A 110,795-nucleotide genomic window follows, 5' to 3' on the forward strand; every position below is an offset into this window, starting at 1 on the left:
GGCGACGGTAGCAGCGCGGGCGACTTCATCTCGGATGTGCTGAAGGCGAGCGGCGGCAGTCATCGGAGGTGGCCTATAGTGCCGGAGGTGCAGTCACGCGAGTGCTGGCGACGTCAACCGACTTCGCGGCGGCGCCGACCCGCTGACCGGCCTAACCTGTGTCGGCGCGTTGCTTGACTTAGAACTTGAAGGCAGTGCCGACGTAGACCGCCTGGCTGTCGCGGCGATTGTCGGCAACCGGGGCCAGCCGGTCGCGATCGATGCGGTAGCGGACCCCGCCGGTCACAGCGATCCGACGGCTAACGTTGTAGGAGGCGCCGACGTCGAGCGAGTAATTGTCGCTCCGGCGGAGTGCCGCAAGGCCACGTCCATCACCGCGATCCGCATTCACCGCCACTTGTCCGGTGAACTGCTTCAGCGAATAGCTGACGCCCACCGAAGCACTCTCGCGACCTTCGATCGAGGGGTTCGTCTCCGACGACTTCGCCACGTCACCCGCAAGCGCGAAGCGGCGCCAGCCGACACCAACGCCAAGATTGTAGCTCGTCGGCGTCAGAGTCGTTGCCGAGGTGGCGGCAGCGCGCGTCACCGGCGTGCTGCCCTTCGCCGCCGGCGCACGGATGGCGATGCGGACCTGCGAGGGACGGCCCTGCGCCGCGGCAGGTGTGAACTTAAGGTCGCCAAGCGCGCTTCCACGCCGCGCAAAAGCAGCAGCGAGTCGTGGATCCGCATTGGCGGGGGTGAAGACCGGATCGAAACTAAGCGACACGGCGCCTGGCTTGCGCTTGGTCGGAGCACCCGCCGCTGGGGTCAGCACGACGGCCGCCGCGGCAAGCGCGGCGAACGGCAGCATCCCCTTCCAGGCGTGTGCGAGTCCCAAAACTTTCTCCCTGTGTGCGAGTCGATATAGCCGAGCGAACATGAAGGTTCCATGACGCGAGTCCGAATCCACCCGGGCTGTTGCGGACTCACAACAAGACTCATCAGGTGGGGAGCCTTGCGGGAGAGGGACGAGCTTCTATAACGCGGTTGCGATCTTCACGAACAGCTTGCCCGAGGAACCTTGATGGCCCGCTTAATCACCACATCCATTCTGGCCGTCTCGATGGCGCTGACCGTCGGCGCCTGCAGTCGCAGCCGCGATATACCGACCGATCTGGCGCCGGCGCGTGTGACCACCATCGGCGTGAACAGTTATCTTTGGCGGGCCGCGTTGGACACCGTTTCCTTCGCGCCGCTTCTGCAAGCGGACTCTAATGGTGGCGTCATCGTCACCGACTGGTTTGCCAATCCCAATGCGCCCGGCGAGCGGGTGAAGCTGACCGTCACGGTCCTGGACCAGGATCTTCGCGCCGATGCCTTGCGCGTCGCCGCCGCGCGTCAGGTGCAACAGAATGGCGTCTGGGTCGACACGGCCGTCTCTGCCGCCACCGTCCAGAAGCTTGAGGACATCATCCTCACTCGCGCCCGCGACATTCGCCGGACCTCCGTCAGCGGCTAAGGACGGATCACCGAATGACCAGCCGCTTCGATCCGGCAGCGGCGGACTCGCGCTGGCAGCAACGCTGGGAAGCGGAACGCTGCTTCGCGGCCGATAGCGCAAGCTCCAAGCCCAAGACCTACGTGCTCGAGATGTTCCCCTATCCGTCGGGGCGCATCCACATGGGTCACGTCCGCAACTACACCATGGGCGACGTAATCGCCCGTTACCGGCGGATGCGCGGGTTTGAGGTGCTTCATCCCATGGGCTGGGATGCCTTCGGCATGCCTGCTGAAAATGCGGCCATGGAGCGCAAGGTGCACCCCGGCACCTGGACGTGGTCCAACATCGCGACCATGCGCGACCAGCTGAAAAGGTTGGGCTTTGCGCTCGACTGGAGCCGCGAGCTCGCGACCTGCGACCCGGCATATTACGGGCATGAGCAGGCGCTGTTCCTCGACATGTTCCAGGCGGGGCTGGTTTACCGCAAGGAGAGCGAGGTCAATTGGGACCCGGTCGACATGACCGTGCTCGCCAACGAGCAGGTCATCGACGGCCGTGGGTGGCGCTCCGGCGCCGTGGTCGAGCGGCGCAAGCTCAACCAATGGTTCCTGAAGATCACCGACTTTGCCGAAGACCTGCTGGAGGGTCTCGGAACCCTGGACCAGTGGCCTGACAAGGTCCGGTTGATGCAGGAGAACTGGATCGGCAAAAGTCGCGGGCTGCAGTTCCGCTTCCAGCTTGCAGACGCCGGCGCCGGAACGTCGGAAATCGAGGTGTTCACCACCCGCCCGGACACTATCTTCGGCGCCAGCTTCGTCGCAATTGCAGCCGGTCACCCGATCGCGGAAGCGCTTGCGGCCGACGATCCGGCGCTCGCGGAGTTCATCGCCGAATGCCGTGCTGGCGGTACCAGCGCCGCCGAAATCGAAACGGCGGAAAAGAAGGGATACCGCACCGCGCTCGAGGTCGTTCACCCGCTTGATCCTGAGTGGCGTCTACCCGTCTACGTGGCCAACTTCGTGCTGATGGACTATGGCACTGGCGCCCTGTTCGGCGTTCCGGCGCATGACCAGCGCGATTTTGAATTTGCAACGCGTTATCATTTGCCAATTCACCGGGTTGTCGCGAGCAGCATTGGAGAGGCCGGGAAGCCGGTTGAAGGCGAAGCAGAAACACTCTCGGGTGTGGCCGTAAACTCCCGTTTTCTGGACGGCATGCCCACGGATCAAGCCAAGGGCGAAGTCATCCGCCGCGCGGAGGCTGGCGGCTGGGGTGAAGGCAAGACCCAGTACCGTCTGCGTGACTGGGGCGTCTCAAGGCAGCGCTACTGGGGCACGCCGATACCCATCATCCACTGCGATGCGTGCGGGCCCGTGCCGGTCCCGAAAGATCAGCTGCCGGTCACCCTGCCGGAAGACGTCAGCTTCGATATTCCCGGCAATCCCCTCGACCGCCACCCAACCTGGCGCAACGTCGATTGCCCGAAGTGCGGAAGCGCGGCACGGCGAGAGACCGACACGCTCGACACCTTTGTCGATTCAAGCTGGTACTTCATCCGTTTCGCCAGCCAACCTTCCGACCGCCCGTTCGACCGCGCCGAGGCGGAAAGCTGGCTGCCGGTTGCGCAATATATCGGCGGCGTGGAGCACGCGATCCTTCACCTGCTTTACGCCCGCTTCTGGACCCGCGCGCTGGCACACATTGGGCAGATTGGCGTCGCTGAGCCGTTCAAGGGTCTGTTTACTCAAGGAATGGTGACGCACGAGACTTACAAGTCGCTCGACGGCCGCTGGCTTGCTCCGACGGAGATCGAAGTGCGCGATGGCGGACGCCTGGTGGAGGCCGCGACCGAGAGCGAGGTCGAGCGCGGCCGCATCGAGAAGATGTCCAAGTCGAAGCGGAACACGATTGACCCGGAACCGATCGTAGACCGCTACGGGGCGGACGCCGTCCGCTGGTTCATGCTGTCCGACAGCCCGCCCGAGCGCGACTTGGAATGGTCGGAAAGCGGCATCGACGGTGCCGCCAGATTCGTTCAGCGGGTCTGGCGCCTGGTCGGAAGCACCGGTGGTGACGGCGAGGACTCCGCCGTCCGCAAGAAGCTTCACCGCACCATCGCCGCTGTCGGCGAAGCCGTCGACGGCCTGCAGTTCAACAAGGCGGTGGCGCAGCTTTACGAACTGGTCGGAACCCTTGAGAAGGCGCAGCCCTCCAGCGACCGAAGCGAGGCGATCCGCGCCCTCGTTCAGCTCATCGCCCCTATGGCGCCCCACCTGGCCGAGGAATGCTGGTCGATGCTGGGCGGCGAAGGCTTGGTCGCGCTATCGGAGTGGCCGACCTTCGACCCCGCGCTGCTGATCGACGATCAGGTGACCGTTGCGGTTCAGGTCAACGGCAAGCTCCGCGACACGCTGACGGCGGCACGAGGCCTGTCGCGCGAGGAGCTTCAGGCGCTGGCGCTTGCGTCCGACAAGATCCAGCGGCAACTTGACGGCGCCTCTCCAAAGAAGGTCATCGTGGTGCCCGACCGCCTGGTGAATATCGTCGCATGAAGCGCAGCTTGCTCGTCTGCCTTGCCTCCGCGACGCTGGCAGGATGCGGGCTCCAGCCGCTCTATGCCGGCGGCGAAGGCGGTAGGGTGGCACAGTCGCTCCGTTCCGTGTCCGTGGGGCCGATCGACGGCCAGGTCGGCTGGCTGGTGCGCAATGCCCTGGTCGACCGGATTGGAAATGGCGGAGCGTCCGCCCCTCGTTATCGGCTGCAGGTCGAACTGGACGACGACATCAGCAGTTTCGGCATCCGCGGCGACCGTGCCGCAACGCGTGAGCGCCGGACGTTGCGGGCGCGCTACCAGCTCGTGGAAGCGGCGAATGGCCAAGTCGTCCTGGACGCCACCGCGGGCTCAGACGCCGGGATCGACGTCGTCAGTTCGGAATATGCGACTGTCGCGGCCGAGCAGACGGCAGCCGAGCGTTTGTCGACCATTCTTGCAGACCAGATTACGGCCCGCGTCTCGTTGTTCCTGTCGCGCGCGCGATGAAGGTGGCGCGCGGTGGGCTCGCCCGCGCCCTCGATCAGCCCGATCCTGCGATCCGCTTCTACCTGTTCTACGGAAATGATGAATCTCAGTCCCGCGCGCACGGTCAGCGCCTTCGTTCGGCGCTAGGGGCGACCCGAGTCGCACTTACGGGCAGTGCGGTGAAGTCCGACCCGGCGTTGATCGCGGCGGAGGCCAGTGCCTTGTCCTTGTTCGACGGACCACGCCTCGTTTGGGTCGAGCCTGCGGGCGATGAGATTGCGGAGGGCGTCCAGGCTTTGTTCGACGCTGCAGCCACAGAAAGCCCGGTGGTTGCGATCGCGGGCGCGCTTCGCAAGACCTCGGCGCTCGTGAAGCTCGCCGAAGCCTCGCCCCTCGCACTCGCGAACGTTTCGTACGTACCGGAGGGTCAGGACGCAGAACGGATGGTGGTTGAAGTCGGGCGAACGCTCGGACTTAAAATCCCCTCGCCGGTTGCTGCCCGCATCGCCCAATCATGTGGGAACGACCAGGCCGTTGTCCGGCGCGAGTTGGAAAAGCTGGGGCTCTACGTCGATGCGGCCCCCGAGATGCCGAAGGAGTTGACCCACGATGCGGTCGATGAAGTTGGCGCCGATATGCCCGAGGGCGACTTCATGCGCCTCGCCGACTTCGCCTTGAGCGGGCGAATGAAGGATTTGGCAGACGAGCTTGCCGGATTGGTTGCGACCGGCGGCGACATCCGTCCGGTTCTTTCCGCGCTTCAACGGCGCCTGCTCCTTCTTGCCCCGTTAAGGGCCAGGGTTGAGCGTGGCGAGCGCCCCGATGCGGTCATGACGTCAGTAGATAAGTCGTTGTTCTACAAGGAAAAACCGGTGGTCAACCGATTGCTCCAGCAATGGGATGCGGCGTCGCTTGCCCGTCTCGTCGACCGGAGCGGCAAGCTCGCGCGCGACACTATGCTGAACTCGATGCCGCCACTTGAGGGGCTCGCCGAGGAGCTGGTTGCCGTCGCGCGGGCGGCGCAGCGCCGCTGAACTAGATCGGTTCGCCCGTAAGCCGCTGACAAATCAGGTCCAGCTGGTCGAGGCTGCTGTAGTGCAGTGACACCGTTCCCCCTTTGCTCACGTCGAAACTCACCTTCACGCGAAGGCCAAGCACGTCGCTGAGTTGCCGTTCCAATGCATCGACGTCGCTGCCGCCAAGAGCCTCGCGCTGCTGACGACGGACCACCGCCCTTGCCATGTCGCTGCCTGCTCCGGGCTTCACCTTGCGTGCCAACGCCTCCGCCTGTCGGACGGACAGGCCCTTGGCGATGATTTCGCGGGTGATCTCCTCGGGGGTGTCGGCGGACGCGACCGCCCGGGCGTGCCCCATGGTGATGTCACCCCGCATCAACGCCGAGCGGACGAACTCCGGAAGGTCGAGGAGACGGAGCAGGTTGGCGACGTGGCTGCGGGACTTGTTGACGAGGCGGGCCACTTCGTCCTGGCCGTGGCCGTGGCTCTTGATGAGCTGGCGGTACGCTTCCGCTTCTTCCAGCGCATTGAGATCTTCGCGTTGGATGTTTTCGATCAGCGCGAGCTCGGCGGTCGTCGCATCGTCGATCTCGCGCACGATGGCTGGGATCGCATGCAATTGCGCCTTTTGCGCCGCGCGCCAGCGCCGTTCGCCGGCGATGATCATGAAGCCGTCGCCGTCCGGGCGAAGAAGAATGGGCTGGAGAACGCCACGCTGCGCGATCGACTCGGCAAGCTCGGTGAGACTCGCTTCGTCGAAGTAGACGCGCGGCTGAGCAGGGTTTGGATGAATTCGCGCGATCTCTACTTCGCGAACGCCGCGACTATCTGTTGCTGCCGTCGTTGCAGTTTTCTGCGGCTGCTCGCCAAGGAGTGCTGAAAGACCTCGCCCGAGGCCCGACGCCGGCTTGCTCATGCCGCCTCTGCGCGCTGGGGCAGTCGCGCCATCAGTTCCCGGGCAAGCTTCACATAGGCTTCCGACCCGGGGCAGCGAAGATCGTAGATTAATGCGGGCAGGCCATGGCTCGGCGCCTCCGACAACCGCACGTTCCGCGGCACAACGGTCTCGAATACCGCCGACCCCAAGCAGGCGCGCACGTCCTCGGACACCTGTTGAGAAAGATTGTTGCGACGGTCGAACATCGTCAATGCGACGCCGAGGATCGACAAACCTGGGTTGAAGGCCAGTCGTATGCGCTCAACGGTTTGGAGCAGCTGGCTCAAACCCTCCAACGCGAAGAACTCGCATTGAAGGGGGACCAGCAGGTGCCGCGCAGCGACCATCGCGTTCACGGTCAGTAATCCGAGCGAAGGCGGGCAATCGATCAGGCAAATGTCCCACCGGGGCGGCGCTGCCAACAGTGCCTTGTCCAAGCGACGCGCGCGATCTTCAAGCTCGACCAGCTCGATCTCTGCACCCGATAGATCGACCGTCGCAGGCAGCAAATCCAGGCGAGGGACGCGCGTCGCAACTGCCGCTTCGGCGACCGAAGCGCTGCCGATCAGAACATCATAGGTGGAGCGCTCGCGCTGCGATTGAGCGACCCCTACGCCGGTCGATGCATTACCCTGAGGATCGAGATCAATCAGCAGCACGCGCCAGCCGATGGCTGCGAGCGCCGTCGCAAGGTTGATGGCCGTTGTGGTCTTTCCCACCCCGCCCTTTTGGTTGGCAACGACCACCCGGATCATGGCTTTCGCTTTGCCTTCACATTGCTGAGCAGCAGGATAGAGGAATCCGCATCCGTGCAGCTCGGTTCCGCCCGAAGGTCATAGTGCCAGCTTCGTTGCGCTTCGCCTAGTTCTTCCTGAACACGCCTCCCTTTAGGAAGCACCCACACGGTCCTTTGGTGGGCAAGGTGGACGGTTATCCCCAACAATCTGTCGAGTGCTGCGACAGCTCTGGCAGTGATGATGTCGAACTGCCCTTCGACTCGTTCCACTTTACCGGTGATTACATGGACGTCCGACAAGCGAAGCTCTTCGCGTACTCGCCGAAGAAAATCTGCGCGTAGCCTACGGGGTTCGATCAGCGTTACCGGATTTCCAGAGAGGATGGCCACGATGATACCTGGGAGACCAGCGCCAGAACCTATGTCCGCCCACGTGCCGGTATTCGGAGCCACTCGCAGAAGCTGCGCACTATCAAGGATGTGCCGCTTCCAGAGATCGTCGGCTGTGCTTTCAGCTATAAGATTCTGGCGCTTTGCTTCGTCACGTAGCAGCGCGATGTAGGCTCCAACTTTCGCAAATGTTTCACGTGAAACATCCTTCCCCTTGCGGCGGCGAGCTCCTCAATCATGCCGCTCGACGGATCGATGCAAGATAGAGCGCGGATAGTGCAGCCGGCGTGACGCCGTGTATGCGGCTTGCTTGATCGATAGTCTCGGGCCGAGCTTGGGCGAGGCGCTCAGCCATTTCATTGGAGATGCCAGGAATTGACCCGAACTCGAGATCTCGCGGGATGAACGCTCCCGCGTCTTTCCGAACCGTCTCCCACTCACGTTCCTGGCGGATGAGGTACGGGTGATATAAGGCGTCAGCACGGCCTTCAGCCGTGTCTTGCCAGAGCGGCGTCGAGCGGCGCTCGAAATGCTCCATGATCGCATTTCTTCGTTCAGGAGAAACGCAGCCCAAGCCGAGGGCATCCGTTCCCAGGCGCGTAGTCGCGTTATCAGCACGAAGACTCAGGCGATACTCTGCGCGGGCTGTCATCATGCGGTACGGCTCGCTGACACCCTGCAAGGTTAGATCGTCAACCATCACTCCGATATAGCTCGTGCGCCGGTCGAAGCGTGCCTCCTCAACATCCAGCGCCGAAGCCGTTGCGTTGAGACCGGCGACAAGACCCTGTGCTGCGGCCTCTTCATATCCCGTCGTGCCATTGATCTGACCGGCAAGGAACAGATTGTCGAACCCATTCACCTTCAAGGTAGACCGGAGGCGCCGCGCATCGACGAACTCATATTCGACCGCATAACCAGGGCGAGCGATTCGAGTCTGCTCCAATCCTGGAATGGATCGAACAAATTCCATCTGAACATCGTACGGCAACGAGGTTGAAATGCCGTTGGGGTAGACCAGTTCTGTCTTGAGGCCTTCCGGTTCAAGAAAAATCTGGTGGCCATCGCGGTCGCCGAATCTTTTCACCTTATCTTCAATCGATGGGCAGTAGCGCGGGCCGCGTCCCTCGATTGCACCAGCGAACAAGGGAGAGCGGTCAAAGCCTCTGCGAATAATGTCGTGCGTTTCCTCGGTCGTCCGAGTAATTGAACAGCGCAGATGCGGCGGAGCATCACGGCTGGGTAACGCCGACATCGTCCACTCATCGACATCGCTGGGCTGCTCCTCCAGCTTGGACCAGTCGATCGTTCTACCGTCGAGCCGTGGCGGCGTACCCGTTTTCAACCGTCCTTGCGCAAGACCAATCTCCCGTACCTGGGCAGCTAAAGGGACCGACGCCTTCTCGCCGGTGCGACCGCCGGCAATCAGTTCTTCACCTACGAACATGCGGGCATCAAGGAAGGTGCCGGTGGCGATCACCACTGCTGAGCAAGGCAACATGGCGTTGCGGGTTCGCACACCGGTTACCAGCCCGCCTGAGATACGCAGCTCGACCGCCTCATCAATGATGAGCTCCACGCCTTGCTCGCCTAACGCTTCCGAGATCGCAGAACGGTAAAGCTGCCGATCCGCCTGGATACGTGGGCCCCAGACTGCTGGCCCCTTGCTCCGATTGAGCATCCGTCGATGGATTGCCGCACGGTCCGCCGCGCGTGCCATCAGCCCGTCGTAAACGTCCAGCTCCCGAACCAGGTGACCCTTACCGACGCCCCCTATGGACGGGTTACACGACATCTGACCCGCATCTTCAGCACGGAAGCTGATTATGCCAACGCGGGCGCCTCGACGCGCGGCCGCAGCAGCGGCTTCACAGCCGGCATGCCCTGCGCCAATTACGAGAACATCAAACATCGCGGCGCACTAGCACAATTCGGTCGCGCGCCGGACAGCAGTTTGTTTCACGTGAAACATCACTTCCCGAGGCAAAAACGTCCGAACAGGTGGTCCAGTACCTCTTCAACCCCTGCCCTTCCGGTTAGTCTATAAAAAGCAGCTCTAGCGGCGCGCAACCCTTCCGCAGCGATTACAACGTCAGAAAATCCTACGTCGTTGATCGCGGCCATTGCGGCGCCGAGTTCGACGGCCTGTCGTCGGTTTAGAGCGACCGCGCCCTCTATTGGAAGTAGCTGTTTGGTAATAGCCAGTGTCCGCTCCAACAGCTCGGCGACCCCATCGCCCGTGGCATTCGACACACGTAGAACCCTTGTTCCCGAACTAGAATCAGGAGCTACCAAGTCGGACCGGCTCAATATCAGAATTTTGTGGCTGTGAGCTGGGCAGTCCAGCGGATCGCCTAGCCACCAAAGGATGTCAGCCCGCTCCGCGGCCTGCTGGGCTTTTTGAATCCCAATCCGCTCGACGACATCGTCGGCATCCCGTAGTCCAGCCGTGTCCACCAAAATGAGCGGAACGCCGCCGATGGCGACAGGTGCTTCGATCTGGTCCCGAGTGGTCCCGGGCACATCGGTGACAATCGCCCTCTCACTTTGCAGGATAGTATTGAAAAGACTGGATTTTCCGGTGTTCGGCGGTCCGGCGATCACGACACGCACGCCGTCTTTCAGGGGCTCCGCCCGCGGCCGCTCGAGCCACGCCTTCCACTCTGCCGCCAATGCAGCACAGTCAGCCGCGAGCGCCGGATCGCTGTCGACATCATCCTCATCGACATAGTCGATCGCCGCCTCGGCGCGCGCGGATAGCTGGAGCAATTCACGTTGCCAGCGGTCCACCTCACGCCGCAAGCCGCCCTCCGCCATTGCAAGCGCGGACTTACGCTGGCTCTCCGTCTCCGCCTCCAGCAGGTCGGCAAGCCCTTCTGCTTCCGTCAGGTCGATGCGGCCATTGTCAAAGGCCCGCCGCGTGAACTCGCCTGGCTGTGCTATCCGAAGACCGTCCTGTTCGGACAGCGCGTTCAATATGCCGTCAACCACCGCCCGGCCGCCGTGGCAGTGAAATTCGACGACGTCCTCACCCGTCGCACTGAACGGACCATCAAAACGAAGCACCAGCGCTTCGTCGAGCAGATCACCCGACGGAGAATGGAGCAACCGCACGGCCGCTCTTCTCGCCTCCGGCAAGTCGCCAGCAATCGATCGCCCAGCCCGGTGCGCGAGGGGGCCGCTGACCCTTATCAAGGCAATCGCCGCAGGCGGGCGTCCGCTCGCAAGGGCGTAGATGGTCGGCAGGGTCACTGGTGCCCGCCTACATGATTAGGCGATCAGGGTACCCAGGCCGACCTGCGGATCCACCCAGCCATCATAGACCATCTTGCCAGCCACGTAGACGATCACGATCAGGCCGACATAAGCAATCCAGCGGTAACGCTCGATATATTTGGCGATGATATTGGCTGCGAGCCCCATCAGCGCCACGGCGAAGATCAGTCCGACGATCAGGATCCCCGGATGATCGCGAGCCGCGCCAGCGACCGCCAGGACATTGTCGAGGCTCATGCTGACGTCGGCGATCGCGACCGCCCAAGCTGCGCCCGCGAAGCTCTTGGCCGGCCGCAATCCGCTATTTTCGTCTCCGTGGACTTCCTCTGACCCGGCGCTCTGGCCCGCATGGCGGAGCTCACGCCACATCTTCCAGGCGACCCACAACAGCAGAAGGCCACCCACCATGATCAGGCCAACGATCTGCAAGAGCTGAGTGACGATCAAGGCGAACAGGATGCGGAGAACAAGCGCCGCAAGCACGCCGATCAGGATGACCTTCTTGCGCTGTTCGGCCGGCAGACCGGCGGCGAGGGCACCGACGACGATCGCATTGTCGCCCGCCAGGACAAGATCGATCATCAACACCTGGAGAAAGGCGGCGAATGCGGCCGGCTCCGTGATGTTTGAGAAGTCGTTGAGAATATGTCCCCAAATGTCGGCAGGAGAACCAAACCCGGCCGGCGCCGAGTGCGCTGCAACGCTCATCATCTCGAGCAACATCAGACGATCGACTCCTCAAAATATTCCACGGTCGGCATCGGCTCGTAAAAGCCATGAAGCAGGTGGCGCCACTCTTCGTAACGGTCCGACGTGCGGAACCCGTCGCGATGGGCGGCGACATCCGTCCAAATCACGCGCAACAAATAACGTTCCGGCTGGTCTGACGACGGACGCACTTCGATGCCCTGAAATCCCGGCGAGACTTCGATCAGGCTCCGCGCCTTACGCATCGTCGCCTCGAACGCGGCCGCCTGGCCCGGCTTCACCTCCAGAATTGCATGCTCGACAATCACGAAGCGGGCTTCGTTATTGATTCATAGAAGCGAAGAAGTCCTCGTTGGACTTGGCATCCTTCATCTTGTCGAGCAGGAATTGCATCGCGTCGACCGTGCCCATTTGCATCAGGATACGGCGGAGCACCCACATCTTGGTGAGCACATTCTGCTCGACCAGCAGCTCTTCCTTGCGGGTGCCGGACTTGCCAACGTCGAGCGACGGGAAGATGCGCTTGTCGGAGACCTTGCGGTCGAGCACGATTTCGCTGTTGCCGGTGCCCTTGAACTCTTCGAAGATGACCTCGTCCATCTTGGAGCCGGTGTCGATCAGCGCCGTGGCGATGATAGACAGGGAGCCACCTTCCTCGATGTTCCGGGCAGCGCCGAAGAAGCGCTTCGGCCGCTGCAAAGCATTGGCGTCTACACCGCCGGTCAGCACCTTGCCCGAGCTCGGCACCACCGTGTTATAGGCGCGGCCCAGGCGGGTGATGGAGTCGAGGAGGATCACGACGTCCTTCTTATGCTCGACCAGGCGCTTGGCCTTCTCGATCACCATCTCAGCGACCTGGACGTGGCGAGACGCCGGCTCATCAAAGGTCGAGGATATAACCTCGCCCTTCACCGAACGCTGCATGTCGGTGACTTCCTCCGGCCGCTCGTCGATCAGCAGCACGATCAGGAAAACCTCCGGATTATTGTCGGTGATCGCCCGCGCGATGTTCTGTAGCAGCACGGTCTTGCCGGTCCGCGGCGGCGCCACGATCAGCGCTCGCTGGCCCTTGCCGAGCGGAGCGACGATGTCGATCACCCGCGCGCTCTTGTCCTTGATGGTCGGATCGAGCGTGTCGAGCCGCAGCTTCTGGTCCGGATAGAGCGGCGTCAGATTGTCGAAATTGACGCGGTGGCGCACGGCATCCGGATCATCGAAATTGATTGAGCTGACCCGGGTCAGCGCAAAGTAGCGCTCGCCGTCCTTGGGAGCGCGGATCTCGCCCTCGACCGTGTCGCCGGTACGAAGACCGAAGCGGCGGACATGATTGGGCGCGACATAGATGTCATCGGGACCGGCGAGATAATTCGCCTCCGGACTGCGCAGAAAGCCGAAGCCGTCGTTCAACACCTCGATGGTGCCGGTCCCCATGATCTCGGCGCCATTGTCGGCCTGAACCTTGAGGATGGAGAACATGAGGTCCTGCTTGCGCAGCGTTGAAGCGCCCTCAACGCCCATTTCCTCGGCCATGGCGACCAGTTCGGCGGGGCTTTTCTGCTTCAAGTCCTTGAGATGCATGTGGATTCTTTTCTTGGGTGTTTTGATGGGATGTCGGGTGGCGAATGCGGCGCGTGCCGCGGACATCTGAAAAGGAAGTGACAGCCGCGCTCGGCGACAAAGAACTGGCCGAACAGCCGTCTTGCGGGGAGTTATGTAGGCTTGCCGCCGCTGTCAATCACGCCAGGCCGGGCGGCTACACTTTTTGCCGTGAAGCGAAGGAAAGCTGCGAGCAACACGGCCGGAAGTAGCAGCCACATCAATTCCGAGGCGAACACCGGCCAGATTGCACCGCTCTCGAACCCCTGCAAGCCGATTGGCGAGACCTGGACGGGGTGGACGAGGAACTTCCATCGTTCATGGTCCATGGGCCAGAGCAACATGATGCCCTTCCCTCCACCCGTCAGCATGTCCGCGAGCGAGTGCGACAAATTGCTGAGCATGACGAAAAGGAATGCGCTTAACCGTCGCTTACGGAAGCAAAGAGCGGCAGCTCCGCCGATCAGGAGCGCAAACAGCAAGGTGTGAGTCGCACCTCGATGACCGAAATCCGCAGCGTGCGGCACGCCGAACCAGCGGCTCACCAAGTCCGCGTCGGGTAGCATGGCGGCGGCCATGCCCACCATGATCAAAGGCCGCGTCAAGCGTGCTTGCGGTACCGCCGCCGCCCCGATCAGCGGCAGCAATGCGTGCGTGATGACGGTCGGCACTGCGCCTAGAAAGGTTTGACGATCACCAGGACGACAATCAGCGCCGCGGCGATTCCGGGGATCTCATTCATGATCCGGAGCGTGCGATTTTCAAGCGGCCGTTTGCCTTGGGCAAGGCGCTTTCCGTAGACCGCAAGCCAGCCCTGATAACCGCTCAGCGCGACCACCATGAGGAACTTGGCGACGAACCAGCCCTGGTGCCAAGCGCCGATGTTCGCGGCTAGCAACAAGCCCAGGATCCAAACCAGCCCCATCGCTGGCCCAAGGATGATCGACCGGACCCGCTCCTCCCGTTCGATCCAGGCGCGGTCCTCGGCCGACCCAGGCGTCGTTTCATGATGGTAGACATAGAATCGGGGCAGGATGAACAAACCGGCCATCCAGAAGATGACAAAGGTCAGATGCGCCGCCTTCACCCACGGATAAGCATTACCAAGGAAGCCAACCAAGCCGTCCATCAACGCCCCTTCACCAGCTGCATCAAAGTCTCGACATGCGCGATCGGGGTTTCCTTGATGATCCCGTGGCCAAGATTGAAGATGTGCGGGCGGTCCGCGAATGCGTCAAGCACCCGTTGCACGGCATCGCCCAATGCTTCTCCGCCTGTGAGCAACGCAAGCGGATCGAGATTGCCCTGCACCGGCATCCCATTGGGCAAAGCGCGGCTGGCCCAGACCGGATCAACTGTCTCGTCGATCCCCACCGCATCGATTCCGGTCTGTTCGGCATAAGCGGGCAACTTGCCGCCTGCGCCCTTCGGGAAGCCGATCACGGGAATGCCTGGGTGGCGCGTCTTAAAGGCAGCGACGATCCGGCTCGTCGGGGCGATGACCCAGCGCTCGAACTGTTCGGGTGACAGGCTGCCCGCCCAGCTGTCGAACAATTGCACGCACTCCGCCCCAGCCTGAATCTGGCCTGAGAGATAATCCACCGTCATGTCGGCGATGGCGTCGATGATCCGGCCGAACCGGGTAGGGTCGAGATAGGCCAAGGCACGGCTGTCCGCCTGATCGCGGCTTCCCTGGCCTGCGATCATGTAGGTCGCGACCGTCCAGGGAGCGCCGGCAAAGCCGATCAGCGTCTTCCGGGGCGTAAGTTGGGCCTTCACCTTGGCCACCGTGTCGTAAATCGGCTGTAGGCGCTCTGGAGCCGCCGTCAGGCCGTCCAGGGGCGCACCAAGCAGCGGTGGGGAGAGCCGTGGTCCTTCGCCCGCAACGAATGTCAGATCTTGGCCTAGCGCGTAGGGAACGATCAGGATGTCGGAGAAGAGGATGGCGGCGTCGAGCTGCGGGAAACGCCTCAGCGGCTGAAGCGTGATCTCCGCTGCAGCATTGCCGTCGTAGACCAGCTCCAGAAAGCCGCCCTTCTCCTGCCGCAACGCGCGATACTCCGGAAGGTAGCGCCCGGCCTGGCGCATCATCCACACCGGCGGCGGGTCCAGGCGCTCGCCGCGAAGCACACGAAGCAGGGGATTGTCGGCCGAGCCGGAGGCCAAGCCGGAAGGTTGGGACGCCACCCTCTTTCTCTCCTTAAATAATATATAGAATAGATAGATAAGGTTGTTGGGGCGCGGGTAGCGGGGTTTAGGGCCACCTCCCAAACTTGCCAACAATGGCCGCCTCTAGGCGACTCCGTACAATCCGGCGAGTCGCGCCGGACCGCACCCATGATTCACAGGCTGTGGGCCGATCGCAGCGGCAGTGGATGAATTGTTGAACAAGCATGAGCGATCGGTTGCGAACCGCTCGGTTGAGCCCGTCCCCAGATTGGCGCTACGCCGGGCACAGTGTTTTTCCACAAGGTTATGCCGTGCCGCTGATTCTCGCTTCCGCAAGCTCAAGCCGAAGGGCCATGCTGGAGGCGGCTGGCGTGCCGTTCAGCGTGCAGCCGTCGTCCGTTGACGAAACCCAGATGAAGCTGAGGCTCGACCCTACGGAGATCGCGCTGGAACTTGCCAAGGCCAAGGCACTGAACGTGAGCGGATCGCATGCAGGCGACTGGGTAATCGGCAGCGACTCGGTCGTCAGCGTGGAAGGAAGGGTCTTCGACAAACCGCGCAGCCTGGATGAAGCGGCGGAGCATCTTCGCCTTTTTTCCGGCAAGACGATGCGGCTCACCAGCGCTGTGGCGCTCGCCCGTGGTGGTCAAATCGATTGGGTGCACGAGGAAACGGCCGATTTGCATGTTCGGCCTTTAAGCAATGCCTTCATTGCCGATTATTTGTCGGAGGAGTGGCCTGCCGTCAGCTTTTGCGTCGGCGTGTTCCGGATCGAAGGGCGCGGCGTTCAGCTCTTTAATCGGGTGGAGGGTAGCCATTTCACTATCCTCGGCATGCCGCTGCTGCCGCTACTCAGCGCATTGCGGCAGCGCGATCAGCTGTCCGAATGATCAAGATCGCCCTCACCGGCTCCATCGGCATGGGGAAATCCACGGTCGCGCAGATGTTCGCAGCACAAGGAATTCCGGTGTTCGACGCCGATGCGGAGGTTCGGGCGATCCAGGCCGATGATGCGGACCTCATCGCCGCCATCGGCAAGCTTTTCCCGGACGCCGTTCGGGCTGGTCGACTCGATCGTACGGTGTTGGCCAGGCTTGCACCAATGAGCCCAGAGCGGTTGGCGAAGCTCGAAGCATTGATTCACCCGCGGGTGCGGATCCGCCGCGACGAGTTCATCGCCGCCCATGCGACGGCCAGGGCGCTGCTCTTCGAAATACCTTTGCTGTTCGAAACGGGTGGCGAGGGCGAATTCGACAAAGTGATCGTCGTTTCTGCGCTCCCCGGAATTCAGCGCGCCCGCGCTCTGGCACGGCCCGGTATGACCGCTGCCAAGCTCGATGCGATTCTCGCCAGACAAATGCCCGACCGGGACAAACGATCACGCGCCGATTTCGTGATCGACACCGACACTGACCTATCCACAACTGAGCGTCAGGTGACCGACATCATCGCTTGTCTGGGACTCGCACAAAGCCGATAATCGTCGGCATGCGGGAAGTGGTGTTCGATACGGAAACGACCGGACTCAACCCGGCCGGCGGCGACCGGCTGGTGGAGATCGGTTGTGTCGAGATGTTCAACCGGGTCGAGACGGGCCGGCACTTTCACGCATATTTCAACCCTGACCGGTTGATGCCGAGCGAGGCGGAGGCGGTGCACGGCCTCAGCACCATCTTCCTTTCCGACAAGCCGCGCTTCGGTGAGCGGGTCGAAGAGTTGCTGGAATTTCTGGGCGATGCACCGTTGGTCGCGCATAATGCCAGCTTCGACTTCGGCTTCCTCAATCACGAACTGACCCTCTGCGGGCGGCCGCTCGTCTGCATGACCCGAATGGTCGACACGTTGGTGATCGCCCGGACTCGTCACCCGGGTGCCAAGCACAGCCTCGACGCCTTGTGCACGCGCTTCGGCGTCGACCGCAGCCAGCGCGTGAAGCACGGCGCCCTGCTCGACGCTCAACTGCTTGCACAGGTCTATGTCGAGCTGACGGGTGGGCGGCAGATCGGGCTCGGACTGGTCGCCGACACGCAGGATGCCAGGCTTGCCGACGTGCCGGGAACGATCCGAGTCCGGGAACCCAGGGCGCCGCGGCCTCATCACGCCGCATTCGAGGAACTTGAACGTCACCGCGCGTTTATCGCTAAGCTCGACAACGCGCTCTGGCACCGGTTCGCTCAGGCCAGTTGACGAGCGTCCTGCGCCGCTCCTAACGGCGCGCCCTCGATGCAAGGAGCTTTGCCACAGTGGACGTTCGGGTTTCAGGCCATCAGGTCGACACGGGTGAGACGCTGCGCGAGCATGCCGCCCAGCGCATTTCGGACATCGCCGAAAAATATTTCTCGCGCGCGATCGGCGCCAATGTGACGTTCGGACGCGGGCCGCACAATGATTTTACCTGCGACATTCTGGCACCCGTTGCTCAAGGCGTCGTGCTCAAGGCGTCGCACAGCGCTCAAGAGGCGCAGATCGCCTTCAACGGCGCCGCCGACCGGATCGAAAAGCAGTTGCGCCGCTATGTGCGGCGTCTGAAGGATCACAAGGCCGAACCGGCCGCTTACGTCGAGAATGCCGGCTACACTGTATTCTCGCCTGCCAACGAGGATGTGGAGGAAGCGCCGGACAGCCCGCTGGTGGTCGCCGAAACCCGCGTCGATATTCCCGAGTCTAGCGTCTCTGACGCGGTGATGCTGATGGACCTCCGCAATACCAACGCGCTCTTGTTCAAGAATAGTGCGTCTGGCGAGTTCAACATGATCTACCGCCGGGAAGACGGCAACATCGGCTGGGTCGAGCCAAAGCTCGCCTGACCGCTACGTTCGAAAAGCAGGCACAGCATGCAGCTGCACGATCTCATCGACTTCGACGCCGTCCGGACGAGCATGTCGGCCGGCAACAAGAGGTCTTTGCTGCAGCAGCTCTCTTCATTGGCCGCGTCTCGCCTCGGGCTGGATCCGGCGATGATCCTGGCCAGCGTCAGCGAACGGGAAAAGCTCGGCTCCACCGGCTTCGGTCATGGCGTTGCCATTCCTCATGGCAAGGTCGACGGCCTTAATCGTATTTACTGCCTGCTTGTGAGGCTGGCCGAGCCGATCGACTATAAGGCGATCGATGAAAAACCGGTGGATCTGGTTTTCCTGCTTCTGTCGCCCGTCGATGCGGGCGGCGAGCATCTGAAGGCCCTGGCGGCAATCAGCCGCGTCACGCGGCACGCCCATATTCTCGAGAAATTGCGTGGAGCACGCAGCCGCGACGCGTTGGCCGCCGTGCTTCTCAGCGCGGACGAGCGAGACGCCGCCTGATTTCGCTCCGGCATGGCTGAACGGCTTGCGGCCGCCGTCGAGGTCAGCGGCTTGCTTCGCAGCGTCCAGGCTGGCGGCGACTTCGGCGCGGTCCTTCGTCGGGGGGACGCGGAACGCGGCAGTATCTTGCTTGTGATTGCGTGCCGGGGGCGCCACGTCGTCTGCTTGCAACGGCAGCTCGACTTCATGAGCGGTGACTATCGCTGGGAGCGGGTCGGGCCTGCAGCCGAGGCAAGTTCGGCGGAAATCCGAGATTTCCTGAATCAGCAGGCCCGAATCGATCCGGATTTGTGGCAAATCGAACTGGACATCGCGTCGACGGAACGATTCATCGCTGAAACGACTGGCAAAGGTTGACCCTCCTTTCCAGACGGGGGACACGGGCTCAACAAAGAGCGGGGGGCACCTCCTGACCGGAAAAAGCCGGCAAGGTGCCACGCGAGACGGGGATACTCCCAAGGGACGAGCGGAAGATTTTTCTCCGCGCATTTTCATGCGTGCCCGAGGCGGTTCACCGCACGTGTTTGAGTTTAGATGTTCGTTTCGATCCGTTCTGCGCTGCTGGTTCTTGCCGCACTTTCCGCAAGCTCCGTGGCTCCGGCCCAGGTCCGTTCGGCTCCCGAGCCGCTCATCCCGGTGACCAGCGCCACCCTTCCGGTAACAGTCGAACCCCAGCCGCTGGTGATCGAACGATCTGAACCCCAATCCGATTCCGTTGAAATTGACGACGACGCCCCGGCGATCAAGCCGCAGGGGATCTCACAAGCCTGGTTGCGCAACTGCGCAGCTCCGATGCCGGCAGCCGCGAGCTGGAGTGCTTAGCCGCGGGCATATACTTCGAGTCCAAGAGTGAACCGCTCGCGGGTCAGCTTGCCGTTGGTCAGGTGATCGCCAATCGCGCCAAGTCGAACGGCCGTTTTCCGCCGTCCTACTGTGGGGTGTTGTTCCAGCGTAGCCAGTTCTCCTTCATCCGCGGCCGGTCGCTCCCCAGCGTCCCCCGCGCCAGCCGGCAGTGGCAGACCGCAGTGGCTGTCGCAAAGGTAGTCGATCAGGAGCTGAAGGATTCGTCCGTCGGTAACGCGCTCTTCTTCCACGCCAAGCGGGTCTCGCCGGGCTGGCGGCTGAAGCGTGTCGCCTCCATCGGCAATCACGTCTTCTATCGCTAAGCTATTGAAAGCCGCGGCCGCTCCCGCTGCGAAGCTTGGCTTCGTCCACCTTTTGTTCTAGCAAACGGGCGTGAGCAGCGCGCCCGAGTCCGTCCTCCCCAACTGCTTCAGCGATGCGCCCCCGTCGCAGCGGAGGTCGCGCGCGGAGTCACCCGGCTGTTCTGCCGCCGCGACCTGTTCGCCATCTGTGAGGTTCCGCTGCCCAACGGACGGCGCGCGGATATGATGGCAATCGATCCTAAGGGCGGTCTGACTATCGTCGAGATCAAGGTGTCGAAAGCGGACCTGGTCGGCGACGGCAAGTGGACCGACTATCTCGAATATTGCGACCGCTTCTATTGGGCCGTGCCGCCAAGCTTGTCCCATATTCTCGCCGAAGAACGCTTCCTTCCCGGCGAAGCGGGGCTGATCGTCGCCGATCGCTACGATGCCGCCGTAGCTCGGGAGCCTGCGGAACGGCCCGTGGCTCCTGCACGGCGCAAGGCGGAGTTGCTCCGGTTCGCGCGCCGTGCCGCGCGGCGGCTTTCCGTGCAGATCGACCCCAGTCTTGGTGACTGGAGTTAAAGCCTAAAATCGTCGGCGCTTTTCGCCGTGGCCGGCTTTTTGCGGGTCGACTCGATCAAGCTGATGATCTCCCGATCGCGGCTGTTCTGCTGCGCATATTCGCGTGCGGAACGGCCTCCGAAATTATCCTTCTTGTCGGGATCTGCGCCATTTTCGAGAAGAAGCTTCACGATTGCAGGTTGCCGCGTCTGCACGGCTACGATCAGCGGCGTTTCGCCGCGGCGATTGCGTGAGTCCACCGCAGCACCGTAGGCGATCAGCTGTTCCGCCCCGCCGAGAAAGCCGATCCGGGATGCGATGATCAGCGGCGTGTCCCCCTCGGCGCCGCCCAGATCGGGATCCGCACCTTGAGCCAAAAAGAAGTAAGCCCAGTCGTTCCGCTTGCGCATGCTGACGGTCAGAGCGGTATCGCCCCTCCCATTGCGCGCATTGAGGATGTTCTTGCCATACTTGCCGTACAGCTCCTGAACTTTGGCCCCATCCTCTTTGTCCACCGAATTGACGAAGGTTTCGCGGTCGTTGCCAAGGGTCTGCTGAGCGCCGGCCGGAACTTGGCCGACAACGGCCAGCGCCACGCCTAACATTACGGCACGATGGAAAATCATAAGGTACCCCGCCTTGATTGCGCCCCGTTAGCAAAGCATGGCTGTGCTTGTCATGAACGATGACAAGCCATTCTGGGAAAAGCCACTTTCTTCGCTGGACCGGGGCCAGTGGGAAGCCCTGTGCGACGGCTGCGGCCGCTGCTGCCTCCACAAGCTCGAGGACGAGGACAGCGGCCTTCTCTACCCGACTAACGTGGCGTGCCGGTTGCTCGATCGCCGCACCGGTCTGTGCCGCGACTATAAGCACCGAAAGAAGATCGTCGACGATTGCGTCAAACTCGGACCAGACAATCTCGATGCCCTCGAATGGCTGCCTGACACCTGCGCCTATCGCCTTCGTGCGGACGACCGGCCGCTTCCGAGGTGGCACTATCTGGTTAGCGGGAGCCGTGAGACGGTTCATGATGCCGGACAGTCGACGCGCGGGTGGACCGTCAGCGAGGATGACGCCGGGGATCTGGAGTTCCACATCGTCGAACGGCCGCTCTGACATGGCCGAATTGCTCCGGCTCGAGGCGCTGCCGGTCCCGCTTGAACTGCGCCCCATGCGCTCCGCACGACGAGTGCGGCTTCGTTACGATGAGGTTCGGCAGGTCCTGCGGATGACCTGTCCCGCCGGGCTTAGCCGCAGGCGGGCGCTGACCTGGGCAAGCGAGCAGCAGGATTGGGTGCTCGCCCAAATCGCAAGAGCAGGGGAGCAGGAGGTGCTTTGCGACGGGGCGGTGATCCCGTTGGAAGGTCAGGAGGTGCGTCTACGCTGGGTCGACAGCGCGGCCCGAACTCCGGTCATCGTCGGCGGCGAGCTGATCGGCGGCGGTCCGCCAGCATGCTTCGGGATGCGTGTGGAACGTTTCCTGCGCGATCGAGCGCTCCAGCTTCTATCGGCTGAAACTCAGGAATATGCCGCCAAAGCTGGTGTATCATGCCGCTCGGTTGGAGTTGGAGACGCATCGTCGCGCTGGGGCAGCTGCTCTGCCGACGGAAGGATCCGGTACAGCTGGCGCCTCATCATGGCACCGCCCGCGGCCCGGCGTTTCGTCGTCGCGCACGAAGTCGCGCACCTCGTCCACCTCAACCATGGGCCGAAGTTCAAAGCGCTTGAGGACGAGCTACTCGAAGGCGACGTGCAGGCCGCCCGCGCCTTACTGCGCCAGGTCGGCCCCCGATTGCGACGGGTCGTCGGCCGGCTCTGATCCGGCCGGCGCCGGCCGGCGCGACGGATCCGTGGGCTGCTGCTGACGCACTGGGGGCACGGAAACCTCTGGCAGCTGCGAGGGAGGCTGCTGATTGGGATCCGGCGGCGCGGGTGCCGTCGCGTCGGGATTGTAGACGTAGGGGTCCTGATCGAACGGCTGGCCATTCTCGTCCAGCACCGGCTCGACCGCATTGTCGCCCGCTCCCCACGCCTCTTCGCCGGGTTCCAATTGCCAGTCGGGCATCGGCACCTGAGTCTCGAATTGCTCGACCGGACGATTGGCTACCGCCTTCACCATGAAGTCGTGAAAGGCGCGAGCCGGCGCGGTGCCGCCCTGCAAGCCGGCGATGGCGCGCGCATCGTCGCGGCCCATCCAAACGCCGGTAGTGATGCCGCTTGAAAAGCCGATGAACCAACCGTCCTTGTTGGAGCTTGTCGTTCCGGTCTTGCCGGCGACGGGCCGGCCGATCTGCGCTGCTCGCCCCGTTCCGGTCAGCACCGCGGACTGAAGCAGGTCGGTCATCTCGGCTGCGACCCAGGGCGCGACCAGGACCCGCTCCTCGGCCGCGTCATGCTGGTAAAGCACGCGCCCGTTTGCGCTGACGACCTTGCGAATACCATATGGCATCACCGCGACCCCCCGGTTCGACACGGATGCAAAGGCGCGCGTCATGTCGATCAGGCGGACGTCGCTGGTCCCGAGCACCATCGACGGGTAGGTTGAAATCTCGCCGGTGATGCCGAAGCGGCGCGCCATGTCGGCGATGGTGGAAAAGCCGAGTTGCTGGCCGATTTTCGCGCTGATCGTGTTGATCGACCGGGCAAAGGCTTCCCGGAGCGACACCGGCCCGAGGTTGGTGCGCGTGGAATTGCGCGGGCTCCAACCGTTGATGGTCACGGGTTCGTCGACCAACGTGTCGGTCGGCTTCATGCCCGATTCCAGCGCGGCGAGGTAAACGAACAATTTGAACGCCGATCCCGGCTGCCGCTGCGCCTGGGTAGACCGGTTGTAGATGGAGTCGACATAGTCGCGTCCACCAACCATCGCCCGCACCGCACCATCGCGGTCGAGGGCAACCAATGCGCCCTGCGCACCGCCCGGGGTGTTGCGCCCGATGGCCTGATCGGCGGCGACCTGCATCGTCGGGTCTAGCGTCGTCCAGACGTCGATCGGCTCGCTCGTCTCGTCGATCAGCGTGTCCAACTGAGGCAGAGCCCAATCCGTGAAGTATCGGACGTTGTTCTGCCGCGTCATCTTCTGGATCTTGACCTCGGCCGGGCTCACGCCAGCGGCCACGTCCGCGCTGACGAAACCGTTGTTCACCATCGATTGCAGCACAACGGATGACCGGCCGCGGGCGGCCTCGACATCAGCGGTGGGCGAATAATTCGATGGTGCCTTCACGAGGCCGGCGATGATTGCCGCTTCCCCCAGGCTGAGCCGTTCGGCGCCATGGCCGAAGAACCGCGTGGACGCCGCATCGATGCCGTAGGCACCGCCGCCGAAGTAGACACGGTTGAGATAGAGTTCGAGGATCTGGTTCTTGCTGAACTTCAGCTCGAGCGCGAGCGCGACCACCGCTTCCTTGATCTTGCGGCCGAAGGTGCGGCTGTTCGTCAGGAAGATGTTGCGCGCCAACTGCTGCGTGATGGTGGATCCGCCCTGGCTGAAGCGGCCGGTTTCGAGCCGCACCTTTGCGCTGCGGGCGATGCCGATGGGGTCAACGCCGATGTGGCTGCGGAACCGCTTGTCTTCGACCGCGATCATGGCCGATCGCATAGCTTGCGGAATGCGATCGTAAGGGATCCACTTGCCGACGCTCGGCCCCATGGAGACCAGCACCTGCCCATTGGCGGCGCGCATTCGGATCGTCTGGCCGAGATCGTTGGTCTTGGTCAGCGTCTGGTAGCTGGGGAGCTGGCTGTAAGTGATGCTGACCGCGACGGCGAGGCCGATGAGGCCGAGCAGCGCGGCGTAAAGCATCACTTTGACCGCGGTCATGAAGGGCCGTCGTGCCGGACTGTCGGTGGGAACGCGCGCCATTCGCTATACTCGATAGAAAGTCGCGCGCCCCCCGACAATAGGGTCAGGCGTCGTGCCCCTGATCCGCTCCCGGCTCGAACTCCAGCGCCGCCGAGTTGATGCAATAGCGAAGCCCTGTCGGCCCCGGTCCGTCGGGAAAGACATGACCAAGGTGGCCTTCGCACTTGGCGCAGCGCACCTCCGTTCGGACCATTCCGTGGCTCGTATCGCGAATTTCGCTGACCGCTTCATCCGCTTTGGGGGCGGTGAAACTGGGCCAGCCGCTGCCGCTTTCGAACTTAGTGCGGCTGTCGAACAACGGCTCGCCGCATCCGGCGCACCGAAATTCGCCGTCGCCCTTGGTCTTCAACAGCTCGCCCGTCCACGGGGCTTCGGTTCCGCCCTGGCGAAGTACCCGATATTGCTCGGGCGTCAGCTTTGCGCGCCATTCGGTGTCGCTCATCTCGTTCTTTTCCATGTTCACTCCACAGCAAAGCAGACGTTACCCGCTGCTTAACCTTGTTTTAGCCTCTCCAATATAGGGCGTGGGGAACGATGTGCCGAACCGCGTACCTACTCCGGCTGCTTGGCCTTGCGGCGGGTCTGCTCCTGCCCTCGGCGGTCGCGGCGCAATGCCGCTTGTGTGCGCCGACGACCGGGATCGCGGGGACGGATGATGCCGGCATCCCGATCGAGATCGAAGTGGAGTCGAAACTCAGCTTCGACCAGCTCGTCCAGGTTGGTCAGGGAACAGGCAGCGCCTCCGTCAAGCCGGACGGGTCGAAGATCATCACCGGCAGCCTTGGAAACTTCGGCGGATCCGGCCTCGTTGGCAATGCGGTTGTGCGTGGCTCTCCCGGCCGCCTCATCCGGGTCGACATTCCGACGACCATCGAACTCTTCTCCTTGTCAGGCGCGAAGGCGGTCGTGGACGAGATCGAAACCGACCTGCCGTCCACCCCGCGACTCGATTCGAACGGGCGGCTCAGCTTTCGCTTTGGCGGGCGGTTGAACGTTAATGGTGAAGGGTCCGGAGACTATCGCGGCGACCTGCCGATCACGGTCGAATATCTCTGAACCGTCCTTTCACAACGGCCGAATCCTAAGCGGCGATTAACCATGCGCTTCAGGAAAACTGAAAGCGGATTTGGTTAAATTGCTGGTGACGATGACCGGACATGCTCGGATGTTCCGGAACAGAGTGGGGACGAAGATGCCGAACAGTTTCAAGACCGCGGCGCTGGCGGTCTGCGCACTGATTGCCTACCCGGCAGCGGCCGCAACACCGCAGCCGCAGGCCACCGCCACTGTTAATATCAAGAAGCCACTGACCATCTCTCGCGTGTCAGACCTAAGCTTCGGCAGCATCGTACTGTCGGGAGCGACGCCCTTCACGGCCGTGGTCAGCATCAGCCAGACCGGCGTGCTCACCTGTCCGGCGACGGTGACCTGCTCCGGTACCACGTCGCGTGCCGTCTACAACCTGCGCGGCAGCAACAATCAGGTGGTGGCCGTGACCTCTCCCAATATCACATTGTCCAACGGCACGAATACGCTCGCGATGACGGTCAGCGCACCGGCCACCGTGACATTGACCAGCTCGGGCGCGCCTGGCAACGACTTCGGTATCGGCGGATCGCTGACACTGACGGACACGACCCCCGATGGCGTCTACACCGGCACCTTCAACGTGACGGCGGATTACCAGTAACGTTGCGGCCCAAAACGAACGTGGGAGGGTCGTCGGACTTATCCGGCGGCCCTTTTTGTTTGTGTTGCCGGTCCATGGTTGACCGAAAATAAACCATTTCGGTGCACTGCGGGATTCCCTCCAAAACGGAGAGAAGTGGGGAATCCTGATATGCAATCGCTTCCGAAGTTGTTCGTTCGCACGCTGGCACTGGCAGGAACGGCCATGGCTGCATCCGTGCCGGCCAAGGCTGGCGTCGGCGATCTGCTGGTAGCACCGACCCGCATCGTGCTTGATGGCCGGACGGGTTCCGAAATCATTCTCAACAACATCGGCGACGGGCCTGCCACCTACCGAATCTCCGTCGAGCTTCGCCGGATGAACGCGGACGGGCGCCTGGAGGAAGTGACCACGCCGTCGGCCGCCGACAAAATGGCACAGGAGATGATCATCTACAGCCCGCGGCGGGTGACGCTTGCGCCCAACCAGCCGCAGTCGATCAGGATCGCGGCGCGCGCTCCCCAGGGCCTCGCTGACGGCGAATATCGCGTGCATCTCCTGTTTCGCGCCATTCCCGATGCCAAGCCTGTCGCTGCCGCCGCACCTGCGGACACACCTAAGGGCCTCAGCTTCGCGATCACACCAATCTACGGCGTCACCATCCCGGTGATCGTCCGATTGGGCCAGCTTCAGGTGAAAGCCGGCATCGCCAATGTCCACCTTGCCCAGCAGGATGGCAAGAAGGCCGTCGGCCTCGATCTGATCCGTTCCGGGCAGCGCTCGACCTTCGGCGAAGTTCGCGTCCTGAAGCCCGGCGTCAAGGACCCGATCGCCATTCAGCGCTCCGTCGCGGTGTACACCGACGTCGGCAGCCGCAAGCTGGTGATCCCGGTCAGCGAGGAATTCAAGGGTGACCTGCGCGGTCCCGTCACCGTGCAATATGTTGAGACCATGCTCGAAGGTAACCGCACTATCGCCGAGACTCAGGCGGTTCTGCAGTAGAGGCCGAGGAACGGAGAGGCACTCATGCTCGGTCGCCGGATACGTCTGGCCGGCTGGGTTGCCGCGGCGGGCCTTGCTGCCAGCGGCGCCTTTGCCGCGCTTGCAGGCACGCCCGGTCGAGACTCCTGGGCGGCCGACCCGGAGGAGCAATATCTTCTTGACGTAAACCTTCGCCAGTTGCGGCTCGGCGAAGGCGTTCGCGCATATTCTACGCCCGAGGGTGCCTGTGTCGTCTTAGGCGACTTTTTGAAGGTACTGGACGTCCCCATCACCGTCGATCTGCCGGCCAAGAAGGCAAGCGGCTGGGCATTTCGCGAGGCCAATCGGGTCAATATCGACCTTGGCGCCGGCAAGGTGACCTACGGCGCCTCGACGAGTGAAATGCTCGACCGGCAGCAAATCCGCGAGACGCCGGAGGGCTGGTGCGTAGAGACCAACGCCCTTGCCCGCTGGATGGGCATTGGCGTCAAACCCATGACGTCATCGTCCGTACTTCTGCTGGAATCCGAAGCGAAACTGCCGGTCGAAATGGCGATCGAGCGGGAGCGGCGGGCTGCGAGCCTGGTGCGCAAGGCCAGCTTCGACCTGATGAGCGTGCCCAAGGTGAAAGTCCCATATCGCATGTGGCGTGCACCCGCGCTCGATTTCATGGTTAGCGCGGGCGTGACCTATAGCGCCACCAGCGGCACACGCATCGACCGCCGGACCTCCATTGCGGGGGCCGGCGAGTTGGCGCAGTTGTCCTACAGCGCGCAGTTGTCGACGGACGCCGTGGGGCGGCCGGACCTGCTGCGCCTTCGCACCTACCGCTCCGACCCCGATGGCGGCCTGCTCGGCCCACTGAAGGCTACGCACTTCGGCATCGGCGACGTCGAGGGGTTCGACAGCCGTCTTTCCGGAACAGCGCAAAGCGGGCGGGGCGGCATCATCACCAACCGCCCCCTGTTCCGGCCGACAGCATTCGGACGAACCCGATTTGAGGGCGATCTCCCCTCAGGATGGGAAGCCGAACTGTATCGGAACAACGAACTTGTCGGCTTTTCGCGTCCGACCGAGAACCAGCGCTATGTTTTCGACGAGGTCGAGCTCCAATACGGAGACAATGACATTCGGGTGGTGCTGTACGGACCCCAAGGACAGGTCCGGACTCGCGAAGAAACCATCAACGTCGGCCAGGAGAATGTTCCTGCGGGGAAGACCTGGTACTGGGCGGGCTTCAACCAGCCCGGCGAAGACGTCATCCGCTTGCGGGGCGGGCAAAAGATGGGCGAGGCCGTTCGCGGGCAGGCGGCGGTGTCTGTGGAGCATGGCCTCAGCGACCGAATGTCCGTTGGCGCAATGGCACGAACGATGTTGCTGGAAGACGAGCGGCTGACCTTCGTCGAAGGCACGGTTCGGCGCGCCATCGGCCCGGCGGCCGCGGAGGTTTCCGTGGCGTACGACAGCAGCGGCGGCAAGGCCATCGGCGGCGAAATCATCGGCCGGATCGGCAAAGTGAACTTCAGGGGCGAGGCGCTGGCGGCCAACAACTTCCACGTTCGTGGGACGAAAGCGGAGACCGTCCGAGATGTCCGCCTTGCTGCCGACGCTCCACTTAGGATCGGCAGGTCGTTGGTGCCGGTGCGCGCCGGGATCCGGTACAGCGATTTTGGTAATGGCACCAAGCAGTTGGAGGCGAATACCAGGCTTTCGACCTCGATCGCCCACTTCAACCTCGCCACCGACCTAAAATATCGCAAGAAGACGTCGCGCCTCGGACAGCCGCCACCGGACGAACTTGAATGGTCCATGATCGGCTCAGGCCGCGTCGGCGACATCCGCCTTCGCGGCATTTCGACATTTCGGATTTTGCCGGAAAAGCGCCTGCAGACGGTGGAGCTGTCCGGCTATTGGGCCGCAAGCGAGCAGGCGGACTGGGAAGGCGGGCTCGTCTACGACGCGGAGCGAAGGCGCGCCAACGCACGCCTTTCCCACATCCGCAGGCTCGACACCGTCGCGCTGGCCGTGACGGCGGAGGCCGCGACCGACCGCTCCGTCGCCGTGGGCCTGAACCTCAACTTCTCGCTGGATCCGCAGCGCATGGCCTTTTCGCGACAGCCTTTGGCCAGCGCGGGCTCGGTTCGTGCGCGCGTTTTCCGCGATCTCAACGACAATGGCCGCTACGATGATCATGAACCGCTCGAGAAAGGCGCTCTGGTCACCACCGGCAATCGCCAGACGCAGCGGAAAACCGGCGGCGATGGCGCCGTCACCATCGGTGGTTTGGCCGCATTTCAGCCCGTGGTGGTCGGCCTTGACCAGTCGACGCTGGCCGACCCGTCGCTTGCGCCGCGCAAGGCGATGCAGGTGGTGACCCCGCGGCCCGGCGTGTCGGCGTACATCGATATTCCGCTGGTTGCGGCCGGAGCGATCGAAGGCGCGCTTCTGAAAAGCGGCGGCCTGGCCTTCGAAGGCGTCGACTTGGAGCTTGTCGACAACGCCGGCGACGTGGTTGCAACGGCACGCACCGACTTCGACGGCTTCTTCTTGTTCGACCGCATCGCTTACGGAAATTACCGGATCCGAATTGCCAAAGACTCGGCTGAATCGGCCAAGCTTCTGCCCATGGTCGGCGGCGAGGTGATCCTATCGGATGATCGGCCAGTCACGCGTCTGGGTGGCATCGAGGTCTCGCCGATGCCGATCATCGCCTCCGCCGCGCCTTAGTCGCCTAAGCCAACTTCTCAGCAAATATGAAGCTGCGGGGCGCCTTGCCCGGCGGCTGCTAGTCTGTTGGTGCGGTCGAGAAGACTCGAACTTCCACGGCCTTTCGGCCACAGCGACCTCAACGCTGCGCGTCTACCAGTTCCGCCACGACCGCACGTCAGACTGAAAGCAAATCGGCCGCAAACGGACCGTCGCCACTGGCAAGGCGGCGCCTCTAGCAAAGCGTCTGCGGACACGCAATGGCGCGAACCTGTTTCATTTGGGGACGATGCCTTAAGACTTTGTTTACCATTTGCCTCGCGCGGCGTTACGCAGGGGCGATGTTGATGTTGCTCGCCCTGACTGCCGCAACTGCGGCCGCTCCGGCGCAGACGCCGAGTTCGGCGCGTGCGCGGGTGCAGGCGACGGCGACTATCCGTATCGTACAGGCCGTTCGGTTCAGGGTTGGAGCGGACCGCTCAATGGAGGGAGCAGCGGTTCGCGACGGCAGCGTGCGCGACAGCGACGGCCGGCGTCAGCCCGCTAAGCTGGTCGAACTGGAATAGGTCAGGCCGCCGCGCCGAAGGCGATGGTCAGCATGTCGCCATCGGCCGGAACATTCATTTCAGCGCTGTTGAACGGCGCCCTTCCGCCGGGCGGCAGGCTGGTGGCGGGCGGTGCAATCGTCCAGCGATAGACGAGTTCGCCGGACGTCTTGCGCAGCTCCGCCTCGATAGGCGGTACGCGCTGCGTCTCGTCCGTCGGATTGACCACGCGGCCGGTCACCGCAAGCAGCATATTGCCGCTTGCCAGCTGCTGACGCTGGGAATTGGTGAGCATTAGCTTGAGCTCGCTCGTTCCCGCATCCGCGACGCCGACGCGCGACTTCCACTCGGGCGGGGCGAGGAACCAGAAGGCGGCCGCCGCCGCTGCGACCAGAAGGACAACGATAAGAAGCTTCAGCAGCGGCGAGGACCGGCGCTCCCCTTCCGCTTCGTCGCGGGCACCGAAAGGCGCGAAATCGTCCTCGGCAGGCGGATACCAAGTGCCCCCGGTGGCTTCGAGCTCTTCCTCCGCCGGCGTCACAGGAGTGTCGAAGACCGGCGCCGAAACGTCGGATTGAAGCTCTTCCGACGGGGACATGGTCTCGGAGGCGCCCATCTCGACCTCGTCCGGTGTGCCGAACGTGGTGTCGTGCACGGCCGGCTCGTCGACTTCGAACCCTGGGTTCTCCGGTTCCTGCGCTTGCGGCGTAATGTCGGCTCGATCGGGCTCGTCGCGGTACGACGATTCAGAAGGCGGCGAGGCAACCTCGTCCCCTGCTTCCTGAACTTCAGGATCCTGATGCCAGCTATGCTTGCAAGACGCGCAGCGCACCTGTCGGCCGCCTTCGGGGATGGCGCCATCCTTGACGACATATTGCGTGCCGCACGAGGGACAAGTGAGGATCATTCTACAGGACCTCTCGTTGGGCTGAGCCTCTCCATAACTCGGTAAACAAGAATGTGAGGGCGTTGGCAAGCTGCGCCCCTCTGTGCGATGAGCGGCCCGAGCGGGAAAGGGTGACAAACTGTCTGCAATCGTCGAGTTCGACAGTGTTGGCTTGCGCTACGGAACGGGCGCGGAAGTGCTGTGCGACCTCAACTTCCGCCTGGCGAAGGGCTCATTCTACTTCCTGACGGGACCTTCGGGCGCGGGAAAGACGTCTCTCCTGAAGCTTCTCTACCTTGCGCAACGGCCGACCCGCGGCCGCATCCGTCTGTTCGGGGAAGAGCTAAGCGATGCACCGCGAAGCGCGCTTCCGGCCTTTCGCCGCCGCATCGGCGTGGTGTTCCAGGACTTTCGCCTGATCCGTCACCTTTCGGCCTTCGACAATGTGGCGCTGCCGCTCCGCATTTCCGGACGGAGTGATGCCGAGATCGAGGGCCCGGTTCGGGAGATGCTCGCCTGGGTTGGACTTGCCGACCGCGCCAGCGCCCGTCCGGCGACGCTGTCAGGCGGTGAGCAGCAACGCGTCGCCATCGCCAGAGCGGTGATCAGCCAGCCCGAACTGCTGGTCGCCGATGAGCCCACCGGCAACGTCGATGCCGAAATGGCATCACGCCTGATGCATCTGTTTGCGGCCTTGAACCGCCTCGGTACGACCATCGTCGTGGCAACCCACGACATCGGACTGATCGCCGCCACGCCCGGCGCGCACATGATGCGGCTCGACCGTGGCGGTCTCATCGATAGTACCGGCGCACTTCGGCATCCGCCGGGCGCGTCGGCGAGTCCGGTATGATCAACTGGTTGTTCGTCTCGCCGGCGCAACGGCGTTTGCTACCGGGCGGGCGCTTTCGCGGTCCAACTCCTTGGGTCATTGGCATCATGACCTTTGTGATGATGGTTGTGACGGCTGCAGCGCTGGTTCTGGCCAATGCCGCGGGCGGTGTGGCGGAGGGAAGCAGAAGCCGCTTCGTTGCCCAGCTTCCCGGCGGCAGCTCGAGCGTGCCGGCGGCGCTTCAGCTGCTGCGCTCGACACCGGAGGTGCGCAACGTTCGTGTGGTCCCTGAGGCGCAGATGCGGGAGACTTTGTCGCGATGGCTGGGCCAGGCCGCCGCAAACTCAGCGGATCTGCCGGTCCCCGCGCTCATTCATTTCGACCTTTCTCGTCCGCTCGGCACGACGACAATGCAGGCTCGTCTTCGCGCCGCGATCCCCGGCGCCAGCATCAGTGCGCACGAGCAGGAGGTGCGGCCGCTGCTGCGAACCATGAGGGCGCTTCAATGGCTGGCGCTGACTTTGGTGGCGCTGATGGTGATCGCGACGTCGGCGACCATCGTCCTCTCCGCCCGGGGAGCGCTCGATACCAACCGAGCCACCATTGAGGTCATGCACGGGATCGGTGCCACCGACCTTCAGGTGACGCATTTATTTCAGCGAAAGATTGCGCTCGACGCTTTGACCGGTGCCCTCGCAGGCGCACTTGCGGCCGCATTGACGCTTCTGCTGGTGGCAGGTGCCGGAGCCGCGCTTAAAGGTCAGCTCGGCGGTCTTCCTCCGCTTCACCTCGGCGACATCATCGTGCTGAGCGCCATGCCCTTCGTCGTTGCTGCCCTTGCCACCTTGGTCGGGCGGATGGCTGTTCTGCGCAGCTTGCGGAGCAATGTATGATCGCCCGCATCCTGTCCGTACTGCTACTCGCCTATGCGTTGGGTTTCGCCATCTTCGCGACGACCCTGGGCCAACCAGCCGCGGCCGATGCCCCAGCCACGGAAGCGGCGGTCGTGCTGACGGGCGGTGCCGGCCGGCTGGAGCAGGGCTTTCGGGTGATGCGCGAGCAAAAGGCGCGGCGCATGCTGGTGTCCGGGACCGACCCGCTCGTCACCAAGGCCGACCTGGCGCGGCGCAATCGCGGACAAGGCGCCATCCTACGATGCTGCGTCGACCTCGGCACCGAGGCCAAGGACACGAGGAGCAATGCGGAGGAGACCGGGCGCTGGCTCAAGCAACAGAAGCTTAGGTCGGTCCGGTTGATCACCAGCGACTGGCACATGCGCCGCGCGCGCTACGAGTTCCGCCGCGTGCTTGGTTCCGATACGCTTGTCGTGCCCGATGCAGTGCGCACGGAGCCTCGCTTCCTCACCCTGTTCGGCGAATATAACAAATATGTGCTTCGCCGTTTGGCCGTCTGGGTGGATGTCTGACCGCCGATGATGATGATGTGGCTCCGATCCCTCCTATTCACGCTGCTGTTCTACCCGCTGACCTTGGTGCTGGTGATTGCCGGCATTGTCGCTAGCCCGTTCGGAACGGGGCCGATGCGCGCGGTCGTGCATAGCTGGGCGAATGCGCACCATTGGCTGACGCGTCATCTGATCGGCATCAGGATGATCGTGGAAGGCGAGATACCCGCCGAACCGATGCTGATCGCGATCAAGCATCAGGCCATGTTCGAAACGGTCGAGGCGCTGCGGCTGGCACGAACGCCGGTGGTTGTGATCAAACGCGAGCTATCGGACCTGCCATTGTTCGGCTGGCTGACTCGACGCTATGGCGTCATCCCCGTCGACCGGGAGGCGGGGGCGAAGGCCTTGCGGACGATGCTGACATTAGGTCGGCAGGCGATCGCCGCCGGGCGGCCGATCGTCATCTTTCCGGAAGGCACGCGGGTGCCGCCTGGCCAGACGCCGCCGCTCAGGTCCGGCTTCGCCGGTCTTTATCGCGGGCTCGACCTGCCGGTTCTACCGGTGGCGATGGACAGCGGACGGCTATGGGGGCGCGGCCTACTGAAGCGGGGCGGCACGATCCGCTTCAAGGTTGGCGAGATCATTCCATCCGGGCTGAAGCGTGACGAGATCGAGGCACGCGTTCACGCCGCGATCAATGCGCTCGAAAACTAGCCTCGAAGGCTCGCGCCGAGCTTCTGCGCTGCCGCGGTCACCCGACTGGCGATTTCCGCCAATTCCTGGTCGGTGAAGCTCTTCTCGCCTGGCTGCAGCGTCACTTCCACGGCCAGCGACAATCCGTCGGCGCCTTCGAATCGGTCGAAGATGCGGGCTGCGACGATCGCCTGCTTGTCCGCGCCCCGAATGGCACGGACAAGCGCGTCGGCGGAAAGCTCGGATGGAACGAAGAAGGCGAAGTCGCGGGTAACCGCCTGGAGCGAGGGGGGCGTGAACGCCGGGCGCGCACGTCCCACCGACCGGGAAGATGGGAAAGCATCGAGATAGAGCTCGGCCGCCACCGTGCCAGAGGGCGCATCCAGCTCCTTGATCAGGCGCGGATGAAGCTCGCCAAAGGATGCGACAATCGTCTTGGGACCAAGACCCAGCTTCGCCGAGCGGCCTGGGTGCCACGCGGCTCCTGCATCGGCAAACAGCTGCAGGTTGGCGACGGGGACACCGGCCGCCTCCAACAACGCCAGCGCCTCGACCTTGGCGTCATAGGCATCGAACCCGCGCGCCTTGCCGCTCTGCCAATTGCGGGGCGCCTTGTCGCCTGCCAGCAGCAGGGTCAGCGTCGACCGCTCGGCGTCCGCTTCATAGCGGCGGCCGATCTCGAACAGACGAAGGCTGGTTGCACCGCGATCCAGGTTCCGCCGCGTCGCCGATGCCAGTCCAGGCAACAGCGAGGGCCGCATCACCTTCATGTCCTCGCTGATCGGATTGGCGAGGCGCCATGTAGCGCCGCCAACCGCAGCAGCCTGCGCCTCGGAGATGAAGCTCCACGTGATCGCCTCATCCAGCCCGCGTGTCGCGGCTGCCCGGCGAAGCTTGCGTTCGACCGACTGCGCCCGCGTAATGGTCGGCACCGCCACCCCGGATGTTCGATCGAGTGGCGTGGACGGGATCTGATCAAGACCCTCGATGCGGGCGATCTCCTCGACGAGGTCGGCAGCACCGTCCACATCGCGGCGCCAGGTGGGGACCAGCACTTCGCTGCCGTCCAGTTCGAAGCCGAGCCGATCAAGGATGGCCTTCTGCCGCTCGGCGGAAACGTCAACACCGCCAAGCGCGAGCGTGCGCCGAGGGTCGAACTTCACGCGCTTGCGGGTGGTCGGCGCTTGGCCTTGCCGAACGATTTCGGATGCTTCGCCGCCGCAGATTTGCACGATCAGTCCGGTAAGGATCGCAAGACCTTCGTCGAGGAAGGCGGGGTCCACACCGCGCTCGAAGCGGCTGCGGGCATCGCTGGTGAGGCTGAGCGCCTGACCCGTCTTCGCGATCCGCTCGGGCGTGAAGTATGCGACCTCCAGCATGATGTTGGTCGTGCTGTCCGCGACGCCCGACTCCTCGCCGCCCATGATGCCGCCGATATCGTGCACCTTGGCGTCATCGGCGATGACCGTCATGAACGGCGCAAGCGCATATTCCTTGCCGTTCAGCGCCAGCACCGTCTCACCTTCGCGCGCCGCGCGGGCGGTTAGACCGCCGGTTAGCTTGGTGATGTCGTAGGCATGGCTCGGCCGGCCATGGTCGAGCATCACATAGTTGGTGATGTCGACGACGGCGCTGATCGGGCGCTGGCCGGCCGCTTTCAGCCGCTGCTTAATCCATTCCGGGCTGACGCCGTTGCGCACGCCGCGGATAGCGCGGCCGAAAAAGGCAGGGCAGCCTTCCGGATCCTCGATGCGGATCTCCACTGGACAGGGGAAGCTCCCGGCAACACCCGGAATGGTGAGCGGCTTCAGCGCGCCCGCACCGGCAGCTGCAAGGTCGCGCGCAATGCCACGCACGCCCATGCAGTCCTGCCGGTTGGGCGTGATCGCCACGTCGAAGACTGGGTCGTCGAGACCGGCGTAGACGGCGAACGCCGTGCCGACCGGCGCGTCCTGGGCCAGTTCGATGATGCCGTCATGCTCGTCGCCGATCTGAAGCTCGCGTACCGAGCACATCATGCCTCGCGATTCCACGCCGCGGATCGCCGCGACCTTCAGGGTCATGTCGGACCCGGGAACGTACGCGCCCGGGGGACCGAACACACCGACCAGACCCGCACGGGCATTTGGCGCACCGCATACGACCTGCATCGGGCCCTCGCCCGCGTCGACCGTTAGCACCTGCAATTTATCAGCCTGCGGGTGACGCTCAGCGGTGAGCACGCGCGCCACCTTGAACGGCGCAAGTAGGTCGCCCGGGTTGGTAACGCCTTCGACCTCCAAGCCGATGGCGGTCAGCTTCTCGGCGATCTGGTCGGCCGACCAATCGGTCTCCAGATGGTCCTTCAGCCAGGACAAGGTGAACTTCATGCGCCCACTCCCGCCGAGATGGTTGGAATGTCGAGCGCGCGGAAGCCGTAATGCTTCATCCAGCGGATATCGCCATCGAAGAAGGCGCGAAGGTCGTTCATTCCGTACTTGAGCATGGCGAGGCGGTCGACGCCCGTGCCGAAGGCAAAGCCCTGCCACTCGTCCGGATCGAGCCCGCAATTGGCAATCACACGCGGGTGGACCATGCCGCTGCCGAGCACCTCCATCCAGCCTTCGGAGCCGCCGACCACGCGACGGCCCTTCTCCATCGACCAGCCGACATCGACCTCGGCCGAGGGTTCCGTGAAGGGGAAGTAGGACGGGCGCATCCGCAGCACGATGTCGTCGCGCTCGAAGAAGGCCTTGAGGAAGGTCTCCAGTGTCCACTTGAGATGACCCATGTGGATGGCGCGGTCGATCACGAGCCCTTCGATCTGGTGGAACATCGGAGTGTGCGTGGCGTCGCTGTCGGAGCGGTAGACCCGGCCCGGGGCGATGACCCGGATGGGAGGCGGATTGTTGTGCATCGTCCGGATTTGCACCGGTGACGTGTGGGTCCGAAGCACACGCGGCTCCTCGCCTTCGCTCCGCGGTTCACAATAGAATGTGTCGTGCATCGCCCGCGCGGGGTGACTTTCGGGCATGTTGAGCGCGGTGAAATTATACCACTGCTCCTCGATTTCCGGTCCTTCAGCGACGGCGAAGCCCAGATCGGCGAAAATTTCCGCAAGCTCGTCCATGACCTGGCTGACCGGGTGAACCGATCCGCTCGGCGCTTCGGCGGCCGGCAAAGAAAGGTCCAGCCGCTCGGTCGCAAGCCGGCGCTCCAGCTCAGCATTCTCCAGCGCCGACTTGCGCGAGGCAATCGCGTCGGTGACTTGCTCACGAAGGGCGTGGATCTTGGGCCCCTCGCTTGCGCGCTCCTCCGGTGTCATCTTGCCCAGCGACTTTAATTGCGCGGTGATGAAGCCTGCTTTGCCCAGCGCGGACACGCGTATTGCGTCCAGCGCGCCAAGGTCGCCGGCCTGGGAGATATCGTTGAGGAGCTGTTCGCCGTTCATGGCCGTCCCATAAGCAAAAGGGCGCGGTAGAGGCTAGCTCTGCCGCGCCCTTGCGAGTTGTTGCGAGATCGAGAGTTAAGCGGCCTGCTTGCCCTCGAGCGCCTTCTTCGCCTGCGCGATGATGGCAGTAAATGCCTCACCTTCGTGCATCGCGATGTCGGCCAGGACCTTCCGGTCGAGGTCGATGTTCGCAAGCTTCAGCGCGTGGATGAACTGACCGTAGGTCAGGCCTTCGGCGCGAACCGCGGCGTTGATGCGCTGGATCCACAGGGCGCGGAAGCTCCGCTTCTTCACCTTGCGGTCGCGATAGGCGTACTGCCCGGCCTTTTCGACGGCCTGGCGGGCGATGCGGATCGTGTTCTTGCGACGGCCGTAATAGCCCTTCGCCTGATCCAAAATCCGCTTGTGCTTGGCGCGGGTGGTTACACCCCGTTTGACGCGTGCCATGTCCTATCCGCTCCTTACTTGAGGCCGTACGGGGCCCAGAGCTTCACGCGCGCCGTATCGGCGTCGGCGAGAACCTCGGTTCCACGATTCTGGCGGATATACTTAGCATTGTGGCTGATCAGGCGGTGACGCTTGCCGGCAACGCCGTGCTTCACCTTGCCAGTCGCCGTGAGCTTAAAGCGCTTTTTGACGCCGCTCTTGGTCTTGAGCTTGGGCATTTTCGTCTCCTTGTAGCGCTGCAAGAGCGCGACGTTCGCAACCCGACACGGCAGCCCTCACTGGCCGGCCTGGTTGTTTTTCCAACGATCTGGAAAGGCGGCGCCTATAGATGCGGGCCGTCGATTTGGCAAGCTCGCGGAGGAATGATCACCAAGGGATCGGCGTTCCGTCATAGTTGAGGAAGCTGCCGCTGTCGTTCGGCTCCAGGCGCTCGATCGTCTGACGCATCGCGGAGACGCTCTGTTCGACCGTTAGCGGCGCATTGTTTCCACCCATGCGCGTCTGGACCCACCCGGGATGAAGCACAGCCGCGATCACGCCCTTGGCGCGGTGATCGAGTGCAAGGCTGCGCCACGCCGAGTTGAGCGCCGACTTGGACGAGCGGTAAGCGACGTAACCGCCAGACCCATTGTCGTCGATGCTGCCCATTTTGCTAGTGATGGCGATGGCGGTGCCCTTCGCCTCGGAGAGGCGCGGCATCAGCGTTTCGGCGAGCAGCACCGGCGCAATGCTGTTGACCGTCAGTGCCGCCGCCCATTCGCGGCCATCCGCCGCACTTTCGATGCGCATCGGACCCCAGGTGCCGGCGTTGGCGATCAGCAGGTCGAGCGGGCGGTCGAACCCACGCCCGAACCGCTCTACGGCGTCGAGGTCGGCAACATCGAACTGCGCCGTTTCGACGCCGAGCTGTGCAAGCTCGTCGCTCGGCTTTCGGCTTGTGGCCACGACCGACCAGCCGTCGGCTGCATATTGGCAGGACAGCTCAAGGCCGAGGCCGCGATTGGCGCCGGTAATCAGGACAGTAGGCATGACTTCTCCTCCGCTGCTGCGTGAACGCACACGGCCAGAAAAGGTGCGAGCAGAATGGCGCGGGAAAGGTCAACACGCGGGAAGCGGCTTTAGGCTTTGGTAACCTTGCCGAGCGACACTCCGGCCTATGCTTACGGAAGACGGAATCTACTTCGACGATGTCGGCGACGACGCTGAAAGCCTCGGGCAATTTCTCATCGAGGCGGCAGGCAAGGCGCTGCTGATCATCGGCTTTTTCGGAGTGAAGGCGGCTTTGGCGCTCGGCGCGATAAACTTGGCGTCGATTTAAGCGACGACCTTACAGGTTTAGTCGAACAGGCTCGACACGCTGCTCTCATCCGCAATCCGCCGGATTGCCTCGGCCAACAGCGGCGCGATGGTGAGCCGGCGGATCTTGCCGTCCTGCGCGTCAGCCTCGCCATTGAAAATGGAATCGGTGACGACGAGTTCAGACAGTTCCGACTTGTTGACCCGTGCCGCGGCGCCCCCGGACAGGACACCGTGGGTGGAATAAGCGAACACTTCCTCGGCGCCTTCCTGCTTCAGGGCGGCAGCCGCGTTGCACAGGGTGCCGGCGGAATCGACGATGTCGTCGATCAGGATGCAGGTGCGGCCCTCGACGTCGCCGATGATGTTCATGACTTCCGATTCGCCAGCCCGCTCGCGGCGCTTGTCGACGATCGCCAGCGGCGCGTTGTTGAGGCGCTTTGCCAGGCTTCGGGCGCGGACCACGCCGCCGACGTCGGGTGACACGACCGTCAGGTCGCGCTTTCCGAACCGGGCAGAGATGTCCGCCGCCATTACCGGCGCCGCGAACAGATTATCCGTGGGAATGTCGAAGAAGCCCTGGATCTGCCCGGCATGGAGATCGACCGACAAAACCCGATTCGCGCCGGCCACGGTGATCAGGTTGGCGACCAGCTTGGCGGAAATCGGCGTGCGCGGACCCGGCTTCCGGTCTTGGCGAGCATAGCCGAAGTAGGGCAGCACCGCGGTGATCCGCTTCGCCGACGCGCGGCGCAGCGCGTCGATGCAGATCAGAAGCTCCATCAAATGGTCATTGGCCGGGTAGCTGGTCGATTGCAGCACGAACACGTCTTCGCCGCGGACATTCTCATGGATCTCGACGAATATTTCCTCGTCGGCGAAGCGGCGGACGCTGCACTTGGTGAGCGGGATCTCCAGATAGTCGGAAATGGCGCGCGCGAGCGGCTGGTTACTATTGGCGGTAAGCAATTTCATGAGTGCTGCCCCAATCCCCGGCTGCGGCTTTGTCCCGCCTTAGCCAAGCGGAGCCGAGTCCAGCAAGCTTGCCGCGCCGCCGGTGCGCGTTAAAGCCGCGTCATGACCGTCGTTTCCCGCTTTGCACCGTCGCCGACCGGCCGACTTCACGTCGGCAATATTCGCACGGCGCTCCACAACTTCCTGTTTGCGCGGCAGCATGGCGGGCGCTTCCTGCTGCGGATCGACGACACGGACCGGGAGCGGTCGACGGCGGAGTTCGACCAGGCGATCCGGGAGGATCTCGACTGGCTAGGCCTCACGCCCGACGCCATTTTCCGTCAGTCGGAACGATTCGATCTCTACGAACGCGAATTCGAACGGCTGAAGGCGGCCGGGCGGGTCTATGCCTGCTATGAGACGCCCGAAGAGCTGGATCTTCGCCGCAAGATCCTGCTCGGCCGCGGGTTGCCGCCGGTGTACGAGCGTAAGCCGCTCGACGCGGCGGTGCCGGAGTGCCGGACGCCGCACTGGCGATTCCGCCTCGATCACGACCGGCCGATCGTGTGGACCGACCTCATCCGCGGCGAGCAGAGGTTCGATCCCAAGCTGCTGTCCGATCCGGTAGTGCGCCGCGAGGACGGCAGCTGGCTCTACCTTCTGCCCAGCGTCATCGACGATGCCGACATGGGGGTTACCCACATCGTCCGCGGCGAGGACCATGTGTCGAACAGCGCCGCCCAGCTGCAGATGTTTGAGGCGCTGGGCGCCACGCCGCCACAACTGGCACACGAGGCGCTGCTGGTCGCCGCGGAGGGCAAGCTGTCGAAGCGGCTCGGGTCGCTCGGGGTCCAGCAGATCCGGGAAGAGGGTCTGGAGCCGCTGGCATTGCTGTCGGTCCTCGCCCGCCTTGGCACCTCGCAGCCGGTCGAGCCCTTCACCCGCGTCGACGAGCTCGCCGCGACGCTCGACTTCGCCCATTTCGGGCGAGCGCCGGCGCATTTCGACCTGCACGACGTCGAACTGATCAACGCGCGGCTGTTGCATGGGATGGATTATGCGGCCGTCGCGGATCGCCTGCCGGCCGACGCGATGGAGGCCGATTGGACGCTGCTTCGTCCCAATCTGCAGCGGCTGTCCGATTTCGAGCAATGGTTCGAACTGGTGTCTGGTGACATTGTTGCGCCGGATTTAAGCGATGACGATCGCCGATTTGTTATCGTCGCAGAGGCGCAGGCTCAGCAGATCGACTGGTCGGGCGAGCCCTGGCGCGACCTGACCGAAGCGTTGAAGGCGAGCACCGGCCGGAAGGGCAAGGCGCTGTTCATGCCGCTGCGCCTGGCGCTGACCGGTCGCGAACATGGGCCCGAGATGAGCGCCTTGGTAAAGCGCATTGGCAAGGAGCTTACGCTCACCCGCTTAAGGGCTGCCGGCACACACTAGCAACACCACCGGAACGCCGCTTCTCTGGAACAAACAGGCTTGCTCCTGGTATGATATGATGTAACATCATCTTACGACTCAGGAGAGGAGGTCGCAAAATGCTTGCTTATGCTGCCGGCCGTCAGGGGATCGCTGCGCGCGGCTCATCCCCATCCACCATGCTGTTGATTATCGGCGGTCATGTTGCCGTGGTCGCCCTGGCGATGAGCGCAAAGTTCATCATCGATGCGAGTCCCCGCACACCGCCGACCATGATTGACCTCATAGAAACCGAGAAGATCCCGGTCCCGCCGCCACCGGAAGATAATGCGCCGCCGCAGCACGCCGCGCCAAAGTCCGACCCGTATGTCCCGCGAGTCCCGACACCAATGCCGCCTCAGCCCGGCACGAGCATGAGCACGACCGCCGAGCCGACAGGGCCGACCGGGCCTGTCGCCGGGACCGATCCAGCTATCCTCGTGCCGCTCACGCCTCCAACGCCGATACCCGTTCCGGTCCGGCTCGGACCGAGGCTTGCCACGCCAGCATCCGCGCTACGACCGCCGTATCCGACGTCGAAGCTGGACTCGCAGGAGGAAGCGTCGCTTCGGCTACGGCTGACGATCGACGAACGTGGACGGGTGGTCGCCGTAGATCCCGTCGGCGCTAATGATCCGGCCTTCCTCAACGCGGCGCGCCGCCACCTGATCGCCAAGTGGCGCTATCAACCGGCTACCGTTGACGGGAAAACGATCCAGTCGACCACGGTCATCACCCTTCGCTTCCAGCTGGAAGGCTGAGGGGCTGGCGGGAGAACGGGCGCGGGCCTATCTAAAGATCATGCCCGTCCTTCCGCCCTACTTCGGTCCTCGCGCGGCGATTGCGGACCTGCTCGCCTTCATGCGGCAGCGCAGCCGTGAGCAGCGCATCGGCGCCGTGCTTGCCGTGGTCGCCACTGCCGCGATCGTGATCGGATTTTTCACGGACACGTCGATCAACCCGAAGCCGGCGACCACCGTCACCTTCACTCAGAGCTGGAGCGCTGATCGAAGCGACGCCGAAATCATCGCCGACCAGAAAAAGGATCAGGCCATGCGCGACGCCGCAAAGGAGAAGCGCCGCCAGGAATATGTGAAGCTGCAAAAGCAGCTGGGGATGGACGAATAGTCACGCAGTTCATGACGCAGGCGGTCGCGCTCGGCGAGGCCGCGCGTGGGCAGACCGCGCCCAATCCGAATGTCGGCTGTGTGATCGTACGGAATGGCGAGGTGGTCGGACGCGGGGCGACCGCTTCGGGCGGCCGGCCCCACGCCGAGGCCGAGGCCTTGTCGCAAGCCGGAAGCCAGGCGGAAGGCAGCACCGTCTACGTTACGCTCGAACCCTGCGCCCATAGCAGCCCACGCGGCCCAGCCTGTGCCGACTTGCTGGTCGCCGCGCGGCCTCAGCGTGTGATCGTCGCGCTCGAGGACCCCGATCCTCGAACCACTGGCCGCGGTATTGCTCGGCTTCGCGAAGCGGGAATTGCCCTTGACTTGGGTGACGGCGCTGACGAGGCAAGGCACAGCATGGCCGGATGGCTGACACGCCAGCGCCTCGGGCGGCCACGCGTCACATTGAAGCTCGCACTGTCGATCGACGGGAAGGTCGCGCTACCCTCGGGCGAATCCAAGTGGATCACCGGTGAGGACGCCCGCGCTCACGTCCACCTGGAGCGTGCGCAGTCTGACATGATCCTGGTTGGTCGCGGCACCTTTCTCGCTGATTCGCCCAAGCTCGACGTGCGGCTCCCCGGTTTAGAAGAGCGTTCGCCCCGCCGAGCCCTGCTCAGCCGTGGCGAACCCGTCGATGGCTGGGAAATGCTGCAATCTCCACAAGATGTGCACCGGCTTCATGACGTCAATGATCTGCTGGTGGAGGGCGGATCTGTGACCGCTACCGCATTCCTCAACGCCGACCTGGTCGACCGCATCCTCATCTACCGCGCCCCTATCATTGTCGGCGAAGGCAAGTCGTCGTTCGGCTACATCGGTCTCGACGCTATCGCGGACGCGCACGGCCGCTGGCGGGTCAGCGACGGCCGGGCCCTCGGCGTCGACCGCCTCGAAGTTTACGAGCGGGTGCGGGAGGCCTAAGGCGCGGGCATGTTCACCGGCATCATCACCGACGTCGGCACCGTTCGCTTGGTGGAGCAGCGGGCGGACCTGCGCCTCACTATCGCCTGCGGCTACGATCTCTCCACCGTCGACCTCGGCGCCTCCATCGCCTGCTCGGGCGTTTGTCTAACGGTCGTGGACAAGGGACAGGACTGGTTCGCTGTCGACGTCAGCCAGGAAACAGTCAGCCGTACCGCCCCCCAGATGTGGGAAGCGGGACAGCGCCTGAATCTCGAACGCTCGCTGCGGGTCGGTGACGAGCTCGGCGGCCATATCGTCAGCGGCCACGTCGACGGAGTCGCCGAAGTGCTGGGGCTCTGCGACGTTGGCGGCTCCAAGCGGATCGGTTTCGGCATTCCGCTCGACCTGGGGCAGTCGGTTGCGCCCAAAGGCTCGATCTCGATCGATGGTGTGTCGCTAACTGTGAACGATGTCCGTGAGGTCGAAGACCGCACACATTTTTCAGTCAACGTCATCCCTCATACTGCACAGCACACCACTCTTGGCGGCCTTGCGCAGGGGCAACATTGCAATATCGAGATCGACGTGCTTGCCCGCTATTTTCAGCGGATGATCGATGCTCGCAAACATCGGAATGACGAAGGCGAGCTTCCGCATCACACTTGAGTGTGATAATCCGCAGGTATGAGCAGCAATCTAATCGATCGTTTGAACGCCGTCGTCGCGACTGGCGAGGTCAGCCGCGCCGCCTTGGCCCGTGCCGCCGGTCTCCACCCCAACAGCCTCCGCCGGCTCGGCCAACCCGATTGGAACCCTACCGCGGACACGCTGGTGCGGCTCGAAAAGCTTCTTCAGCGCGGCAACGCCGACGTGCTGGTCGATGCCGAAGCAATCATCAACGAGGCGCGCAACGGCCGCATGTTCATCCTGGTCGACGACGACGACCGGGAGAATGAAGGCGACCTCATTATCCCCGCGCAGATGGCGACTCCGGATGCGATCAACTTCATGGCGCGGCACGGCCGCGGACTGATCTGCCTTGCCTTGACCAAGGAGCGGATCGAGCAGCTCGGCCTACCGCCGATGTCGAGCAATAATCGCAGCCGCAACAAGACGGCCTTCACCGTCTCCATCGAGGCGAAGGAGGGCATTTCCACGGGCATCAGCGCCGCCGACCGCGCCCGAACCATCGCCGTCGCGATCGACTCCGCGAACAGCGCCGACGCACTGGTAACGCCTGGTCACGTGTTTCCCTTGGCCGCGCAGCCTGGCGGCGTGCTCGTTCGGGCGGGCCATACGGAAGCCGCCGTGGACGTGTCGCGCCTCGCGGGACTCAATCCATCCGGCGTAATCTGCGAGATTATGCGCGAGGATGGCACCATGGCGCGCCTCGACGACCTGATGGAGTTCGCCCAGGCGCATGGCCTTAAGATCGGCACGATCCGCGACCTTATCGCCTACCGCCTCAAGAAAGATCACATGGTCGAGCGGGTTGCGAGCACCGGCTTTGCCGTCGCGAGCGGTGCCGAATGGCAAGCACAGGTGTTCCGCGACAAGGCAACGGGCGAGGAGCAGCTCGCCATCGTCCACGGCAGCCTCGACCCCAGCAGTCCCGCACTGGTTCGAATGCATAGCGTCGACCTGTTTGCAGATCTTTTGGGCGAGGTCGGTGCCCGATCCGGGATGCTCGCTGGAGCGATGGCGATGATCGAAGCGGAAGGTGCGGGCGTGGTCGTTCTCCTGCATGCCGCCTCGTCCTGCGCCTTGTCGCGTGCGGCCAATGCGCGCTCCGACCAGCCCTCGGAGCCGTCCGAGGGGCTGCGCAACTATGGCATCGGGGCGCAGATCCTTGCGGCGCTCGGCATCCACGAGATGGTCCTGCTGACCAACACGCATTTGTCGCCGGTGGCTTTGGGCGGCTACGGGCTCGCCATCGTAGAGGAGCGGCCTATTGTCTCTTCTAGCGGAAAAGGGGACTGAGTGGGCACCATCCTGATTGCCGAGGCGCGTTTCTACCCGCACCTCAACGACATGCTGCTGGCCGGCGCGCGCGCCGCGATCGAGAAGGCCGGCCACGACCACGAGACGCTGACCGTACCCGGAGCGCTGGAGTTGCCGGGCGCGATCGCGCTCGCCGCCCGAAGCGGCCGCTTCTGCGCCTTCGTTGCGCTCGGGATCATCATTCGCGGCGAGACCTACCATTTCGAAGTCGTCTCGAATGAGAGCGCACGGGGGCTGATGGACCTGACGATCCAGGGCTTCGCGATCGGCAACGGCATCCTCACGGTCGAGAATGAGGCCCAGGCGATCGTTCGAGCCGATCCTGCGCAAAGCGACAAGGGTGGCGGTGCCGCCGAAGCCGCGCTGGCGCTGCTTCGCTTGCGGGAGCAGTACGGATCCTGACCCGCAAGGCGCACCCGCTCGCCTTTCCCGCACTCCTGATCGGCAATGCCGCGCTGGCATGCGGGCCGTGGCTGGTGCGGCTTGCCGATGTCGGGCCGGTCGCCGTCGGCTTTTGGCGGCTGTTCCTGGCCCTGCCTCTGCTCGCCGTTCTGGGGATCGCCGTTGGTCAGAAGCCCGTCTGGCCGCGCAAGCTCATCGCCGGCGCTATTCTCTTATCCGCCATCTTTTACGTGTCGGACCTCGCCATGTGGAACATCGGCATCCGCATGACCAAGCTCGCCAACGCGACCCTGTTCGGCAATTGCGCGAGCTTCGCCTTCGTCGCCTGGGGCTTGTGGCTTGCCCGCAAGTGGCCGACCGGGTTGCAGTCGGCCGCTCTGGCATTGGCCGCGGTCGGCTGCGGGCTCCTCGTGGCCGGGAGCGCCGAACTGTCCGCCCGCAACGTGCGCGGTGACATTCTCGCCCTGCTCGCCGGCATTCTCTACGCCGGGTACCTGATCTTCGTCGAACGGGCGCGAACGGCGCTGAAGCCACTGCAGGTCCTGTTCCTCGCCACCCTGTTCGGCTCCGTCTTCCTGCTTCCTATCAGCTTGGCCCTCGGCGAACGCGTGATGCCGCAGGACTGGACACCCTTGCTGATCATCGCCGTCAGCAGTCAGGTCGTGGGCCAGGGATTGCTGGTCTATGCGATCGGCACCCTACCGTCGGTCGTGGTCGGCCTGGCCCTCCTCACCCAGCCGGCCATCGCCGCAATGATCGGCTGGTTCTTCTATGGCGAGCGCCTGAGCGTTCTCGACTGGGCTGGTGCGGTGGCAATTGCCGCGGCGCTGGTCCTCGTACAGCTTCGCGCGCCAGCCTTGCGAAGCGGACCCGAGCAGCCCAACTTGGCGCCATGACCGACGTCACGCCCCTGGAGGAGATTCGCCGCAAGCTTGCGCTGGCCGTCGGCGAGAATGCGGTGTTCGACGGGTGGAGCATGGCGGCCGTGGACGCCGCCGCCGACCAGCTCGGCGTCGACAAGGCCCAGGCAAGGCTCGCCATGCCCAAGAGCCAAGCCGGCTTGGTCGACCTTTATATCCAGGCCGTTGACCACGCGCTCGAAGCGCATTTCACGCCTGAGCGGATCGCGGCCTTGCGCATCCGCGACCGGATCCGCGCCTTGGTCTGGACCAGGCTGGAGATCATGGGTCCCGCCCGCGAGGCGGTGCGCAGGGCAATCGCAATCCTCGCCATGCCGCAGAACCTGTTGCTCGCCACCCGCGTGACCTGGCGAACGACCGACCTGATGTGGCGGCTGGCAGGCGACACCAGCACCGACTTCAATCACTACACGAAGCGGCTGACGCTCGGCGGTGTTTACGCCTCCACCCTGCTGACTTGGCTCGACGACCAGACGGAGGGTTGGTCCGATACCTCCGCCTTCCTCGACCGGCGGATCGACAATGTGATGAAGATCGAGAAAGTGAAGGCGGAATGGCGCGGCTCGTCCGACCGCCGGATCAGCGTCAGCCGCTTTCTCGGTCGGCTTCGCTATCCGCCCCGCTGAACCACAAGCGGGCTGGCAATCCCTTCCAGTTATTGATAATCAATCGCAAATGAACGCGCCCTTCAAGCCGGACCTGCTTACGCTCGACCAGCTGCCGCTCGGCAAGCAGGCGCGTATCGCCCAGATCGACTGGGATTCGCTCGAGCATAGCGAGGCATGCCGCCTCAAGCATTTCGGGTTTGACGAAGGCGTGGCGGTTCTGCCTCTGCACCTCGGCCCGTTCGGGCGCGATCCGGTTGCCATTCGGGTCGGCCGAATGACCGTTGCGATCCGCCGCCTCCAGGCCCGCGCCATCCAGGTGGTGCCCGCCTAGCCATGAACCCGCTTCCGCTGGTCGCGGTCGCCGGCAGCCCCAATGCCGGCAAGAGCGCCCTGTTCAATGCGCTGACCGGCGCCCGTCAGAAGGTCGGCAATTACCCCGGCGTGACGGTGGAACGAAAGTCCGGCCGGCTGGTGCTCGCCGATGGGCGACCGGTCGAATTGGTGGACCTACCCGGCGCCTACAGCCTTGATCCCGCCAGCCCGGACGAGGCGGTCACAAGGGACGTGCTGCTCGGCCGCCAGCAGGGCGAGCGCCAGCCTGATGCGCTGCTGATCGTGCTCGACGCCTCCAACCTCGACAATCACCTCCGCTTTGCGCTTCAATTGCTGGAGCTCGGCTTGCCCACGGTCGTGGCGCTCAACATGGTCGACATTGCCCAGCGTGACGGGTTGGAGCTCGATGTAAGGGTGCTGGAGCAGCAGCTCGGCGTTCCCGTCATCGAAACGGTCGCCGTTCGCCGTCGCGGCATTACCGAGCTGAACCAAGGCCTCGACGATCTGCTGTCCGGTCCTGTCCGCCGGCCGATGCCACAGACTCCGGAAGACCTGCTGACGTTGCAGCGCCGCGCGCGGGAGATCGCCACCGCGTCCGTGCTGCGGGAAACGCCGGTGCGCCGCTGGACCCACAGGCTCGACTCCGTCCTTCTTCACCCGGTCGCGGGCCCCCTAATCCTTGCAACCATAATGTTCGTGATGTTCCAGGCCGTGTTCGCATGGAGCGAGGCTCCGGTCGGGTGGATCGAGGGTGGCATGGCTGCACTATCGGCGGCCGCAACGTCGGCGCTGCCGGATGGACTGCTACAGTCGCTGATCGTCGACGGCGTGATCGGCGGCGTCGGGGCGGTGATCGTCTTCCTGCCGCAAATCTTGATCCTGTTCCTGTTCATTCTGCTGCTGGAAGGCAGCGGCTACATGGTCCGCGCCGCCTTCCTGATGGACAAATTGATGCATGGTGCCGGCCTTTCCGGGCGCGCCTTCATCCCCTTGCTGTCCAGCTTCGCCTGCGCGGTGCCCGGCATCATGGCGACCCGCACCATCGACGATCCCAAGGACCGGCTTACCACCATCCTGATTGCGCCACTCATGACCTGTTCGGCGCGCCTTCCAGTCTACACTCTCATCATCGCCGCCTTCATCCCTGACCGTGCCGCCGTACCCGGCGTAGGCCTCCAAGGCCTCGTCATGTTCTGCCTCTACATCACTGGAATTCTAGGTGCCTGGCTCGCGGCGGTGGTGCTTCGTCGCGGCGTCCTCAAAGGCGGCGGTGGCGGCTTCATGATGGAGCTGCCCAAATATCAGATGCCGAACGTCAAGGATGTCGGCATCGGCCTGTTCCAGCGCGCTACCATCTTCCTCAAGCGTGCCGGAACGATCATCCTTGGAACTACCATCGTCCTGTGGGCGCTTGCCAGCGTTCCGCAGGCCGGTCCGGGCGAAAAGCAGAGCGAGGTTTCCATCGCGGGCAAGATCGCCAGCGGTATCGAGGTCGTCGTCCGGCCCATCGGCTTCAACCACGACATTGCGCTGGCGCTTCTCCCGGCCATGGCTGCTCGCGAAGTGGCGGTGAGCGCCATCGCCACCGTTTATTCCATCGACGCAAGCGACGAGGAAGCTGCGGCCGCCAGCCTGGAGGATCGGTTGGGCCGAAGCTGGCCGCTACCAACCGCGCTCGCCTTCCTCGCCTGGTTCGTATTCGCGCCCCAGTGCATCTCGACCATCGCTGTGGCCCGCCGCGAAACCAACGGCTGGAAGTGGCCTTTGGTGATGATCGGTTACCTGTTTGCGCTCGCTTACCTGGCTGCCGGTTTGACCTACTGGACGGCGGTGGCGCTGGGCTTATAGCTGAGCGCCAAATCCAAGGAGACGGTTATGGCGGGCGTGAACAAGGTGATCCTGGTCGGCAATCTTGGCGCGGACCCGGAGTCGCGGTCGCTCAACAATGGCGGCGAGGTCGTGAACCTGCGCGTCGCAACGTCCGAGACGTGGAAGGACCGGGACGGCCAGCGCCAGGAGCGCACCGAGTGGCACCAGGTGGTGATCTTCAACGAAAATCTGGGGAAGGTCGCCAAGAGCTACCTTCGCAAGGGCAGCAAGGTCTATCTCGAAGGTCAGCTGCAGACTCGCAAGTGGACGGATAACAACGGCAACGACCGTTATTCGACGGAGATCGTCCTGCAACGGTTCCGTGGTGAACTGGTCCTGCTTGACGGTCGCGACGGCGGCGGTGGCGGCGGCGGCCGCTCCGACTTCGGCGACGAATTCGGAGGCGGCGGCTACTCAGGCGGTGGCGGCGGCGGATCGCGTCCCCAGTCGCGCCCGCAACCGGCGGCGTTCGACACGGATCTCGACGACGACGTTCCCTTCTAGGATTCGCCGCCTTCCAGCTTGCGTTTGAGGTCGGCAAGGGCGCCGAACGGCCCCGCTTCCTCTTCGCTCATGACCCCGGCTTCCTTCAGCGCCGCTTCCGCTCCCGCACTGCGCGGGTAAGGGTCGAGGCTGAGCGCCAGCGTGTCGGCAAGCGCCTCGCCAAGGTCGATTGCCGCGCCGTCGTGGAAGACCACGTCCATGTCGCCTTCGCCTAGCTCCAACTCGTCGTCCGGCACGGCGGCGGACGGTTCGGGCGCGAACAGGATGTCGAAGGCTTCATCGACGTGGGCCGGAACCGGCTCGCCGGTGACGACGCACCTTTGATCGAGACGCGCGGCGATCCTGCCCTTGGCACTGATCTGCTGCCCATCGCGCGTCAGCACCGCGTGGGCGTCGAACCGCTCCAGGTTTTCCAGCCCGAGCCGCTTCGCGACCATACGCCGCTCCTCTTCGTCGGCCGATAATTCCAGTCGTTCTCCATCGCGGATGCGGTCCAGCGTCAGGCGATGGGCGAAGCCGCTCATGCCCATTCTCCGCCGACAACCCGACCATCCGGCGAAGCCTCAAGCCGCTGCCACAGCGACTTCAGCGCATCCCCAGCCGCAGCCGACGCAATCACGCCGTTCAGGCCCTCGGCTGCTTCCTCGTTCCAACCGCTACCGGCGTTCACCACTGCGCGGACCCGGTCCACGCGCGCCGACAGCGCTCCAGTGAGCTTTCGGACGATCTTGCCCAGGGTGGGATCGCCATAGCCGAGCTGGCGATGTTCATGATCCATCGATTCGACGAACCGCTCAACCAGCCCTGCCCCGGCTTGCTGCGCCGATTCGTCGCCACGCTCCAGCCGAACCGCGACGAACGCGCACACGGTCGCGAGCACCGAAAAGCGCCCGTCCAGTGTGTCGGGAACACCCAGGTCGGCATACCAGAAGGGCTTGCGGGATTCCGCAACGGCTGCGGAGAACAGGGCCGTGTTGCGCGGCTCGGCCGGCGTTAATCGTGGGAACAGGAATCTAAACATAGTGGAGCCTCACCGGCGGGAGGCTTGCGCCTCCCTATCGCCCGGGCATATTGAGGCGAAGGGCGGCGCGTGCAAGTTCCCGGGCGTTTGCCGCAATCGGAAGGTCGAACAAGTTCATGAAGTCAGCGCTGCTGAAAGTCGCAACAATCGCTCTTGGCGCCGGTGTCCTCGCCGGCTGCGGCGGGGTACGGGCTCATCGCGGCGTAGTCCTCGACCAGGATGTGGCCGCCGCGATTCAACCGGGCGTCGACAATAAGGACTCGGTGCAGAAATCGCTGGGCCGACCGACCTTCACCGGCCAATTCGATGCCAACGACTGGTATTATGTCTCGCGCGACACGCAGCAACTGGCATTCCGTGATCCGAGCGTGAGGCAGCAGACGGTGCTGCGCGTGCGCTTCGACCAGGCAGGCAACGTCGTGGCTGTCAACAAGACCGGCAAGGAGCTGGTGGCAAACATCGATCCTTATGGCCGCGAGACGCCGACGCTTGGCCGCCGCCGCAGCTTCTTCGATGAATTGTTCGGCAACATCGGTACGGTTGGGTCGGGCATGACCCCCGGTGGCAGTGCCGAACCCACTCAGTAAACGGCTTCCGCCTGCCGCGGCTGCTCGCAAGGAGCGGCCATGACTGCGACTCCTGCCGGGATTACCTATTCCGACTATTTGGCGCTCGATGAGTTGCTGGGCGCCCAACGGCCCTTGTCGACTCTGCACGATGAGATGCTCTTCATCGTCATTCATCAGACCAAGGAACTGTGGCTCAAGCAGATGCTGCATGAGCTTGGCCTTGCGCAGTCGCTGATCCGCGAGGACCGTTTCGCCCCGCCTACAAGGCACTTGCCCGCATCAGCCGCATCCAATCGGTGATGACGCTGTCTTGGGACGTGCTGGCCACACTGACTCCGGTCGACTATTCCGCCTTTCGGCACGTCCTCGGCACCTCGTCGGGGTTCCAGTCGGCGCAATTCCGCGAATTCGAATATCGCTTAGGCCTGAAGGATGCCGCTTTTCTGAAGCATTACGCCGGCGACAGCCGCGATTATCACGCGCTGCTTCGTGCCTTCGATCAGCCGAGCCTGCGCGACGATGCCCATCAAGCGCTGGAGCGCGCGGGGTTCGACCTCGGCGACCGATCGGATGAGGCGGTCGCGGGCGTGTGGCTGGACGTCTACCGTGATGCGGACCGCTGGTTCGACCTCTATCAGCTTGCCGAGAAGCTGATCGACATCGACGATGCGCTGGCGTCATGGCGGCACAAGCATGTGCTGACGGTGGAGCGGATCATCGGCGGGAAGCCGGGGACCGGCGGCTCGGCCGGCGCGGCCTACCTCCGCTCGACGCTCAGCAAGCGCATCTTCCCCGAACTGTGGGCGATCCGAACCCAGCTATGAGCTTCAAGCACCTTTTCTCGCGCAGCCTCGGTGCTGCGCCGGAGCGGCTGCACATGGCGGCGCACAGCCATCACCTGTGGCCGGACGCAAGTTTCGAAGGGCAGGCCCAATGCTGGGAGGACGCCGCCAGCCTTGCGGACGGCAAGTGGGACAAGGTGATGGGCCAGGTCTGGCCCGAAGCGCAGGGCCATGTGGCGCGCGAGCTTGGTACCGGGCAGCCGGATGCCGTCGTGTTCGCCTCCAACACGCACGAACTGCTCGTCCGCCTGGTTTCGGCCCACCCGCAGCGCCCGGGGCTGCGGGTGCTGACCAGCGACGGCGAGTTTCACAGCGCACGTCGGCAATTCGAACGGTGGCAGGAATCGGGCGACATCGTGATCGACGCTGTTCCGGTCACGCCCGCGGACACGTTCGACGCCCGCTTCCTCGACCGCGCCAAAAGCGGCGAGCATGATCTCCTGTTCATCAGCCAAGTGATGTTCGGCAGCGGGCAAAGATTTGGCCCGATCGATGAACTTGCCGCGCTTGCCCGACCTGAAGGCCCCTGGGTCGTGATCGACGGCTATCACGCCTTCATGGCTGTCGAGCGGCCGTTCGGGGCCGATGCGGCCGCGGGCGCCTTCTACCTGTCGGGCGGGTACAAATATGCGATGGCGGGCGAGGGGTGCGGCTTCCTCCATGCGCCGCCAGGGTTTGGGACGCGTCCGGTGGTCACCGGCTGGTATGCCGAATTCGATGATCTGGCGATTCCACCCGGCCACGTCGGCTACGCGCCTGACGCACGGCGTTTCCTCGGCGCCACCTTCGATCCCTCGGGACTGTACCGGTTCAATGCCGTTCAGCGCATGCTGGCAAGTGAAGGGCTTACCACTGCGACCATCTCGGCGCACGTTCGGGCGCTTCAATACGAACTGATCGGGCAACTCGCGGGAACCTCCCTGGGGTATAGTGAGCTCCTGAACCCGCCGGGGGGCGGCTCCGCCCGCTTCCTTGCCTTTGCGACACCGCATGCAGCCCGTTGGTCCGCCGAGTTGAAAGCCTCGGGCTGCACGACGGACGTCCGGGGCGAGGTGCTGCGGGTCGGTTTCGGGCTGTACCACGATGCGGATGACATCGAGTCCTTCGCTCGTTTGTGCCGGTCGCTGACCTAGTTCAACCGGCTGAGCGCTCGACTCATCCTTTTCTGAATTTGGCGGAAATCTGGGGTTCACCTTGCTGCGGCAGGGTGTGTCGCTGTGCCGCCCACCGTTGGAACGGGGGGCCAGAACGACCGTTAGGGTCGCAAGTCACAAGGAGATTCAACATGAAGAGGCTCATTTTGGCCGCCGGTGTCGCCGCTTTGGCGATCGCTGCGCCGGCCTCCGCCCAGAAGGGCGGACATGGGGGCGGTCATGGGGGTGGTGGCGGCGGAAAGGCTGCCAAGGCTGATCGCGGTCCCGGCGGCGGCGGCCGGCCGCAGATGCAACGCGGCGGTGGTGGTGGAGGCGGCGGTCACGCGTTCAAGGCGGAACGTCGTGGCGGCGGCGGACAGATTGCCCGTGGCGGCGACCGGCCGAAGATCCAGCAGCGCATGGCCCGGCCGGAGCGGGCGCGCGGCCCGGAACGCCAGGCCTTCCGAATGGAACGCGCCAAGCCCCAGCGTGCCGAACGTGCATTCGCACAACAGGTGCGCGGACGCGATCGTCAGCTAGAGCGTGCGTTCCGCGCGGATCCCCGCGATGTCCGCGTCGCGGGTCGCGAATGGAAGGACAACGTCCGCGTCGCCAGCCGCGACTGGAACGATTACGATCGCTGGGAAAATGTTCGCGGCCGTTCCTACGGCTGCCCTCCGGGTCTTGCCGCCAAGGGCAACGGCTGCCTGCCGCCGGGTCAGGCCAAGAAGCTGATCGGCGGCGCACTGCCGGCCGCATATGCCGGGTCATACCTGCCGGACTATCTGCGCGGCTACTACCGTGACGACGACGACTATTACTATCGCTACGGCGACGGCTACGTGTACCGGGTGAACCGCAGCGACAATTTAATCGCGTCGCTGCTGCCGCTTTTCGGCGGAAGCTATGGGCTTGGCCAGACCTTCCCGCTGTCGAACCCGAACTATTATGTTCCGAGCTATTACAGCTCCTTCTACCCGGACACGCCGTACAGCTCCTACCGATACGATGACGGCTACCTCTACCAGGTCGACCCCTACAGTGGGCTTGTCGAGGACGTGTCGCCGATGCTTGGCTTCGGCTACGGAGTCGGCCAGATGCTGCCGGCCGGCTATTCGGCCTACAACGTGCCGTATCAGTACCGCGACATGTATTACGACACCGACGACGCTTACTATCGCTATGCGCCGGGCGCGATCTACCAGGTCGATCCGCAGACCAACCTGATCACGTCAGTCGCGTCGCTACTGACGGGATCGCCGCTCGGGATTGGGCAGCCGCTCCCGACGGGCTACGACGTCTACAACGTCCCTTATGCCTATCGGGACCGCTACTACGATACGAACGACGCCTGGTACCGTTATGCCAACGGCAACATCTACCAGGTCGACCCGACGACGCAGCTGATCACCGCCGTAATCAGCGCTCTCGTCTAACGCCGAACCAAGCCGAGGGATGGCCCGGGAACCGAAAGGCACCCGGGCCATTTCGCATCCACAACATACATCAGCATTTTCGAAGAGGATCGCGATGCGCACCACCCTCACCAGTCTTGCAGTGGCCCTTGCATTGGGCAGCCTTGCCAGCTGCGGCGGCGGCGGTGACGGCGGTAATCAGGCTGGCGAAGCGCAGACCGGCAAGGCAAAGGACGCGGCCGGAGACAAGACGATTGCGACCGGCCTCGGCAGCAATGGCCGGTTTGCCGCCCTGGCGAAGACTGCGGGCCTCGACCAGACGCTGGCCGGTCCCGGACCCTACACCGTCTTCGTTCCTGACGATGCCGCGATCGCCAAGGTGCCGGCGGAGACCAGCGCCGCGTGGAGCAAGCCGGAAGGCCGCGGTGAGGTCACGCGCCTACTCACCTATCACATCGTGCCCGGCGTCGTTCTCGCCGATGATCTCGGCAAGGCGATCGACCGCGGAAAGGGCAAAGCGCAGATCATCACGATGGGCGGCGGCACGCTGACGGCGGCGAAGGAGGGTGGCAGTATCGTCATCACCGACGGCAATGGCGGCAAGGTCACGGTTACCAAGGCGGACGAGCAATATTTGAACGGCGCCGTCCACCATATCGACGGCGTTCTCACGCCCGGAAAGAACTAAGCCGGACGATCTGCCGCAACTGCCTCTGGCACGGCGCGGAACGCTCGTTATAACGGGCGCAAACGCGTCTCCAGAGGGGTGGGCAAGCAGATGAAGGTCACGATTGAACGGGCGACACTCCTCAAGAGCCTGAGCCACGTCCAGTCGGTGGTGGAACGCCGCAACACCATCCCGATTCTGTCCAACGTCCTGTTCGATGCCAGCGAGGACGGCGCAATCCGCCTCATGGCCACCGATCTCGATCTCCAGGTCGACGAAAGCGTTCCCGCCAACGTCGCTCAACCCGGCGCCACCACCGTGTCGGCGCACACCTTGTTCGACATCGTTCGCAAGCTTCCCGAGGGCAGCCAGGTCGAGCTCACCGCCGCCGACGGCAAGATGCAGGTCAATGCCGGCCGCTCGCGCTTCAACCTGTCGACGCTTCCCCGCGACGACTTCCCGGTGATCGCCGAGGGCGACCTGCCGACCCGGTTCGAGCTTCCCGCGGCGACGCTCCGCCAGATCATCGACAAAACCCGTTTCGCCATATCCAGCGAGGAAACCCGCTACTATCTAATGGGCATCTTCCTCCATGTCGCCGACGACCAGTTGAAGGCTGCGGCAACGGACGGCCACCGGCTGGCGCGCGTAACGGTTGCGAAGCCCGATGGAGCCGACGGCATGCCGGACGTCATCGTGCCCCGCAAATGCGTCGCCGAACTGCGCAAATTGCTCGACGAGGTCGAAGGCACGGTGGAAGTTTCGCTATCGCCGACCAAGGTGCGCTTCGGTCTCGGCAGCGCGGTGCTGACCAGCAAGCTGATCGACGGCACCTTTCCCGATTACAACCGGGTCATTCCCACCGGGAACGACAAATTGCTGAAGCTGGATCCCAAGAGCTTTGCGCAAGGCGTCGATCGCGTTTCCACCATCGCCAGCGAGAAGACGCGCGCGGTGAAGATGAGCGTCGATCGCGACAAGATCACCTTGTCCGTCACCTCGCCCGAGAACGGCGTCGCCACCGAGGAAGTGCCGGCGGACTATGGCGCCGAGGGCCTGGAGATCGGCTTCAACGCCCGCTACCTCCTGGACATCCTCGGCGAAATCGATGGCGACACGGTAGAAGTGCATCTGGCTGACGCCGCGGCGCCGACCCTGCTGCGCGAGAGCGACAAGTCGAATGCACTGTACGTTCTCATGCCCATGAGAGTGTGAGCCTTACCCGCTTAACCCTCACCGACTTCCGCTCCTACGCCGAAGCACAGCTGGAGCCCGGCCCGGGCTTTGTGGTGCTGACGGGCGATAACGGCGCTGGAAAGACCAACATCCTTGAGGCCGTGTCGCTTCTGACGCCGGGTCGTGGCCTTCGCGCTGCTCCTTTGGGCGAGATGGCACGCGAGCAGGGCGCCGGCGGATTCACCGTCCATGCCCGGCTTGGCGACGTGGAAATTGGAACCGGCACCACGGCTGCGGCGCCCGAGCGCCGCCAAGTCCGCGTCAACAGTGCCCCGGCTTCGGTGAACGCGCTCAGCGAATGGCTGTCCGTCCTTTGGCTAACGCCGGCAATGGATCGCCTGTTCGCCGGCAGCGCGGGTGACCGACGCCGCTTTCTCGACCGGCTGGTGCTGGCACTTGAACCATCCCATGCCCACCACGCCGCCCGCTACGAAGCCGCGATGCGTGCCCGCAACAAATTGCTCGCGGAGCCCGATGGTGCCGACCCATCCTGGCTTGGGGCGTTGGAAGCGGGAATGGCCGAGCATGGGGGTGAGGTCGCCCAGGCGCGCAGCCGCACCGTCGCTGCCCTCTCCGATCGGCTCAGCGCCACGCCGGACGACGACTTCGCGCGCGCCGCCATTGCGCTGGAAGGCTGGACAGGCCGTGATCTCGCCGCCGAACTGCGCGCCAACCGTGGCCGCGATGCCGCCGCCGGGCGCGCAGTGGCCGGTCCGCATCGGCAGGATCTCTCCGTTATCCACGCCGCCAAGGTCATGCCGGCAGCGCGATGCTCCACTGGCGAGCAAAAGGCGCTGCTGCTCGGCCTCATTCTTGCCCATGCCGAGCTGGTGGCCGAGCGACGGGGCATGGCGCCGATCCTTCTTCTCGACGAAGTGGCGGCGCACCTCGACGCCCGTCGCCGCGCGGCTTTGTTCCAACGTCTCGAAGGGCGTAATCAGGTGTGGATGACGGGCACCGATGCCTCGCTGTTCACCGAGGTGAGGCAGGCGTCGCGCTACGAAGTGGCGGGCGGGGCCGTGCACCGGGTGTGAAGGGGAATGGACTGATGGCTTCACGGCAGCAGGCCGGCGCTTTGGCAAGCTTCGCTGCGGCGGCGCTGACAATCGCTGGTATGGGTGTGGGGATCGGCATCATGCAGGCGATGAGTGTCGCCAGCGGCATGGAGGTCGCCTCCGCCAGCGTCGAGGCGCTGCGCGCAGCCCGACCTTTGCTGATTGCCGCCGAACTCCTGAAGATCGTGACCGGGATCGCCATCATCGTCGCGGTGACGGCAAGTCGCCGCCGCTGGCGCATCTCCACGCTCGCTGCCGGGCTCGGCTACGCCGCCGCGCTGCTGGTGATGGCGGCGGGCGTGGTCGGCCTTTTTGCCGTGCTGGCACTAGCCACGTCCTCGCCGCGGATGGGCGCCATTGTCGGCCTGCTTGGGCTTCTCTCCTTGCCCGCAACGGGAGCATGGGCCGCGCTCTCCACCTGGGGACGACCGAATGCACCGCGCTCTTTGAGGATGGCCGCCATCCTGCTTGCCATCTCCGGCGTCGCTACCCTTGTCTTTCCCCCAGTGGGGCTGCTGTTCGGAGTAGCCAGCCTGCTGTGGTGGATCACGCTTGGTCTGACCCTGCGCAGACCGGCCTGACTCACGCGTGTGCACGCGCATACGCCACGCGCATGCGCGTGACTTTCGGCGCCGAGTCCCTATATCGGATCCTCTATGGCAAGTGATCCCAATCAGAACAGCTACGGCGCCGATTCCATCAAGGTTTTGAAGGGGCTGGACGCCGTCCGCAAACGGCCCGGAATGTATATCGGCGATACCGACGACGGGTCGGGCCTGCACCATATGGTGTTCGAAGTTTCCGATAATGCCATCGACGAGGCGCTGGCGGGTCACTGCGACCGCATTCTCATTCAGCTGAACCCCGACGGCTCGGTCACGGTCGAGGACAATGGCCGCGGCATCCCGACCGGCATCCACCCCGAAGAGGGCGTGTCGGCGGCCGAGGTCATCATGACCCAGCTTCATGCCGGCGGTAAGTTCGAGAACACCAGCGACGACAATGCCTACAAGGTGTCCGGCGGCCTCCACGGCGTTGGCGTGTCGGTCGTCAACGCCCTCTCCGAGTTCCTCGACCTTCGCATCTGGCGCGACGGCGAGGAGCATTACATGCGCTTCGCCCATGGCGATGCGGTGGCGCCGCTGAAGGTCGTCGGCCCCGCGCCGGAAGGAAAGAAGGGCACCAGCGTGACCTTCCTGCCGAGCCCCGCCACCTTCAAGATCACCGAGTTCGATTTCGAAAAGCTCGAGCATCGGTACCGCGAGCTCGCCTTCCTGAATTCCGGCGTCCGCATCCTGCTTGCCGACGCGCGCCACGAAGAGCGTGTGGAGCATGAGCTGTACTACGAGGGCGGCATCGCGGCCTTCGTCAAATATCTCGACCGGGCCAAGAACGCGCTCTTTCCCGAGCCGATCGCCATTTCCGCCGTGCGCGACGGCATCGGCATCGACGTCGCGCTGGAATGGAACGACAGCTATTACGAAAATGTCCTGCCGTTCACGAACAACATTCCGCAGCGCGACGGCGGCACCCACATGGCCGCTTTTCGCGCGGCGCTGACCCGCACCATCAACAATTATGCCGAGAAATCTGGCCTTCTGAAGAAGGAGAAGGTTAGTCTCACCGGCGACGACATGCGCGAGGGCCTGACCGCCATCGTGTCCGTCAAGCTGCCCGACCCCAAGTTCAGCAGCCAGACCAAGGATAAGCTCGTCAGCTCCGAGGTACGCCAGCCGCTCGAAAGCTTGATGACCGACAAGATGACGGAGTGGCTGGAGGAGAACCCCCAGAACGCACGCGCGATCATCCAGAAGGTGATCGACGCCGCTGCCGCCCGCGAAGCGGCCCGCAAGGCGCGCGAGGCTACCCGCAAGTCGGTGATGGGCGTCGCCTCGCTGCCGGGCAAGCTTGCCGACTGCCAGGAGCGGGACGCGACCAAGTGCGAACTGTTCCTGGTCGAGGGTGACAGCGCCGGAGGCTCCGCCAAGCAGGGCCGCAATCGCAACAACCAGGCGATCCTGCCGCTGAAGGGCAAGATCCTGAACGTCGAGCGTGCGCGCATGGACCGCATGCTCTCGTCAAAGGAAGTCGGCACTATCATCCAGGCGCTCGGCACCGGCATCGCGACCGGCATGGACCGCACCGGCTTCGACGTCGAAAAGCTCCGCTATCACAAGATCGTGATCATGACGGACGCAGACGTCGACGGCGCCCACATCCGCACGCTTTTGCTGACCTTCTTCTACCGTCAGATGCCGGAGCTGATCGAGAACGGGCACCTCTTCATCGCTCAGCCGCCGCTCTACAAGGTCGCGCGCGGCCGGTCGGAGGTCTATCTCAAGGACGATGCGGCGCTCGACGAATATCTGGTCGACGCCGGCCTTGACGGCCTGAACCTCGAAGGTCCGGACGGGCAACGCACGGGGCAGGACCTGCGCTCGCTGGTCGACCATGCCCGCCGCATGCGCACCCTGATGCGCTACGCGCCGCGCAAATATGACCCGGCGCTGATCGAGGCGCTGGCGATCAACGGCGCGCTCGATCCCGAGCTCAAGGACGGCGCGCGCGCTGAAGCCATTGCCCGCGTGGCCGCCTGGCTAGGCGCGGCCGATCTCGAAGCCGTCTGGTCTGGCGAGATTGCGGCCGAGGGCGGTTATTTGCTGAAGCGCCTGTGGCGCGGCGTCACCGATGCCTATATCTTCGAACCGGCGTTCCTGATCTCGGCCGAGGCCCGCAAGCTTCACGCATTGGCCGCCGAGCAGCTCGAGGCCTACTCCGGCCCCTCGACTCTCCGCACGATGAAGAAGGGTGCCGCCCAGCAGGAGCCGACCGTCGGCGCCGGCGAAGGTGAGGAAGCGGCCGAGCAGGCGGAAGCCGACACCAAGGGCAAGCCGGTGGCTATCTCCCGCCCGTCCGAACTGCTCGACGCAGTGCTCGCCGCCGGCCGCAAGGGCCTGTCGATCCAACGCTACAAGGGTCTTGGCGAGATGAACGCCGAGCAATTATGGGAAACGACGCTCGACCCCGCCAACCGCTCGCTCCTTCGGGTGGAGGTCAGCCAGGCGGACGTCGCCGACGAAATTTTCACCCGCCTGATGGGCGACGTCGTCGAACCGCGCCGCGAATTCATTCAGGAAAACGCGCTCAGCGTCGCCAACCTCGACGTTTGAGGAACCTTGGCGGCAGCAGTGCAGTTGGCGGCAGCGTGACTGGCATGCCGACGATTACCGTTGCGTCCTACAATATGCGCAAGGCGATCGGCACCGACCGGCGCCGCGATCCGCAGCGCGTGCTCGACGTGCTTCATGAGATCGACGCCGATGTCGTCGCGCTCCAGGAGGCCGACAAGCGCTTCGGTGGCCGCGCCTCGGCCGTGCCGCATGACCTCATCGATACGCACGGCGTCTACAAGGCGGTGCACCTCGGCGTCCGCCACCGCCGCCACCTCGAACGCATCCCCGGCGGCGCGAAGGCAGAGCAGTGGATGAAGATCAACACCCGCAACATCGGCTGGCATGGCAACGCCATCCTGGTGAAAAAGAATATCGGCGTCATCGAGGTGGCGGCGCTGGAGCTTCCGACGCTGGAACCGCGTGGCGCCGTGATGGCGGAGCTTCTGCTGGACGGCGATCGCCCCTTCCGCGTCGTCGGCCTGCACCTCGACCTGTCTGGCCTGTGGCGGCGGCGGCAGATGCGGGCAATTCTCGATGCGATCGCCGACCGGCCGCAGCAAATGCCGACGGTACTGATGGGCGACACCAACGAGTGGCGGGCGGAGGCCGGCTGCCTGCGCGAGGTCGCGCAAACCTATCAGATCGCACCGACCGGCCCGAGCTTCCACTCCCGCCACCCGGTCGCCTGCCTCGACCGAATCATCGTCGACAAGAGCTTGCGGATCGAGGCGTCGGGCGTCCACATGAGCCATTCGGCCCGCCGCGCCTCCGATCACCTGCCGATCTGGGCCCGGCTCGCGGCTTGAGGGAGATGAGCATGGAAACGCCCGAAGGCTGGACGATCGCTGGCGACGCACTGACCCGGACGTTCAAGTTCAAGGACTTTTCGGAAGCGTTCGGCTTTCTGACGCGCGTCGCCATGCACGCCGAGACCAAGGATCATCATCCCGAGTTCACCAGCGTCTGGAACCGCGTCGACTTCCGCCTGACCAGCCATGATGCGGGCGGCGTCACCCAGCGCGACGTCGACCTGGCAGGGGCAATCAACCGTTTGGCAGGTCAGTGAAGCTGGAGCATCCGGCGCCAATGACTATAGCGGGCTGATGGCAGACGAACCCCGCGAATATCGGACCGGCAGCGATCCCCGCACCCTGCGCGACGCGCTCGGCTGCTTCGCGACCGGGGTGACCATCGTCACCTGCATCGATGGCGACGGCAAGCCGGTCGGGTTCACGGCCAACAGCTTCACCTCCGTCTCGCTCGACCCACCGCTGCTGCTGGTCTGCATCCACAAAAGCGCCGCCTGCGCGCCATGCCTTACCGATGCCAGCCACTTCGCCGTCAACGTACTGCAGAATGAACAGCAGCCTGCCTCCATACGATTTTCAACCCGGGATCAGGATCGCTTCGGCTCCACACCATGGTCGGAGGGCGAGTTCGGCCCGCCGATTTTGAAGGACTCACTAGGCGTTTTCGAGTGCGAGCGGTTCGAGGTTCATGAGGGCGGCGATCACCACATCGTTGTCGGCAAAGTGCTGAAGGCCAGCTTCGACGCCAGCCTCGATCCCCTGCTCTACTTCCGCGGCAGCTATCGCAGGCTCCACTTCGACTAGTGGGCAGCTGCCTTCTTGCGCGGGATGACGTGCAGGATGGCAACGATGACACCCCCGACCACCGCGCCGACGATCGCGCCGCCGATCGCATGGGCCAGCCAATTCAGGAAGCCGCCATCGCCGCCGACCGCATGGGCGACATGGTCGACGGTATCTGGAATGAACTCCAGGATGTGCATCTCGTGCAGCCCGTGAACCAGGATGCCGCCGCCGACCCAGAGCATCGCGGCGGTGCCGACCACGCCAAGCACGGCAAGCAGCTTCGGCACCACCTGGACCAGCCCGCGTCCGAACGCCTGGGCCCCGCCGCTCCGCCGCTTGGTCATGTGAAGGCCGATGTCGTCCAGCTTCACGATGAGGGCGACGACGCCGTAGACGGCAACGGTGATGGCGATGCCGACCGCGGCCAGTGCCGCCGCCATGCTCCAAAGGTTCAGCTCGCGAAGCTCGGCCAGGGAGATGGCCATGATTTCGGCCGACAGGATGAAGTCGGTGCGGATGGCGCCGCTGACCTGGCGCTTTTCAAGTTCCTGCGGCGTTTCCGCCTCCATCAGCTCCGCCTCGGCATGATGGTCGCCAGTCACTTTCTCGACGATCTTCTCCGTCGCCTCGAACGCCAGGTAAGCGCCGCCTACCATGAGCAGCGGAACGATCAGGAATTCAGCGAACGCCAATAACAGAAGCGCGCCTGGCAAGAGGATCAGCAGCTTGTTCTTCAACGACCCAAGGGCGATCTTGCCGATGATCGGCAATTCGCGGTCGGGCGTGAAGCCGGTCACGTAGTTCGGCGTGACCGCCGTATCGTCGATCACGACGCCAGCGGCCTTGGTTCCGGCTTTGCCGACCGCGAGGCCGATATCGTCGACGGACGAGGCGGCGATCTTGGCGATGGTGGCGACGTCGTCGAGAAGGGCGATGAGTCCGGATGGCATGACGGTTCGATAGGCGAACTTGCCCTCCACGCGCAATTCGCGCATCCGCCCATCCATGCTGGGACTGGATTTCATCAAGGCCAACCGCGAGGCCGTCGAGCGCGCGATTGCGCAGAAGAATGTTGGACTCGATCTCGATGCTCTGCTCACCCTCGAGGGTGAGGTCCGCGGACTCAAGACTGAGATCGACCAGCTCCGCGCCGAGCGCAACGCGATCAGCGCAGGCTTCAAAAGCGCGGCGCCGGAAGAAAAAGCGGAGCTAGGCCGCCGGGCCAAGGAAGCAGGTGCCCGCGCCGGGGAACTCGAAGGCCATCTCGCCGAGAAGCAGCGCTTGCTGACGGCACTCCAGATGCGGGTGCCCAACATCCCGTACGAAGGCGCGCCGATCGGGCCCGACGAGAATAGCAATATCGTCATCCGCACCGAGGGCAGCCCACCTGAGTTCGGCTTCGAACCCCTCGACCACGTGGCACTTATCGAGAAGAATGGCTGGGCCGACCTGTCGCGGATCACCCAGGTGTCGGGGTCGCGCACCTATTGCCTGAAGGGGCGGTTGGCGCTGCTCGAAACCAAGCTGATGGCTTGGGCGCTCGAGAAGATCGCAGCCGCCGAATTCACGCCGATCACCGTTCCCGCGATCGCCCGAGACCAGGCATTCCTCAACCAGGGTCAGTTCCCCGGCCATGAGGAAGAGACCTACCAGCTCCCCAACGACGACTTGTGGCTGGCCGGCACCGCGGAGGTGGCGCTGACCTCGCTCCACTCGGGCGAAATTCTCGAATCGGGCAGCCTTCCGGTGCTTTACGCCGGCTACTCGCCCTGCTTCCGCCGCGAGGCGGGAAGCGCGGGCCGCGACGTGCGCGGGTTGCTTCGCGTCCACCAGTTCGTGAAGGTCGAGCAATATGTCATCTGCGAGGCGGACCAAGCGCAGTCGGCCGAATGGCACGCGCGCCTGCTCGAGCTGGCGGAAAGCCTGCTGACAGCGCTGGAAATCCCCTACCAGGTGATCGAAACCTCGACCGGCGACATGGGCCTCGGCAAATATCGAATGAACGATATCGAAAGCTGGGTGCCGAGCCTGGGCAAATATCGCGAAACGCATAGCTGCTCGACGCTTCACGACTGGCAGGCGCGCCGGGCGAACATCCGTTACCGCGACAGGGACGGCAAGGTTCGGTTCGCCCACACGTTGAACAACACGGCGCTCGCCTCGCCGCGCATTCTTGTCCCATTGCTGGAGAACCACCAGACGGAAAACGGCCGGGTACGCCTGCCTAGGGTGCTTCAGGAGCTGATGGGCGGAGAGTTTCTCTGACTTTCACCGGCGACGATCGTCCCCCGCCCGGCATCCGCCGGGTCGGCGAGGCGACGTGGCTGGCAGCTCGGTTTTGGCGTGGGTTCGGCAACGTCGGGCCGCATGGCCCGGCAGACGGACCCCCGGCGCTGGTTATTCCGGGCTGGATGGCGGGAGACCGCACATGCATCGAACTTCATCGGGCGCTCGGGGAAGCGGGTTGGCGTGTACATCCGTGGCGGCTCGGACTGAACAAGCGCGTCGAGCCGGATACGCTGGAGCGCCTGGAGCGCTGCATCGACCGGATCGGCGGGAAGGAACCGGTGCTGATCGTGGGCTGGAGCCTCGGCGGCTTGTATGCCCGCGAACTTGCCCGGCACTGCCCTGCCAAGGTGAAGGCGGTCGTCACTCTCGGCTCGCCATTTTCCGGCAGCCTTCGCCAGAACAATGTGTGGCGATTGTACGAGTGGGTCGCCGGGCATAGCGTCGACAATCCACCGGTGCCCAGGATCACCGACAAACCGCCCGTGCCGACCCTTGCTCTGTGGTCGCGGCGGGACGGAATCGTTGCCCCGCGGTCGGCCCGCGGGCTGCCGCTCGAGCGGGACCGAGAAGTGGAACTCGGCTGCAGCCACATGGCCTTCGCCATTTCGAAGAATGCGACCCGGCGGGTCGCTCGGGAAATCGAACTCTTCCTGAACGACGGCGGGGTTGCCTAGCCCGAGGCCAGGGTGACTTCGTCTCGCGCACTTGCGTAAGTCGCTGATTGGGGAGCAATATCACCGCAATGGATACAGGGGGGTATCGAAGCCGGGCGAGTCGCCTGATGCCGTAGGCACGGTTCCGCAATCTTCGGAACCGCGGTCGTCATTGCCGCTGGACCTGCTTGATCCTTCCAACATGCTGGCAATCGCCGACATGTTGCCGGTGATGATCAATTTCGTCGACGAGAGCCACGTCGTCCGTTTTCTCAACACACCTCTCGCCGAGTGGATGGGCGAGCCGCGTGAGCGATATCTCGGCCGTCACGTGCGCGAGATGGTCGGTGAGCAAGCGTACGCGGAGCGGCGGCCGTTGATGGATGCGGCGCTGGCTGGTCAGAAGCAGTGGTTCATTTCCGATTTCAATCACCCGACGCGCGGTCCGCTGGCGCTTCAGCTGGAATATCTGCCGTGGGTCGGCCCGGAGGCCAAGATCCGGGGCGTCATCGTCCTTCTGACAGACGTAACGGAGCAGCGCGCGACCGAGCGCGCCCTGCGCGAAAGCGAGGCGCGGTTCCGCCGGATCGCCAACTCTGCTCCGGCGCTGATGTGGGTTACGCGGGCCGACCGGGTGCGCGATTTCGTGAACGATGCCTATGCCGAGTTCGTCGGCCTAAAGGGCGAGGCGGCGAGGCTGTTCGACTGGCGCGACGCGATCCATTCCGACGATCGCGACCGGGTCATGCGGGAAAGCCTGGCGGGAGAAGCCTCGGGCAAGCCGTTCACGCTTGAAGCGCGCTATCGCCGCGCGGACGGCGAGTATCGGTGGCTTCGCAGCGTCTCGTCGCCTCGGTACGACGCGGATGGACGGCTGATGGGCTTCATCGGCGTTGCAAGCGACATTACCCTTTCCAAACATGCGGAAGACCAGCTGAAGGCGCAGGTCGAGGAACGCACTGCCAAGCTGGCGGCGAGCGAAGCGCGGTTCCGCTCCATCTTCGACACCGTGCAGGAAGTGCTCGTTCTTCTCGACCCCAAGGGCAATGTGGTCGAGATGAACCGCAAGAAGGCACCGTGGCGTGCCGACGATCTTCGGCGCTCGGTCGGCCGGAAGGTTTGGGAAAGCGCCACCTTGAAAGCCTATCCGCAGCATATCCCGATGATCAGGGACGCGGTGCGCCGCGCCGCGCGCGGCAAGACTTTCATGGCCGAGGTGCCGATGGAGCGGCCCGGCGTTCCTACGACCTACCTCGACCTGTCGGTGCAGCCGGTGCGTGGCGACGATGGTACGGTCATCTACCTGCTCCTCGAAGCGCGCGATGTCACCGACCTCAAGGCTGCGCAGGAACAACTCCGCCAAAGCCAGAAGATGGAAGCCCTAGGCCAGCTGACCGGAGGCATTGCGCACGATTTCAACAATTTGCTGACCGTGGTGGTCGGCGGTCTCGACATCATCTGCAAGCGCTCGAGCGACGACAAGGTGAAGCGCTATGCCGAGAACGCGCTTGCGGCCGCCGAACGGGGCGCCCGGCTGACCGGGCAGTTGCTGGCGTTTAGCCGCGTTCAAAGGCTTGAGGTGAAGCCGACTCCGGTGACGCCGTTGATCGAGGACATGCGGCCACTCCTGCGCAATGTTCTGGGGCCGGGCATAGAGAAGCGCTTCGAACTGGATGCCGAGGGTATGTGGGTCATGGCCGATCCAACCCAGTTGGAAGTCGCGCTCCTCAACCTTGCGATCAACGCCAGGGATGCCATGGCCGACGGCGGGATCCTTACCTTCCGCTCCCGATCCGTGCGCGTTCGGCGCGATAGCGAGCTGGAACCGGGCGACTATGTCGAACTGTCGATCGCGGATACCGGCAGCGGAATGACGGAGGAGGTGATCGCCCGCGCCTTTGAACCCTTCTTCACCACCAAGGAAGTCGGCAAGGGTACCGGGCTTGGGCTGTCGATGGTCTATGGCATGGCGCGGCAGTCGGGCGGCACGGCGCGTATCGAAAGCCGCGCCGGCGAAGGGACAACGGTGAAGCTGCTGTTCCGGGTTGCGCAATCGGGCGATCAGCAGATGGATGCGGGCGAGCCGATCGCCGATCACCTCACCCATCGCAGCCGACCGGCCAGCATTCTCGTGATCGACGACGATCCCGATGTCCGGCAGTTCGTCGTCACGAGCCTGGAAGAGGAAGGGTTCGACGTTCGCGATGCCAGCGACGGCTTCGAAGGCCTGCGCCTGTTCAGCCAGGAGGCGGCGGACCTCGTCGTCCTGGATTTCGTCATGCCGAGCATGTCCGGCGCGGAGGTCGCAAGCCGAATTCGGGTTCAACGGCCCGAACAGGCCATCCTGTTCGTGTCCGGCTACAACGAAACCGACGCGGTGCGCCGGGTGGCACCGGACGCGCCATTGCTGGCCAAGCCGTTTCGCGCAGGTGCCCTCGTCAAAGCGGTCCGAAGCGCGCTCATCGACGGTTGACTTAATTTCCTATTGCCTAGTAGACAACTAGGGAATACTGAACGGCCACGTAGCCGCGAATCGGCTACGCTTGCGTGGGTTCAGGGGCTTGATGGTCGATTTCGTGCACCAGTATGGGCTGGCGTTGCTGCCGTTCATTCTTGCCGGCTTTGCCGCGCAGATGGTCGACGGCGCACTCGGCATGGCCTTTGGGGTCATCTCCAACACCATCCTGCTGAGCCTGGGCGTGCCGCCGGCGGCTGCCTCCGCCGGAACGCATACCGTTGAGACGTTCACGACCGGGGCTTCGGGTCTCAGCCACCTTTTCCACGGCAATATCGACTGGAAACTGTTCGCCCGGATCGCCATCCCGGGCATGATCGGCGGTGCGCTCGGTGCCTACGTTCTTACCCAATTTCATGCCGACGATGCCAAGCCGTTCGTGCTTGGGTATTTGGGTCTGATCGGACTGTACCTGATCTGGCGCGGCTTCCATTACCCGCCCGAGCATAAGGCGCCGAAGATTGTGGAGCCGCTCGGCCTCATCGGCGGATTCATGGATGCGGCCGGCGGCGGTGGCTGGGGCCCGATCGTGACGGGTAACCTGCTCGTTCAAGGTGCCGAACCGCGCAAAACCATCGGCACCGTAAGCGCTGCCGAGTTCCTGCTGGCGCTCACCGTATCGATCACCTTTCTTGCGACCATGGGATTGGCGGCTTTCACGACCGCCACCCTCGGCCTGCTGATCGGCGGGGTGGTGGCGGCGCCGCTCGCTGCCTGGGCTGCCAAGAAGGCGCTTCCCAAACTCCTGCTGGTCTTCGTGGGCGTGCTGCTCACCCTCACCAGCGCCTACGGAATCTATCAGGCGGTCGCCTGATGCACGCTCACCTAACCACTACGGCGCCCGCGCCGTCCACGACGCACCGGAGACCTTCATGATCAATCCCCTTTCCATCAGCGCCCTGGCCTTGGCCGCCGCACAAGGTCAGCCGGCCCCGGCGCCTGCTGCCGATGCCGCGACAAGCGAGGCAGCAACGGTGGCCGGCGCGGGTGCGCTCGCGACCACGACGACGGCTGCGGCGCAGGACACTGCGGCATCGGAGCCTACCCAGAGCCGCGGCGACGTGATCATCGTTACCGCGCGCCGCCGCACGGAGGCCGCCCAGGCGGTGCCGCTCGCCATCTCCGTCATCAGGGGCGACAGCATCGAGGCGACGGGCAACTTCAATGTGGTGAAGCTGCAGCAGCTCGCACCGACGCTGCAGGCCTACACGACCAATCCGCGCAACACGTCCATCAACATCCGCGGCCTTGGCGTCCCCTACGGCCTGACCAGCGACGGTTTCGAACAGGGCGTCGGCATCTATGTCGACGACGTCTACAATTCGCGCGTCGCGGCGGCGACGTTCGACTTTCTCGACGTGGCACAGGTCGAGGTGCTGCGCGGACCGCAGGGCACGCTCTACGGCAAGAACACGACCGCCGGTGCAATCAACATCACGACCAATCAGCCGACTTTCGACTTCGAAGCCGGTGCCGAGCTGACTGTCGGCAACCTCAACCTGAAGCAGGGCAAGGCCTTCGTATCCGGCCCGATCACCGACAAGGTGGCGGCGCGCTTCGCTGTTGCGGCAACGAGCCGCCGTGGCACCATCTACAATGTCACCACCGACCGCTGGATCAACGAACAGGATAATCTGGGTCTCCGCGGACAGTTGCTGTTCAAGCCGACGGACGATCTCAGCATCACCCTGGCTGGGGATTACAGCCGCCAGGATCCGGAATGCTGCGGCACCGTGTTCGTCCGCGTCGGAACCACCCAGCGGGCGCTGAACCGTCAGTATGATGCGCTGGTCGCCGCCGTGAACGCCGCCAATCCCGGGCGGAACTATGCGGTGCCGAGCCGCAATCCGTACGACCGCCTCGCCGACCTCGATTCGCCGCTGAATGCCGGCAACAAGATCGGCGGCCTGTCGGCGCGTGTGAACTGGGATCTCGGCCCGGGGCGGCTGACATCCATTACCGCCTGGCGCTTCTGGGACTGGAAGCCGGAAAACGACCGCGACTTCACGGGCCTGTCGATAGTCAAGGCGTCGAACAATCCGTCTCAGCAGGACCAGTACAGCCAGGAGTTCCGCTACAGCTACGAAGGGCAGAAGATCGACTTCGTCGCCGGCTTGTTCGGCTTCAAGCAGAGGATCGATACCCAGGGCCTTGAGCAGCAGGGCAGCGATGCCAGCCGCTGGAGCCTGACCGGTGCGCAGGCCAGCAACCCGGCCATCCTCAACAATCTTACCGCGAACAACACGCAATTCCTGAAGAGCACCAGCGCCGCCTTGTTCGGTCAGCTGAGCTGGAAGGTCACCGACGCGCTGACGATCCAGCCGGGCGCCCGGATCAACTATGACAAGAAGACCGGTTTCTACGAACGGGTCGTCACCAACGGCGCTGGCCAAGTGATCAGCTGCTCACCGGCGCCGGCCGCCGGCAGCGTGCTTGCGGCCCAGTGCGGCATCTACCAGCCGCAGCGGACGGAGCCGTCGGTCAGCGACTGGAACTTCAGCTACGATCTGAACGTCAACTACAAGGTCGCGCGCGACGTGCTCGCCTACGCAACCTACGCCAAAAGCTTCAAGACGGTCGGGATCAACCAGAACGGGTTGCCGCTCAACGCCGACAACACCCCCAACCTCGACGCCAGCACCGTCGATCCTGAATCGGTCCGGCATTTCGAAGTCGGGTTGAAGACCCAGTTCCTCGACCGCCGGGCGACGTTCAACGTCGCGGCGTTCCGGACTGAGATCAAGGACTTCCAGGCGACGGTGAACGGCGGCCAGTTCGGCACCGTTCGCGGCTATCTCGCCAACGCCGAAAAGGTCCGGACGCAGGGCTTTGAAGCCGACTTCAAGATCCGCGCCAACGACCGCTTCACGGCTTATGTCAACGGTGCCTACACCGACGCCAAATATGTGAAGTTCACCAGCGCGCCCTGCCCGCCCGAACTTTCCGGTGGGACATTTGTTGCCGCCAACGGCTCCCAGCAGCCGGGACCGGCGGGCGTTCCGGGCTCGCTGAGCCCGCGGCAGTGCGACATTTCAGGGCAGCAGTTGCCCGGCGTGTCCAAGTGGGCTGCGTCCTTCGGCGCCGAGGCGAACATCCCCGCCAACATTCTTGCCAAACAGGGGCAGGCCTATGTCGGTGTCGACGGCAGCTATCGGTCCGACTGGAACTCCAATGCGTCGCCGTCGATCTATACGGAAGTGCAGGGCTATGCGTTGGTCAACTTCCGCGCCGGTTTCCGCTCGGGCGGCTTCGACCTGTTCGGCTGGGTCCGCAACGCACTCGACAAGGATTATATCGAAACGCTGCAGGTCGCGCCCGGCAATACCGGCCTGATTGCCGGCACCCCGGGAGACCCGCGCACCTACGGCCTGACGTTGAAGTCGCGCTTCTAGGCAGCGAGGTCAAAGCGGATGGGGGCAGAACCGCACGGCATTTCTTTCGGCGAGGCTAGCCGGACCTGGGCGCGAGTGGCCGCGCTCAGCTTCGGCGGCCCTGCCGGCCAGATCGCGGTGATGCACCGCATTCTGGTCGAGGAGAAGCGCTGGATCGGGGAGGAGAGATTCCTCCATGCGCTCAATTACTGCATGCTCCTGCCGGGGCCAGAGGCGCAGCAGCTTGCAACCTACATCGGCTGGCTGCTGCACAGGACCAAGGGCGGGCTGGTTGCCGGCGCCCTGTTCGTCCTGCCGGGCTTTGTGGCGATATTGGCCCTAAGCTTCGTCTACGCCCTGCTGGGCAGGGTGCCCTTGGTCGACGGCATCTTCTTCGGTCTGAAAGCGGCTGTGATCGCCATCGTCTTGCAAGCCGTGGTGCGAGTGTCGGCAAGGGCGCTGAAGAGCAATGCGATGCGGCTGATCGCGGTCGCCGCCTTCGTCGCCATCTTTATCTTCGACCTGCCGTTCCCACTGATCATCATCGCCGCCGGTCTCCTGGGGTTCGCGGGGTCGAAGCTCAACCTGAGCGGCTTTGTGGGCGGTGCCGGCCATGCCGCAAGCAAGGGGCCGCGTGTCGAGGACAGTGAGACCGCACTCGGAAGTGAACTTCCGGCGCATGCCCGGCCCGACCTCGCCTGGTCGCTCAAGATTTCCCTCGCCCTGGCGTTCGCATGGCTTGCTCCGGTTGCGGCATTGCTTGCGATCCTCGGACCCGACGATGTGTTCAGCCGGATCGCCGTCTTCTTCAGCCAGATGGCGGTGGTGACCTTTGGCGGTGCTTACGCCGTGCTCGCTTATGTTGCGCAGGAAGCCGTGCAGACCTTTGGCTGGCTTCAGCCCCACGAAATGATCGACGGCCTCGGAATGGCGGAATCCACGCCGGGCCCGCTGATCATGGTCACCCAGTTCGTCGGCTTTCTCGCCGCGTTCCGATACGCATCCGGGCTGGACCCACTGCTCGCCGCAACCCTTGGCGCGGTTCTCACGACCTGGGTCACCTTCGTGCCCTGCTTCCTCTGGATCTTTCTAGGCGCACCGTTCGTCGAGCGTCTGCGCGGCAATGCGACCCTTTCGGCAAGCCTGACCGCCATCAGCGCTGCGGTCGTAGGCGTCATCCTGAACCTCGCCGTCTGGTTCGCGCTTCACGCGCTGTTCGCCAGCGTTCGGGAAGTAAGGTTCAGCGGCGGAAGCGTGGAGGTGCCGGTTCTTGGGTCATTGAACTGGCCGGCATTGCTGCTGACCGTCCTGTCGATCGTTGCCCTATTCCGACTCAGGCTTGGCGTTCCGTTGTTGCTGACCCTCGCAGCCACGACCGGGATTGCGCTTCGCCTCTCCGGCCTTGCTTGAGCAGACCCGCCAACCAGTTCGAGAAGCGCGATCAAACGCGGCTCGTGAAACCCTCGCGCCCTTTGAGTCGTCATTATGCGCGCCCATCTTTGCCGTATGGCACGCACTGAACAGGACGAATATTTTCAGCGCCGCGCGATCCAGGAACGGGTCGCGGCCAAGCTGGCGAGCGACGAACGGGCGGCTCGAAGCCACAGCAGGATGGCGGAACGGTACGGCTCGATGGCCGAGGATCCGACGCCCAGCGGCTCAGCTGACGAAGATCCAGGCCCAGTCCTAAAGTCGGAATTTCGCATCATTCCCTAGGCGGGGAAGGCAAGAAAAAGCCACTTGACGGTGCTACAAATGTAGCGCAAGCTACAAATGTAGCGTCAGAAAGGCTCTTGCGTGCTCAACAAGCTTCCTCCCCGTGAACGGCAGATTGTCGACCTGCTTTACCAGCGGAGCGACCTCAGCGTTGCCGAGATTTGCGAGTCCCTGCCGGATCAGCCGACCGGAGGCGCCGTGCGCACGATGCTGAAGCGATTGGAGGACAAAGGCTGCGTCACCCGTAGCGAGTCTGATCGCGGCTTCGTCTACAGCCCCGCAGTGGCCGACACTGTCGCCCGCAAGACGGCGCTGACGGATGTCGTCAAAACCTTCTTCAACGGATCGCCGGCAAGCGCCGCAAGCGCGCTGCTGGGCATGTCCGACCGGCTCGAGACGAAGGAACTCGACGCACTGGAGCAGATGATCGCCGAAGCACGCAGGGCCAAGGGAGGCCAGGCATGAACGCGCTGATCGCCATCGCTCTGAAGTCGCTAATCGTCGCCGGCTTCACCTTACTGGCACTGCGTTTGACGCGCGGCCGGTCGGCGGCAGAGCGTTCGTGGGTGGCCCATGTCGGCCTGCTCGCGCTGATCGTTCTGCCATTCGCGCCGCTCGCGATCCCTGTCCTGCCGGTCGAGACCGCGGCGGTCGGGCAGGCGGCAGCGGCGCCGCAACAAAGCGCAGCGGCCGCGGCCCATGCCATCGCTCAAGCGAAGGTCCGGCAAGCGGTGGAGGCAGACGTTGCCGCCGCTGTGCCGGACGCAACGCTGGATACCGGCGTTACCGCGTTCGATCTCGCTTCCTACCTCTACTGGATACCGACCGCGCTGCTGCTGGGCATCACCCTGCTTGCACTGGCGCGGCTGATCGCGCTGCGTGCGCGGGCCGAGGTCTTGGTCGACAGCCATTGGCTGAGCGCACTCGCTCGCGCCCAGAAGAGGATGGGCTTCAAGCATGGCACCGCCCTGCTGACCAGCGACGACCTTCCGTCGCCGATCAGCTGGGGGATGATGCGCCCCGTGATCCTGCTCAACTCGCGGGCCGTCGACGCGGCCGATGAGGCGGAGGCGATCATCGCGCATGAGCTCGCCCACGTGGCACGGCTCGACTGGATCAAGCTGCTTCTGGCCCGCGTCGCCACCGCCCTATTCTGGTTCAACCCATTGGTCTGGATGCTGGCCCGCGAAGCGCATCAGCTTCGGGAGGAAGCGGCCGACGATACGGTACTCGCGGCCGACATCGAGGATACCGAATATGCCCAGCTGCTGGTCGGCATTGCCCGCCACGAGTGCAAGGGGCTGCTGATCGGTGCGCACGGCGTCGCGCCTTCCAAGGGGTCGCTTGCCCGCCGGGTTGCGCGCGTGCTCGACAACAAAATCCCGCGCGGCCCGGTCGCAAAATCTTTTGCCGCGGGCATCTTCGTCGGTGCGCTCGCCATGGCCACCCCGCTTGCCGCTTTGACGCTGGTTCCTGCGGGAACGAGCAAGAAGGTGGCCAACCTGCCCACTGCCGAGCAGGAAGGGCATTATTATCCCGCCGGCGGCGTTCCGCTGCCGACCACCGTCAGCGACAGCGTCAACCGTGCCGTTGCGTCAGCAGTGGCAGCGGTCGACCCACGCATCACCGAGGCGCTTGGGCTGCAGCACGAAGCTGAGCAAACCCGCGCTGAGGCTCTGGCCGAAGCGCGCGCCGCCCTCGCCGAAGCGCGCTTGCACTGGAACGGGGTTGGGCCGCGACCGGGCAGTGTCGGTCCGCAGGGTCCGGTCGGACCGCAGGTGAAGGCGGGCCGGCACGACCAGGACGACGCGATCGAGGAGGCCATCGCAATGAAGGCACTCAACGTCACGCCGGAGTATGCTTCGTCGCTCCGGAATGTGTCCCCGCACCTTGGACCTCTCACCAACGAGGATCTGATCGAGATGAGGGCGGTCGGAGTAACCCCCGCCTACATCAAGGAGATTGCCGAGTCCGGCTATCGCAACCTCGACAAGGAAAGCCTTATCGAACTGCGCGCCTTGAACGTTCGCGGTCGTTACATTCGCGCGCTTGCCCAGGAAGGCTACGGCAATTTGTCGTCCGATACCCTGGTCGAAATGAGGGCCGTGGGAGTCACGCCAAACCTTATCCGGCGGCTGAAACGAGAAGGTTACCCGCGGCTGACGCCGGATCAGTTGGTGGGAATGGCGGCCGTCAGCGGAACGCCAACCGCACCGGATCCACCGGAACCGCCAGACGATGATGAAAACGACGACGACCACTGAGTCGACGCAGATCAACTGACCGACTGACACCAACCATCACGATCTTTTCGAACGCCCGCTCGCGGGTGGCCGGGTGAACTTTGCCCCCTGTTTCCAAGGAGAAATGCCATGCGCCGCACCCTTGCTTTCATTGCAGCCCTGTTGCTCACCACCGTCGCGGTCGGTTCCGCCTGCGTGGCGATGCCCACCGAGAACATCCGCTTCTCACTGCAGCCCTCGTCACGCGCCGGAGGGGAAGTGCAGCTGACCCTTCGCAGCGGCAATGACCGGCACAACAACAACATGTCCTCCAGCTTCCCGACGTCGGAGCTCGCAGGGCTCAACAGCAACTGGACGTCGGGCGGCCCGGTAACCTTCGCCCTGGTTCGGGAGGCCGGCCGTGTGGATTGCAGCGGCGATGCCCGCGGTGCCCGTGCCGAGGGAGGCTGCCGCTTCACCGAAAATCGTGGCTTCTCCGACTTGCTCGTTCGCGCTGGAATGGCTCGGCCGACTTTGGAGGAGGCCTACGGCCTGACCATGGTCAAGGCGACCAGCGGACTTTTGGAGGCGCTCCGTGCGGCGCGCTACCCGATGCCGGAGGTCGAGGACTATATTGCCATGACGGCGGTTGGCGTGACGCCCCGCTACATCGCCGACCTTGCCGCCGCCGGCTATCGCCCGGACGACACCAGCCGGCTGATCGAATTCGCGGCACTCAAGGTAACACCCGCATATCTCGGCCAGCTGTCGCGCGCCGGCTATGCCAACCTCCCGCAGGATGAGGTGGTACAATTGGCCGCCCTCAAGATCGACCCGGAGTTTATCCGCGGCTTCGAACGGATCGGCTACCACAATCTCGACGTCGACACCCTGGTTCAGCTGAAGGCGCTCGAGGTCACGCCACAGTTCGTGGAAGCCGTGCGCCGCGGCGGCATGGCCAATCCCACAGCCGAGCAATTGGTGCAGCTCAAAGCCATCGGCTTCGGCGAGCCCGCCCGTCGGCGCTGAACTGCCGTTCGCCGAATCGCGGATTGAGCGCCGCAGTTCGTCGAAAAACACGTGACACAGTGTATTACATCGACAATACAGTTAGACAGACAGGGGAGTTCAACATGTTCGTAATGCGTCGCCGTCGCCTTCTCTTGGCCGGCATTGCTCTTCTGTCTCCGTTTCCGGCGCTGGCGCAAACCGCACCGGCGACGGCGGATCCCGCCGTGGTCCCACCCCCTCAGGCGACCACGGCGGGTACCAAACGGGTCTATTCGCCCGCCGACTTCGCGCGCTATGCGCCGAAAAGCGCCTACGACATCCTGGTGCAGGTGCCGAGCTTCTCCATCAAGGAGGCAGAGCAGGAGCGCGGCCTCGGCCAAGCGTCGGAAAACGTGCTGATCAACGGGCAGCGCAGCGCAAACAAGGCCGGAGGCGGTGCCATCGACGAACTTCGCAAGACACCCGTTGCAAACGTGGAGCGGATCGAGATCGTCGACGCGGCAAGCCTCGGCATCGCCGGGCTTTCCGGACAGGTCGCTAACATCATCGTCAACCGAGGCGCGAAGGGCAGCGGGCAGTTCGAGTGGAACCCCGATATCCGCGCCCACTATACGAAGGCCAACCTGCTACAGGGCAACGTCAGCTATTCCGGCAAGTCGGGTCCGGTCGACTACACCCTTGCGGTAAAGAACGACACCGGACGCGGCGGCTTTGGCGGACCCATCCGTATCTACGAGCCTGACGGAACACTCCGCGAAGCGCGGGATGAAGTTTACCACGGCGAAAGCTCGCTGGTGACTTTCTCCGGCAAGTTTGGGCTCGACGGACCGGGCTCGTCGATCGGCAACCTGCTGCTGGCCTACACGCCTTATTGGGCGCCGTCGTTCCAAGGTTACCGCCGCACCCGCGCGGACGGGAAGGACGGCCGGGTAACAAATCGCACCAAGCTGTCTGGCTGGTACTACGACGTGAACGGCGACTATGAATTTGCGCTTGGGCCAGGACGGCTGAAGCTCATCGGAGTCCGGCACTTCGATCATGAACCGATCATCAGCCGGCAACGTATTGAGCTGGACAGTGGCGCACCAGACCAGCTCACTCGTTTCGACCGCGACTCGCGGATCGGCGAGACCGTTGCGCGCAGTGAGTACCGCTGGAAGACCGGCCGTAACGACTGGCAGGTGTCGCTCGAACGCGCGTTTAATTCTCTCGATCAGCGCGGAGCCTATTTCCAGTCCGATGCTGGCGGCGTCTTGCAGCCTGTCGATTTGCCCGGGCTTACCGGCAACGTTCAAGAAGTCCGCTATGAAGGCATCGTGACGCTCAGCCGTCCGCTCAGCCCCAAGCTCGACCTACAGGTCGACGGCGGTGGTGAAATCTCACGGCTTGAGCGCGTGGACGGCGACCTCCCCGCCCGCAAATTCTTCCGCCCCAAGGGAAGCATCACCCTGGGATGGCGGCCTGCGGCCGGCTGGGACGCAAGCCTGAAGCTTCGCCGCCGCGTCGGCCAAATCAGCTTCTACGACTTCCTCGATCAGCCGAACCTTCAGTCCGAGCGCGAGAATAGCGGCAACCCCGATCTGGTCCCGCCGCAAAGCTGGGAGCTCGAGACGGAAGTCGGGCGTGAGCTTGGCGCCTGGGGCAAGACCCGGCTCCGCGCCTATGCGCACCGCATCGACGACATCATCGACGTTGTCCCGATCGGCGAAGACAGCGAGGGCGTCGGCAACTTGCCGCGCGCGACGCGTTTCGGTTTCGAAAGCGTCAGCACAATCCAGTTCGACCCGATCGGCTGGACCGGCGCCAAGCTCGATGCGACCTTCGGTGCCGAACGGACCCGGGTGAAAGACCCGCTCACGGGCGAAGACCGCTCTATCAGCGGTACCCGCGACCGGTGGATGAACCTGCAACTGCGTCACGACATTCCGCGCAGCGATTGGGCATACGGCGGCAGCGTAAATTACGATCACTACACGCCATATTTCCGGCTGACGGAGGTCTATCGCAGCTGGGAAGGACCGTGGTGGTTTGGCGCTTTCGTCGAGAACAAGGACGTCATGGGCCTGACCGTCCGTGCCGAAGTGTCCAACATCTTCAACGCACGTCACCGCCTGGAGCGAGTGAATTACAGCGGTTACCGCGACGCCTTCCCGATCTCGAGCCGGCAGAGCAACAACCAGCTGATCGGGCCGATCTTCGAACTGCTGGTGAAGGGGACCTTCTAGGCGATCATCCGCCGGGCGGAGAGGCCGAGCACCATTTCGTTGGCGCGCTCGAAGGAGAGCGGACGGCCGAAGAGATAGCCCTGGATGACGTCGCAGCCGAGTTCGCGCATGCGTTCGAAATCCTCGGCTGTTTCGACACCCTCGGCGGTGACCGTCATCCGGAAGCTCTTGGCGAGCTGGACGATCGACTGGATGATGGCGAGGTTTTCCGGACGCGTACCGGCCTCGCGAACGAAGCTGCCGTCGATCTTCAGCTTGTGGAACACGGCCTTGTTCAAATAGCCGATCGACGAATAGCCGGTGCCGAAATCGTCGAGCGCGATGCCGACACCGAGCTGCCGCAGGCGCTTGAGGACGTCGAGCGTGCTGCCCTTGTCGCCGAGGAAAATGCCTTCCGTGACCTCCAGCTCCAGGCGGTTGCCGGGAAGCTTGTAGCGCGCGAGGCATTGGCTGACGGTGTTGGGCAGCGCCGGCATGACGATCTGTTTGGGGCTGACGTTCAGGGCGACGGTGATAGGCTCCGGCCAGGACGCGGCAACGCGGCATGATTCTTCGATGACCCACTCGCCGATCGAGGTCATCAGCCCGATTTCCTCGGCCACCGGGATGAAAACGTTGGGCGGGACGAAGCCGCGCTGCGGGTGGTTCCAGCGGATGAGCGCCTCGAAGCCGACGAGCTTCTGGTCCTTGGCTGCGACCAGCGGCTGAAAGACCAGGTGGAACTGCTTGGCGGCGACGGCCTGCCGCAGGTCGTTCTCGAACCGGACGCGATCTTCCTGCTCCGACTGAAGCTCGGAGGAGAAATAGCGGGCAATGCCGCGGCCGGCGCCCTTGGCTTCGTAGAGCGCCAGATCGGCCTTGAGGATCAGGTCATCGACCGTCGCCCCATCGATCGGGCCGAAGGCACAACCGATCGACACGCCGATCCGGATTTCCGTCTGGTCGATGAGATAAGGTTCCTTGATCGCCACGATGATCCGGTCCGCAAGCTGCTCGACCTTGCGGCGGCTCTGCGCGTCGGTGATGACGATGGCGAACTCGTCGCCGCCCATTCGGCCGACGTGGCCGTCGCCGGCGACTTCGTCGACCAGGCGCTTGGCGACCGCCTGCAGCACGGCATCGCCCTTGGGATGACCGAAGGTGTCGTTGACCGGCTTGAAGCCGTCCAGGTCGAGAAACATGATCGCACAGGGCACATTGCTGGTCGTCGCAGTGCGCAAGGATTCGCCGAGGAGTTGCCGCACCCGGCCCCGGTTCGGCAGTCCCGAGAGCACGTCGACATTGGCGAGGTGGCGGAGCCGTTCCTGGCTTTGACGGACCTCGGTAATGTCCGTGCCGACGCCGCGGAAGCCGTCGAACCGGCCCGCGGTATCGATAATCGGATCGCCGGCCATGGAGATCCATCGCGCGCCGCGGGCGGTCTGCACCTCCATCTCGAGTGAGGCGAACGGCACCTTTTCGAGCAGGCGGCGGCCAAGCTCGGCATTTCCGCCGAGCAGGGAGGGAAGGGAATGGCCGACCAGCTGACTCGCGGGACGGCCAAGCAGCGCCACCATCCGCGACGAGATGTAGGTCAGGCGATTGTCGGCATCGACCTGCCACAGCCAACCGACGCCGCGTTGCTCATATTCCTGGAGCAACAGGCTGGCGCTTTCGCTCTGGGTGCCGGCTTCGGCATTGGTCTTGAGCTGGTGAAAAGCCCAGCGCGCAACGGTGAGCACACCAAAGATCGCGACGCCCATGGTGAAGAGGATCGAGAGCATGTTCGGAACAGGAACGGCGGTGCCGCCGAGCAGCAGTGCACCGCACAGACCGACGGTAAAGGCGCTCATCCAGGCGATCGCGCAGGGCGGAACCACGACCAATCCAAGACCGCCAATGGCAAGGCCGGCAATGATGGAGGCGGCAATCACCTGCGTGTCCGCGTCGACGGAGGTGAACAGGTAGATCGGCAGCGACAGCCACACTACCGCCCGAAGCAGGACTTCGCCGATCAGCTGCCATTGCGGTAGCTTTCTCCCCGAGCGGCCGACATGGGTGACGGCCTGCGTACGGGCGATCTGCATCGCGAGGAGGTTGAGCCCGCCTACCGCGGCGAGCCAGCCGCCGATCCATGCGACGGGCGCCTTGTCCCACAGGGCCGCGGCGAGCATCGCGGAGGCGACTATGTTGGCGGCGGCGAAGAAGGGGGCGAGCTGGGCGCGCGAGATCAGCTGAACGTCGCGCAGCGGGGAGGCATCGTCCTTGCTTTCCGACGTGACCGCCATCGACTCACCGTCGGGCAGCCGCGCCGCAATCATTCTCTTGTACCGATCCGGTGCCTCGTACATCCGCGTCCCGCTCTCTGCTCCGGCTACCCGCTAGACCAGAGAGGGTTGAGACGGGGTTAAGGCTTTTGCGGCGCCGCCGCTGCTGCCGAGGAATTCAGCGCAAGCTTGTCCAGGTCGCGGGTGGTGATCGGATGGTAGCCCGCGCGTGCCGCTGCGTAGATTCGCGCCGCAATGGGCCGTCCCCATGAAGCGTCCTTCGCAAGCGCCTCGATCAGCGGCCGAACGAACTTCCGCCGCCCCTGTACTGTCAGGAACTGCTGCAGGCTCGGAACTGCCGGATCGTAGCGGTTGGCGACGGCAAGTTCGAGCCAGGCGAAGCGCACTTCCATGTTTCCGACCCGGTTGAGGCCGAGTCCCTGCTCAAGTGCATCGAGGCTGCTTGTCGGAAGCTTGCGGGGGAGCTTGTTAAGGAACCTCAGCCGCTCATCGGTGGTCCACCGTCCCCATGCAGCCGCGTCTGGCTTGCCGGAGAAGGATGCCACCGCTCGGTCGACCTCGGCAAAGGTTTGCGGATCGGGCTTGACCATATTGGCCGGAATGCCCGGCTCGGTCACCCAGCGATCGAGCTGCAGTTTACCCTCCAGCGACTTGTCGCCCTTGATCAGGTTTGCGCGCAGGTCGGCAAGGAACATCGCCGATGTAACCGGCTGGAAGCGATGCCGGTCGAACCAGCCCCGCATGAAGCTGTCGAACTTGTCGCGCCCGACTGTCGCCTCGATAGTGCGAAGAAACTGCGCCCCTTTCTCATAGGCGATGTCGGTCAGTCCCTCGTCGGGATGCCGGCCTTTCAGGTCGATGTGGAGACGCGTGTCGGCACCTGCCGGGCCGCCCGCATCGGTAATCGCCTTGTTCATTCCGTCGACGCCCAGCGCGATCTGCTGCTTGGCGACCCGCGGCCCGTACAATGACTCGATGATTCGGGTCGTGGCGTAGGTCGTCGTCCCTTCGTTGAGCCAGAAATCCGCCCAAGTCGCATTGGTCGCAAGATTACCCGACCAGCTGTGGGCAAGTTCGTGCGCAACCAGGCTGACCAGGCTCTTGTCGCCGGCAATGAAGGTTGGGGTCAGAAAGGTGAGGGTCGGGTTCTCCATGCCGCCAAACGGGAAGGAAGGCGGCAGGACCAGCATGTCGTAGCGTCCCCAGGCGTAGGGGCCGAACAGGCTTTCGGCGGCCGAGACCATCTTTTCGGTGTCGGCAAGTTCGCGTGCGGCGTTGTCCAGCATCGACGGCTCCGTCCAGACGCCGGTGCGCGGACCAAGCTCACGGAACGCCAAGTCGCCGACTGCAATCGCGATCATGTAGGGCGCCACCGAATGGTCCATCCGGAACTTGAAGATGCTTTCGCCGCCCTGGGTCATCGGCTGCTCGGCACGAGGCGCGCTCATCACCGCCGTCAGGCCCGCGGGCACGCGAACCGTCGCGTCCCACGTCTGGCGAATACCGGGTGAATCCTGGGTCGGGATCCAGGTTCGGTTCTCGATCGCCTGACCCTGGCTGAACAGGTAAGGCTGTTTCTTTCCGGCAGTCTGCGCCGGGGTCAGCCATTGCAGCGCGCCTGCGTCCGGGGCGCTGCGGTATTTGATGACGAGCCGGTCGGTGTCGGATCTCAGCGCGATTGCAAGCGGAGCGCCCAGGTTTGCATCGGACGCACCAACCTTGAACGGCAGGGGCTTGCCGTCCGCGTCGCTGATGCTTTCGATTTCCAGGCCTTTGTCGTCCAGGATGATCTTGCCGGCTTGCGGCGCCTTTTCGATGTCCAGGGTCGCCGTTCCCCCGACGCGCTTGGCCTGGAAATCGACATTGAGGTCCAGCGACACATGGGTGACCCGCGCCTCCAGCGGCCTGGCAAAGCTGTGGATGTCCACGGCGTCGGGGGTGGCCAGGACGGGCGCCACCGCATCGCGCTCCCCTGCGGCAGCCGCATTGTTCTGCTCATTGCCGCCCTGGTTGCAGGACATCAGCAATAGGCAAGCGGTCGCGGCGAGCGCATGGGAAATCTTGATCATCGAGCATCCTCGTGCTGGCCTCGGTCACGATTGAGCAAAGTCGCCTCGCAATGAACGGAGCCTGTCTCTATATGACCCCAATGCATCAGTGGCGGCACCGAGGCTAGACGCTTGGCGACGGACAGCGCAGCGCTTCATCGCGGCCAAAGCCGGCCCGCCGTCCAACACCTGCCGCAGGTGCAATCCCCCGCCGCGCCGATCGCCCGCGGGATCGGTCTCGACCGGCCTTTCTTCGACGACAAGAACCGCGCCTTCTGGATTTTGCAGTCGGTCGGCTGGAGCGGCTATTTCGTACTTCGGACCGTCTCAGGCTTTGCCAACGACAAGGTCTGGATGTTCGCCGTACACGTCATTTTGATGACGGCGACGGGCTATTCGCTGACGCTCTTAATGGGAACCCTGTTCCGGCGTGTCATCTCGATGCGCCCACTCCTTACTACGGTCTTGTCTCTGCTCGCCGTTGTGTGCGCGGCATCGGCATTTTCGATCATTGAAACCTGGAGCGTGGCTACGTTTGTCAATCAGGACTGGCGCCCGCGAACCGTGGAATATCTCGGCGGCTTCATCCTCAACTTCACGTTGCTCGCCGCCTGGTCGGCGCTCTATTACGGGATCAACTACTATCTCCTGCTCGAGGAGCAGATCGACCAGCGTGAGCGGCTGGAGAGTCAGGCGTCGACCGCGCAGCTGGCAATGCTGCGCTACCAACTCAACCCGCACTTCCTCTTCAACACGCTGAACAGCATCTCGACCCTTGTGCTTCTGAAGCAGACGGAGCGAGCCAATGCGATGCTGGCGCGGCTGTCCTCCTTCCTTCGCTACACGCTTGCCAATGAGCCCACGGCCAAGGTCACGCTGGCGCAGGAGGTGGAGACCCTGAAGCTTTATCTCGAGATCGAAAAGATGCGGTTCGAGGACCGGCTCCGTCCTCATTTCCGGATCGAGGCGGAGACGATCGGCGCCCGACTTCCCTCGCTCCTGCTTCAGCCCTTGATCGAAAATGCGATCAAATATGCGGTGACGCCAAGCGAGAATGGCGCCGACATCTGGATCACGGCGGAACATGTCGGCGACAAGGTCGTCATCGAAGTGGCCGACAATGGCAGCGGTGAGGGAACGGCTTTCGCTGCGACGCCGTCGACCGGAGTCGGGCTGGCGAACATTCGCGACCGTCTGGCGCAAGCCTATGGCCCGGACCATGGTTTTGCGACCAGGAAGAACGAAAGGGGCGGGTTCAGCGTTATCGTCGACATACCTTACGAGAGCGGAGACAAGGATTCATGAGCATTCGGACCATCCTGGTCGATGACGAGCCGCTTGCCACGCAAGGCCTGCAGCTTCGGCTGGAGGCGCACGACGACGTCGAGATCGTCGCAACCGCGTCCAACGGGCGCGAGGCGATCCGTGCCATCAAGACTCACAAGCCGGACCTCGTTTTTCTCGACATCCAGATGCCCGGCTTCGATGGGTTTTCCGTCATTCAGGGACTGATGGACGTGGAGCCGCCCTTGTTCGTGTTCGTTACGGCCTACGGCGACCATGCGCTTCGTGCGTTCGAGGCCCAGGCGGTGGATTACCTCATGAAACCGGTGGAGGAGGACCGCCTCGCCGCCACTCTCGACCGGGTTCGCCAGCGCCTCAGCGAGCGCAAAGGTGCGGAGGAAGCGGAACGGCTCAAGGAGGCCCTGGTCGAACATGCGCCCGAGGCGGCGGAAGATTTCGCCGACGGGTCAAGCGACGCGCCTTCGGCCAACCGCTTCGAGAAGATGATCAACATCAAGGATCAAGGACAGATCTTCCGCGTCGACGTCGACACGATCGAACGGATCGATGCCGCGGGCGATTACATGTGCATCCAAACCGGAGACAATACGCTGATCCTTCGCGAAACCATGAAGGATCTGGAAAAGCGCCTCGATCCCCGGCGCTTCCAGCGGGTCCACCGGTCGACCATCGTCAACCTGGATCTGGTCCGGCAGGTGAAGCCACACACCAATGGCGAATGCTTTCTGGTCCTGGACTCGGGGGCGCAGGTAAAGGTCAGCCGTTCCTACCGCGACGTGGTTGCGCGGTTCGTTCACTAGAATGCATCCCTGAAGGCCAAGATTTCACGCCGTCCATCGCCCGTGGACATGCGTTCAACCCGCTAAGAACGCGCCAGCAGACTGAAGGACACAAGGTGCCCCGACGCGTCAAAGATTATATCGAAATCAGCGAGTTCACTTCGCTGGATAAGCTTATCGCCTACCTCCAGACCATTCGCGACACCCTGCCGCCGGAGGCGGAGCCAGAGATGAAGGTGCGCGGCGACGAGGTGTTCGGACGGAGGCTGACCATCTCCTACTTCCGTGAGCTGACGCCCGAAGAAGAGGAATGCGAGGCGCGTTATTCGCCGGCTGCACTGCCGGCCGACGATGACAAGATCGATGAGCTGACCCGCAAGCTCGACCAGATCGGCTAGCTCTCGCCCGGTTGCAAGGCGCTTTCGGCGCCTGCTATCGCGGTGGCCATGGACAAGCAGACTCAAGCCAAACGGTTCGAGACCTTCCGTGCCTTGCATGTGCCGGGGTCGCCCGTCGTGCTTTACAACATTTGGGACGTCGGCAGCGCGCAGGCCGTTGCCCGTGCTGGCGCCAGGGCGCTTGCAACGGGCAGCCACCCGGTGGCGGACGCCCACGGCTTTGCCGATGGGCAAGGCGTGCCGACCGACTTCGCATTCGCCAATGCCGCCCGGATCGTGCAGGCGGTCGACCTGCCGCTCAGCGTCGACTTCGAGGGCGCTTACTCCGACGATCCGGAGAAGGGCGCTCACAATGTCGCTTTGCTTGCGCAAACCGGGGCGGTCGGCTGCAATTTCGAAGACCAGGTGATCGGCGGCGAGGGCGTTCACCCGTTGAAAGCACAGGCGAAGCGGATTGAGGCGATCCGCCGCGCTGTTGGCGACCAATTCTTCATCAACGCGCGCACGGACCTGTTCCTGAAGACCTCCACGCATGACGAGGCTTTGGTCGACGAGGTGATCGAGCGGGGACGGGCGTTCGCCGACGCCGGCGCAAGCGGCTTCTTCGTCCCGCGGCTGGCGGACCTTCGGCAGGTCGAACGCGTCGTTAAGGCCGTGCCCCTACCTTTGAACCTGATCGCCTTCCCGGGCGCTCCAGCCAAATCGGACTGGGCGAATTCAGGTGTCGCCCGGATCAGTCATGGGCCGTTTCCTCACCGCGCGCTGATGGCCAAGTTGGAAGAAGCCGCGCGGGACGCGATCAGCTGACGGCCGCGCGCCGCCGCCGCCCCGGCTTCGGGCCGGATTTCAGCACCCTGCTGCGGAAGAAACCGGCGCCCCAGCGAAGGATCAGCGCCACCCACACCGTCTGCCAGGCCAGCGCCAACAGATGCGGCCACAGCTCCGGCAGCTCCGCCGCACGGGCGAGCATCACCAGCGGCGAGGAGAAAGGGAAGATCGCGGCGCCAATGCCGAGCGCACTGCCATAATTGCCGATCGTGGCGGTCGCCAGGCCGAAGATCAGCACCTGAAGGATGGTGACCGGCATGGAAATGGTCTGCACCTCCCGCGGCGTGCTCGCCTGAGCGCCAATGCTGAGGAACAGGGCGCCGAGGAGCAGATAGTTCATTGCGAAATACAGCACGCCAAGCAGACCGAACAGCGCCCAGCCCACTGCCGGGTCGGGCAGGGCCTCGAGACCTCGTTGCGTACCCACGGAGACGATCGCCACCCCAAGACCGGTCCAGACCATGATGCCGATCACCGACGCGGCGAGCATCGCGAACAATTTCCCCAAGAACATTGCGTCTATGGGAATGGCGGCGGCGATCACCTCGATGATCTTGTTCGATTTCTCCTCGATCACTTGGGACAGCAGCATGCCGGCGAGCAGGATCGTCAGGAAGAAGAGAATGAACTGACCGGCATGCGCCGTGGCCGAGCGGGCGCTGGCGAGCTTGCCCGACGAATCGCCTGTCTCCACCACTTGGATGGCCGGTAGTGGGTCAACGGGGACGCGCCGAGCCGCCTGTAGGACGAGTTGAAGCTTTCGCGATATGCTTCCGTCGGCGGAAACCGCACCGGTCAGGGTAGGCCGTTCGTTGGTGGTTGAGAGCACTGCCAAAATCGGCGGGTTGCCCGAGGTCAGGAGCTTGGCCGACTGCTGCGCCGGTTCCCCTTGCGGATCGAATCGGATCAGCTTCGGGAGATCATTTTCGCCGAGAGCCTGTTCGAGGCGGCGATGAGCCTCATTGATGGGCGCGAAGTCTGACGGCGTCGCAATGACGCCCACCGTTGGGCGCCCCTCCCGCTCGGCGGTTGAAGCGCCAATCCCGGCGAACACGCCACTGATCAAAAGCGGCAAGAGCGGACCGATTAGAAAGAAGATGAACGCCTTGGACAACACCGTCGCGGCGAAGTCACGGCGGAAGATGACCAGTGCGGCGCGGACAGTTCGGATCATGCCGCTTGCTCCACCACGCCCATGGACGAGGCGGCTTCGCTGCCCGCAATGGCAACGAAGGCATCGTGCAGCCCCGGTCGCTCGATTGCGAGTGTCTCGATTCCTGCGTCGCCGTCGATCAGCGCCTTGAGCAGAGGCTCCGGACCGCTCTCCGGAAGCTCGAACAGCCATTCTTCGCCTTGGCGCTGGGCTTCAGCCGGGATCGCGGCGCGCCAGCCACCGTCCTGTTCCCTCGTGCGCAGCCGAACCATCGGCCGCAAACGTCCGCGCGCGTCGTTCACCGACCCTTCGAACGCCACACGTCCCTTGGCGATGATGGCGATCCGCTCGCACAAACGCTCCGCATGGGCGATGACGTGGGTCGAAAAGATAATCGTTGCGCCGCCCTCCGCCTGGGCGCGGATCAATTGCTCCAGCCGCCCCTGATTGATCGCGTCCAGACCGGAAAATGGCTCGTCGAGGACGATCAGCCGGGGGCGATGAACCAGGGTGCCGAGCAATTGCACGGTCTGCGCCATGCCTTTGGAGAGGCTCCGGATCGGCTTTCGCGCCCAGTCGCCGAGGCCATGCGCCCCAAGCAGTTCGTCCGCCCGGGTTCGCCCTTCCTTGAGCGGCAGGCCACGAAGCGCGCCCATGAAGGCGATCGCCTCCCGCGCGTGCATCGATGGGTAGAGCCCGCGTTCCTCGGGAAGGTAACCAACAAGGGGCGCGGCTTCGAGGGGGCGTTCGTGGCCAAGGACCGAGCGGCGCCCGGACGAGGGGTCGATGATGCCGAGCAGCATGCGCAAGGTGGTCGTCTTGCCCGCGCCGTTCGGGCCCAGCAGTCCGAAGATACTGCCCGCTGGAACGGCCAGGCTGACACCGTGCACCGCCCGCGTCTCGCCAAAATCCTTGACGAGATCGACCGCTTCTACCGCAGAACCGCTGACCCCCATGGCCCGGCGTGGTAAGCGCCTAGAGGTAAATGACAAGTTTGAAGCAACAGATTCGGGAAGAAGCGGAGCGACTGGGCTTTGTCGCCTGCGGTTTCACGCATGCCGATGCGACCGGCGATGCGGGACTGGAGCTCGAACGCTGGCTGGAAGCCGGGCACCACGGCAACATGGGCTGGATGGAGGAGCGGGCGCATCATCGCGTTTCGCCGCTGGCGCTCTGGCCCGAAGCTCGGTCCGCCATCGCCTTGGGCATGAGCTACGCGCCCGCCGCCGATCCGCGCGCCTTGGGCGACCGTCCGGAAGTCGGCCGTATCTCGGTTTATGCGCAGGGCGGCGATTACCACAAGACGGTGAAAAAGGCGCTGAAGGCGCTCGCCCGCTTCATCGTCGATCGGGCGCCGTCGGAGCTGAAGGTGTTCGTCGATACGGCGCCGGTAATGGAAAAGCCGCTGGCGATGGCGGCGGGGCTGGGCTGGCAGGGCAAGCATACCAATCTCGTCAGCCACGATCACGGAAGCTGGCTCTTCCTTGGCGTTATCCTCACCAGTCTCGAGCTTGAACCCGACGTGGCAGCGCGAAGCGGCATGCATTGCGGCAGCTGCACCGCCTGCCTGACGGCATGTCCGACCCAAGCCTTCCTTGGGCCTCACCGAATGGATGCGCGGCGCTGCATTTCCTATCTCACCATCGAACATACAGGTCCGATACCGCACGAGTTTCGCCGCTCGATGGGCAATCGGATCTATGGCTGCGACGATTGTCTTTCCGCATGTCCGTGGAACCGATTCGCGGAGGCGGCGCATGCAAACCGCGCCTTTCTGCCACGCGCGGAGCTGGCGGCACCGGCCCTGACGGACCTTCTTCAGCTCGACGAGCGTGGTTTTCGCGAGATGTTCTCGGGCTCTCCGATCAAGCGGATTGGCCGCAACCGCTTCATCCGCAATTGCCTGATCGCCGCCGGCAACAGCGACGACCCAGCCTTGATCTCCGTCGTCCAGCAGCACCTGACCGACGCCGACGAGGTGGTCGTCGAAGCGGCCACCTGGGCGCTTGCCGAGCTTCAGCGCGCCTCGAGCGCGGCGATGCAGGCGGCCTGAGACGCCTCAGCGCCCGAACGAAGGCGCGTGTCGACATGGGTGACTCGTTCGGCATTGCCGGTCGACGGATAAAGGTAGGCGTCCAAAACGCAGGCGACGCCCCGCCACTGCATCTTCAGGCCAGTGCCCTCGCGGACCTGCAAGGCGGGAGAGCCGAAGCGGCGGATCAACTCGCCGGATGTGAAGCCGAGAACGTCCGTCAGCACGTGGGTCGAGGGCGTGACCGGCGCTGGTGTGGTGGTAGCGGGTGGAGGAACATTGTCGGGGGTACAGGCCGCCAGCAGGAGGGCGGCAATGATGATAATGCGGCGCATGGGGCCGATGATGGCCGCGCGCGCGCACGGTGGCAAGGTTGCGCCGCGCGGGTGGCCCCGCTACCGGCGCGCCTTTCCGATCAGCCGAAGGACCGACATGACCGACCGCCGCCTCGATGTGCTCGCCATTGGAAACGCCATCGTCGACGTGATCGCCGACGCGAACGATGCCTTCCTGTCTCAGCAGGGGCTCGACAAGGGCTCGATGCGGCTGATCGATGAGGCGGAGGCCGAGCGCCTGTACGGAGTCATGGGATCCGGGCGCGAGCTGTCGGGCGGATCGGCGGGCAACACCGCGGCGGGTCTTGCAGCACTGGGCTGCCGTGCCGGCTTCATCGGCCAGGTCGCCGAAGACCAGCTCGGTGACATCTTCCGCCACGACATCCGCAGCCTCGGCGTGGAGTTCAACACGCCGGCGCGCGGCGATGTGGGCGCCACCGCCCGCTCGCTGATCCTCGTCACGCCCGACGCCCAACGGACCATGAACACCTTCCTGGGCGCGGCGCAGAACCTGACGTCGGACGCCATCGACCCTGCCGAGATCGCATCGGCAAAGATCCTCTATCTCGAAGGATATCTGTGGGACCCGCTGGCGCCTCGCGCGGCGATGGAGGTCGCGATCGATGCGGCTCGCGCGGCGGGCACCAAGGTCGCCTTCACCCTCTCCGACAGCTTCTGCATCAGCCGCCATCGCGGCGACTTCCTGCGCCTGATCGAGGAAGGCAAGCTCGACATCCTATTCGCCAACGAAGCGGAGATCACCGAACTGGCCGGCGAGGAGGACTTCGACGCAGCGGTGACCCAGGTTGCCGCCAAGGTCCCGGTACTCGTGGTCACCCGCAGCGAGCAAGGCGCCGTCGCCCGGTCGGGTGGTGAGTCGGCCAGCGTCCCTGCCGAGCCGATCGACCGCCTTGTGGACACTACCGGCGCGGGCGACCTGTTCGCCGCCGGCTTTCTCGCGGGACAGGCAAAAGGCCTTGGCCTCGAACGATCGCTGAGGCTCGGCGCCATCGCCGCCGCCGAGGTAATCCAGCACTACGGCGCCCGGCCAGAAGCGGACCTCAGGGTCCTTGCCGGCGATCTCCTCGCCTGAACGAAAAACGGGAGGCCGAAGCCTCCCGTTCTCTTTCGGAATTTTGGGCCCTTAGCGGCCGGGCTCGTCCACTCCGGGTACCGGCGGTTCGAGGTCCGAGACTTCGGTCTCGTGCACTTCGACCAGCCCCCGGCCGACGTGGCTCTTCCGGTATCCGTACAGGAAGTAGAAGAGCAGCCCGACAAAGCCCCAGATCGGAAGCACCAGCTTCGCCTCGACCGGCAGGTTCCAGAACAGGAACACGCAGCCTGCAGCAGCGACCGGTCCGATGACCCACACCAGAGGAGTACGGAACGGACGCACGCGGTTCGGATCACGTACCCGAAGGATCATCACGGCGATTGCCACCATAAAAAATGCGAACAGGGTGCCGGAGTTGGATATGTCCGCAAGCTGCCCGACCGGAAGCAACGCCGCCGCAATGGCGACGAAGATGCCGGTGACGAGAGTTACAATGTGCGGGGTCTTCCACTTCGGGTGAACCGCCGAGAGTTTCTCGGGCAGCAGTCCGTCGCGTGCCATCACGAAGAAGATGCGCGTTTGGCCGAACATCATCATCAGAATGACGGAGGGCAGCGCGAGGTTCGCGGCAAGGCCGATGAGATCGCCCGCCCAGGTGTAGTTGACCGACCGGAGCACGTGCGCAAGCGCCTCGTTCGAACAGACGAGCGGCTCGTTGCCCTGCGCGACGAGCGCGGCGCACTGGCGGGTGAACTCTGCGGAGCCGGGCTGAACGCCCAAAGCCGTGGGCTGTGCGCCCATTGCACCCACCGCGCCGGCCGCGACCAGCAGGTAGAAGACGGTGCAGATGGCAAGGCTACCGATCAGGCCGATGGGCACGTTCCGCTGCGGGTTCTTGGTCTCTTCTGCCGCCGTCGAAACCGCGTCGAAGCCGACATAGGCGAAGAAGATCGACGCAGCAGCGCCAACGATGCCCAGCCCGCTGGTGCCCGGAGGCCCAAACCAGCCGTTCGGCGAGAATGGCGCGAAATGCTCGCCTTGCATGACTGGCAGCGTCAGGATGACGAACATGGTCAGTGCCGCGACTTTGACCGCCACCAGCGCGGCGTTGAATGCGGCGCTCTCCTTGGTGCCGATCATCAGCAGCCATGTCACCGCCAGTGCCACGACGATTGCCGGAACGTTAATCAGGCCGTGGCTGATGTCTGCATTTGGGATGAGACCGTTCATCGTCCAGGTCGGCCCGGCGGTCAGAAGTTCGGGCAATCGGAAACCCGTCCAACTTTCCAGCAAGCCCATGAAATAGCCGGACCAGCCAGCCGACACGGCGGAGGCGGCAACGGCATATTCCAGGATCAGCGCCCAGCCGACCATCCAGGCCAGCAGTTCGCCGACCACCGCGTAGCTGTAGGTGTAGGCGGAGCCGGAGACCGGCACCATCGATGCCAGTTCCGAATAACAAAGCGCGGCAACGGCGCACACGACACCGGCGATGATGAAGCTGTACATCATGCCCGGGCCGGCCTTTTGCGCCGCGGCGGCGGTGAGCACGAAAATACCGGTGCCGATGATTGCGCCGACGCCCAGAAGCGTCAGCTGGATCGGACCGAGCGTACGGTGAAGCGATTTCTTCTCGGCGGTCGCCAGGATCGCGTCCAGCGGCTTTACGCGGCCAAAGATCATGTCTGTCCCCTAATGGGAGCCGAAGCGGCTCCTCCCTATGCCGCTGAGCGTAGCGGCTGCGCGCCCAAGGGCAAGACCGTTGGTCGAAAGCCTTACTTGGCGAGCATCGGGCCGAGCGGCTGCCCCCCAAAAATGTGGACGTGAAGGTGCCCGACTTCCTGGCCCGCGCGCTTACCGATGTTGGCGAGCAATCGATATCCTTGAGTCACCATTGCCCCATCGCGAGCAACCTTGCCGACGGCGCGGGTGAAGCCGGCGATCTCCGCGTCGGACGCCCGCTCCGAAAAATCGTCCCAAGAGACGTAGCCGCCCTTGGGGATGACAAGGATATGCACCGGCGCCATCGGGTTGATGTCGTGAAAGGCGAGCGCATGCTCATCCTCGTAGACCTTGTTGCACGGCAGCTCTCCGCGGAGGATTTTCGCGAAGATGTTGCTGTCGTCGTAAGGCTGCGTCGCGTCGATCGGCATTTTGTCACCCGCTGTTCTTGACCAGTGTCCCGACCTCGCTACCACGAGAGGCGATGAACGACGAAGCCCCCGAAAGCCTGATTCCCTACGACGAGATCGTCCAGGAGGCACTACGGGCCGTGGTCGGGCGCGTGCTTCGCCAGGTGGAAGAAACCGGGGCACTGCCCGGCGGGCACCACTTCTACATTACCTTCCGGACCAAGATGCCGGGCGTGATCATTCCCAAGCATCTGTCCGAACGCTTTCCCGAAGAGATGACCATCGTCATCCAGCACCGCTTCTGGGACCTCAAGGTCGAGGACGAACTGTTCAGCGTCGGCCTGTCGTTCGGCGGTGTTCCGTCGACCTTGGTGGTACCATTCGCCGCCGTGACCCAGTTCCACGATCCCGCGGTCGAATTTGCGCTGACCTTTCACGCCAATGCCGACGACGCGCCGGCGGAGGATCATGAGGAAGCGGAGAATGACGCGCCGCGCGCAGAGCCGGTGGAAGACGGCTCAAACGTCGTCAGCGTGGACTTTACGCGCAAGAAATAGACGGCTTCCTCACCCCGAACTTGTTTCAGGGTCTATTTTCGAGCAGGTGGCCGTCCGTCTCAGCAATGGATGCTGAAACAAGTTCAGCATGACGGAACGACCATGACCAACACCCGCACCGAAACCGACAGCTTTGGCCCGATCGAGGTTCCCGGCGACAGCTATTGGGGCGCGCAGACCGAGCGCTCCATCGGCAACTTCCCGTTTGGCCCGCGCGAGCAGATGCCGATCGAGATCGTCCATGCGCTCGGCTATGTTAAGCAGGCGGCGGCGCGGGTGAATGCGCGGCTCGGCAATCTTGACCCGGCGATCGCCGAGGCGGTGCAGCAAGCGGCCGGCGAAGTGGCGCGGGGCGATCTCGACAGCCAGTTCCCGCTGGTCATTTGGCAGACCGGCTCGGGCACTCAGTCGAACATGAACGCCAATGAGGTGATTGCCGGCCGTGCCAACGAGCGGTTGACCGGAACCCGTGGCGGCAAGTCGCCGGTCCACCCGAACGACCATGTCAACAAAGGCCAGTCGTCTAACGACAGCTTTCCGACGGCCATGCACATAGCGGCGGGCATAGGGGTTCACCGGCGCCTTCTGCCCGCCTTGAGGATCATCCATGCGCGGCTTGCGGACCAGGCCCAGCGCTGGGATACAATCGTCAAAATCGGTCGCACCCACCTGCAGGATGCGACTCCTTTGACGCTGGGTCAGGAATTCTCCGGCTACGCAGCCCAGATCGAAGACAATATCGCTCGCGTCGAGGCGGTCCTGCCGCGCGTAATGCGGCTTGCGCAGGGCGGAACGGCGGTCGGCACCGGCCTGAATGCGCCCAAGGGCTTCGCCGACGAGTTCGCCAAGGAGGTCGCGAACCTCACGCAGCTGCCCTTCACTTCCGCGCCCAACAAGTTCGCCGAACTGGCAGCGCACGACAGCCTCGTGGAATTGTCGGGCGTGCTCAACACCATCGCCGTCAGTCTCAGCAAGATCGCCAACGACATTCGCCTCCTGGGCTCCGGCCCGCGCTGCGGTTTCGGAGAGCTCAAGCTCCCGGAAAACGAGCCCGGCAGCTCGATCATGCCGGGCAAGGTCAACCCGACCCAGGCGGAGATGCTGACCATGGTGGCGGCGCAGGTGATGGGCAATCACGTCGCCGTGACCGTCGGCGGTCTTCAGGGCCACATGGAACTGAACGTCTTCAAGCCGCTGATCGGCGCGAATGTCGTGCGCTCGATCAACCTGCTCAGCGTCGGGATGGAAAGCTTCACGGAGCGGATGCTCGACGGCGCCGAGCCGGACGAGCAGCGTATCGCCGACCTCATGAACCGGTCGCTGATGCTGGTCACCGCACTGGCGCCGGAAATCGGCTACGACAATGCCGCGAACATCGCCAAGCATGCCCACAAGAAGGGCCTAACGCTGAAGGAAGCGGGGCTGGAGCTTGGATTGGTCGACGAGGAGACGTTCGAGCGCGTGGTCAAGCCGGAGATGATGCTGGGACGATAGGGTCTCGGCGCTAAGCGCCAGCCTGCCAGGCGCGGATGGCGTCGCTGGGGGCAAGCAGCATCAGCACGTTCAGCGTCAGATTGTCGCGGATCACGATCAGCGGCATGACTTCGAGCGCGATGACGACCAGCAAGGCTGCCCAGAGCGGCAGCTTTCGGGCGGCGAGAAAGCCGACGCCCATCATGGCGATGTCGGACATGGAATTGAGCACGCTATCGCCCGTATACCCCAACGCAACAGTGGCTTCACGGTAGCGGTCGATGATCAGCGGCGTGTTCTCGACGATCTCCCAGGCCGCTTCGACCAGCGAGGCCGCCACAAAGCGAATCTGCACCGGAACGCGCCGCGCCACGAGCCACAGCAAGCCGTAGAACAGGAAGCCGTGAACCATGTGGCTGGCGCTGTACCAGTCGCTCAGCATCTGGCTGGTCTTGGCGCTGGTGGTGCTGGACACCCACAGGTCGATTTCGCCGCAGGTGCAGATCGGGGGCCGACCCATGGAAAACAGCACCATGGCCGCGATAGCAGGCACGGCAAGCGCGGCCAGCCACCAGACCTGCAAGTTCCTCCGCCGCCGCCTGCGGCCGATGCTCAATGCTTGCAAACCCCCACCTTTCGGCGGATCACCGCCGCATGCTCAGAACCTACGGTCCCGATTGTGACGGCAGCCTAGTGGAAGCCAAGGCAGGCGTCATCCCCGACGGTGCGACCTGGATAGACCTTGAGGAGCCGACCAAGGAGGAGGAGAAACTGGTCGAGCGCTGCATCGGCCTCAACATCCCTACGCATGAGGAGTTGGCGGAGATCGAGCCGTCGAGCCGCCTCTACGAGCGAGGCGACGCCCTTTACATGACGATGAGCGTGCTTCACGGCCTGTCCGAAGGTCAGCCGACCAGCAGCCCGATCGGCTTCGTGCTCGCCAGGAATCGGCTGGTGACTATCCGCTATGCGACGCCCAAGCCCGTCCTAGCCTTCATCGACCATGTCCGGCGTGAGCCGGAGTTGGCGCGCGACGCGCCAACGGTTCTTGCCCGCTTGCTGGACGCGATCATCGACAGGCTTGCCGACGAACTGGAGGATCTGGGTAGCGAGATCGAGCGGATGTCGGGCCATATCTTCAGCAAGCAGACCGACGAGCGGCGGATTCCCGCGGCGCGGCTGACGGCCCTGCTGACCCGTATCGGCCGGGCGCAGATCCTGCTGACGAAGATCCGCTACACCGCGGTCAGCACCAGCCGGCTGCTCAGCTTCCTGCGCGGCTCCGAGCAGATGAACCAGCCGAGCGCCAACGGAGAGGTGCGGCACATCGAAAGCCTGCTCACCGACGCGACGTCGCTGAACGAGCATTCCAACTTTCTTGCGGACAATCTGACCTTCCTGCTCGACGCCTCGCTTGGCCTGATCAGCGTCGAACAGAATGCGGCGATGAAGCTCTTCTCCTGGGCTGCACTGGTGTTCCTGCCGCCGACCTTGGTCGCCGGCATCTACGGGATGAATTTCCACCATATGCCCGAGTTGTCTTGGCTGTGGGGTTACCCATGGGCGCTGGGGCTGATGCTCGCCAGCGCCGTTCTGCCGCTCTGGGTGCTGAAGAGGCGGGGTTGGATCTAGCAACTTAATCAAGGTTAGCTTCGTTACCTGTGCCGTCATGGCGAATGGTCATAAGCCTGTATCTTCATCGTCGAAGCAGAGCCTCTTCGACCGGGTCGGCTGCGCCATATCCTCCTTTGTCGCCGACATCGCAGCCACTCCTCTGGCTCAAATCGCCGTTATCCTGGTCTGCGCCGCCTGGTTCCTCGGCGGCTTCGAAACGGATATCCTCACCGCCATCCTGTCCATTCTTGCTATCACACTGACGCAGATGGTGCTCAACCAGCAAAAGGCGCGGGAAACGGAGGCGCACCGGCGTGACGTCGCGATGCACGCCAAGCTCGACGAACTGCTGATCGCCAGCCGCGAGGCTCGGAGCGAAATGGCCGGCATCGAGGATCTGGAAGAAGCGGAAATTCAGGAACTCAAGGAAGAAGCCGTCGAATCGATCGACAAGGCGGGCGACGTTGCAGGCGATCCGCGCGAACGTGAGGCCGCCAAGGCCGCGGTTGTCCGCGCAGTCGACGATTTGAAGCAGGAAAAGAAGCGCCGCCCTGCTCGCAGGCCGGCCAGGAAGACCGCGAAGAACTGACGCGTTTGCGAGGGCAGGCGCTGCTTGCTAAGGGCGCGGCGCGGCTCCCTTTTCGGGAGCATTCCATCGATCCAAGGACTCGCCATGATCCCCACCGGCCAGGACAGCCTCAACACTCGCTCCACCCTGAACGTCGGCGGCAAGGCCTATGCTTATTATTCGCTGAGCAAGGCGGGCGAGGCGCTCGGCGATGTGTCGCGCCTGCCCTTCTCGATGAAGGTGCTGCTTGAGAACTTGCTTCGCTTCGAGGATGGCGCCACCGTCACCCGCGACGACCTTCAGGCGATGGTCGACTGGCAGAAGGAACGGCGCATCTCTCGTGAGATCCAGTACCGCCCGGCGCGCGTGCTGATGCAGGACTTCACCGGCGTTCCTGCGGTAGTCGATCTCGCCGCGATGCGCGATGCGATGAAGAACCTCGGCGGCGACCCGCAGAAGATCAATCCGCTGGTGCCCGTTCATCTCGTTATCGATCACTCCGTCATGGTGGACGAGTTCGGTACGCCCAAGGCGTTCGAGCGCAACGTCGAATTGGAATATGCCCGCAACGGCGAGCGCTATCAGTTCCTGAAGTGGGGCAGCCAGGCGTTCGACAATTTCAAGGTAGTGCCCCGGGCACCGGCATCTGCCACCAGGTCAATCTCGAGAATATCGCGCAGACCGTATGGACCAGCGAGGACCAGACGGGTGAGACGGTCGCTTATCCGGACACGCTCGTCGGCACCGACAGCCATACGACCATGGTCAACGGCCTGGGCGTGCTCGGCTGGGGCGTCGGCGGCATCGAGGCCGAAGCCGCAATGCTCGGACAGCCGGTCAGCATGCTGATCCCCGAAGTCGTCGGATTCCGCCTCTCGGGCGAGCTCAAGGAAGGCATCACCGCCACCGACCTGGTGCTGACCGTCACCCAGATGCTGCGCGCCAAGGGCGTCGTCGGGCGCTTCGTGGAGTTTTACGGCCCGGGTCTCGACGCGCTTAGCCTCGCCGACCGCGCCACCATCGCCAACATGGCGCCGGAGTATGGCGCGACCTGCGGCTTCTTCCCGATCGACGATCGCACCGTCGAATATCTCGAACTCACCGGCCGCGATGCCGAACGGATCGAACTGGTGCGCGAATATGCAAAGGCGCAGGGCATGTGGCGCGACGCCTCGGCGCCCGAGCCGGTGTTCACCGATACGCTCGACCTCGACATGGCGACCATCGAGCCGTCGCTTGCCGGCCCCAAGCGCCCGCAGGACCGCGTGCTGCTGACTGACGTCGACGACCAGTTCAACGGCGAGCTTGCCTCCACCTACAAAAAGGAAGGTGAGCCGCGTGTCGCCGTAGAGGGCGAGCAGTTCGACATCGGCAATGGCGACGTGGTGATCGCCGCCATCACCAGCTGCACCAACACCTCCAACCCGTCGGTGCTGGTCGCCGCCGGCTTGGTCGCCCGCAAGGCGCGGGAGAAAGGTCTGCAGAGCAAGCCCTGGGTCAAGACCAGCCTTGCGCCTGGGAGCCAGGTCGTCACCGATTATCTCAACGCCAGCGGCCTTCAGGAGGATCTGAACGCCGTCGGCTTCGACCTCGTCGGCTATGGCTGCACGACCTGCATCGGCAACTCGGGCCCGCTGCCGGAGCCGATCTCCAAGGCCATCAACGCCAACGATGTGGTCGCCGTCAGTGTCCTGTCGGGCAACCGCAACTTCGAAGGCCGAGTGTCGCCCGACTGCCGCGCCAACTATCTCGCCTCACCGCCGCTGGTGGTCGCTTATGCGCTGAAAGGCACCGTGACCTCCGACATGGTCAACGATCCGATTGGCACCGCCACCAACGGCGAGCCGGTCTACCTTCGCGATATCTGGCCGACCAACGCGGAAGTGCGCTCGCTGATGGACCAGCACGTCCATTCCGACATGTTCCGGTCGCGCTACGCCGACGTGTTCCGCGGCGACGAGCGCTGGCGCAAGATTGAGGTGACCGGCGGCGACACCTATGAGTGGCCGTCCGATTCCACCTACATCGCCAACCCGCCTTACTTCACCGGCATGACCATGCAGGCCGAAGCGCCGGGCGACATCGTCCGCGCCCGGGCGCTGGCAGTGTTCGGCGACAGCATCACCACCGACCACATCTCGCCCGCCGGCGCGATCAAGCCGGACAGCCCCGCCGGGCGCTTCCTGCTCGACCGCAACGTGCCGCGCGGCGAGTTCAACAGCTACGGCGCGCGCCGCGGCAACCATGACGTGATGATGCGCGGCACATTCGCCAACATCCGCATCCGCAATCGGATGCTCGACAATGTCGAGGGCGGCTTCACCCGCTACGCACCGACCGGCGAGACGATGGCGATCTACGACGCTGCGATGCACTACAAGCAGGACGGCCGTCCGCTGGTGATCATCGCCGGCAAGGAATATGGCACCGGCTCGTCGCGCGACTGGGCAGCCAAGGGTACCGTGCTGCTTGGCGTCCGCGCCGTCATCGCCGAAAGCTTCGAGCGTATCCACCGCTCCAACCTCGTCGGCATGGGCGTCCTGCCGCTGCAGTTCCGCGATGGCGAGAATGCCGAAAGCCTCGGGCTCGACGGTAGCGAGAAATTCTCGATTGCGAACGTTGCCGAGCTTCAGCCACGCCAAGACGTGGAAGTCACCGTCCGACGTCAGGACAAGAGCGAGTTCACGATCACCGCGCGCTGCCGCATCGACACCTACAACGAGCTTGAATATTTCCGGTCGGGTGGAATCCTGCCTTACGTGTTGCGAAAGCTGGCCGCCTAAGCAGCAAGTCCTTCTGCAAGCCAGTCCGGCATCAGAGCACCGGCGAGGTCGTCGACCCGCCGGTGCTCCACGGCAAGGCCGAGCTCGGGATAGTGGACTCGGGCTCGCGGGCCAGGTTCATCCGCTTCCACCACGACCAAGCGGCGGTTGACCTTCTGCCGCCAGTTCATGCGGGCTGTATTTTCCTGTCCAACGAAGCATCCCTTGGTGAAGCTCACCCCGTTCAGCTCCGCTGCATTGCACTCGAGCCAGAGCAGATCGCCAAGCTCGGCGCGACCTTCGCAGACGCCAATCCGGAGGCGATGTTCCAGCCAGCCTCCTGCGCCGTCGGCGGGTGGAGCAAGCCAGCGGCGGCCGAGAGACGCAAGGCGCGGATCGGGAACTCCGTCGTTACCCTCCGCTTGCCAGTGAACGGCAAGTTCATCCTCGCGTGCAATCGTGATTGCGCGCCGCAGTCGGTAGATGGTCAGGCGCTTGGCAAGCTCATCGGCGGCAGCTGCCTCGCAATCGAGCAAAAAGTCGCCGCCATCCTCCCACACCAGAAAGTCGAACAGGCACTTGCCCTGTGGCGTCAGCAGCCCCGTCCACACGGGCAGCGGCCCGGCAAGGTCGCTTGTCACCAGCCCATTGAGGAAGCCTCGCACATCCTCTCCGGACAGGCGGATCACGGCGCGGTCGGATAGGGTGGTCGCTGGCATGGCCTTCAGGTAGGGAGCGCGCCGTGACTGCGCAAACTCTGACCATCAGACGACCCGACGACTGGCACGTCCACCTCCGCGACGGCGAGATGCTGACGCGGGTGGCGCCGTACACCGCACGTCAGTTCGGGCGCGCGATCATCATGCCCAATCTGACACCGCCGGTCATGACGGTGGAGGCTGCTCAAACCTACCGTGAGCGCATCCTTGCTGCGGTCGGGGAGGGCTTCACCCCGCTGATGACCTGCTACCTGACGGACGGTGCCGACCCCGACGAGATGGAGCGAGGTTTCGCCGAAAAGGTGTGGGTCGCAGCCAAGCTATACCCGGCGCATGCGACCACCAACAGCGCGCACGGCGTCACTGACATCCGCAACGTCTATCCGGTGCTGGAGCGCATGCAGCGTATCGGCATGGTGTTGTGCGTCCACGGCGAGGTGACCGATTCTTCAGTCGACATCTTCGACCGCGAGGCCGTGTTTATTGATCGCGTGCTGACCGGCGTCGTCGCGGACTTTCCCGAGCTCAAGATCGTGCTCGAACACATCACGACTTCTGAAGCCGCTGCCTTCGTCGGAAGCGCTGGGCCCAACATCGCGGCGACGGTCACGCCCCAGCACCTGATCATCAACCGCAATGCGATCTTCGCCGGTGGCTTGCGCCCTCACGCCTACTGCCTCCCGGTCGCGAAGCGGGAACAGCACCGGCTTGCGGTCCGCCAGGCCGCAACCTCTGGCTCCGCCAAATTTTTCCTTGGTACCGACAGCGCGCCGCACGAGCGGGCGGCCAAGGAATCGTCGTGCGGCTGCGCGGGCATCTTCAACGCGCCGTTTGCGCTCGAAAGCTATGCGACCGTGTTCGACGAAGAAGGGGCGCTCGACCGCTTCGAAGCCTTCGCGTCCGAAAACGGCCCGCGCTTTTACGGCTTGCCGCTCAACGACAGCTTCGTGACCCTTGAGCGGATCAACCATGTCGTGCCCGACACCGTCGCCGGGCTGGTGCCCTTCCACGCCGGCGAGACGCTCGGCTGGCGTTTGGCGGCCTAATCGGCGGCCGTGCCGCTTCCGGTCAAGCCAATGACATTGCTGAAGTGCGTCTCAATCGACTGGTAGCAGGAGCAGGCGCGGCGGACGAGCCCGGCCCTGTCGACGACCTGGATCACGCCGCGGCGATTGCTGATCAACCCTTCGTCCTGCAGCCCGCGAACGATCGCGTTGACGGTGGTGCGCTGGACGCCAAGCAGGGAGGCGAACATTTCCTGCGTCAGTTCAATGCGGTCGCCGCCGCGGTCCTGCGCAGTCAGCAGCCAGCGTGCAGCGCGCGCGGGAATAGGATGAAAAGCGTTGCACGCGACGGCCTGCATCACGGTGGAGAGCAGATAGTCCGAGTAGCGGCAGAAGATGTTGCCGATGAACGAACTGCGTGACTTGGCTTCCTGCAGGGCTTGCAGGGGAATGCGCAGGGCCGGTCCCGCGATCAGCACCGCGGCCTTGGTGAAGGCGGGCGCATGACCACAGCTGATGATCCCGCCGACGGCGCCCTCGCGGCCGACCGAGGTTACCTCGATCGATCGGTCGAGATCGAGATCGACGGTGAGGCAGATCATCGTCTGATTGATCGGGAAAATGCTGTGCTTGAGCGATTCACCCGGTGTGAAGACGATGTCGCCCTGAACCAGTTCCACCACCTCGCAGTCGGGTTCCAGGATCGCGCGCGCATCGTTGGGAAAGGTGGAAAGCAAGCGGTTGCCGGCGAAGGCCCCGTCAAGCTGACTCAACTCGTCGGTGATCACCTCACTCATACGCACTCACCCCCGGAGCAGACTCGGGCAGTCCCGCGCTCCGAAGGGGTCATTACGCTCGGGAAGCGAAACTCCACAAGTAGGCAGTTGGCCTACATGAAGATCGGGTCGGCCTGCGTCCGCCGTGCAACCAGCAAGCAGTCGGCAACCAGGCGCAAGGGAGCGACATCGACGCTACTCCGGCGTTCGTCGAGAAGGTCGGCGAACTCGCGGTAGATTCCGGGATATTCGCCGGGGCTGTCGATGTCCTGCCGTTCGCCATTCAGGAACAGGTCGCTGCCGCCCCGTTCCAGCCGCACGTTCAGGCCGTCCGTTGTGGTGATCTCGATCGTCCAGTCCTCACCTTCCTTGCGCAGGAAGTCGAGATGGCAGGTCATCGGGCCATCGGCAGCGGGGCTGGTAAAGGCGATCTCACCCGCGACCGGCGTATGGGCATTGCTTGGAAATGCGAGGTCCGCCGACTTTACGAAGATGCCGTCGGGGATGATGCGGGTCAGGATTGAAAAGGCGTTGATCGCGGGATCGAAGACGCCAAAGCCGCCTGGTTCCCAGATCCACTGTTGGCCGGGGTGCCACTTGTGCACATCCTCCTGCCAGCGAACCTCCATCTTCGCGACGCGCTTGCCCGCGAGCGCGCGGCCCGCCGCCTCGGCGCCGGCGCTGTGCTGGCTGTGCCAGGTGGTGTAAAGCGTCAGCCCCTTGGCCTCCGCAAGGCAGGCGAGGTCGTGGATATCGGCCAGGCCGACGCTCGGCGGCTTTTCCAGCAAGCAGTGAAGCCCGGCTTCGAGGCACTCACGGGCAATGTCGTAGCGGACCGACGGCGGCGTGGTGATCGCCACCGCATCAAGGCCGTCCACACTCCGGATCAGTTCGCGCCAATCGGTGAAGTTGGGCTGCGGGCCCTTGCCCTCACGGCTGGAGGTGCCGGCAAGCTGGAACCGCGGATTGCTCTCGATCGACGGCACATGCTGGTCGGCGGCGATCTTGCCGAACCCGATGATTGCAACGCGAAGTGGCTTCATTGACGCTTTACCCCATGGACGTAGGCGGCCGCCTTAGCGGCAGTTTCCGCCGCTGTCTGTCCCGGTTTGTAGAGGCCTGAGCCAAGGCCGAAACCGTTGGCCCCTACCTCAAGCCACGGTTGCATATTGTCCGGCGAGACGCCTCCGACGACGAGGAGTGGGACCTGCTTGGGCAGAACCGCGCGCTGCGCCTTCACCACCTGCGGCGTGGCTCCCTCGGCAGGGAACAGCTTCAGCGCGTCCGCCCCAGCTTCGAGCGCTGCAAAGGCTTCGGAGGGCGTGAAGTAACCTGGCGCAGAGGCCATTCCGGCTGCGGCCGTTGCGGCGATCACTTGCGTGTTGGTGTTTGGGGACACGATCAGCTCGCCGCCGGCGGCTTGCACCTTTGTGACGTCTTCAGTCGTCAGCACCGTACCGGCGCCGATCAGGGCGTCATTGCCGAGCGCCGACGACAAGATGCGGATGCTTTCGAGCGGCTCGGGCGAGTTGAGCGGAACTTCGATGATCCGGATGCCCGCATCGAACAAGGCCCGGCCGATCCCATCCGCCTCGCCGGGCGTAACGCCGCGGATGATGGCCACGAGCGGGCATTGCGCGAGATAAAGGTTCAGCCTTTCCTTGGGGATCATCAGACCAGCTCCTTGATGCGTGCCATTCCCGCGAGGAAAACACGTTCACCGTCCAGTTCGGTGGCCCCACGGCCGGCGGCGCGGATCGCCGCCGCATAGAGACGGGTAAGTTCCGGGCGGGCCATCACGATTACCGGTCCTTCCCCGGCTTCCTTGAGGCCGATTCGGACGTCGCTGCCGATCAGCAGGCCGCTCGTGTAGGAGGCGGCGTCCGCGCGCTGCGCTTCGCCGAGAAGGACGCGGGCGCGGACCGCGAACAGTTCGGACTGCAGATCATCGCTGGTGAGGCCCGTGCGCACGCCCGCGTCGAACGCCTCGCCTTCGAGGGCGTCCTGCGACAGCAGATCTGACAGGATGCTGTGCTGCTTCAGGAGGTTGAACAGCTCCCCCGTCATCACGCTTCGGAAGTGCTGAATGCCGCCGTCGCGCAGGCTGACCCATTTGTTGTGAGTGCCGGGATGGCAAACGGTGCAGTCGGGCGGGATCAAGCCGGCGGCAACGGCGCCGAGCACCTGAACCTCCTCGCCGCGCATCACGTCGGCGCGGCCGTTGCCCACATAAGACATGCCCGGGACGATGCCGGCACCTTCCTCGACCCAGACGATCCCGTCGGCGAGTTCGCGAAGACCACCGGGGCAGGGCACGTAGGGCGCCTCCGCCCAGCCGCGGTTAGATCCGACCATTCCTGCCAACAGCAGCGGACGGTCGCCAAGGTGCGCCTTGATCTCGCCCACTGCGGAGTGGAAGCCGTCCTTCGGAACGGAGAGGACGCCCTTGCCATCCTCAAACTCACGGACACACTCGCCACCGGCATCGATCAGATAAGCGCGACGGTTGGTGGTGCCCCAATCGACCGCGATATAGCCGTCGTCCCAGGCCATCCTCTATTCGGCGGCCATCGTCTGATTTGCTGCCGATCGCCCGGCAGCATCGTCGTCGTCATATTCGCCCTGCTCGCCGAGCTTCTTGATCGGCACCACCAGGCAGACGCTCTGGGCCGGCAACACGTCCCGCCAGTCGGCGATCAGCTGCTTGTAGGCGCGGCCAACGTTGCGGATGTTGCGGTCGAGATCGAAGAGGCCGAGCGGATTGACGTTGCCGTTCTTCTCGCGAAGCGCAGTGTCCCAGTCGATCTGGTCGATCAGCGAGTACCAGGTGAAGCCGACGGTCGGGATGCCGACGTTGCGAAGGCGGAGCACATTGGCCCATTCCTTCCACAGCCACTTCACCGCTTCGTCGCCGTGCGGGCCTTCCCACAGGTTGGTCTCGGTGTGCATCACCGGCAGGCGGTAGCGGTTGTAGTACTGCCGCGTGATCTCGCAGTAGCCGAACGTCTCGCCCGCCGCGACGGTGTGCCCGTCGGCAAACACGCGATGCTCGTTGAGCATGTAATAATCGTTGCCGAAGATGCAGTTCTGCTTCAGCCGGTGATTGAGGAACCAATCATATTCCTCCTTGGTCATTCCGTTGCCGAGGAGGTATTCGTACATGTCGCTGTTGACCCGCCGGCCGTAGTTCAGGTCCAGCGACAGGAAGCGCATCTGGTTGAGGATTTCCGCCCGGCCGATCGCCGCGGGTGAGTCCGCGTGGTAATATTCCGACGATTCCGACTGGATGAAGATGGCGTCGTGCCGGCGCTTGAGGATCTCGATCATCCCCATGACGTTCGCGCGAACGATATGCTTGAGCGCGGTGACGAACGAGCGGTCGTCCTGCAGCTGCTCATTCCACCAGCCGTACTTGGCCGAGAAGACCGCGCAGATGAACATCTCGTTGATCGGCGTGTAGAGTTGGACCCACGGGTAGCGTTCGGCAAAGGCGCCGGCATATTGCGCGAACAGCTGCGGGAAATCCGGGTTCTGGAAATTGCCGATCCAGTCGGGAACGCCGAAGTGGCAAAGGTCGACGATCGGCGTGATGTCGCGGCGCTTCAGCTCGGCGAAGGTTACGTCCGAGAAGCTCCAGTCGTAGCGACCCGGCCCGAGGTAGGTCTTGTAGATGGGCGGGCCGTAGCGGAGATAGTTGATCCCGATTTCCTGAATGCAATCGAAATCCTCGCGCCAGCGCCGGTAATGGTCGCAGGCCTCCATCTGGTCGACGCGCGTTTTGCCGTTGTTGATCGTCGGGATGCTGTTTTCGATCCCGGTCGCGAACATGAAGTTGGCGATTGGTCGTCTCCTGGCCGCGCTTGAATTGATCCCCGCCCGCGTAGGAGCGGACGGGGACTAAAAGAGGCGGGTCGCATTTGGTTGCAAGTGCGAAACGCTCAAACCGCGATTAAATAACTCCGCGGCGCATCTGGTCGAGCTCGATGGACTCGAACAGGGCCCTGAAGTTGCCTTCGCCGAAACCCTCGTTGCCCTTTCGCTGAATGAGCTCGAAGAAGATCGGGCCGATGACATTCTGAGTGAAGATCTGGAGTAGCAGGCCCTGACCTTCGGTTGGCGCACCGTCCACCAGGATGCGGCGCTTCTTCAACTCGTCGTTCGGTTCGCCATGACCCTGCACGCGCTCGTCGAGCAGGTCGTAATAGGTCTCAGGCGTGTCCTGGAAGGGAATGCCGCGGCCGGAGAGCACGTCGACCGAGGAGTAGATGTCGCTCGATCCGAGCGCGATGTGCTGGATTCCCTCGCCCTTATATTCGCGCAGGAATTCCTCGATCTGGCTCTTGTCGTCCTGGCTTTCGTTCAGGGGAATGCGGATCTGGCCGCAGGGCGAGGTCATCGCCTTCGAAAAGAGGCCGGTCTGCTTGCCCTCGATGTCGAAATAGCGGATCTCGCGGAAGTTGAAGAGCCGCTCGTAAAACTCCGCCCAGTGGCTCATGCGGCCGCGGTTCACATTGTGGGTCAAGTGGTCGATGTAGGTCAGGCGGCTGTCCAGCTTCGCCATTTCCTCCTGCCAACCATCCTCGAAACGGAAGTCGACGTCGTAGATTGAGCCTTCGGCCCCATAGCGGTCGACCAGGTAGAGGCGCGATCCGCCAATGCCCTCGATGACCGGAATGTTGAGCTCCATAGGCCCGACATCGTTGTCCAGCCCCTTGGCGCCGAGCTCGATCGCGCGTTTGTAGGCGGCGGCGGCATCCTTGACCCGGAACGCCATGGCGCAGGCTGATGGGCCGTGGTCGCGGGCGAACTGCTGGGCGAAGCTGTCTGCTTCAGCATTGATAATGAAGTTGATCTCACCCTGCCGGTGCAGCGTCACGTCCTTGCGGCGGTGGCGGGCGATCGCGGGAAAGCCCATTTTGGTGAAGAGAGAGCGAAGCAGTTCGGGATCGGGTGCGGCATATTCGACGAATTCGAAACCGTCGGTGCCCATCGGGTTTTCGAGGCCGAGCGGACCCACGTCCAAGGTGGCCGTAGCCATAATAGTCTCCTTTCGGCTGCCCTTAGTTCGCAATAGTCACGGGCTTTGCACATGAAGTGCGAACTTAAGCCTGGTATTGCAGCCTTGTTCCAGTTGTCGGCGGCAGAGTCGCCACTCATGCCCAAGGTCTAGCCCGAAACGGCCTACCTAGGACAGGGGGGCCTCAGCCGCCCGCGATCTTGCGCTGGCGGCGGCGCTGGATGGAGGAGCCGATCCCCATCGCCTCACGATATTTCACGACGGTTCGGCGCGCGACGTCGTAGCCGCGGTCCTTGAGCATTGCAGCGATGGCATCGTCGCTGAGTATGTCGTCTTCCTTGGCGATGACGTCGGCGATGGCAGCCTTAACGGCGCTTGCCGACGCCGCGTCGCCGCCATCCTCGCCGCCCCCGACGCCCGACATGAAGAAATATTTCAGTTCGAACAGGCCACGGTCGCACATCAGATACTTATTGGATGTTACCCGGCTGACGGTGGATTCGTGCATTTCGATCGCTTCGGCGACCTCGCGGAGGGTGAGCGGCTTGAGGCCGGAAACGCCACGCTCGAAGAAACCCTGCTGCCGCTTCACGATCTCACCGACGACCTTGACGATGGTGCGGGCGCGCTGGTCGAGTGCCTTCACCAGCCAGCCGGCGCTGGCGAGGCAGTCGCTCAGCCAGGCGCGCGACGCCTTATCTTGCGGGCCGGTCTTGAGCTCCTGATAATAGCGCCGGTTGACCAGCAGGCGCGGTAAGGTGGCGCCGTTTAGTTCGACCGCATAGCCACCGCCGGTGCGCCGAACGAACACATCGGGCGTGACCCCCTCGGCTGCAGCTTGCGAGAATTGGCAGCCGGGCTTCGGATCGTACGCTCGAAGCTCGCGGATCATGTCGGCAAGATCCTCGTCATCGACCCCGCAGATGCGCTTGAGGTCGTTCAGGCGGCCCTTGGACAGGAGTTCGAGATTGTCGATCAGCCGCGCCATAGCCGGATCGTAGCGGTCGGCCGCCTTCGCCTGCAGCGCCAGGCATTCGGCGAGGCTGCGGGCGCCGACGCCTGCGGGCTCAAGCCCCTGCACCAAAGCGAGCGCCGCCTCGACGGTGGCGAGCGGGGCACCGGTGCGTTCGGCGACGTCGGCCAGCGGAATGTCGAGATAGCCGGTGTCTTCCAGCGCTTCGCAGATCAGGCGCGCTAGGTCTCCGACCGGGCCGGAGGCGCCGTGAAGCTGGTCCTGGAGATGTTCGGCGAGCGAACCGGCAGCATATTCGAGCCGGTCGAAGTCGAACGCCTCCTCGCCGCCGCCCGAGGTTGCGACATCGGAGAAGCTGTCGGTTTCCAGCGCTTCCCGCTCCCAGTCCATGTCGAGCGGCTGGTCGCCTTGAGCGGCACCGGAAATGAGGTCGTCGGCGCCGGGATCGTCGGGCGCGTCGAAGTCGTCTCCTTCGATTTCGGGCGCGGGCGCTTCGCCACCTGGCTCGTCGTCGTCGGAGCGGCTTTCCAACAGTGGGTTCTTCGACAACTCCTCGGCGATGAAGGCTTCAAGCTCCAGATTGCTGAGCTGGAGCAGCTTGATCGCTTGGGTCAGCTGCGGAGTGAGGACCAGCGACTGGGAGACGCGGATGTCGAGGCGCGGGCCGAGCCCCATGGCAAACCCTTAAAGGGCGAAGCTTTCGCCGAGGTAGAGGCGGCGCACCTCCTGGTCGGCCACCAGCGCCTCGGGCGTGCCCTGGAACAGCACTTGCCCATCGTAGATGATGCAGGCGCGATCGACGATGTCGAGCGTCTCCCGGACATTATGGTCGGTGATGAGCACGCCGATGTCGCGCTGCTTCAGTTCGCGGACCAGTTCTCGGATGTCGGAGATGGAAATCGGGTCGATGCCCGCGAAAGGCTCGTCGAGCAGCATGATGGAGGGGTTGGCGGCAAGGGCGCGAGCGATTTCGCAGCGGCGCCGCTCACCGCCCGACAGTGCCATGGCGGCGGAATCGCGCAGGCCGGTCAGTCCGAATTCGCCGAGCAATTGCTCAAGCCGGTCGCGCCGCGCCTGGCGTTCCGGTTCGGCGACTTCCAGGACGGCAAGAATGTTCTGCTCGACCGACAGCCCGCGGAAGATGGAGGTTTCCTGCGGCAGATAACCGAGGCCGAGAATGGCGCGTCGGTACATCGGCAGGTCGGTGATGTCCTGTTCGTCCAGGAAAATACGGCCGCTGTCGGGCTTCACAAGGCCCATCACCGAGTAGAAGCAGGTGGTCTTGCCGGCGCCGTTGGGGCCGAGCAGGCCGACCACCTCGCCGCGCGACACGGTCAGCGACACGTCGCGAAGCACGGCGCGTTTGTCGTACGCCTTGGCAATGGAGCGGACGGACAGGCCGCGCATCGCGGACGCGATCTCGTCCGGATGGTCGATCGGTAGAGCCTCGTTCACCGGGCTTCGTTCGCTAGCTGCGTTTCGGAACGGTGAAGTGACCGGTCACCCGGCCGCCGCTCTGGCCGATCCCGGGACCGCCGCCGTCAATCACCGCGCGGCCCGTGTTGAGGTCGATCACCAATCGGGAACCGTTCACCTGGCTGCCCTGACGGTTCAGCTGGACGCCGCCGACCAGGGTGATCAGTTTGCGCTGCAGATCGTAGATACCGAAATCGCCCCGTGCCGTTTCGGACGGGCTGGTGACGACCACGCCGCCGGCTGCATCGAGCCGCTGAATCTGGACTCCGCCCTGGCTGGAATAAGCGACGGTCAGCCTTTCCGTATCCATGGTGAGGTCAGCCTGCTTCACATGGACGTTGCCCACGAACAGCGCGCGGTCCGCCCGTTCCTGAACCTCGATCCGGTCCGCGGCGACATCAACCGGGGCGTCGCTGTCGTGCCCTTTGAGCGCGGACACAGGGCCACCGTTCTGGGCTAACGCGGCCGCGCCGACGCCCAGCAGGAGCGATGCAAGGATGGTGCCGGTCCGCCGCATAACCCTCATCTGACCGCCCCTTGCACGATTTTCAAGCGAGCGCGGCCATCAAGCACAACCTTGCGCTCCCCAAGGTC

117 protein-coding genes, 1 tRNA gene and 1 pseudogene (2 of these 119 running past the window's edge) are annotated in these 110,795 nt (G+C 64.0%); 73 read left to right on the plus strand and 46 right to left on the minus strand.

Annotated elements, in window-relative coordinates; all coding sequences use genetic code 11:
- Together G7077_RS07040 and G7077_RS07045 are read right to left on the minus strand one after the other, a co-directional pair.
- Positions 1 to 63: the start of a YggS family pyridoxal phosphate-dependent enzyme gene (locus G7077_RS07040; RefSeq protein ID WP_166411083.1), read on the minus strand. It extends 591 nt beyond the left edge of the window; 63 of the gene's 654 nt are visible here — the first part of the coding sequence; it begins with the start codon at positions 61 to 63; its stop codon lies off the left edge, out of view.
- Between the two features lie 115 nt (positions 64 to 178).
- Positions 179 to 880, minus strand: a complete 702-nt coding sequence (locus tag G7077_RS07045; RefSeq protein ID WP_246167094.1) for a porin — start codon at positions 878 to 880, stop codon at positions 179 to 181.
- Positions 881 to 1,105: 225 nt separating this feature from the next.
- Here G7077_RS07045 and G7077_RS07050 point away from each other — a divergent pair, with 225 nt between their 5' ends.
- Genes G7077_RS07050 through holA form a run of 4 tightly spaced genes read left to right on the plus strand, consistent with a single transcriptional unit; the run spans position 1,106 to position 5,536 of the window.
- Positions 1,106 to 1,501 (plus strand): DUF3576 domain-containing protein, encoded by a 396-nt coding sequence (locus tag G7077_RS07050; protein ID WP_425505317.1) that lies wholly within the window; start codon positions 1,106 to 1,108, stop codon positions 1,499 to 1,501.
- A gap of 14 nt (positions 1,502 to 1,515) precedes the next feature.
- The gene (gene leuS, locus G7077_RS07055) at positions 1,516 to 4,035 is read left to right on the plus strand and encodes a leucine--tRNA ligase (RefSeq protein ID WP_166411085.1); all 2,520 of its coding nucleotides are present in this window, start codon (positions 1,516 to 1,518) and stop codon (positions 4,033 to 4,035) included.
- Positions 4,032 to 4,523 carry an LPS assembly lipoprotein LptE gene (gene lptE / locus G7077_RS07060; protein WP_166411086.1) on the plus strand — a complete coding sequence of 164 codons (492 nt, stop codon included), beginning with the start codon at positions 4,032 to 4,034 and terminating at the stop codon, positions 4,521 to 4,523. The genes leuS and lptE overlap by 4 nt, the downstream gene beginning before the upstream one ends.
- The gene (holA, locus tag G7077_RS07065) at positions 4,520 to 5,536 is read left to right on the plus strand and encodes a DNA polymerase III subunit delta (protein WP_166411087.1); all 1,017 of its coding nucleotides are present in this window, start codon (positions 4,520 to 4,522) and stop codon (positions 5,534 to 5,536) included. Before lptE ends, holA begins: the two co-directional genes overlap by 4 nt.
- A 1-nt stretch (position 5,537) precedes the next feature.
- Here the strand turns inward: holA and G7077_RS07070 are convergent, their stop codons facing one another.
- The 11 genes from G7077_RS07070 to hemE all read right to left on the minus strand — a co-directional run bounded on the left by G7077_RS07070 (position 5,538) and on the right by hemE (position 15,252).
- On the minus strand, positions 5,538 to 6,434 hold the full coding sequence (locus G7077_RS07070) for a ParB/RepB/Spo0J family partition protein (protein ID WP_166411088.1): 897 nt from the start codon (positions 6,432 to 6,434) through the stop codon (positions 5,538 to 5,540).
- Positions 6,431 to 7,210 carry a ParA family protein gene (locus G7077_RS07075; RefSeq protein WP_166411089.1) on the minus strand — a complete coding sequence of 260 codons (780 nt, stop codon included), beginning with the start codon at positions 7,208 to 7,210 and terminating at the stop codon, positions 6,431 to 6,433. The genes G7077_RS07070 and G7077_RS07075 overlap by 4 nt, the downstream gene beginning before the upstream one ends.
- Positions 7,207 to 7,749 carry a 16S rRNA (guanine(527)-N(7))-methyltransferase RsmG gene (gene rsmG / locus G7077_RS07080; RefSeq protein WP_166412383.1) on the minus strand — a complete coding sequence of 181 codons (543 nt, stop codon included), beginning with the start codon at positions 7,747 to 7,749 and terminating at the stop codon, positions 7,207 to 7,209. The genes G7077_RS07075 and rsmG overlap by 4 nt, the downstream gene beginning before the upstream one ends.
- 67 nt (positions 7,750 to 7,816) lie before the next feature.
- Positions 7,817 to 9,493: a tRNA uridine-5-carboxymethylaminomethyl(34) synthesis enzyme MnmG gene (gene mnmG, locus G7077_RS07085; protein ID WP_166411090.1), complete on the minus strand. Its 1,677-nt coding sequence runs from the start codon at positions 9,491 to 9,493 to the stop codon at positions 7,817 to 7,819.
- 59 nt (positions 9,494 to 9,552) lie between these two features.
- Positions 9,553 to 10,833 (minus strand): tRNA uridine-5-carboxymethylaminomethyl(34) synthesis GTPase MnmE, encoded by a 1,281-nt coding sequence (mnmE, locus tag G7077_RS07090; protein ID WP_246167095.1) that lies wholly within the window; start codon positions 10,831 to 10,833, stop codon positions 9,553 to 9,555.
- An 18-nt stretch (positions 10,834 to 10,851) separates the two neighbouring features.
- On the minus strand, positions 10,852 to 11,580 hold the full coding sequence (locus G7077_RS07095) for a TerC family protein (protein WP_425505272.1): 729 nt from the start codon (positions 11,578 to 11,580) through the stop codon (positions 10,852 to 10,854).
- Positions 11,580 to 11,873 carry an antibiotic biosynthesis monooxygenase family protein gene (locus G7077_RS07100; protein ID WP_166411091.1) on the minus strand — a complete coding sequence of 98 codons (294 nt, stop codon included), beginning with the start codon at positions 11,871 to 11,873 and terminating at the stop codon, positions 11,580 to 11,582. The genes G7077_RS07095 and G7077_RS07100 overlap by 1 nt, the downstream gene beginning before the upstream one ends.
- 13 nt (positions 11,874 to 11,886) lie before the next feature.
- On the minus strand, positions 11,887 to 13,143 hold the full coding sequence (rho, locus tag G7077_RS07105; protein WP_166411092.1) for a transcription termination factor Rho: 1,257 nt from the start codon (positions 13,141 to 13,143) through the stop codon (positions 11,887 to 11,889).
- A 131-nt stretch (positions 13,144 to 13,274) separates the two neighbouring features.
- Positions 13,275 to 13,832: a metal-dependent hydrolase gene (locus tag G7077_RS07110; protein WP_166411093.1), complete on the minus strand. Its 558-nt coding sequence runs from the start codon at positions 13,830 to 13,832 to the stop codon at positions 13,275 to 13,277.
- A gap of 5 nt (positions 13,833 to 13,837) precedes the next feature.
- Positions 13,838 to 14,290, minus strand: coding sequence for a CopD family protein (locus G7077_RS07115; RefSeq protein ID WP_166411094.1), 453 nt, complete (start codon positions 14,288 to 14,290; stop codon positions 13,838 to 13,840).
- A complete protein-coding gene (gene hemE, locus G7077_RS07120) occupies positions 14,290 to 15,252 on the minus strand; it encodes a uroporphyrinogen decarboxylase (RefSeq protein ID WP_425505318.1) in 963 nt (320 codons plus the stop codon). Before hemE ends, G7077_RS07115 begins: the two co-directional genes overlap by 1 nt.
- 431 nt (positions 15,253 to 15,683) lie before the next feature.
- On the opposite strand from hemE, the gene G7077_RS07125 reads away from it, so the two are divergent.
- The 9 genes from G7077_RS07125 (at position 15,684) to G7077_RS07165 (ending at position 20,359) form a co-directional block, all read left to right on the plus strand.
- Positions 15,684 to 16,220, plus strand: coding sequence for a Maf family protein (locus tag G7077_RS07125; RefSeq protein ID WP_246167096.1), 537 nt, complete (start codon positions 15,684 to 15,686; stop codon positions 16,218 to 16,220).
- The gene (gene coaE, locus G7077_RS07130) at positions 16,217 to 16,810 is read left to right on the plus strand and encodes a dephospho-CoA kinase (RefSeq protein WP_166411096.1); all 594 of its coding nucleotides are present in this window, start codon (positions 16,217 to 16,219) and stop codon (positions 16,808 to 16,810) included. Before G7077_RS07125 ends, coaE begins: the two co-directional genes overlap by 4 nt.
- Positions 16,811 to 16,818: 8 nt before the next feature.
- Positions 16,819 to 17,517 carry a DNA polymerase III subunit epsilon gene (gene dnaQ, locus G7077_RS07135; protein ID WP_166411097.1) on the plus strand — a complete coding sequence of 233 codons (699 nt, stop codon included), beginning with the start codon at positions 16,819 to 16,821 and terminating at the stop codon, positions 17,515 to 17,517.
- A gap of 56 nt (positions 17,518 to 17,573) precedes the next feature.
- Positions 17,574 to 18,137 (plus strand): ribosome hibernation-promoting factor, HPF/YfiA family, encoded by a 564-nt coding sequence (gene hpf / locus G7077_RS07140; RefSeq protein WP_166411098.1) that lies wholly within the window; start codon positions 17,574 to 17,576, stop codon positions 18,135 to 18,137.
- Positions 18,138 to 18,164: 27 nt separating this feature from the next.
- The gene (locus tag G7077_RS07145) at positions 18,165 to 18,629 is read left to right on the plus strand and encodes a PTS sugar transporter subunit IIA (RefSeq protein WP_166411099.1); all 465 of its coding nucleotides are present in this window, start codon (positions 18,165 to 18,167) and stop codon (positions 18,627 to 18,629) included.
- Between the two features lie 12 nt (positions 18,630 to 18,641).
- Positions 18,642 to 18,986, plus strand: a complete 345-nt coding sequence (locus G7077_RS07150; RefSeq protein WP_166411100.1) for a DUF1491 family protein — start codon at positions 18,642 to 18,644, stop codon at positions 18,984 to 18,986.
- Between the two features lie 177 nt (positions 18,987 to 19,163).
- Positions 19,164 to 19,451: a hypothetical protein gene (locus tag G7077_RS07155; RefSeq protein ID WP_166411101.1), complete on the plus strand. Its 288-nt coding sequence runs from the start codon at positions 19,164 to 19,166 to the stop codon at positions 19,449 to 19,451.
- Between the two features lie 62 nt (positions 19,452 to 19,513).
- Entirely contained in the window at positions 19,514 to 19,795 is a 282-nt protein-coding gene (locus G7077_RS07160; protein ID WP_246167097.1) for a cell wall hydrolase, read from the plus strand.
- Between the two features lie 156 nt (positions 19,796 to 19,951).
- A complete protein-coding gene (locus G7077_RS07165; RefSeq protein ID WP_425505319.1) occupies positions 19,952 to 20,359 on the plus strand; it encodes an MmcB family DNA repair protein in 408 nt (135 codons plus the stop codon).
- On the opposite strand, the gene G7077_RS07170 is transcribed toward G7077_RS07165, so the two are convergent.
- Positions 20,356 to 20,964: an ankyrin repeat domain-containing protein gene (locus tag G7077_RS07170; protein ID WP_166411102.1), complete on the minus strand. Its 609-nt coding sequence runs from the start codon at positions 20,962 to 20,964 to the stop codon at positions 20,356 to 20,358. The two genes, G7077_RS07165 and G7077_RS07170, sit on opposite strands and share 4 nt — an antisense overlap.
- 52 nt (positions 20,965 to 21,016) lie before the next feature.
- On the opposite strand from G7077_RS07170, the gene G7077_RS07175 reads away from it, so the two are divergent.
- Positions 21,017 to 21,454: a YcgN family cysteine cluster protein gene (locus G7077_RS07175; protein WP_166411103.1), complete on the plus strand. Its 438-nt coding sequence runs from the start codon at positions 21,017 to 21,019 to the stop codon at positions 21,452 to 21,454.
- Between the two features lies 1 nt (position 21,455).
- Complete coding sequence (locus G7077_RS07180; RefSeq protein WP_166411104.1) at positions 21,456 to 22,157, plus strand: M48 family metallopeptidase; 702 nt, start codon at positions 21,456 to 21,458, stop codon at positions 22,155 to 22,157.
- Here the strand turns inward: G7077_RS07180 and G7077_RS07185 are convergent.
- Both G7077_RS07185 and msrB read right to left on the minus strand, forming a co-directional pair.
- On the minus strand, positions 22,107 to 24,203 hold the full coding sequence (locus G7077_RS07185) for a transglycosylase domain-containing protein (protein WP_166411105.1): 2,097 nt from the start codon (positions 24,201 to 24,203) through the stop codon (positions 22,107 to 22,109). The genes G7077_RS07180 and G7077_RS07185 overlap by 51 nt on opposite strands.
- 43 nt (positions 24,204 to 24,246) lie before the next feature.
- Entirely contained in the window at positions 24,247 to 24,660 is a 414-nt protein-coding gene (msrB, locus tag G7077_RS07190) for a peptide-methionine (R)-S-oxide reductase MsrB (protein WP_166411106.1), read from the minus strand.
- A 77-nt stretch (positions 24,661 to 24,737) separates the two neighbouring features.
- Here msrB and G7077_RS07195 point away from each other — a divergent pair, with 77 nt between their 5' ends.
- The 4 genes from G7077_RS07195 (at position 24,738) to G7077_RS07210 (ending at position 29,580) form a co-directional block, all read left to right on the plus strand.
- On the plus strand, positions 24,738 to 25,259 hold the full coding sequence (locus tag G7077_RS07195; protein WP_166411107.1) for a DUF4402 domain-containing protein: 522 nt from the start codon (positions 24,738 to 24,740) through the stop codon (positions 25,257 to 25,259).
- Between the two features lie 136 nt (positions 25,260 to 25,395).
- Positions 25,396 to 25,893 (plus strand): DUF4402 domain-containing protein, encoded by a 498-nt coding sequence (locus tag G7077_RS07200; RefSeq protein ID WP_166411108.1) that lies wholly within the window; start codon positions 25,396 to 25,398, stop codon positions 25,891 to 25,893.
- A 150-nt stretch (positions 25,894 to 26,043) separates the two neighbouring features.
- On the plus strand, positions 26,044 to 26,874 hold the full coding sequence (locus G7077_RS07205; RefSeq protein ID WP_166411109.1) for a fimbrial biogenesis chaperone: 831 nt from the start codon (positions 26,044 to 26,046) through the stop codon (positions 26,872 to 26,874).
- A gap of 24 nt (positions 26,875 to 26,898) precedes the next feature.
- Entirely contained in the window at positions 26,899 to 29,580 is a 2,682-nt protein-coding gene (locus G7077_RS07210; RefSeq protein WP_166411110.1) for an MSCRAMM family protein, read from the plus strand.
- A gap of 67 nt (positions 29,581 to 29,647) precedes the next feature.
- On the opposite strand, the gene G7077_RS07215 is transcribed toward G7077_RS07210, so the two are convergent.
- Positions 29,648 to 29,734, minus strand: a tRNA-Leu gene (locus G7077_RS07215).
- A 172-nt stretch (positions 29,735 to 29,906) separates the two neighbouring features.
- Here G7077_RS07215 and G7077_RS07220 point away from each other — a divergent pair.
- Positions 29,907 to 30,125: a hypothetical protein gene (locus tag G7077_RS07220; protein WP_166411111.1), complete on the plus strand. Its 219-nt coding sequence runs from the start codon at positions 29,907 to 29,909 to the stop codon at positions 30,123 to 30,125.
- Position 30,126: 1 nt separating this feature from the next.
- Here G7077_RS07220 and G7077_RS07225 read toward each other — a convergent pair whose 3' ends face one another.
- Positions 30,127 to 31,011 carry a zinc-ribbon domain-containing protein gene (locus G7077_RS07225; protein ID WP_166411112.1) on the minus strand — a complete coding sequence of 295 codons (885 nt, stop codon included), beginning with the start codon at positions 31,009 to 31,011 and terminating at the stop codon, positions 30,127 to 30,129.
- A 118-nt stretch (positions 31,012 to 31,129) separates the two neighbouring features.
- Between G7077_RS07225 and ftsE the strand changes: the two genes are divergently transcribed.
- The 4 genes from ftsE to G7077_RS07245 are packed head-to-tail and all read left to right on the plus strand — an operon-like array spanning position 31,130 to position 33,944.
- The gene (gene ftsE, locus G7077_RS07230) at positions 31,130 to 31,843 is read left to right on the plus strand and encodes a cell division ATP-binding protein FtsE (protein WP_166412389.1); all 714 of its coding nucleotides are present in this window, start codon (positions 31,130 to 31,132) and stop codon (positions 31,841 to 31,843) included.
- Complete coding sequence (locus G7077_RS07235) at positions 31,840 to 32,715, plus strand: cell division protein FtsX (RefSeq protein WP_166411113.1); 876 nt, start codon at positions 31,840 to 31,842, stop codon at positions 32,713 to 32,715. Before ftsE ends, G7077_RS07235 begins: the two co-directional genes overlap by 4 nt.
- The gene (locus G7077_RS07240; protein ID WP_166411114.1) at positions 32,712 to 33,248 is read left to right on the plus strand and encodes a YdcF family protein; all 537 of its coding nucleotides are present in this window, start codon (positions 32,712 to 32,714) and stop codon (positions 33,246 to 33,248) included. Before G7077_RS07235 ends, G7077_RS07240 begins: the two co-directional genes overlap by 4 nt.
- Before the next feature lie 6 nt (positions 33,249 to 33,254).
- Positions 33,255 to 33,944, plus strand: a complete 690-nt coding sequence (locus G7077_RS07245; protein ID WP_343039912.1) for a lysophospholipid acyltransferase family protein — start codon at positions 33,255 to 33,257, stop codon at positions 33,942 to 33,944.
- On the opposite strand, the gene pheT is transcribed toward G7077_RS07245, so the two are convergent.
- The 5 genes from pheT to G7077_RS07270 form a co-directional block, all read right to left on the minus strand.
- Positions 33,941 to 36,292: a phenylalanine--tRNA ligase subunit beta gene (gene pheT / locus G7077_RS07250; RefSeq protein WP_166411115.1), complete on the minus strand. Its 2,352-nt coding sequence runs from the start codon at positions 36,290 to 36,292 to the stop codon at positions 33,941 to 33,943. The two genes, G7077_RS07245 and pheT, sit on opposite strands and share 4 nt — an antisense overlap.
- A complete protein-coding gene (pheS, locus tag G7077_RS07255; protein ID WP_166411116.1) occupies positions 36,289 to 37,353 on the minus strand; it encodes a phenylalanine--tRNA ligase subunit alpha in 1,065 nt (354 codons plus the stop codon). The genes pheT and pheS overlap by 4 nt, the downstream gene beginning before the upstream one ends.
- A gap of 75 nt (positions 37,354 to 37,428) precedes the next feature.
- A complete protein-coding gene (rplT, locus tag G7077_RS07260) occupies positions 37,429 to 37,800 on the minus strand; it encodes a 50S ribosomal protein L20 (protein WP_166411117.1) in 372 nt (123 codons plus the stop codon).
- 14 nt (positions 37,801 to 37,814) lie between these two features.
- Positions 37,815 to 38,018 (minus strand): 50S ribosomal protein L35, encoded by a 204-nt coding sequence (gene rpmI / locus G7077_RS07265; protein WP_029941637.1) that lies wholly within the window; start codon positions 38,016 to 38,018, stop codon positions 37,815 to 37,817.
- Positions 38,019 to 38,166: 148 nt separating this feature from the next.
- Positions 38,167 to 38,829, minus strand: coding sequence for an SDR family oxidoreductase (locus G7077_RS07270; RefSeq protein ID WP_166411118.1), 663 nt, complete (start codon positions 38,827 to 38,829; stop codon positions 38,167 to 38,169).
- 127 nt (positions 38,830 to 38,956) lie between these two features.
- On the opposite strand from G7077_RS07270, the gene G7077_RS07275 reads away from it, so the two are divergent.
- Positions 38,957 to 39,118: a hypothetical protein gene (locus G7077_RS07275; protein ID WP_166411119.1), complete on the plus strand. Its 162-nt coding sequence runs from the start codon at positions 38,957 to 38,959 to the stop codon at positions 39,116 to 39,118.
- A 17-nt stretch (positions 39,119 to 39,135) separates the two neighbouring features.
- On the opposite strand, the gene G7077_RS07280 is transcribed toward G7077_RS07275, so the two are convergent.
- Positions 39,136 to 40,071, minus strand: a complete 936-nt coding sequence (locus tag G7077_RS07280; RefSeq protein ID WP_166411120.1) for a ribose-phosphate pyrophosphokinase — start codon at positions 40,069 to 40,071, stop codon at positions 39,136 to 39,138.
- A 102-nt stretch (positions 40,072 to 40,173) separates the two neighbouring features.
- On the opposite strand from G7077_RS07280, the gene gltX reads away from it, so the two are divergent.
- From gltX to ssb, 12 genes are all read left to right on the plus strand, one after another.
- The gene (gene gltX / locus G7077_RS07285; RefSeq protein ID WP_166411121.1) at positions 40,174 to 41,493 is read left to right on the plus strand and encodes a glutamate--tRNA ligase; all 1,320 of its coding nucleotides are present in this window, start codon (positions 40,174 to 40,176) and stop codon (positions 41,491 to 41,493) included.
- Between the two features lie 98 nt (positions 41,494 to 41,591).
- Entirely contained in the window at positions 41,592 to 42,272 is a 681-nt protein-coding gene (locus G7077_RS07290) for an energy transducer TonB (protein ID WP_166411122.1), read from the plus strand.
- 40 nt (positions 42,273 to 42,312) lie between these two features.
- The gene (locus G7077_RS07295; protein ID WP_166411123.1) at positions 42,313 to 42,639 is read left to right on the plus strand and encodes a hypothetical protein; all 327 of its coding nucleotides are present in this window, start codon (positions 42,313 to 42,315) and stop codon (positions 42,637 to 42,639) included.
- Positions 42,640 to 42,650: 11 nt separating this feature from the next.
- Positions 42,651 to 43,604, plus strand: coding sequence for a bifunctional diaminohydroxyphosphoribosylaminopyrimidine deaminase/5-amino-6-(5-phosphoribosylamino)uracil reductase RibD (ribD, locus tag G7077_RS07300; RefSeq protein ID WP_166411124.1), 954 nt, complete (start codon positions 42,651 to 42,653; stop codon positions 43,602 to 43,604).
- 9 nt (positions 43,605 to 43,613) lie between these two features.
- Positions 43,614 to 44,252 carry a riboflavin synthase gene (locus tag G7077_RS07305; RefSeq protein ID WP_166411125.1) on the plus strand — a complete coding sequence of 213 codons (639 nt, stop codon included), beginning with the start codon at positions 43,614 to 43,616 and terminating at the stop codon, positions 44,250 to 44,252.
- 18 nt (positions 44,253 to 44,270) lie between these two features.
- Positions 44,271 to 45,566, plus strand: a complete 1,296-nt coding sequence (gene ribB, locus G7077_RS07310; RefSeq protein ID WP_166411126.1) for a 3,4-dihydroxy-2-butanone-4-phosphate synthase — start codon at positions 44,271 to 44,273, stop codon at positions 45,564 to 45,566.
- Complete coding sequence (gene ribH / locus G7077_RS07315; protein ID WP_166411127.1) at positions 45,567 to 45,989, plus strand: 6,7-dimethyl-8-ribityllumazine synthase; 423 nt, start codon at positions 45,567 to 45,569, stop codon at positions 45,987 to 45,989.
- Positions 45,990 to 46,063: 74 nt separating this feature from the next.
- Positions 46,064 to 46,885: a DMT family transporter gene (locus tag G7077_RS07320; RefSeq protein ID WP_246167098.1), complete on the plus strand. Its 822-nt coding sequence runs from the start codon at positions 46,064 to 46,066 to the stop codon at positions 46,883 to 46,885.
- Positions 46,882 to 47,535 (plus strand): COQ9 family protein, encoded by a 654-nt coding sequence (locus tag G7077_RS07325; RefSeq protein WP_166411128.1) that lies wholly within the window; start codon positions 46,882 to 46,884, stop codon positions 47,533 to 47,535. The genes G7077_RS07320 and G7077_RS07325 overlap by 4 nt, the downstream gene beginning before the upstream one ends.
- A gap of 49 nt (positions 47,536 to 47,584) precedes the next feature.
- Complete coding sequence (locus tag G7077_RS07330) at positions 47,585 to 47,848, plus strand: FeoA family protein (RefSeq protein WP_166411129.1); 264 nt, start codon at positions 47,585 to 47,587, stop codon at positions 47,846 to 47,848.
- Positions 47,849 to 47,850: 2 nt separating this feature from the next.
- Positions 47,851 to 49,698 carry a ferrous iron transporter B gene (feoB, locus tag G7077_RS07335; protein WP_166411130.1) on the plus strand — a complete coding sequence of 616 codons (1,848 nt, stop codon included), beginning with the start codon at positions 47,851 to 47,853 and terminating at the stop codon, positions 49,696 to 49,698.
- A 27-nt stretch (positions 49,699 to 49,725) separates the two neighbouring features.
- The gene (gene ssb / locus G7077_RS07340) at positions 49,726 to 50,223 is read left to right on the plus strand and encodes a single-stranded DNA-binding protein (RefSeq protein ID WP_166411131.1); all 498 of its coding nucleotides are present in this window, start codon (positions 49,726 to 49,728) and stop codon (positions 50,221 to 50,223) included.
- Here ssb and G7077_RS07345 read toward each other — a convergent pair.
- Together G7077_RS07345 and G7077_RS07350 are read right to left on the minus strand one after the other, a co-directional pair.
- Positions 50,220 to 50,747, minus strand: a complete 528-nt coding sequence (locus G7077_RS07345) for a YceD family protein (protein ID WP_166411132.1) — start codon at positions 50,745 to 50,747, stop codon at positions 50,220 to 50,222. The genes ssb and G7077_RS07345 overlap by 4 nt on opposite strands.
- A complete protein-coding gene (locus G7077_RS07350; RefSeq protein WP_166411133.1) occupies positions 50,744 to 51,244 on the minus strand; it encodes a ubiquinol-cytochrome C chaperone family protein in 501 nt (166 codons plus the stop codon). The genes G7077_RS07345 and G7077_RS07350 overlap by 4 nt, the downstream gene beginning before the upstream one ends.
- A gap of 116 nt (positions 51,245 to 51,360) precedes the next feature.
- On the opposite strand from G7077_RS07350, the gene G7077_RS07355 reads away from it, so the two are divergent.
- The 13 genes from G7077_RS07355 to G7077_RS07410 all read left to right on the plus strand — a co-directional run bounded on the left by G7077_RS07355 (position 51,361) and on the right by G7077_RS07410 (position 62,947).
- Positions 51,361 to 51,831, plus strand: coding sequence for an outer membrane protein assembly factor BamE (locus G7077_RS07355; RefSeq protein ID WP_166411134.1), 471 nt, complete (start codon positions 51,361 to 51,363; stop codon positions 51,829 to 51,831).
- Between the two features lie 39 nt (positions 51,832 to 51,870).
- On the plus strand, positions 51,871 to 52,113 hold the full coding sequence (locus tag G7077_RS14290; protein WP_281347021.1) for a tryptophan 2,3-dioxygenase family protein: 243 nt from the start codon (positions 51,871 to 51,873) through the stop codon (positions 52,111 to 52,113).
- Positions 52,113 to 52,637: a tryptophan 2,3-dioxygenase gene (locus G7077_RS14295; protein WP_281347063.1), complete on the plus strand. Its 525-nt coding sequence runs from the start codon at positions 52,113 to 52,115 to the stop codon at positions 52,635 to 52,637. Before G7077_RS14290 ends, G7077_RS14295 begins: the two co-directional genes overlap by 1 nt.
- Positions 52,634 to 53,788: an aminotransferase class V-fold PLP-dependent enzyme gene (locus G7077_RS07365; protein WP_166411135.1), complete on the plus strand. Its 1,155-nt coding sequence runs from the start codon at positions 52,634 to 52,636 to the stop codon at positions 53,786 to 53,788. The genes G7077_RS14295 and G7077_RS07365 overlap by 4 nt, the downstream gene beginning before the upstream one ends.
- A 152-nt stretch (positions 53,789 to 53,940) precedes the next feature.
- Positions 53,941 to 55,224 (plus strand): hypothetical protein, encoded by a 1,284-nt coding sequence (locus tag G7077_RS07370; RefSeq protein WP_166409926.1) that lies wholly within the window; start codon positions 53,941 to 53,943, stop codon positions 55,222 to 55,224.
- 94 nt (positions 55,225 to 55,318) lie between these two features.
- On the plus strand, positions 55,319 to 55,891 hold the full coding sequence (locus tag G7077_RS07375; protein WP_166411136.1) for a fasciclin domain-containing protein: 573 nt from the start codon (positions 55,319 to 55,321) through the stop codon (positions 55,889 to 55,891).
- Between the two features lie 90 nt (positions 55,892 to 55,981).
- On the plus strand, positions 55,982 to 57,085 hold the full coding sequence (gene dnaN / locus G7077_RS07380; protein ID WP_166411137.1) for a DNA polymerase III subunit beta: 1,104 nt from the start codon (positions 55,982 to 55,984) through the stop codon (positions 57,083 to 57,085).
- A complete protein-coding gene (recF, locus tag G7077_RS07385) occupies positions 57,082 to 58,140 on the plus strand; it encodes a DNA replication/repair protein RecF (RefSeq protein WP_166411138.1) in 1,059 nt (352 codons plus the stop codon). Before dnaN ends, recF begins: the two co-directional genes overlap by 4 nt.
- A 14-nt stretch (positions 58,141 to 58,154) precedes the next feature.
- The gene (locus G7077_RS07390; protein ID WP_166411139.1) at positions 58,155 to 58,742 is read left to right on the plus strand and encodes a hypothetical protein; all 588 of its coding nucleotides are present in this window, start codon (positions 58,155 to 58,157) and stop codon (positions 58,740 to 58,742) included.
- A gap of 75 nt (positions 58,743 to 58,817) precedes the next feature.
- Complete coding sequence (gene gyrB / locus G7077_RS07395) at positions 58,818 to 61,331, plus strand: DNA topoisomerase (ATP-hydrolyzing) subunit B (RefSeq protein WP_166411140.1); 2,514 nt, start codon at positions 58,818 to 58,820, stop codon at positions 61,329 to 61,331.
- A gap of 44 nt (positions 61,332 to 61,375) precedes the next feature.
- Complete coding sequence (locus G7077_RS07400; protein WP_206367738.1) at positions 61,376 to 62,140, plus strand: endonuclease/exonuclease/phosphatase family protein; 765 nt, start codon at positions 61,376 to 61,378, stop codon at positions 62,138 to 62,140.
- 5 nt (positions 62,141 to 62,145) lie between these two features.
- On the plus strand, positions 62,146 to 62,400 hold the full coding sequence (locus G7077_RS07405) for a 4a-hydroxytetrahydrobiopterin dehydratase (protein ID WP_166411142.1): 255 nt from the start codon (positions 62,146 to 62,148) through the stop codon (positions 62,398 to 62,400).
- A 37-nt stretch (positions 62,401 to 62,437) separates the two neighbouring features.
- Positions 62,438 to 62,947 (plus strand): flavin reductase family protein, encoded by a 510-nt coding sequence (locus G7077_RS07410; protein WP_246167100.1) that lies wholly within the window; start codon positions 62,438 to 62,440, stop codon positions 62,945 to 62,947.
- Here G7077_RS07410 and G7077_RS07415 read toward each other — a convergent pair.
- Positions 62,944 to 63,879, minus strand: a complete 936-nt coding sequence (locus tag G7077_RS07415) for a DUF808 domain-containing protein (RefSeq protein WP_166412392.1) — start codon at positions 63,877 to 63,879, stop codon at positions 62,944 to 62,946. The genes G7077_RS07410 and G7077_RS07415 overlap by 4 nt on opposite strands.
- Before the next feature lie 55 nt (positions 63,880 to 63,934).
- Between G7077_RS07415 and serS the strand changes: the two genes are divergently transcribed.
- From serS to G7077_RS07470, 11 genes are all read left to right on the plus strand, one after another.
- Complete coding sequence (serS, locus tag G7077_RS07420) at positions 63,935 to 65,194, plus strand: serine--tRNA ligase (RefSeq protein WP_166411144.1); 1,260 nt, start codon at positions 63,935 to 63,937, stop codon at positions 65,192 to 65,194.
- Positions 65,195 to 65,340: 146 nt separating this feature from the next.
- Positions 65,341 to 65,892 (plus strand): alpha/beta fold hydrolase, encoded by a 552-nt coding sequence (locus G7077_RS07425; RefSeq protein ID WP_166411145.1) that lies wholly within the window; start codon positions 65,341 to 65,343, stop codon positions 65,890 to 65,892.
- A gap of 151 nt (positions 65,893 to 66,043) precedes the next feature.
- Positions 66,044 to 68,344: a PAS domain-containing protein gene (locus G7077_RS07430; RefSeq protein WP_166411146.1), complete on the plus strand. Its 2,301-nt coding sequence runs from the start codon at positions 66,044 to 66,046 to the stop codon at positions 68,342 to 68,344.
- Between the two features lie 91 nt (positions 68,345 to 68,435).
- Entirely contained in the window at positions 68,436 to 69,200 is a 765-nt protein-coding gene (locus tag G7077_RS07435; protein ID WP_166411147.1) for a sulfite exporter TauE/SafE family protein, read from the plus strand.
- A gap of 58 nt (positions 69,201 to 69,258) precedes the next feature.
- Positions 69,259 to 71,778 carry a TonB-dependent receptor gene (locus G7077_RS07440; protein ID WP_166411148.1) on the plus strand — a complete coding sequence of 840 codons (2,520 nt, stop codon included), beginning with the start codon at positions 69,259 to 69,261 and terminating at the stop codon, positions 71,776 to 71,778.
- A gap of 18 nt (positions 71,779 to 71,796) precedes the next feature.
- Positions 71,797 to 73,167 carry a chromate efflux transporter gene (gene chrA, locus G7077_RS07445; RefSeq protein WP_166411149.1) on the plus strand — a complete coding sequence of 457 codons (1,371 nt, stop codon included), beginning with the start codon at positions 71,797 to 71,799 and terminating at the stop codon, positions 73,165 to 73,167.
- 96 nt (positions 73,168 to 73,263) lie between these two features.
- Entirely contained in the window at positions 73,264 to 73,473 is a 210-nt protein-coding gene (locus G7077_RS07450) for a hypothetical protein (RefSeq protein ID WP_166411150.1), read from the plus strand.
- 81 nt (positions 73,474 to 73,554) lie between these two features.
- A complete protein-coding gene (locus G7077_RS07455) occupies positions 73,555 to 73,938 on the plus strand; it encodes a BlaI/MecI/CopY family transcriptional regulator (RefSeq protein WP_166411151.1) in 384 nt (127 codons plus the stop codon).
- A complete protein-coding gene (locus G7077_RS07460; RefSeq protein ID WP_166411152.1) occupies positions 73,935 to 75,737 on the plus strand; it encodes a M56 family metallopeptidase in 1,803 nt (600 codons plus the stop codon). Before G7077_RS07455 ends, G7077_RS07460 begins: the two co-directional genes overlap by 4 nt.
- A 108-nt stretch (positions 75,738 to 75,845) precedes the next feature.
- A complete protein-coding gene (locus G7077_RS07465; protein ID WP_166411153.1) occupies positions 75,846 to 76,724 on the plus strand; it encodes a hypothetical protein in 879 nt (292 codons plus the stop codon).
- Between the two features lie 104 nt (positions 76,725 to 76,828).
- Complete coding sequence (locus G7077_RS07470) at positions 76,829 to 78,931, plus strand: TonB-dependent receptor plug domain-containing protein (RefSeq protein WP_166411154.1); 2,103 nt, start codon at positions 76,829 to 76,831, stop codon at positions 78,929 to 78,931.
- On the opposite strand, the gene G7077_RS07475 is transcribed toward G7077_RS07470, so the two are convergent.
- Positions 78,928 to 81,261, minus strand: a complete 2,334-nt coding sequence (locus G7077_RS07475) for a putative bifunctional diguanylate cyclase/phosphodiesterase (protein ID WP_166411155.1) — start codon at positions 81,259 to 81,261, stop codon at positions 78,928 to 78,930. The two genes, G7077_RS07470 and G7077_RS07475, sit on opposite strands and share 4 nt — an antisense overlap.
- A 56-nt stretch (positions 81,262 to 81,317) precedes the next feature.
- Entirely contained in the window at positions 81,318 to 83,267 is a 1,950-nt protein-coding gene (locus G7077_RS07480; RefSeq protein WP_246167101.1) for a M1 family metallopeptidase, read from the minus strand.
- Positions 83,268 to 83,465: 198 nt separating this feature from the next.
- Between G7077_RS07480 and G7077_RS07485 the strand changes: the two genes are divergently transcribed.
- From G7077_RS07485 to G7077_RS07500, 4 genes are all read left to right on the plus strand, one after another.
- Positions 83,466 to 84,551 (plus strand): sensor histidine kinase, encoded by a 1,086-nt coding sequence (locus G7077_RS07485; RefSeq protein ID WP_166412394.1) that lies wholly within the window; start codon positions 83,466 to 83,468, stop codon positions 84,549 to 84,551.
- On the plus strand, positions 84,548 to 85,351 hold the full coding sequence (locus tag G7077_RS07490; protein WP_166411156.1) for a LytR/AlgR family response regulator transcription factor: 804 nt from the start codon (positions 84,548 to 84,550) through the stop codon (positions 85,349 to 85,351). Before G7077_RS07485 ends, G7077_RS07490 begins: the two co-directional genes overlap by 4 nt.
- A gap of 95 nt (positions 85,352 to 85,446) precedes the next feature.
- Complete coding sequence (locus G7077_RS07495; protein WP_166411157.1) at positions 85,447 to 85,728, plus strand: hypothetical protein; 282 nt, start codon at positions 85,447 to 85,449, stop codon at positions 85,726 to 85,728.
- A gap of 48 nt (positions 85,729 to 85,776) precedes the next feature.
- Complete coding sequence (locus G7077_RS07500; RefSeq protein ID WP_166411158.1) at positions 85,777 to 86,535, plus strand: isocitrate lyase/PEP mutase family protein; 759 nt, start codon at positions 85,777 to 85,779, stop codon at positions 86,533 to 86,535.
- Here G7077_RS07500 and G7077_RS07505 read toward each other — a convergent pair.
- Positions 86,528 to 87,730 carry an ABC transporter permease gene (locus G7077_RS07505; RefSeq protein ID WP_166411159.1) on the minus strand — a complete coding sequence of 401 codons (1,203 nt, stop codon included), beginning with the start codon at positions 87,728 to 87,730 and terminating at the stop codon, positions 86,528 to 86,530. The genes G7077_RS07500 and G7077_RS07505 overlap by 8 nt on opposite strands.
- On the minus strand, positions 87,727 to 88,665 hold the full coding sequence (locus G7077_RS07510) for an ABC transporter ATP-binding protein (protein WP_166411160.1): 939 nt from the start codon (positions 88,663 to 88,665) through the stop codon (positions 87,727 to 87,729). The genes G7077_RS07505 and G7077_RS07510 overlap by 4 nt, the downstream gene beginning before the upstream one ends.
- 29 nt (positions 88,666 to 88,694) lie before the next feature.
- On the opposite strand from G7077_RS07510, the gene queG reads away from it, so the two are divergent.
- Positions 88,695 to 89,762, plus strand: coding sequence for a tRNA epoxyqueuosine(34) reductase QueG (queG, locus tag G7077_RS07515; RefSeq protein ID WP_166411161.1), 1,068 nt, complete (start codon positions 88,695 to 88,697; stop codon positions 89,760 to 89,762).
- Here the strand turns inward: queG and G7077_RS07520 are convergent.
- Positions 89,726 to 90,076: a hypothetical protein gene (locus G7077_RS07520; protein ID WP_166411162.1), complete on the minus strand. Its 351-nt coding sequence runs from the start codon at positions 90,074 to 90,076 to the stop codon at positions 89,726 to 89,728. The two genes, queG and G7077_RS07520, sit on opposite strands and share 37 nt — an antisense overlap.
- 97 nt (positions 90,077 to 90,173) lie before the next feature.
- Between G7077_RS07520 and G7077_RS07525 the strand changes: the two genes are divergently transcribed.
- The gene (locus tag G7077_RS07525) at positions 90,174 to 91,169 is read left to right on the plus strand and encodes an adenosine kinase (RefSeq protein WP_166412395.1); all 996 of its coding nucleotides are present in this window, start codon (positions 90,174 to 90,176) and stop codon (positions 91,167 to 91,169) included.
- Positions 91,170 to 91,220: 51 nt separating this feature from the next.
- Here G7077_RS07525 and G7077_RS07530 read toward each other — a convergent pair whose 3' ends face one another.
- Positions 91,221 to 92,813 carry an amino acid permease gene (locus tag G7077_RS07530; RefSeq protein WP_166411163.1) on the minus strand — a complete coding sequence of 531 codons (1,593 nt, stop codon included), beginning with the start codon at positions 92,811 to 92,813 and terminating at the stop codon, positions 91,221 to 91,223.
- Positions 92,814 to 92,905: 92 nt separating this feature from the next.
- Positions 92,906 to 93,283: a histidine triad nucleotide-binding protein gene (locus tag G7077_RS07535; RefSeq protein WP_166411164.1), complete on the minus strand. Its 378-nt coding sequence runs from the start codon at positions 93,281 to 93,283 to the stop codon at positions 92,906 to 92,908.
- Between the two features lie 53 nt (positions 93,284 to 93,336).
- Here G7077_RS07535 and G7077_RS07540 point away from each other — a divergent pair, with 53 nt between their 5' ends.
- Entirely contained in the window at positions 93,337 to 93,819 is a 483-nt protein-coding gene (locus G7077_RS07540; protein ID WP_166411165.1) for an SspB family protein, read from the plus strand.
- A 102-nt stretch (positions 93,820 to 93,921) separates the two neighbouring features.
- Complete coding sequence (gene fumC / locus G7077_RS07545; RefSeq protein WP_166411166.1) at positions 93,922 to 95,313, plus strand: class II fumarate hydratase; 1,392 nt, start codon at positions 93,922 to 93,924, stop codon at positions 95,311 to 95,313.
- A 10-nt stretch (positions 95,314 to 95,323) separates the two neighbouring features.
- On the opposite strand, the gene G7077_RS07550 is transcribed toward fumC, so the two are convergent.
- A complete protein-coding gene (locus G7077_RS07550) occupies positions 95,324 to 95,875 on the minus strand; it encodes a DUF2585 family protein (RefSeq protein ID WP_246167102.1) in 552 nt (183 codons plus the stop codon).
- 71 nt (positions 95,876 to 95,946) lie between these two features.
- Here G7077_RS07550 and G7077_RS07555 point away from each other — a divergent pair, with 71 nt between their 5' ends.
- The 3 genes and pseudogenes from G7077_RS07555 to acnA all read left to right on the plus strand — a co-directional run bounded on the left by G7077_RS07555 (position 95,947) and on the right by acnA (position 100,257).
- Entirely contained in the window at positions 95,947 to 96,924 is a 978-nt protein-coding gene (locus G7077_RS07555; protein WP_166411168.1) for a magnesium transporter CorA family protein, read from the plus strand.
- Positions 96,925 to 96,961: 37 nt separating this feature from the next.
- Positions 96,962 to 97,495 carry a hypothetical protein gene (locus tag G7077_RS07560; RefSeq protein ID WP_166411169.1) on the plus strand — a complete coding sequence of 178 codons (534 nt, stop codon included), beginning with the start codon at positions 96,962 to 96,964 and terminating at the stop codon, positions 97,493 to 97,495.
- A gap of 84 nt (positions 97,496 to 97,579) precedes the next feature.
- Positions 97,580 to 100,257: pseudogene (gene acnA / locus G7077_RS07565) on the plus strand (aconitate hydratase AcnA).
- On the opposite strand, the gene ygfZ reads toward acnA, so the two are convergent.
- Positions 100,254 to 100,955, minus strand: a complete 702-nt coding sequence (gene ygfZ / locus G7077_RS07570; RefSeq protein WP_166411170.1) for a CAF17-like 4Fe-4S cluster assembly/insertion protein YgfZ — start codon at positions 100,953 to 100,955, stop codon at positions 100,254 to 100,256. The pseudogene acnA and the gene ygfZ sit on opposite strands and share 4 nt — an antisense overlap.
- 23 nt (positions 100,956 to 100,978) lie before the next feature.
- Here ygfZ and pyrC point away from each other — a divergent pair, with 23 nt between their 5' ends.
- Positions 100,979 to 102,001 carry a dihydroorotase gene (gene pyrC / locus G7077_RS07575; RefSeq protein WP_166411171.1) on the plus strand — a complete coding sequence of 341 codons (1,023 nt, stop codon included), beginning with the start codon at positions 100,979 to 100,981 and terminating at the stop codon, positions 101,999 to 102,001.
- Here the strand turns inward: pyrC and G7077_RS07580 are convergent.
- From G7077_RS07580 to lptC, 10 genes are all read right to left on the minus strand, one after another.
- The gene (locus G7077_RS07580; protein WP_166411172.1) at positions 101,998 to 102,756 is read right to left on the minus strand and encodes a Crp/Fnr family transcriptional regulator; all 759 of its coding nucleotides are present in this window, start codon (positions 102,754 to 102,756) and stop codon (positions 101,998 to 102,000) included. The genes pyrC and G7077_RS07580 overlap by 4 nt on opposite strands.
- Before the next feature lie 92 nt (positions 102,757 to 102,848).
- On the minus strand, positions 102,849 to 103,778 hold the full coding sequence (locus G7077_RS07585) for a Gfo/Idh/MocA family protein (RefSeq protein WP_166411173.1): 930 nt from the start codon (positions 103,776 to 103,778) through the stop codon (positions 102,849 to 102,851).
- Complete coding sequence (locus tag G7077_RS07590; RefSeq protein ID WP_166411174.1) at positions 103,775 to 104,407, minus strand: 2-dehydro-3-deoxy-6-phosphogalactonate aldolase; 633 nt, start codon at positions 104,405 to 104,407, stop codon at positions 103,775 to 103,777. Before G7077_RS07590 ends, G7077_RS07585 begins: the two co-directional genes overlap by 4 nt.
- Positions 104,407 to 105,288: a 2-dehydro-3-deoxygalactonokinase gene (locus G7077_RS07595; RefSeq protein ID WP_166411175.1), complete on the minus strand. Its 882-nt coding sequence runs from the start codon at positions 105,286 to 105,288 to the stop codon at positions 104,407 to 104,409. Before G7077_RS07595 ends, G7077_RS07590 begins: the two co-directional genes overlap by 1 nt.
- A 3-nt stretch (positions 105,289 to 105,291) precedes the next feature.
- Positions 105,292 to 106,563 (minus strand): family 1 glycosylhydrolase, encoded by a 1,272-nt coding sequence (locus G7077_RS07600; protein WP_166411176.1) that lies wholly within the window; start codon positions 106,561 to 106,563, stop codon positions 105,292 to 105,294.
- Between the two features lie 121 nt (positions 106,564 to 106,684).
- Positions 106,685 to 107,773: a 4-hydroxyphenylpyruvate dioxygenase gene (gene hppD / locus G7077_RS07605; protein ID WP_166411177.1), complete on the minus strand. Its 1,089-nt coding sequence runs from the start codon at positions 107,771 to 107,773 to the stop codon at positions 106,685 to 106,687.
- A gap of 163 nt (positions 107,774 to 107,936) precedes the next feature.
- Positions 107,937 to 109,400, minus strand: a complete 1,464-nt coding sequence (gene rpoN, locus G7077_RS07610) for an RNA polymerase factor sigma-54 (RefSeq protein ID WP_166411178.1) — start codon at positions 109,398 to 109,400, stop codon at positions 107,937 to 107,939.
- 9 nt (positions 109,401 to 109,409) lie between these two features.
- Positions 109,410 to 110,132: an LPS export ABC transporter ATP-binding protein gene (gene lptB, locus G7077_RS07615; protein ID WP_166412396.1), complete on the minus strand. Its 723-nt coding sequence runs from the start codon at positions 110,130 to 110,132 to the stop codon at positions 109,410 to 109,412.
- 61 nt (positions 110,133 to 110,193) lie between these two features.
- Positions 110,194 to 110,718: an LptA/OstA family protein gene (locus tag G7077_RS07620; protein ID WP_166412397.1), complete on the minus strand. Its 525-nt coding sequence runs from the start codon at positions 110,716 to 110,718 to the stop codon at positions 110,194 to 110,196.
- A 5-nt stretch (positions 110,719 to 110,723) separates the two neighbouring features.
- A protein-coding gene (gene lptC / locus G7077_RS07625; protein WP_166411179.1) for an LPS export ABC transporter periplasmic protein LptC crosses the window boundary here: on the minus strand, positions 110,724 to 110,795 show its 3' portion. The gene runs 567 nt beyond the window's last position; 72 of the gene's 639 nt are visible here — the last part of the coding sequence; its start codon lies off the right edge, out of view — the gene reads right to left on this strand; its stop codon occupies positions 110,724 to 110,726.

Source organism: Sphingomonas piscis (assembly GCF_011300455.1).
GTDB lineage: Bacteria > Pseudomonadota > Alphaproteobacteria > Sphingomonadales > Sphingomonadaceae > Sphingomicrobium > Sphingomicrobium piscis.

Excerpts from the sequence above, each read along its gene's own strand:
- G7077_RS07245 (WP_343039912.1), top strand. The coding sequence starts at position 33,255 with ATGATGATGATGTGGCTCCGATCCCTCCTATTCACGCTGCTGTTCTAC.
- G7077_RS07155 (WP_166411101.1), top strand. The coding sequence starts at position 19,164 with ATGTTCGTTTCGATCCGTTCTGCGCTGCTGGTTCTTGCCGCACTTTCC.
- G7077_RS07530 (WP_166411163.1), bottom strand. The coding sequence starts at position 92,813 with ATGATCTTTGGCCGCGTAAAGCCGCTGGACGCGATCCTGGCGACCGCC.
- coaE (WP_166411096.1), top strand. The coding sequence starts at position 16,217 with ATGATCAAGATCGCCCTCACCGGCTCCATCGGCATGGGGAAATCCACG.
- G7077_RS07440 (WP_166411148.1), top strand. The coding sequence starts at position 69,259 with ATGATCAATCCCCTTTCCATCAGCGCCCTGGCCTTGGCCGCCGCACAA.
- fumC (WP_166411166.1), top strand. The coding sequence starts at position 93,922 with ATGACCAACACCCGCACCGAAACCGACAGCTTTGGCCCGATCGAGGTT.
- G7077_RS07405 (WP_166411142.1), top strand. The coding sequence starts at position 62,146 with ATGAGCATGGAAACGCCCGAAGGCTGGACGATCGCTGGCGACGCACTG.
- chrA (WP_166411149.1), top strand. The coding sequence starts at position 71,797 with ATGGGGGCAGAACCGCACGGCATTTCTTTCGGCGAGGCTAGCCGGACC.
- rplT (WP_166411117.1), bottom strand. The coding sequence starts at position 37,800 with ATGGCACGCGTCAAACGGGGTGTAACCACCCGCGCCAAGCACAAGCGG.
- rho (WP_166411092.1), bottom strand. The coding sequence starts at position 13,143 with ATGCATCTCAAGGACTTGAAGCAGAAAAGCCCCGCCGAACTGGTCGCC.
- G7077_RS07425 (WP_166411145.1), top strand. The coding sequence starts at position 65,341 with ATGGCGGGAGACCGCACATGCATCGAACTTCATCGGGCGCTCGGGGAA.
- feoB (WP_166411130.1), top strand. The coding sequence starts at position 47,851 with ATGAACCCGCTTCCGCTGGTCGCGGTCGCCGGCAGCCCCAATGCCGGC.
- G7077_RS07115 (WP_166411094.1), bottom strand. The coding sequence starts at position 14,290 with ATGGACGGCTTGGTTGGCTTCCTTGGTAATGCTTATCCGTGGGTGAAG.
- G7077_RS07415 (WP_166412392.1), bottom strand. The coding sequence starts at position 63,879 with ATGCCATCCGGACTCATCGCCCTTCTCGACGACGTCGCCACCATCGCC.
- pheS (WP_166411116.1), bottom strand. The coding sequence starts at position 37,353 with ATGAACGGCGAACAGCTCCTCAACGATATCTCCCAGGCCGGCGACCTT.
- G7077_RS07620 (WP_166412397.1), bottom strand. The coding sequence starts at position 110,718 with ATGCGGCGGACCGGCACCATCCTTGCATCGCTCCTGCTGGGCGTCGGC.
- hppD (WP_166411177.1), bottom strand. The coding sequence starts at position 107,773 with ATGGCTACGGCCACCTTGGACGTGGGTCCGCTCGGCCTCGAAAACCCG.
- msrB (WP_166411106.1), bottom strand. The coding sequence starts at position 24,660 with ATGGAAAAGAACGAGATGAGCGACACCGAATGGCGCGCAAAGCTGACG.
- hemE (WP_425505318.1), bottom strand. The coding sequence starts at position 15,252 with ATGATGCGCCAGGCCGGGCGCTACCTTCCGGAGTATCGCGCGTTGCGG.
- G7077_RS07555 (WP_166411168.1), top strand. The coding sequence starts at position 95,947 with ATGCTCAGAACCTACGGTCCCGATTGTGACGGCAGCCTAGTGGAAGCC.
- G7077_RS07235 (WP_166411113.1), top strand. The coding sequence starts at position 31,840 with ATGATCAACTGGTTGTTCGTCTCGCCGGCGCAACGGCGTTTGCTACCG.
- lptB (WP_166412396.1), bottom strand. The coding sequence starts at position 110,132 with ATGCGCGGCCTGTCCGTCCGCTCCATTGCCAAGGCGTACGACAAACGC.
- G7077_RS07240 (WP_166411114.1), top strand. The coding sequence starts at position 32,712 with ATGATCGCCCGCATCCTGTCCGTACTGCTACTCGCCTATGCGTTGGGT.
- rpoN (WP_166411178.1), bottom strand. The coding sequence starts at position 109,400 with ATGGGGCTCGGCCCGCGCCTCGACATCCGCGTCTCCCAGTCGCTGGTC.
- G7077_RS07305 (WP_166411125.1), top strand. The coding sequence starts at position 43,614 with ATGTTCACCGGCATCATCACCGACGTCGGCACCGTTCGCTTGGTGGAG.
- leuS (WP_166411085.1), top strand. The coding sequence starts at position 1,516 with ATGACCAGCCGCTTCGATCCGGCAGCGGCGGACTCGCGCTGGCAGCAA.
- G7077_RS07465 (WP_166411153.1), top strand. The coding sequence starts at position 75,846 with ATGCGCCGCACCCTTGCTTTCATTGCAGCCCTGTTGCTCACCACCGTC.
- G7077_RS07365 (WP_166411135.1), top strand. The coding sequence starts at position 52,634 with ATGAGCTTCAAGCACCTTTTCTCGCGCAGCCTCGGTGCTGCGCCGGAG.
- dnaQ (WP_166411097.1), top strand. The coding sequence starts at position 16,819 with ATGCGGGAAGTGGTGTTCGATACGGAAACGACCGGACTCAACCCGGCC.
- ribD (WP_166411124.1), top strand. The coding sequence starts at position 42,651 with ATGACGCAGGCGGTCGCGCTCGGCGAGGCCGCGCGTGGGCAGACCGCG.
- G7077_RS07510 (WP_166411160.1), bottom strand. The coding sequence starts at position 88,665 with ATGGGGGTCAGCGGTTCTGCGGTAGAAGCGGTCGATCTCGTCAAGGAT.
- G7077_RS07585 (WP_166411173.1), bottom strand. The coding sequence starts at position 103,778 with ATGAAGCCACTTCGCGTTGCAATCATCGGGTTCGGCAAGATCGCCGCC.
- G7077_RS07180 (WP_166411104.1), top strand. The coding sequence starts at position 21,456 with ATGGCCGAATTGCTCCGGCTCGAGGCGCTGCCGGTCCCGCTTGAACTG.
- G7077_RS07600 (WP_166411176.1), bottom strand. The coding sequence starts at position 106,563 with ATGTTCGCGACCGGGATCGAAAACAGCATCCCGACGATCAACAACGGC.
- queG (WP_166411161.1), top strand. The coding sequence starts at position 88,695 with ATGACAAGTTTGAAGCAACAGATTCGGGAAGAAGCGGAGCGACTGGGC.
- G7077_RS07325 (WP_166411128.1), top strand. The coding sequence starts at position 46,882 with ATGACCGACGTCACGCCCCTGGAGGAGATTCGCCGCAAGCTTGCGCTG.
- G7077_RS07205 (WP_166411109.1), top strand. The coding sequence starts at position 26,044 with ATGCAATCGCTTCCGAAGTTGTTCGTTCGCACGCTGGCACTGGCAGGA.
- G7077_RS07050 (WP_425505317.1), top strand. The coding sequence starts at position 1,106 with ATGGCGCTGACCGTCGGCGCCTGCAGTCGCAGCCGCGATATACCGACC.
- G7077_RS07480 (WP_246167101.1), bottom strand. The coding sequence starts at position 83,267 with ATGATCAAGATTTCCCATGCGCTCGCCGCGACCGCTTGCCTATTGCTG.
- G7077_RS07505 (WP_166411159.1), bottom strand. The coding sequence starts at position 87,730 with ATGATCCGAACTGTCCGCGCCGCACTGGTCATCTTCCGCCGTGACTTC.
- G7077_RS07590 (WP_166411174.1), bottom strand. The coding sequence starts at position 104,407 with ATGATCCCCAAGGAAAGGCTGAACCTTTATCTCGCGCAATGCCCGCTC.
- G7077_RS07370 (WP_166409926.1), top strand. The coding sequence starts at position 53,941 with ATGAAGAGGCTCATTTTGGCCGCCGGTGTCGCCGCTTTGGCGATCGCT.
- G7077_RS07525 (WP_166412395.1), top strand. The coding sequence starts at position 90,174 with ATGACCGACCGCCGCCTCGATGTGCTCGCCATTGGAAACGCCATCGTC.
- G7077_RS07225 (WP_166411112.1), bottom strand. The coding sequence starts at position 31,011 with ATGATCCTCACTTGTCCCTCGTGCGGCACGCAATATGTCGTCAAGGAT.
- G7077_RS07185 (WP_166411105.1), bottom strand. The coding sequence starts at position 24,203 with ATGGCGCGCGTTCCCACCGACAGTCCGGCACGACGGCCCTTCATGACC.
- G7077_RS07220 (WP_166411111.1), top strand. The coding sequence starts at position 29,907 with ATGTTGCTCGCCCTGACTGCCGCAACTGCGGCCGCTCCGGCGCAGACG.
- G7077_RS07275 (WP_166411119.1), top strand. The coding sequence starts at position 38,957 with ATGCTTACGGAAGACGGAATCTACTTCGACGATGTCGGCGACGACGCT.
- G7077_RS07195 (WP_166411107.1), top strand. The coding sequence starts at position 24,738 with ATGTGCCGAACCGCGTACCTACTCCGGCTGCTTGGCCTTGCGGCGGGT.
- G7077_RS07355 (WP_166411134.1), top strand. The coding sequence starts at position 51,361 with ATGAAGTCAGCGCTGCTGAAAGTCGCAACAATCGCTCTTGGCGCCGGT.
- pheT (WP_166411115.1), bottom strand. The coding sequence starts at position 36,292 with ATGAAGTTCACCTTGTCCTGGCTGAAGGACCATCTGGAGACCGATTGG.
- lptE (WP_166411086.1), top strand. The coding sequence starts at position 4,032 with ATGAAGCGCAGCTTGCTCGTCTGCCTTGCCTCCGCGACGCTGGCAGGA.
- serS (WP_166411144.1), top strand. The coding sequence starts at position 63,935 with ATGCTGGGACTGGATTTCATCAAGGCCAACCGCGAGGCCGTCGAGCGC.
- G7077_RS07580 (WP_166411172.1), bottom strand. The coding sequence starts at position 102,756 with ATGAGTGAGGTGATCACCGACGAGTTGAGTCAGCTTGACGGGGCCTTC.
- G7077_RS07435 (WP_166411147.1), top strand. The coding sequence starts at position 68,436 with ATGGTCGATTTCGTGCACCAGTATGGGCTGGCGTTGCTGCCGTTCATT.
- G7077_RS07170 (WP_166411102.1), bottom strand. The coding sequence starts at position 20,964 with ATGATTTTCCATCGTGCCGTAATGTTAGGCGTGGCGCTGGCCGTTGTC.
- G7077_RS07095 (WP_425505272.1), bottom strand. The coding sequence starts at position 11,580 with ATGTTGCTCGAGATGATGAGCGTTGCAGCGCACTCGGCGCCGGCCGGG.
- G7077_RS07500 (WP_166411158.1), top strand. The coding sequence starts at position 85,777 with ATGGACAAGCAGACTCAAGCCAAACGGTTCGAGACCTTCCGTGCCTTG.
- G7077_RS07520 (WP_166411162.1), bottom strand. The coding sequence starts at position 90,076 with ATGCGCCGCATTATCATCATTGCCGCCCTCCTGCTGGCGGCCTGTACC.
- G7077_RS14290 (WP_281347021.1), top strand. The coding sequence starts at position 51,871 with ATGACTGCGACTCCTGCCGGGATTACCTATTCCGACTATTTGGCGCTC.
- G7077_RS07210 (WP_166411110.1), top strand. The coding sequence starts at position 26,899 with ATGCTCGGTCGCCGGATACGTCTGGCCGGCTGGGTTGCCGCGGCGGGC.
- G7077_RS07540 (WP_166411165.1), top strand. The coding sequence starts at position 93,337 with ATGAACGACGAAGCCCCCGAAAGCCTGATTCCCTACGACGAGATCGTC.
- G7077_RS07390 (WP_166411139.1), top strand. The coding sequence starts at position 58,155 with ATGGCTTCACGGCAGCAGGCCGGCGCTTTGGCAAGCTTCGCTGCGGCG.
- G7077_RS07450 (WP_166411150.1), top strand. The coding sequence starts at position 73,264 with ATGGCACGCACTGAACAGGACGAATATTTTCAGCGCCGCGCGATCCAG.
- G7077_RS07350 (WP_166411133.1), bottom strand. The coding sequence starts at position 51,244 with ATGTTTAGATTCCTGTTCCCACGATTAACGCCGGCCGAGCCGCGCAAC.
- gltX (WP_166411121.1), top strand. The coding sequence starts at position 40,174 with ATGACCGTCGTTTCCCGCTTTGCACCGTCGCCGACCGGCCGACTTCAC.
- ssb (WP_166411131.1), top strand. The coding sequence starts at position 49,726 with ATGGCGGGCGTGAACAAGGTGATCCTGGTCGGCAATCTTGGCGCGGAC.
- G7077_RS07280 (WP_166411120.1), bottom strand. The coding sequence starts at position 40,071 with ATGAAATTGCTTACCGCCAATAGTAACCAGCCGCTCGCGCGCGCCATT.
- rpmI (WP_029941637.1), bottom strand. The coding sequence starts at position 38,018 with ATGCCCAAGCTCAAGACCAAGAGCGGCGTCAAAAAGCGCTTTAAGCTC.
- G7077_RS07400 (WP_206367738.1), top strand. The coding sequence starts at position 61,376 with ATGCCGACGATTACCGTTGCGTCCTACAATATGCGCAAGGCGATCGGC.
- G7077_RS07175 (WP_166411103.1), top strand. The coding sequence starts at position 21,017 with ATGAACGATGACAAGCCATTCTGGGAAAAGCCACTTTCTTCGCTGGAC.
- G7077_RS07125 (WP_246167096.1), top strand. The coding sequence starts at position 15,684 with ATGCTGGAGGCGGCTGGCGTGCCGTTCAGCGTGCAGCCGTCGTCCGTT.
- G7077_RS07560 (WP_166411169.1), top strand. The coding sequence starts at position 96,962 with ATGGCGAATGGTCATAAGCCTGTATCTTCATCGTCGAAGCAGAGCCTC.
- G7077_RS07070 (WP_166411088.1), bottom strand. The coding sequence starts at position 6,434 with ATGAGCAAGCCGGCGTCGGGCCTCGGGCGAGGTCTTTCAGCACTCCTT.
- G7077_RS07475 (WP_166411155.1), bottom strand. The coding sequence starts at position 81,261 with ATGTACGAGGCACCGGATCGGTACAAGAGAATGATTGCGGCGCGGCTG.
- G7077_RS07595 (WP_166411175.1), bottom strand. The coding sequence starts at position 105,288 with ATGGCCTGGGACGACGGCTATATCGCGGTCGATTGGGGCACCACCAAC.
- G7077_RS07490 (WP_166411156.1), top strand. The coding sequence starts at position 84,548 with ATGAGCATTCGGACCATCCTGGTCGATGACGAGCCGCTTGCCACGCAA.
- mnmG (WP_166411090.1), bottom strand. The coding sequence starts at position 9,493 with ATGTTTGATGTTCTCGTAATTGGCGCAGGGCATGCCGGCTGTGAAGCC.
- G7077_RS07290 (WP_166411122.1), top strand. The coding sequence starts at position 41,592 with ATGCTTGCTTATGCTGCCGGCCGTCAGGGGATCGCTGCGCGCGGCTCA.
- G7077_RS07535 (WP_166411164.1), bottom strand. The coding sequence starts at position 93,283 with ATGCCGATCGACGCGACGCAGCCTTACGACGACAGCAACATCTTCGCG.
- G7077_RS07410 (WP_246167100.1), top strand. The coding sequence starts at position 62,438 with ATGGCAGACGAACCCCGCGAATATCGGACCGGCAGCGATCCCCGCACC.
- G7077_RS07295 (WP_166411123.1), top strand. The coding sequence starts at position 42,313 with ATGCCCGTCCTTCCGCCCTACTTCGGTCCTCGCGCGGCGATTGCGGAC.
- G7077_RS07345 (WP_166411132.1), bottom strand. The coding sequence starts at position 50,747 with ATGAGCGGCTTCGCCCATCGCCTGACGCTGGACCGCATCCGCGATGGA.
- G7077_RS07270 (WP_166411118.1), bottom strand. The coding sequence starts at position 38,829 with ATGCCTACTGTCCTGATTACCGGCGCCAATCGCGGCCTCGGCCTTGAG.
- ribB (WP_166411126.1), top strand. The coding sequence starts at position 44,271 with ATGAGCAGCAATCTAATCGATCGTTTGAACGCCGTCGTCGCGACTGGC.
- dnaN (WP_166411137.1), top strand. The coding sequence starts at position 55,982 with ATGAAGGTCACGATTGAACGGGCGACACTCCTCAAGAGCCTGAGCCAC.
- G7077_RS07075 (WP_166411089.1), bottom strand. The coding sequence starts at position 7,210 with ATGATCCGGGTGGTCGTTGCCAACCAAAAGGGCGGGGTGGGAAAGACC.
- G7077_RS07470 (WP_166411154.1), top strand. The coding sequence starts at position 76,829 with ATGTTCGTAATGCGTCGCCGTCGCCTTCTCTTGGCCGGCATTGCTCTT.
- G7077_RS07200 (WP_166411108.1), top strand. The coding sequence starts at position 25,396 with ATGCCGAACAGTTTCAAGACCGCGGCGCTGGCGGTCTGCGCACTGATT.
- gyrB (WP_166411140.1), top strand. The coding sequence starts at position 58,818 with ATGGCAAGTGATCCCAATCAGAACAGCTACGGCGCCGATTCCATCAAG.
- G7077_RS07330 (WP_166411129.1), top strand. The coding sequence starts at position 47,585 with ATGAACGCGCCCTTCAAGCCGGACCTGCTTACGCTCGACCAGCTGCCG.
- G7077_RS07375 (WP_166411136.1), top strand. The coding sequence starts at position 55,319 with ATGCGCACCACCCTCACCAGTCTTGCAGTGGCCCTTGCATTGGGCAGC.
- holA (WP_166411087.1), top strand. The coding sequence starts at position 4,520 with ATGAAGGTGGCGCGCGGTGGGCTCGCCCGCGCCCTCGATCAGCCCGAT.
- ygfZ (WP_166411170.1), bottom strand. The coding sequence starts at position 100,955 with ATGCCAGCGACCACCCTATCCGACCGCGCCGTGATCCGCCTGTCCGGA.
- G7077_RS07460 (WP_166411152.1), top strand. The coding sequence starts at position 73,935 with ATGAACGCGCTGATCGCCATCGCTCTGAAGTCGCTAATCGTCGCCGGC.
- G7077_RS07145 (WP_166411099.1), top strand. The coding sequence starts at position 18,165 with ATGCAGCTGCACGATCTCATCGACTTCGACGCCGTCCGGACGAGCATG.
- G7077_RS07150 (WP_166411100.1), top strand. The coding sequence starts at position 18,642 with ATGGCTGAACGGCTTGCGGCCGCCGTCGAGGTCAGCGGCTTGCTTCGC.
- G7077_RS14295 (WP_281347063.1), top strand. The coding sequence starts at position 52,113 with ATGACGCTGTCTTGGGACGTGCTGGCCACACTGACTCCGGTCGACTAT.